This window comes from Bradyrhizobium sp. CFUWI (assembly GCF_056429085.1).
The window spans coordinates 55426-170768 of the sequence record NZ_JBWJZE010000007.1 but is presented as its reverse complement, the minus strand read 5'-3'; the positions used below and the strand labels follow the sequence as shown (position 1 = coordinate 170768).

The 115343-nt window shown below is 63.4% G+C and carries 106 protein-coding genes and 2 pseudogenes (1 of these 108 running past the window's edge); 18 read left to right on the top strand and 90 right to left on the bottom strand.

The window, feature by feature from the left end; genetic code table 11:
- Positions 1–62: 62 nt before the first annotated feature.
- The 18 genes from AC066S_RS17450 to AC066S_RS17365 all read right to left on the bottom strand — a co-directional run bounded on the left by AC066S_RS17450 (position 63) and on the right by AC066S_RS17365 (position 19414).
- Positions 63–2324 carry a N,N-dimethylformamidase beta subunit family domain-containing protein gene (locus AC066S_RS17450; RefSeq protein ID WP_135169730.1) on the bottom strand — a complete coding sequence of 754 codons (2262 nt, stop codon included), beginning with the start codon at positions 2322–2324 and terminating at the stop codon, positions 63–65.
- Positions 2314–2664 carry a N,N-dimethylformamidase alpha subunit family protein gene (locus tag AC066S_RS17445; RefSeq protein ID WP_135169731.1) on the bottom strand — a complete coding sequence of 117 codons (351 nt, stop codon included), beginning with the start codon at positions 2662–2664 and terminating at the stop codon, positions 2314–2316. The genes AC066S_RS17450 and AC066S_RS17445 overlap by 11 nt, the downstream gene beginning before the upstream one ends.
- 49 nt (positions 2665–2713) lie before the next feature.
- Positions 2714–3781 (bottom strand): ABC transporter substrate-binding protein, encoded by a 1068-nt coding sequence (locus AC066S_RS17440; RefSeq protein WP_235885104.1) that lies wholly within the window; start codon positions 3779–3781, stop codon positions 2714–2716.
- Between the two features lie 34 nt (positions 3782–3815).
- On the bottom strand, positions 3816–4610 hold the full coding sequence (locus AC066S_RS17435) for an ABC transporter permease (RefSeq protein ID WP_135169733.1): 795 nt from the start codon (positions 4608–4610) through the stop codon (positions 3816–3818).
- On the bottom strand, positions 4607–5482 hold the full coding sequence (locus AC066S_RS17430) for an ABC transporter permease (RefSeq protein ID WP_135169734.1): 876 nt from the start codon (positions 5480–5482) through the stop codon (positions 4607–4609). The genes AC066S_RS17435 and AC066S_RS17430 overlap by 4 nt, the downstream gene beginning before the upstream one ends.
- The gene (locus tag AC066S_RS17425; RefSeq protein WP_478270230.1) at positions 5479–6594 is read right to left on the bottom strand and encodes an ABC transporter ATP-binding protein; all 1116 of its coding nucleotides are present in this window, start codon (positions 6592–6594) and stop codon (positions 5479–5481) included. The genes AC066S_RS17430 and AC066S_RS17425 overlap by 4 nt, the downstream gene beginning before the upstream one ends.
- A 96-nt stretch (positions 6595–6690) precedes the next feature.
- Positions 6691–7527: a shikimate dehydrogenase family protein gene (locus AC066S_RS17420; RefSeq protein WP_235885105.1), complete on the bottom strand. Its 837-nt coding sequence runs from the start codon at positions 7525–7527 to the stop codon at positions 6691–6693.
- On the bottom strand, positions 7493–8140 hold the full coding sequence (locus AC066S_RS17415; RefSeq protein WP_135169736.1) for a class II aldolase/adducin family protein: 648 nt from the start codon (positions 8138–8140) through the stop codon (positions 7493–7495). The genes AC066S_RS17420 and AC066S_RS17415 overlap by 35 nt, the downstream gene beginning before the upstream one ends.
- Positions 8137–9399 (bottom strand): 3-oxo-tetronate kinase, encoded by a 1263-nt coding sequence (otnK, locus tag AC066S_RS17410; protein ID WP_235885106.1) that lies wholly within the window; start codon positions 9397–9399, stop codon positions 8137–8139. The genes AC066S_RS17415 and otnK overlap by 4 nt, the downstream gene beginning before the upstream one ends.
- A gap of 555 nt (positions 9400–9954) precedes the next feature.
- Entirely contained in the window at positions 9955–11358 is a 1404-nt protein-coding gene (locus AC066S_RS17405; protein WP_126255472.1) for an amidase, read from the bottom strand.
- A gap of 88 nt (positions 11359–11446) precedes the next feature.
- A complete protein-coding gene (locus AC066S_RS17400; protein WP_126255471.1) occupies positions 11447–12208 on the bottom strand; it encodes an SDR family NAD(P)-dependent oxidoreductase in 762 nt (253 codons plus the stop codon).
- A 46-nt stretch (positions 12209–12254) separates the two neighbouring features.
- Positions 12255–12980 (bottom strand): ABC transporter ATP-binding protein, encoded by a 726-nt coding sequence (locus tag AC066S_RS17395; protein WP_135169738.1) that lies wholly within the window; start codon positions 12978–12980, stop codon positions 12255–12257.
- On the bottom strand, positions 12970–13689 hold the full coding sequence (locus tag AC066S_RS17390; protein ID WP_126255469.1) for an ABC transporter ATP-binding protein: 720 nt from the start codon (positions 13687–13689) through the stop codon (positions 12970–12972). Before AC066S_RS17390 ends, AC066S_RS17395 begins: the two co-directional genes overlap by 11 nt.
- Before the next feature lie 2 nt (positions 13690–13691).
- Positions 13692–14756: a branched-chain amino acid ABC transporter permease gene (locus AC066S_RS17385; protein WP_135169739.1), complete on the bottom strand. Its 1065-nt coding sequence runs from the start codon at positions 14754–14756 to the stop codon at positions 13692–13694.
- Positions 14757–14768: 12 nt separating this feature from the next.
- Entirely contained in the window at positions 14769–15635 is an 867-nt protein-coding gene (locus AC066S_RS17380; RefSeq protein ID WP_135169740.1) for an ABC transporter permease subunit, read from the bottom strand.
- Between the two features lie 90 nt (positions 15636–15725).
- Entirely contained in the window at positions 15726–16943 is a 1218-nt protein-coding gene (locus tag AC066S_RS17375) for an urea ABC transporter substrate-binding protein (protein WP_209311860.1), read from the bottom strand.
- A gap of 57 nt (positions 16944–17000) precedes the next feature.
- Positions 17001–17996: an acetamidase/formamidase family protein gene (locus AC066S_RS17370; protein WP_126255465.1), complete on the bottom strand. Its 996-nt coding sequence runs from the start codon at positions 17994–17996 to the stop codon at positions 17001–17003.
- A 17-nt stretch (positions 17997–18013) separates the two neighbouring features.
- Positions 18014–19414, bottom strand: coding sequence for an amidase (locus AC066S_RS17365; protein WP_135169742.1), 1401 nt, complete (start codon positions 19412–19414; stop codon positions 18014–18016).
- A gap of 412 nt (positions 19415–19826) precedes the next feature.
- Between AC066S_RS17365 and AC066S_RS17360 the strand changes: the two genes are divergently transcribed.
- A complete protein-coding gene (locus AC066S_RS17360; protein WP_028137915.1) occupies positions 19827–21002 on the top strand; it encodes a transporter substrate-binding domain-containing protein in 1176 nt (391 codons plus the stop codon).
- Positions 20999–21586: an ANTAR domain-containing response regulator gene (locus tag AC066S_RS17355; protein WP_126255463.1), complete on the top strand. Its 588-nt coding sequence runs from the start codon at positions 20999–21001 to the stop codon at positions 21584–21586. The genes AC066S_RS17360 and AC066S_RS17355 overlap by 4 nt, the downstream gene beginning before the upstream one ends.
- Before the next feature lie 553 nt (positions 21587–22139).
- Here the strand turns inward: AC066S_RS17355 and AC066S_RS17350 are convergent.
- The 8 genes from AC066S_RS17350 to AC066S_RS17315 form a co-directional block, all read right to left on the bottom strand.
- Complete coding sequence (locus tag AC066S_RS17350) at positions 22140–23252, bottom strand: adenylate/guanylate cyclase domain-containing protein (protein WP_478270229.1); 1113 nt, start codon at positions 23250–23252, stop codon at positions 22140–22142.
- Between the two features lie 356 nt (positions 23253–23608).
- The gene (locus AC066S_RS17345) at positions 23609–24289 is read right to left on the bottom strand and encodes a YoaK family protein (protein ID WP_478270256.1); all 681 of its coding nucleotides are present in this window, start codon (positions 24287–24289) and stop codon (positions 23609–23611) included.
- A 1-nt stretch (position 24290) separates the two neighbouring features.
- A complete protein-coding gene (locus AC066S_RS17340) occupies positions 24291–25712 on the bottom strand; it encodes an alginate export family protein (protein WP_478270228.1) in 1422 nt (473 codons plus the stop codon).
- 14 nt (positions 25713–25726) lie between these two features.
- Positions 25727–26659, bottom strand: a complete 933-nt coding sequence (locus AC066S_RS17335) for a glyoxalase (RefSeq protein ID WP_135169744.1) — start codon at positions 26657–26659, stop codon at positions 25727–25729.
- Positions 26656–27123: a DoxX family protein gene (locus AC066S_RS17330; RefSeq protein ID WP_135169745.1), complete on the bottom strand. Its 468-nt coding sequence runs from the start codon at positions 27121–27123 to the stop codon at positions 26656–26658. The genes AC066S_RS17335 and AC066S_RS17330 overlap by 4 nt, the downstream gene beginning before the upstream one ends.
- A 1-nt stretch (position 27124) precedes the next feature.
- A complete protein-coding gene (locus AC066S_RS17325) occupies positions 27125–29011 on the bottom strand; it encodes an amidohydrolase (RefSeq protein ID WP_135169746.1) in 1887 nt (628 codons plus the stop codon).
- Positions 29008–29298: a XapX domain-containing protein gene (locus tag AC066S_RS17320; protein WP_135169747.1), complete on the bottom strand. Its 291-nt coding sequence runs from the start codon at positions 29296–29298 to the stop codon at positions 29008–29010. Before AC066S_RS17320 ends, AC066S_RS17325 begins: the two co-directional genes overlap by 4 nt.
- Positions 29299–29324: 26 nt before the next feature.
- Positions 29325–29975 (bottom strand): hydrolase, encoded by a 651-nt coding sequence (locus AC066S_RS17315; protein WP_126255457.1) that lies wholly within the window; start codon positions 29973–29975, stop codon positions 29325–29327.
- 315 nt (positions 29976–30290) lie between these two features.
- Between AC066S_RS17315 and AC066S_RS17310 the strand changes: the two genes are divergently transcribed.
- Entirely contained in the window at positions 30291–31106 is an 816-nt protein-coding gene (locus AC066S_RS17310) for an alpha/beta fold hydrolase (RefSeq protein ID WP_126255456.1), read from the top strand.
- Positions 31107–31119: 13 nt separating this feature from the next.
- A complete protein-coding gene (locus tag AC066S_RS17305) occupies positions 31120–31752 on the top strand; it encodes a hydrolase (RefSeq protein WP_478270227.1) in 633 nt (210 codons plus the stop codon).
- A 16-nt stretch (positions 31753–31768) separates the two neighbouring features.
- Here the strand turns inward: AC066S_RS17305 and AC066S_RS17300 are convergent, their stop codons facing one another.
- A complete protein-coding gene (locus AC066S_RS17300; RefSeq protein WP_135169749.1) occupies positions 31769–32695 on the bottom strand; it encodes a helix-turn-helix domain-containing protein in 927 nt (308 codons plus the stop codon).
- 262 nt (positions 32696–32957) lie between these two features.
- Between AC066S_RS17300 and AC066S_RS17295 the strand changes: the two genes are divergently transcribed.
- Positions 32958–33947: a LysR family transcriptional regulator gene (locus AC066S_RS17295; protein ID WP_126255453.1), complete on the top strand. Its 990-nt coding sequence runs from the start codon at positions 32958–32960 to the stop codon at positions 33945–33947.
- On the opposite strand, the gene AC066S_RS17290 is transcribed toward AC066S_RS17295, so the two are convergent.
- From AC066S_RS17290 to AC066S_RS17235, 12 genes are all read right to left on the bottom strand, one after another.
- A complete protein-coding gene (locus AC066S_RS17290; RefSeq protein ID WP_164718355.1) occupies positions 33881–34804 on the bottom strand; it encodes a ring-cleaving dioxygenase in 924 nt (307 codons plus the stop codon). The genes AC066S_RS17295 and AC066S_RS17290 overlap by 67 nt on opposite strands.
- A 537-nt stretch (positions 34805–35341) precedes the next feature.
- On the bottom strand, positions 35342–35791 hold the full coding sequence (aroQ, locus tag AC066S_RS17285) for a type II 3-dehydroquinate dehydratase (RefSeq protein WP_126255452.1): 450 nt from the start codon (positions 35789–35791) through the stop codon (positions 35342–35344).
- Between the two features lie 14 nt (positions 35792–35805).
- On the bottom strand, positions 35806–36552 hold the full coding sequence (locus tag AC066S_RS17280; protein ID WP_126255451.1) for an amino acid ABC transporter ATP-binding protein: 747 nt from the start codon (positions 36550–36552) through the stop codon (positions 35806–35808).
- Positions 36553–36608: 56 nt separating this feature from the next.
- Positions 36609–37436, bottom strand: a complete 828-nt coding sequence (locus AC066S_RS17275; RefSeq protein ID WP_126255450.1) for a transporter substrate-binding domain-containing protein — start codon at positions 37434–37436, stop codon at positions 36609–36611.
- Positions 37437–37487: 51 nt separating this feature from the next.
- Positions 37488–38144, bottom strand: a complete 657-nt coding sequence (locus AC066S_RS17270; protein ID WP_126255449.1) for an amino acid ABC transporter permease — start codon at positions 38142–38144, stop codon at positions 37488–37490.
- Between the two features lie 10 nt (positions 38145–38154).
- Positions 38155–38823 carry an amino acid ABC transporter permease gene (locus tag AC066S_RS17265; RefSeq protein WP_126255448.1) on the bottom strand — a complete coding sequence of 223 codons (669 nt, stop codon included), beginning with the start codon at positions 38821–38823 and terminating at the stop codon, positions 38155–38157.
- 51 nt (positions 38824–38874) lie between these two features.
- Positions 38875–39729, bottom strand: a complete 855-nt coding sequence (locus tag AC066S_RS17260; protein ID WP_135169750.1) for a shikimate dehydrogenase — start codon at positions 39727–39729, stop codon at positions 38875–38877.
- A gap of 15 nt (positions 39730–39744) precedes the next feature.
- Positions 39745–40572: a shikimate dehydrogenase gene (gene aroE / locus AC066S_RS17255; RefSeq protein WP_135169751.1), complete on the bottom strand. Its 828-nt coding sequence runs from the start codon at positions 40570–40572 to the stop codon at positions 39745–39747.
- Between the two features lie 3 nt (positions 40573–40575).
- Entirely contained in the window at positions 40576–41817 is a 1242-nt protein-coding gene (locus AC066S_RS17250) for a CaiB/BaiF CoA transferase family protein (protein WP_167767533.1), read from the bottom strand.
- Positions 41814–42284: a MaoC family dehydratase gene (locus AC066S_RS17245; protein ID WP_126255445.1), complete on the bottom strand. Its 471-nt coding sequence runs from the start codon at positions 42282–42284 to the stop codon at positions 41814–41816. Before AC066S_RS17245 ends, AC066S_RS17250 begins: the two co-directional genes overlap by 4 nt.
- A 13-nt stretch (positions 42285–42297) precedes the next feature.
- On the bottom strand, positions 42298–42684 hold the full coding sequence (locus AC066S_RS17240; RefSeq protein ID WP_135169752.1) for a VOC family protein: 387 nt from the start codon (positions 42682–42684) through the stop codon (positions 42298–42300).
- Positions 42685–42688: 4 nt separating this feature from the next.
- Positions 42689–43633, bottom strand: coding sequence for a ketopantoate reductase family protein (locus AC066S_RS17235; protein WP_478270226.1), 945 nt, complete (start codon positions 43631–43633; stop codon positions 42689–42691).
- Between the two features lie 102 nt (positions 43634–43735).
- Here AC066S_RS17235 and AC066S_RS17230 point away from each other — a divergent pair, with 102 nt between their 5' ends.
- The 4 genes from AC066S_RS17230 (at position 43736) to AC066S_RS17215 (ending at position 46681) form a co-directional block, all read left to right on the top strand.
- Positions 43736–44716: a LysR family transcriptional regulator gene (locus tag AC066S_RS17230; RefSeq protein WP_126255442.1), complete on the top strand. Its 981-nt coding sequence runs from the start codon at positions 43736–43738 to the stop codon at positions 44714–44716.
- A gap of 190 nt (positions 44717–44906) precedes the next feature.
- On the top strand, positions 44907–45158 hold the full coding sequence (locus AC066S_RS17225) for a LysR substrate-binding domain-containing protein (RefSeq protein ID WP_126255873.1): 252 nt from the start codon (positions 44907–44909) through the stop codon (positions 45156–45158).
- Positions 45158–45766: a Gfo/Idh/MocA family oxidoreductase gene (locus tag AC066S_RS17220; RefSeq protein WP_209311857.1), complete on the top strand. Its 609-nt coding sequence runs from the start codon at positions 45158–45160 to the stop codon at positions 45764–45766. Before AC066S_RS17225 ends, AC066S_RS17220 begins: the two co-directional genes overlap by 1 nt.
- Positions 45767–45820: 54 nt before the next feature.
- Entirely contained in the window at positions 45821–46681 is an 861-nt protein-coding gene (locus AC066S_RS17215) for an alpha/beta hydrolase (protein ID WP_135169755.1), read from the top strand.
- A 117-nt stretch (positions 46682–46798) separates the two neighbouring features.
- On the opposite strand, the gene AC066S_RS17210 is transcribed toward AC066S_RS17215, so the two are convergent.
- The 10 genes from AC066S_RS17210 to AC066S_RS17165 all read right to left on the bottom strand — a co-directional run bounded on the left by AC066S_RS17210 (position 46799) and on the right by AC066S_RS17165 (position 57547).
- Complete coding sequence (locus AC066S_RS17210) at positions 46799–47155, bottom strand: Rieske (2Fe-2S) protein (RefSeq protein WP_347338954.1); 357 nt, start codon at positions 47153–47155, stop codon at positions 46799–46801.
- The gene (locus tag AC066S_RS17205) at positions 47148–47852 is read right to left on the bottom strand and encodes an ABC transporter ATP-binding protein (protein ID WP_167767534.1); all 705 of its coding nucleotides are present in this window, start codon (positions 47850–47852) and stop codon (positions 47148–47150) included. Before AC066S_RS17205 ends, AC066S_RS17210 begins: the two co-directional genes overlap by 8 nt.
- Positions 47845–48627 (bottom strand): ABC transporter ATP-binding protein, encoded by a 783-nt coding sequence (locus tag AC066S_RS17200; protein WP_164718351.1) that lies wholly within the window; start codon positions 48625–48627, stop codon positions 47845–47847. Before AC066S_RS17200 ends, AC066S_RS17205 begins: the two co-directional genes overlap by 8 nt.
- Positions 48627–49673, bottom strand: coding sequence for a branched-chain amino acid ABC transporter permease (locus AC066S_RS17195; protein ID WP_135169759.1), 1047 nt, complete (start codon positions 49671–49673; stop codon positions 48627–48629). Before AC066S_RS17195 ends, AC066S_RS17200 begins: the two co-directional genes overlap by 1 nt.
- Positions 49670–50542, bottom strand: coding sequence for a branched-chain amino acid ABC transporter permease (locus AC066S_RS17190; RefSeq protein ID WP_164718350.1), 873 nt, complete (start codon positions 50540–50542; stop codon positions 49670–49672). The genes AC066S_RS17195 and AC066S_RS17190 overlap by 4 nt, the downstream gene beginning before the upstream one ends.
- Before the next feature lie 69 nt (positions 50543–50611).
- Entirely contained in the window at positions 50612–51766 is a 1155-nt protein-coding gene (locus tag AC066S_RS17185) for an ABC transporter substrate-binding protein (protein WP_126255436.1), read from the bottom strand.
- 76 nt (positions 51767–51842) lie between these two features.
- Positions 51843–53039: a xanthine dehydrogenase family Fe-S subunit gene (locus tag AC066S_RS17180; protein ID WP_126255435.1), complete on the bottom strand. Its 1197-nt coding sequence runs from the start codon at positions 53037–53039 to the stop codon at positions 51843–51845.
- Positions 53036–53872, bottom strand: a complete 837-nt coding sequence (locus AC066S_RS17175) for an FAD binding domain-containing protein (RefSeq protein WP_126255434.1) — start codon at positions 53870–53872, stop codon at positions 53036–53038. The genes AC066S_RS17180 and AC066S_RS17175 overlap by 4 nt, the downstream gene beginning before the upstream one ends.
- On the bottom strand, positions 53869–56262 hold the full coding sequence (locus AC066S_RS17170; RefSeq protein ID WP_478270225.1) for a xanthine dehydrogenase family protein molybdopterin-binding subunit: 2394 nt from the start codon (positions 56260–56262) through the stop codon (positions 53869–53871). Before AC066S_RS17170 ends, AC066S_RS17175 begins: the two co-directional genes overlap by 4 nt.
- 7 nt (positions 56263–56269) lie before the next feature.
- Positions 56270–57547: an amidohydrolase/deacetylase family metallohydrolase gene (locus tag AC066S_RS17165; protein ID WP_135169761.1), complete on the bottom strand. Its 1278-nt coding sequence runs from the start codon at positions 57545–57547 to the stop codon at positions 56270–56272.
- A gap of 187 nt (positions 57548–57734) precedes the next feature.
- Here AC066S_RS17165 and AC066S_RS17160 point away from each other — a divergent pair, with 187 nt between their 5' ends.
- Both AC066S_RS17160 and AC066S_RS17155 read left to right on the top strand, forming a co-directional pair.
- Positions 57735–58229, top strand: coding sequence for a MarR family winged helix-turn-helix transcriptional regulator (locus AC066S_RS17160; protein WP_235885109.1), 495 nt, complete (start codon positions 57735–57737; stop codon positions 58227–58229).
- Between the two features lie 266 nt (positions 58230–58495).
- Complete coding sequence (locus AC066S_RS17155; RefSeq protein ID WP_164718349.1) at positions 58496–59914, top strand: cytosine permease; 1419 nt, start codon at positions 58496–58498, stop codon at positions 59912–59914.
- 79 nt (positions 59915–59993) lie between these two features.
- Here AC066S_RS17155 and nikE read toward each other — a convergent pair whose 3' ends face one another.
- From nikE to hydA, 8 genes are all read right to left on the bottom strand, one after another.
- A complete protein-coding gene (nikE, locus tag AC066S_RS17150; RefSeq protein ID WP_135169762.1) occupies positions 59994–61664 on the bottom strand; it encodes a nickel ABC transporter ATP-binding protein NikE in 1671 nt (556 codons plus the stop codon).
- On the bottom strand, positions 61661–62509 hold the full coding sequence (locus tag AC066S_RS17145; protein ID WP_135169763.1) for an ABC transporter permease: 849 nt from the start codon (positions 62507–62509) through the stop codon (positions 61661–61663). Before AC066S_RS17145 ends, nikE begins: the two co-directional genes overlap by 4 nt.
- Positions 62506–63540, bottom strand: a complete 1035-nt coding sequence (locus AC066S_RS17140) for an ABC transporter permease (RefSeq protein ID WP_135169849.1) — start codon at positions 63538–63540, stop codon at positions 62506–62508. The genes AC066S_RS17145 and AC066S_RS17140 overlap by 4 nt, the downstream gene beginning before the upstream one ends.
- 27 nt (positions 63541–63567) lie before the next feature.
- Entirely contained in the window at positions 63568–65187 is a 1620-nt protein-coding gene (locus AC066S_RS17135) for an ABC transporter substrate-binding protein (RefSeq protein WP_126255429.1), read from the bottom strand.
- Positions 65188–65306: 119 nt separating this feature from the next.
- Positions 65307–66740, bottom strand: a complete 1434-nt coding sequence (locus AC066S_RS17130; protein ID WP_135169764.1) for an NAD(P)-binding domain-containing protein — start codon at positions 66738–66740, stop codon at positions 65307–65309.
- Complete coding sequence (locus tag AC066S_RS17125) at positions 66737–67486, bottom strand: SDR family oxidoreductase (protein WP_135169765.1); 750 nt, start codon at positions 67484–67486, stop codon at positions 66737–66739. The genes AC066S_RS17130 and AC066S_RS17125 overlap by 4 nt, the downstream gene beginning before the upstream one ends.
- Position 67487: 1 nt before the next feature.
- Positions 67488–68462 (bottom strand): NAD-dependent epimerase/dehydratase family protein, encoded by a 975-nt coding sequence (locus tag AC066S_RS17120; protein WP_478270224.1) that lies wholly within the window; start codon positions 68460–68462, stop codon positions 67488–67490.
- Positions 68463–68478: 16 nt separating this feature from the next.
- The gene (gene hydA / locus AC066S_RS17115; protein WP_135169767.1) at positions 68479–69948 is read right to left on the bottom strand and encodes a dihydropyrimidinase; all 1470 of its coding nucleotides are present in this window, start codon (positions 69946–69948) and stop codon (positions 68479–68481) included.
- 56 nt (positions 69949–70004) lie between these two features.
- On the opposite strand from hydA, the gene AC066S_RS17110 reads away from it, so the two are divergent.
- Complete coding sequence (locus AC066S_RS17110; RefSeq protein WP_135169768.1) at positions 70005–70667, top strand: aspartate/glutamate racemase family protein; 663 nt, start codon at positions 70005–70007, stop codon at positions 70665–70667.
- Here the strand turns inward: AC066S_RS17110 and AC066S_RS17105 are convergent.
- From AC066S_RS17105 to pdxR, 7 genes are all read right to left on the bottom strand, one after another.
- Positions 70664–71323, bottom strand: a complete 660-nt coding sequence (locus AC066S_RS17105; protein WP_478270223.1) for a flavin reductase family protein — start codon at positions 71321–71323, stop codon at positions 70664–70666. The two genes, AC066S_RS17110 and AC066S_RS17105, sit on opposite strands and share 4 nt — an antisense overlap.
- Before the next feature lie 5 nt (positions 71324–71328).
- On the bottom strand, positions 71329–72261 hold the full coding sequence (locus tag AC066S_RS17100) for an N-carbamoyl-D-amino-acid hydrolase (protein ID WP_135161709.1): 933 nt from the start codon (positions 72259–72261) through the stop codon (positions 71329–71331).
- 112 nt (positions 72262–72373) lie between these two features.
- On the bottom strand, positions 72374–74056 hold the full coding sequence (locus AC066S_RS17095; protein ID WP_135169770.1) for a long-chain-fatty-acid--CoA ligase: 1683 nt from the start codon (positions 74054–74056) through the stop codon (positions 72374–72376).
- Complete coding sequence (locus AC066S_RS17090) at positions 74053–75348, bottom strand: aminotransferase class III-fold pyridoxal phosphate-dependent enzyme (RefSeq protein ID WP_135169771.1); 1296 nt, start codon at positions 75346–75348, stop codon at positions 74053–74055. Before AC066S_RS17090 ends, AC066S_RS17095 begins: the two co-directional genes overlap by 4 nt.
- A 10-nt stretch (positions 75349–75358) precedes the next feature.
- Positions 75359–76939 carry a hydantoinase B/oxoprolinase family protein gene (locus AC066S_RS17085; protein WP_135169772.1) on the bottom strand — a complete coding sequence of 527 codons (1581 nt, stop codon included), beginning with the start codon at positions 76937–76939 and terminating at the stop codon, positions 75359–75361.
- The gene (locus tag AC066S_RS17080) at positions 76936–78945 is read right to left on the bottom strand and encodes a hydantoinase/oxoprolinase family protein (RefSeq protein WP_135169773.1); all 2010 of its coding nucleotides are present in this window, start codon (positions 78943–78945) and stop codon (positions 76936–76938) included. Before AC066S_RS17080 ends, AC066S_RS17085 begins: the two co-directional genes overlap by 4 nt.
- Before the next feature lie 427 nt (positions 78946–79372).
- A complete protein-coding gene (gene pdxR, locus AC066S_RS17075) occupies positions 79373–80848 on the bottom strand; it encodes a MocR-like pyridoxine biosynthesis transcription factor PdxR (protein ID WP_478270222.1) in 1476 nt (491 codons plus the stop codon).
- Between the two features lie 344 nt (positions 80849–81192).
- Between pdxR and AC066S_RS17070 the strand changes: the two genes are divergently transcribed.
- The 3 genes and pseudogenes from AC066S_RS17070 to AC066S_RS17060 form a co-directional block, all read left to right on the top strand.
- Positions 81193–81558, top strand: coding sequence for a CocE/NonD family hydrolase C-terminal non-catalytic domain-containing protein (locus AC066S_RS17070; protein ID WP_430644574.1), 366 nt, complete (start codon positions 81193–81195; stop codon positions 81556–81558).
- 1095 nt (positions 81559–82653) lie between these two features.
- Entirely contained in the window at positions 82654–83100 is a 447-nt protein-coding gene (locus AC066S_RS17065; protein ID WP_135169776.1) for a hypothetical protein, read from the top strand.
- Between the two features lie 595 nt (positions 83101–83695).
- Positions 83696–83887 (top strand): annotated as a pseudogene (locus tag AC066S_RS17060) (dihydrolipoyl dehydrogenase); the annotation flags it as partial.
- Positions 83888–83941: 54 nt separating this feature from the next.
- On the opposite strand, the gene AC066S_RS17055 reads toward AC066S_RS17060, so the two are convergent.
- From AC066S_RS17055 to AC066S_RS16950, 22 genes are all read right to left on the bottom strand, one after another.
- Complete coding sequence (locus AC066S_RS17055) at positions 83942–84151, bottom strand: hypothetical protein (RefSeq protein WP_135169777.1); 210 nt, start codon at positions 84149–84151, stop codon at positions 83942–83944.
- Between the two features lie 51 nt (positions 84152–84202).
- Complete coding sequence (locus tag AC066S_RS17050) at positions 84203–84910, bottom strand: ABC transporter ATP-binding protein (protein WP_135169778.1); 708 nt, start codon at positions 84908–84910, stop codon at positions 84203–84205.
- A gap of 1 nt (position 84911) precedes the next feature.
- Positions 84912–85655, bottom strand: a complete 744-nt coding sequence (locus AC066S_RS17045) for an ABC transporter ATP-binding protein (protein ID WP_167767537.1) — start codon at positions 85653–85655, stop codon at positions 84912–84914.
- Positions 85652–86695, bottom strand: a complete 1044-nt coding sequence (locus tag AC066S_RS17040) for a branched-chain amino acid ABC transporter permease (protein WP_135169779.1) — start codon at positions 86693–86695, stop codon at positions 85652–85654. Before AC066S_RS17040 ends, AC066S_RS17045 begins: the two co-directional genes overlap by 4 nt.
- Positions 86688–87578: a branched-chain amino acid ABC transporter permease gene (locus AC066S_RS17035; RefSeq protein WP_135169780.1), complete on the bottom strand. Its 891-nt coding sequence runs from the start codon at positions 87576–87578 to the stop codon at positions 86688–86690. Before AC066S_RS17035 ends, AC066S_RS17040 begins: the two co-directional genes overlap by 8 nt.
- Positions 87579–87663: 85 nt before the next feature.
- On the bottom strand, positions 87664–88845 hold the full coding sequence (locus tag AC066S_RS17030) for an ABC transporter substrate-binding protein (protein ID WP_135169781.1): 1182 nt from the start codon (positions 88843–88845) through the stop codon (positions 87664–87666).
- An 81-nt stretch (positions 88846–88926) separates the two neighbouring features.
- Positions 88927–89733 (bottom strand): enoyl-CoA hydratase/isomerase family protein, encoded by an 807-nt coding sequence (locus tag AC066S_RS17025; protein ID WP_135169782.1) that lies wholly within the window; start codon positions 89731–89733, stop codon positions 88927–88929.
- Positions 89734–89761: 28 nt separating this feature from the next.
- Positions 89762–91306, bottom strand: coding sequence for an AMP-binding protein (locus tag AC066S_RS17020; protein ID WP_478270221.1), 1545 nt, complete (start codon positions 91304–91306; stop codon positions 89762–89764).
- Positions 91299–91817, bottom strand: coding sequence for a (2Fe-2S)-binding protein (locus tag AC066S_RS17015; protein ID WP_135169784.1), 519 nt, complete (start codon positions 91815–91817; stop codon positions 91299–91301). The genes AC066S_RS17020 and AC066S_RS17015 overlap by 8 nt, the downstream gene beginning before the upstream one ends.
- The gene (locus tag AC066S_RS17010) at positions 91814–92629 is read right to left on the bottom strand and encodes an FAD binding domain-containing protein (RefSeq protein ID WP_135169785.1); all 816 of its coding nucleotides are present in this window, start codon (positions 92627–92629) and stop codon (positions 91814–91816) included. The genes AC066S_RS17015 and AC066S_RS17010 overlap by 4 nt, the downstream gene beginning before the upstream one ends.
- The gene (locus tag AC066S_RS17005; RefSeq protein ID WP_478270220.1) at positions 92626–95628 is read right to left on the bottom strand and encodes a xanthine dehydrogenase family protein molybdopterin-binding subunit; all 3003 of its coding nucleotides are present in this window, start codon (positions 95626–95628) and stop codon (positions 92626–92628) included. Before AC066S_RS17005 ends, AC066S_RS17010 begins: the two co-directional genes overlap by 4 nt.
- 132 nt (positions 95629–95760) lie before the next feature.
- On the bottom strand, positions 95761–96600 hold the full coding sequence (locus AC066S_RS17000) for a helix-turn-helix transcriptional regulator (protein WP_135169787.1): 840 nt from the start codon (positions 96598–96600) through the stop codon (positions 95761–95763).
- Positions 96601–96893: 293 nt separating this feature from the next.
- Positions 96894–98213, bottom strand: coding sequence for an amidase family protein (locus AC066S_RS16995; protein ID WP_167767539.1), 1320 nt, complete (start codon positions 98211–98213; stop codon positions 96894–96896).
- A gap of 34 nt (positions 98214–98247) precedes the next feature.
- Positions 98248–98931, bottom strand: a complete 684-nt coding sequence (locus AC066S_RS16990) for a DUF2848 domain-containing protein (protein ID WP_135169788.1) — start codon at positions 98929–98931, stop codon at positions 98248–98250.
- Positions 98915–99607 carry an ABC transporter ATP-binding protein gene (locus tag AC066S_RS16985; RefSeq protein ID WP_135169789.1) on the bottom strand — a complete coding sequence of 231 codons (693 nt, stop codon included), beginning with the start codon at positions 99605–99607 and terminating at the stop codon, positions 98915–98917. The genes AC066S_RS16990 and AC066S_RS16985 overlap by 17 nt, the downstream gene beginning before the upstream one ends.
- Positions 99607–100353, bottom strand: a complete 747-nt coding sequence (locus AC066S_RS16980) for an ABC transporter ATP-binding protein (protein WP_135169790.1) — start codon at positions 100351–100353, stop codon at positions 99607–99609. Before AC066S_RS16980 ends, AC066S_RS16985 begins: the two co-directional genes overlap by 1 nt.
- The gene (locus AC066S_RS16975) at positions 100350–101273 is read right to left on the bottom strand and encodes a branched-chain amino acid ABC transporter permease (protein WP_135169791.1); all 924 of its coding nucleotides are present in this window, start codon (positions 101271–101273) and stop codon (positions 100350–100352) included. Before AC066S_RS16975 ends, AC066S_RS16980 begins: the two co-directional genes overlap by 4 nt.
- Positions 101273–102172 carry a branched-chain amino acid ABC transporter permease gene (locus tag AC066S_RS16970; protein ID WP_135169792.1) on the bottom strand — a complete coding sequence of 300 codons (900 nt, stop codon included), beginning with the start codon at positions 102170–102172 and terminating at the stop codon, positions 101273–101275. The genes AC066S_RS16975 and AC066S_RS16970 overlap by 1 nt, the downstream gene beginning before the upstream one ends.
- 45 nt (positions 102173–102217) lie before the next feature.
- Positions 102218–103606 carry an ABC transporter substrate-binding protein gene (locus AC066S_RS16965; RefSeq protein WP_235885111.1) on the bottom strand — a complete coding sequence of 463 codons (1389 nt, stop codon included), beginning with the start codon at positions 103604–103606 and terminating at the stop codon, positions 102218–102220.
- A gap of 54 nt (positions 103607–103660) precedes the next feature.
- A complete protein-coding gene (locus AC066S_RS16960) occupies positions 103661–104041 on the bottom strand; it encodes a cupin (protein ID WP_135169793.1) in 381 nt (126 codons plus the stop codon).
- 16 nt (positions 104042–104057) lie between these two features.
- The gene (locus AC066S_RS16955) at positions 104058–105527 is read right to left on the bottom strand and encodes a 4-hydroxyphenylacetate 3-hydroxylase family protein (RefSeq protein ID WP_135169794.1); all 1470 of its coding nucleotides are present in this window, start codon (positions 105525–105527) and stop codon (positions 104058–104060) included.
- 20 nt (positions 105528–105547) lie between these two features.
- A complete protein-coding gene (locus tag AC066S_RS16950; protein ID WP_135169795.1) occupies positions 105548–106066 on the bottom strand; it encodes a flavin reductase family protein in 519 nt (172 codons plus the stop codon).
- A 147-nt stretch (positions 106067–106213) separates the two neighbouring features.
- Between AC066S_RS16950 and AC066S_RS16945 the strand changes: the two genes are divergently transcribed.
- Positions 106214–106825 (top strand): MarR family winged helix-turn-helix transcriptional regulator, encoded by a 612-nt coding sequence (locus AC066S_RS16945; protein ID WP_478270219.1) that lies wholly within the window; start codon positions 106214–106216, stop codon positions 106823–106825.
- A gap of 385 nt (positions 106826–107210) precedes the next feature.
- Positions 107211–107426, top strand: a pseudogene (locus AC066S_RS16940) (GNAT family N-acetyltransferase); the annotation flags it as partial.
- 874 nt (positions 107427–108300) lie between these two features.
- Here AC066S_RS16940 and AC066S_RS16935 read toward each other — a convergent pair.
- From AC066S_RS16935 to AC066S_RS16925, 3 genes are read right to left on the bottom strand one after another with little or no spacing between them, the layout of a single operon-like run.
- Positions 108301–109506 carry a pyridoxal phosphate-dependent aminotransferase gene (locus AC066S_RS16935; RefSeq protein ID WP_478270218.1) on the bottom strand — a complete coding sequence of 402 codons (1206 nt, stop codon included), beginning with the start codon at positions 109504–109506 and terminating at the stop codon, positions 108301–108303.
- Positions 109503–110246: an HAD family hydrolase gene (locus AC066S_RS16930; RefSeq protein ID WP_128263171.1), complete on the bottom strand. Its 744-nt coding sequence runs from the start codon at positions 110244–110246 to the stop codon at positions 109503–109505. Before AC066S_RS16930 ends, AC066S_RS16935 begins: the two co-directional genes overlap by 4 nt.
- The gene (locus tag AC066S_RS16925) at positions 110247–110936 is read right to left on the bottom strand and encodes a GntR family transcriptional regulator (RefSeq protein ID WP_167767540.1); all 690 of its coding nucleotides are present in this window, start codon (positions 110934–110936) and stop codon (positions 110247–110249) included. It abuts the gene before it with no gap.
- 108 nt (positions 110937–111044) lie between these two features.
- On the opposite strand from AC066S_RS16925, the gene AC066S_RS16920 reads away from it, so the two are divergent.
- The gene (locus AC066S_RS16920; protein ID WP_478270217.1) at positions 111045–112364 is read left to right on the top strand and encodes an MFS transporter; all 1320 of its coding nucleotides are present in this window, start codon (positions 111045–111047) and stop codon (positions 112362–112364) included.
- Between the two features lie 183 nt (positions 112365–112547).
- Here the strand turns inward: AC066S_RS16920 and AC066S_RS16915 are convergent, their stop codons facing one another.
- On the bottom strand, positions 112548–115343 hold the 3' portion of the coding sequence (locus AC066S_RS16915; protein ID WP_135169800.1) for an efflux RND transporter permease subunit. It continues 309 nt past the right edge of the window; 2796 of the gene's 3105 nt are visible here — the last part of the coding sequence; its start codon lies off the right edge, out of view; it ends in the stop codon at positions 112548–112550.

Here is a 115343-nt window from a genome sequence, read left to right as displayed (position 1 = left end):
AGAAGCCATCTCTGGCGACGAGATGGCGATCTTGCATGTTGGGCCGAAATCGAGGCCGCAGTCTAGGTTTTGGCAGGTATGATGAACGGCCTTGGATCGAGAAACCGATTCACGACGTTCAACGTGATGGTGCTGATGTTGTTGTCGTAGTTGTTGTGACCCAACGACATGCCGTAGGTGATCGATCCGGTCGCAAAGACGGCGCCGCCATGGGCGGTCTCGAAGAACACCATGTCAGCGCGCACCAGCGCATTCTGCGTGCCGTCGAGTCCGTCGACCACGGTGCGGAACTCCTCCGGCGTGGGCAGCGCGCCCGCACCCAATCCTTCGGACGTTGCGATCCGCAACGCATGCGGCGGCGTTCCGAGCTCGAGATCGTACCGGTCGACCTCGCTGCCGACCGCACCATTGTAGCGAAACCCAAAATCACCGAACTTCTCGTGACGGCCCGTGCCCTCGAAGATGAACGCGACGCGCGCATCCTCGCTTTCGGCGGTACGCAGATAATAGCCGCAGGTATCGTTGATCATGGCCGAGAACCCGACGCCGACCAGCTTTTGCGGCGCAAAGCCCGAATGCCGCCACAGCGAGCCCGGCTCGCCGGTGCCGGCAAGATGCACTTCGCCGGGCTCCGATTCCCAGGTGCGCGTTCCTGCCATGCCGCGGCGAACCTCCAGCGCGGCAGGCGCGGCCGGGTGAAAGCCGCAGCGCCAGTAGAATGCATTGCCTCCCATCGAGATGTGCCGCCCTCCGGCGTTCTGATACGCCATGATCGCGTTCATCATGTTGAAGCTGTAATATTCGGGGTGGGTCGGCGTCATCATGACTCGGTAAGGAGCGAGCGCCCGCGCTCCTTCCCGGTCAAGCTCGACATCCGTGATCAGATCGTAGGCGATCCCCTTCTCCTCGAGCCAGTCGAGGATATGTGTGTCGTTGATCAAATTGAACCAATAGCCGCGCGGACGCATGTTGAGGACCGGCCGCAGCCAAGAGCTGTACGCTCGTCCCGAGCCGTCGACATGGCAATCATAGGTCGACTGGCCGATCTCCGGGTTCTCCTGCATGAAGACGTCGTCTTGCGGCAACCACAGAACGTGCTCCATCAGAGTCTCGAAGTGAACCTGATAGAGACGCAACGCGCTATTGGCATAAGCCAGATATGTCGCGATCGAAGCGACCACGACCAGATCCGCCCGCCGGGACGCCTTGCCGGGCGTCACGAAGAAGGTGACGTAGCTTTCGCAGTCCCGGTCTGGATTGTCGCCTGCCGAGGTCAGCCGGAGCGCGTAGACGCCTGATCGCCAGTGGGCTGGCACATCGAGCGTGCAGGTTGTCTGCCATTCGCAATCGTAGATATCGTCGCTGTGGAAATGAATCGCCGCATATTCCTGCGGCGACAGCCGCCAGTCGTGAACGGATCCAGACCATTGAAAGCCGGTCACGCCCCTGCGGGGCAGCTGGCGGAGGCTACCGTGCAGGCCGTTCGGTGAAATATCCTTGATCGACAGTGACGAGATTCCGTTCGAGAAATCCCAGAAGGCGACAAGCCCGGCATCGCTTACCCCCGTCCGCAGCCGGCCGTCGAATACCCGCAGCGCCTCTGCGTCCAACGGACACGAGAAGACACGCGGAGCTTCGATCTTGCCGTCGAAGTGCGAGGTATATTGGCGATCACCATTCGCATGATGGGCCGCGATCAGGAACGGCAGGCCGGAATCGAGCGCAGGCGCTTGCGGCAGGGCGAACGATTTCGAATGGGCAGCGGCCGGCCGAACGCCGTCTGCCGGAACAATCAGCGACAAGGAGGCCGATCCCCGCGCAAGGTCAAGCGCGCACGATACGAATGCCCAGACGCGCGGGCGCAGCTTGACGTCGAGGGCAAAACGCGCCGGCGTACCGTTCACCTGGCCCAGCACCAGGAGCAGATACCCCTCCTCGTCGAGCTCTAGCGCATAGCCGCGCGCCGAGCGCTCGCACCAACTTCCCAACACGGCCTTGGCATTGTCCGCGATCCGCGTCGGATACACGTAGGCTCCGAAACACCAGTGCCCGCCGGTCGGGACCAGTGCACCGTCGTGGTCGACGACGGCGTTGGATCCCGGCCGGATCGATTGGTCGAGGCAGGCATGCTCACCGTCAATGGGGCTCGTCATGACCTCATATTTGAAGCCTGGGCCGTTGGTATCGACATCGCCGCAGCGCAGCCTGAGCACCTCGACCTTCACGCCCGGCCGCTTGCTGCTCAGCTGGAATCTGACGGCCTCGCCGGCCGGGACGCTGATACGATCCGGATAGCCGAGATACTCGTTGGTCTTATAGATCACCGGAAATCTCCGCAGGCAGCGTCGTTCCCGTCATTTCCTGCCAACGCAGCTTGAAGACATGCCACTCCGCTTCAACGAGAGAGGTGAAGACGCGATCATCGACGAAAGGCATCCGATCCCCCCGACGGTTGGGGATGCGCGACAGCCGCCAGGCCTTGCCAGGTTCGAGCACGATCAGGACAAGCCGCCCTTCCGGCTTGCCCCATCGCATCCGCGCCAGCAGCTTGCGAAGTTCTGGGCTATGCACGCCGAGCGGACTTGCGCGGAACTCCTCGACGAGATCGAGCCTTCGGGGATCGATCACGTAGCGCAGCGCGCCGGGGTCACTGGTGTGATCCATGGCCGGTCCTCACTTACAAGCGCGAGATTGCGGGAGAAGCTAGTGCGGCTTAGCGGGTCAGCCATGCCATCCAACGCTCACGCAGCTCGTTACGATGTTCGCCGATCCAGGCGAAATCGGGCTTGACCAGCTTTTCGTAGTTCTCCGGCGAGGTCGCGTAGAGATTGCGCTCCTCCGGCTTCAACAACTCGATGGCCGACTTGCTGGCCGTCGCATAGTTGACAGCGCGCATGAACGGCACATGCGCGTCGGAGCTCGCATAGAAGAAATCGAGATAGGCCATGGCGGCTTTGGGGTCGGGCGCACCCTTGAGAACAGCCATGTAGCCGGTGTCGCGAATGGCCTGGTCCCAGGACATGGCAACCGGTACGCCCTCCTTCACCACGGCGAGCGCGCGGCCTGAATAGCTCATGGCCATGACCACCTCGCGGCTGCGCATGATCTGCTGCACCTGGTCGCCTGTCTTCCACCACACCGCGACATTGGGACGGATCTCGTCCAGCTTCTTGTAGGCACGATTGATGTCCAGCGGGAAAAGCTGCTCCGGCTTGACGCCGTCGGCGAGGAGCGCGGCTACCGGAACCCACCAATCGCTGTCGCCGGTGTCTGGCAGCCCTCGCGGCCCGGGAAACTGCTTGACGTCCCAAAAATCCGCCCATGTCTTCGGCGTCTTGCCCTTGAACGTTTCGGTATTGTAGGTGATCAGCATGCCGCCGGTCGTCCGGGCGACGCCGTAGGGCTGACAGGCGTCGGAGACACCGAACTTCTGGACGCTGGGCAGTTTCGCACAGTCGATCTTCTCGAGCATGTCGGTGCGCCCGACCAGGTCGGGCCCCGTTGCCGTGACGATGTCGAACTCCACCTTGCCGGTTCGTTGCATCGCCTTGGCGCGCGCCCACTGGTCGGGGACCTCGATTGCGACCGGGACGATTTCGACATTCTTGGCCTTGTTGAAGGGGTCGTAGAAATATTTCGCGAGGGTGTTGCCCATCAGGCCACCGGTCGTGGCAATCACCAACTGGTCTTCCAGCTTTTCGGCGGCTGCCGGCAGCGCTCCGCAAAGAACCGAAGCAATCACGACAGCTGCCGAGCTCCACATCCAACCTGTTCTTGGCATCGACGATCTCCTCTCTGGCTTCTCGCCCGGTTCGCTACCGGGTGACGCTGCGGGATCTGAGGACATGGGCCCCCAGCAGAATCAAAATGGACAAGACGATCAACAGTGTCGCGATCGCGGGAATCACCGGTGTCAGGTTCTGCTCGATGTCCTCGAACATTCGGCGCGGCAGCGTCTTCTGGCGCACACCGGACAGAAAGAACGATACCACCGGCTCGTCGAACGAGATGATGAAAGCAAACAGCGCACTGCTAGCCAGACTCGGCAGGACGAGCGGCAGCGTGATCAGGCGGAAAGCTTGAAAGCGTGTCGCGCCGCAGCTCATGGCGGCGGCCTCCAGATTGGCATCGACCTTTCCCAGGGCGGCAGCCATCGTGAAGACGACGAATGGCAAGGTGAGCACCGTATGCGCCAGCACGAAGCCGGGAATGGTCCCGGAGAGACCGATCGTCTGAAAAAACAGATAGAGACCGACCGCGAGCGCGATGTGCGGCACAATGATCGGCCCGATCAGGGCGATCTGGAAAGCGGTTACCAACCGGCTGCGGCCGCGGATCATTGCATAGGTCGCGGCCGTGCCGATGACCGACGCGAAGAGAGCGGTCAGCAAGGCGACCTGTACGCTGAGCCAGGTGGCGGCACGCCATTGCCTGCTGTCGAAATACTCCGCGTACCATTTCAGCGTAAAGCCGGACGGCGGAAATGCCAGATAGTCGTTCTGGCTGAACGACATTGGAATGACGATGACCAACGGCACGATGATGAAAGCCAGCACGGCATAGACATAGGCTCCCAGCGCGAGCGATCCGCGGTCGGTCGGCGGTTTCATGAGGCATTCCCCATCAGCCGGTCGAAACGGAGCATCTTGCTGAAGATGATCGCCAGCAACGTGACGAATACGGTCAGCACTCCGACCAGCGCCGCAGCGAAGGGCCAATCGAGCACCTCACGAATCTGCTTCGAGACGAGCGTCGAGATCATCATCTCCTGCGGAGAGCCGAGCAGCGCGGGCGTAATGAAGAAGCCGAGCGCCGTAAGGAACACGAGCAGCGAACCCGAGACGACACCCGGCAGGCTCAAGGGGAGGATCACCTCCAGAAAGGCCCGCAGGCGCGTTGCGCCGAGCACGGCGGCCGCACGCCCGTAGTCGCTCGGAATACTGCGCAATGCGCCGTAGATCGGCAGGATCATGAACGGCAGGAGCACGTGGGTCATGGCGATGACGACGGCGCTCTGGGTATACAGCAGCTTGAACGGCTGTGACGTCAGACCGAGAGACATCAACGCCGAATTGATCAGCCCGTTGCGCTGGAACAGGAATGACCAGGCGGCGGTGCGCACCAGGACGCTCGACCAGAGCGGCAGGATGACACAGACAGCGACAAGGGCTGCGACCGTCCCCTTGGCCCGGCTCATGTAATAGGCGACCGGGAAGCCGAGGACCACGGACAAGGCGGTCACCAGCGTCGCGGTCCAGAGCGTGCGCATCAGGACGCGCATGTGAACCGGATTGTCGACGACGCGCGCGTAGTTGTCCAAGGTCGGATGCGGCTCGAGAATGCTGATCACCAGGAGCTGCAGGATCGGATAGACGAAGACGAAGGCGATGATGGCGAAGAACGGAAGGAGCAGCAACAGCGTCGACAGGCCGCTCAGCCGGCGGCCGTCGGAATGCCAGAAATGCGATCGCTCCTCCCTCATCGCCGCTTTCCCCGGTAGAGCAGCATCGCCTCGGTAGGGATCGTGAAGGACGCAACGTCACCTGCGGCCAAGGAGCTGAACTGCGAGGCGCCGGGGATTCGCGCGCGCATCTCGGTGCCATCAGGCAGACGTCCGATCAGAAGCAGGGCGGCCCCGGCATAGACGATGTCGCTCAGCGCCACAGTGACGACTTGCCCGACCGGACTGGTGCCGAGTTGCAGCCGCTCGGGTCTCACGGCCAGCACCGCGTCCTCGCCGGCCGCAACCGGCTCAACGGCCGCCGTCGCCGGCAGGCGCCATGCTTCACCCGATGGCAGAGCCACGGAGATGTCGTCGCCGACGCTTTGAACGGCGACGTCGACGAAATTCATCTCGCCGATGAAGCCGGCGGTAAAGAGATTCGCGGGCCTTTCGTAAAGCTGGCGCGCCGGCCCGATCTGCTGGATCTTGCCGTCTCTCAGGACAGCGATCCGGTCGGCCATAGTCAGCGCCTCGCTCTGGTCGTGAGTGACGAAGATGACGGTGATGCCAAGCTCAGCGTGCAATCGCTTGATCTCGAGCTGCATGTCTTCGCGGAGATTCTTGTCGAGCGCACTTAGCGGCTCGTCCATCAAGAGGACGCGCGGCTGATAGACGATCGCACGCGCGAGCGCCACGCGCTGCTGCTGACCGCCGGAAAGCTCGTTCGGACGACGCTGGCCATAGCCTGCCAGACGAACGGTCGCGAGCGCAGCTTCGGCCCGCGCATGACGTTCAGCCGTCCGGAGACCGCGCATCTTCAAGGGAAAGGCGACATTGTCGAGAATCGACATGTGCGGGAACAGCGTGTAATTCTGGAACACCATTCCCAGATTGCGCCTGTTCGAAGGAACATAGGTCAGGTCTTCGGAATCGACGTGAATGGTGCCGCTGGTCGGGAATTCGAATCCTGCGACGCTCATCAGGATCGTCGTCTTTCCGGAGCCGCTCGGTCCGAGCAGGGCGATAAACTCACCGGCAGCAATATCGACATCGACGCCATCGACGGCGGACACGGCCCCGAAGCGCTTCTCCAAGCGGCTGATGCGGATCGATGCGCCCGACGCCGATTGCCTGGCCGATGCAGTATTCACGGGGCCTCGCTTCCCTTCCGTCTTGCCTTCGATCCGGCGGCCCCTTGCACCCAATCCCACGGTCGCCGTCCTCGATATAATATTTGATATATCAGGCTATCGCGCGATGAACCGCGCGACAAGGGCCATCTGTGCATCAAGCATAGGCCTTCCGCCGATGACCCGCGCGCCCTGCGCAGCCGCCCTTGCAAGAAGCCGGGTCACGGCTGGATTAACGATAATGTCGCTGACGGTGGCGCCGGCACCGACACCTTCGATATCCACCGGAAGCGGATCATCCGGTTTCATGCCGAGCGACGTCGTATTGACGATGAGATCGAATGAGCGCGCCTCCGCGCGGCCGGCGCTGACCTTCGTGGCGGGATAATGTGCAGCCACGGCGGCCGCAAGCGCGTGAGCCTTCCCGTCATCCCGGTTCATGATCGTGAGTTCGCCCGCGCCGGCCTCCGCCAGGCCGAATGCAGTGGCACGTCCCGCACCACCTGCACCGACCTGGAGCACCTTCCGACCGCGAACCGCAACCTCGTGCTGAGCGAGGCTGGCGGTGAATCCCCTCGCATCCAGATTGTCGCCCACGAGGCGCCCTTCCGCCGTCCGCTTGACGAAATTGACCGCGCCAATCAGTTGCGCCGTCGGCGTGATCTCATCGAGATGCTCGATCACGCAGGTCTTGTGCGGGATCGTGACACCGAAGCCGAAGACGTTGCGCATCAGCCTGATGCTTGCGACGGCCTGGCCGAGATCGCCGGGCAGGACATGGATCGGGGACACCGCCAGATCGTCGCCGATCGATGCGAAATAGGCATTCATGACCGCACTCGCCCGCACATGATCGATCGGGTCGGCGAGTACGAACATGATCTTGGTCTTGCCGGTGATCTCCATGAAGCTGTCCTTCTCAGGCCGGCAGAGCGGCGCGGCCGTAGCTGCCATAGCGCTCGACCACCCGCGCCATTTCGTCGTCGGCAAGGATCGCGGGTGCGCCGGCCTGACAGGCGAGCAGATACTGCCGGGCAAGGGTTTCGAGCTTCACGGTGAGGTCGAAGGCCGCCTGCAGCCCGTTGCCGACGGCAATCATCCCGTGGTTTGCGAGCAGGCAGGCCTTGCGCTGTTTCAGCGCCGCGACGGCGCCGTCGGCGAGCGCCCTGGTGCCGAACGTGGCGTAGGGTGCACAAGGCACATCGTTGCCACCAAAACCGGCGACCATGTAGTGGAATGCAGGAATTGGCTTTGCGAGGCAGGACAGCGCGACGCAGCAATCGGCATGGGTGTGCACCACCGCGTTCACGTGCGGATAGGCGTTCAAGATCGCCAGATGCATGTGCCATTCACTGGAGGGCAAGCCGCCTCCAACCACCGTTCCGTCGCGCTTCAAATGGACGAGACCATCGATGGTCGTGTTGCCGCTATTGCCGCCGGTCGGCGTGATCAGAACGTCTTCTCCGATGCGACAGCTGACATTTCCGCTGCTGCCGTGATTGAAGCCCTTGGCTTCCAGGCGCGCTACAGTCTCCAGCACGGATTGTCTAAGTTCGCGTTCGTTCAATTGACCGCCTCCGGATTCAACATCGCTTCCAGCGTCGTCGCGAACAGGTCGATGGGGCCCAGCTTGCCGGACTTCAGACAAAGGGCCACCGGATCCTCGTCTTCGGTCACCGCAGTGCCGATGCCGGGTCCACCGTAGGGACCGACCCGCAAACGCCGAATGCCGAGGTGTTCGACGATCGCACCAGACGTCTCGCCACCGGCCACAACGAAGCGCCGCACGCCGATACTGCGAAGAGAGACGGCGAGCCGACCAAGAATGGTTTCGGCGAGTTGCGCCGCGCCTTCACGTCCATATCGCTGCTGAGCCATTTTGACGGCCTCCGGCGCGCCCGAGGTGGCGAAGCCAACAGGACCGCGGTCCAGCCGCGGCCGCGCCCAGTCGAGCGCATCGCCAACCGTCGCCGCCACATCTTCGGCGTTCGGAAGATCGATGCGAAACAAGGGATGGCTCTTCTCGAATTCGGCAAGTTGCTCCAACGTCCGCTCGGCGCAACTTCCGGCGAGAACCACGCCGCCGCCACCAACCGCGCGCAAACCGGGCGGTCTCCTGGCCGTGGCGATGAGCCCCCGCGCCTTCCAGATTGCCGGGTAGTGCTGCACGATCGTCGCATTGCCGGTCATCAGCTTCCAGTCGCAGGTGAGCGTGGCAAGCGTATCGAGATCCCGATCGTAGATCGTGTCCGCAATGAAGTAGCGGATACCCCGAGCCGCCGCTTCCGCGATCGCGCGACCGGCCGAGTCCGCGCCGGCGTTGACCTGCGAATGCGCCAGAAGGCCAACCCGGGTCGGCGTCTGGCGCTGCAGAACCCGGACCAGATCGGGATCGGTCATCGGTGTCAGCGGATCATTGCGTTTCGGCGAGTCCGAGATCAGCTCGGTCCCGAGAAACAGATGACCATTATAGACGGTCCTTCGAAGGGCGGGAGAAGCCGGGCAGAAGGCGGTGTATTCGGCGCCGGTCAGCTGCATCAGCAGGTCGGAGACCGGGCCGATATTTCCCTGGTCGGTGGAATCGAACGTCGCACAATATTTGAAGAAGATTTGCCGCGCGCCCCGCGCAAGCAGCGCCCGCGCCGCCTTTTCCGTCATGGTGACGGCTTCGCTTGCGGGGATCACTCGCGTCTTCTGCGCGACCAGGATAGCCGGCACATCGCCGCAGCTGCCGACGAGATCGGGGTCGGTGACAAATCCGCATTCGATCCCGGCAGCGACCAGCATCGCGGCCGTTTCCATGCCGCCCGTCAGATCGTCCGCCACCACTCCGAAGATGAGCTTTGTCATGCGTCCCGCAGGTCTCGTGCAATATCGGCGAGTGTTGATACATGATATATCAAATATTTGCAATACCGGCTTGCCCGCATGAAACGAAGGAGATGCCGCATCGATACTTCCGATACGAATTAAGGCAGATGGCCGCGAAAGGCGCGGTAGGCACCGGAGTCAACTTTGTGACGCCGCAATCTTGGGGAGCCACGACGGCCGAACGTCTGGAAACGATGGCCAGAAAGATTCACCCGCTTGGATGCTACGTTCGGGCAATGGAGGGAGGAAAGGCTTCGATGTTCCGCTGTCACGCCGAGGAGGACCGGAAATGCAATCGAGATGGACAACGATCTTCGTCAAACGTTCCGCACGATTGCAACTGCGGCCGGCGTATCCGAAGCCGACGCCAAGCTCCTGATACTCCAATCCATCACGGGCATTTCTGGCTGCGCGCCGCCAGCTGCGACCGTCTCAGCACACCGTTGACGTTCACCCATAACATAGTCGGTCGGCGGCCAATTGAAGCATCGGCTACCGTCTCAGCCGTGGTCAATCGATCGGGGCACGACGAGTGTGCCAGTCCGTCACCGACTGGAACGCATGCCCGGCGCGGGCGAGCACATCCTCCGACAGATGCGGGCCGACGAGCTGCATGCTGAGCGGCAGGCTATCCGACGCCATGCCATTCGGCAGCGTGATAGTCGGACTGCCCGAGAAGTCGAACACCGCGGTGAAGCGCAAGATGCTGAGTAGCACGTTCGGATCCGCGCCGTACTCGCCCATCTTGGTCAGCGTCGGAATCGGCACGGGCATGGTGGGGATCAGGAGCAGGTCGATATCGGCAAACAGGGCCGCCAAGCTGCCGCAGAACTTCAGCCTCTCGTGATGGATCTGCGCGATCTCGACGCCGCTCATCGACCTGCCCTGCTCGATCAACTGCGCTAGATCGGGGCCGTATTCCGACTTCCGGGACGGATAGGTTTCGAGATGCGCCTCTGCGGTCTCGATCGAGCACATCGGAATCCACATGCTTACGAGCTTCTCGTAGGCCGGGAACTTAACCTCGCGGATATCGGCCCCAAGCGCAGCGAGCGTCCGCTCGGCTTCCAGCAACGCGGCGGCCACTTGCGGATCGATTCCGTTCTGGGTGTAGCTGCGGTCTACGCCGATCCGCAGGCCTCGGACCCCGCCACCGATACCTGCGAGATAGTCCGGCACCGGCGCCTGCAGGACCGTGGGATCGTTGACATCCGCCCCTGCGATGATGCCGAGCATCGCGGCCGCATCGGACGCGCTCCGGCACATAGGCCCGATATGGTCGAGCGAGTCGGCCAGGGGAAAGACCCCATAGCGGCTGACGCGTCCCCAGGTCGGCTTGATCCCGGTCAGCCCGCATGTTGCCGACGGAAACCGGATTGAGCCGCCGGTGTCGCTACCGATCGAGCCGAAGCAGAGCCCCGCCGACGTCGCCACGCCCGATCCGCTCGAGGACGAGCCGACCCAGTAATCGACACCCCAGGGATTGAGCGGCGCCTGGTCGTTCGGATGGTGGCTGGTGTAGGCGCCCTCGGTCATTTTCAGCTTGCCAAGCGTGACGGCGCCGGCCTGCTCGAGCCGGTCCACGATCGTCGCGTTGAAGGACGGGACGAATTTGGCGTGGATCGTGGTGCCACCGGCCGTCGGCGCAAAGGTGGTGTAGCAGAGGTCCTTCAGTCCGATCGGCACGCCGTGCAGCGGCCCGCGCCAGATGCCCTTGGCCAGCTCGGCGTCACAGCGCTTCGCCTGTGCGATGGCGCGCTCGGCAAGGACGAGCGCATAGCCGTGGAATTTGCCGTCGAGCCTGGCGATCCGGCTCAGCATGGCCTCGGTCACTTTCGAGGGCAGAAGCTCGCCGCGACGGAACAGCTCGGAGAGCTCGGTGATCGACTTGTAGTGGATTGGATCTGCTGACATCTGACAGCCCTGTTGTTGTCGGAAAACGGCCCTGCCCCGCCGGCGCCGCTGGCGGCCCGGTTTCGTCGCTGGGCGGCTCGGAATGCGCCTAAAACTGCACCCCGCGCGTGAGCGCACCGTCGACCACGAGGTTGGTCCCGGTGATAAAGCTCGCAGCCTTGCTGGCAAGAAAGACCGCGCCGTTTGCCATTTCCTGCGGCGTGCCCATGCGGCCGGTCGGATTGAGCGCCAGCGCAGTCTTGTACAGCTCGGGATTGCCGTCCTTGATCTGATTCCAAACACCGCCCTCGAAATAGGTGTTGCCCGGCGACACCGAGTTGGCGCGGATGCCCTTGCCGGCAAGCTGGAAGGCGAGCCCCTGCGTGTAGTGGATGATCGCGGCCTTGAATGTGCCGTAGGGACCGCTGGCGAAATCGACCTCGCGGCCCGACACGCTGGAGATGGTGACGATCGCGGCGGCCTTGCTCTTCTCCAGATATGGCATCGCCGCATTAACCAGCCGCACCGTGCCCATCATGTCGGTGGAGAACTCCTTCTCCCAGCTCTCCTCGTCCTGCCCGATCGATAACGCGCTGACATTGGCGACGACAATGTCGATGCCGCCGAGCTTGGAGGCCATATCCTCTACCCAGGCCTTGAGCGCCGGACCATTGGAGACGTCGACCGAGCTGCCGAACGCAGCGACGCCCTTCGCCTTGATCGCAGTGACCGCGCTGTCGACGTCCGCCTGGTTGCGCGCGCAGATGCCGACATTGGCCCCTTCTGCCGCGAAGGTGTCGGCGATCGCCCTGCCGATCCCCTTGGTGCTGCCTGTGACGAGAACCTTTGCGCCCTTGAGTCCGAGATCCATGTTCATTCCCTTCCTATTGACGACTTGAAAGCACGCCTGAGGCCGTTCAGAGCAGAAGCTGTTCGCGCACGTCGTCCTCGTTGACCTCGGCGCCTGCGAGCGACCGCGTAATCTTGCCCTTCTCCATGATGTAGCAGCGTTCGGCGATCGCCAGGATCGTGTCGAGGTTCTGCTCGACGAAGATGATGGTGGTTCCGAGCTCGTTGCGGAACGACCGGAGCGCCTCACAGATGTGCTGAACGATCGACGGTTGGATACCCTCGGAGGGCTCGTCCAGGATCATCAGGGACGGATTGCCGATCAGCGCGCGGCCTATGGCGAGCTGCTGTTGCTCGCCGCCCGACATGGTGCCCGCGGCCTGTCGCCGACGCTCCTTCAGCCGCGGGAAATACTCATAGACCAGCTCCGGCAGCTTCTTGCCGCCCGGACCACCGATCAGCTCGCCGACCTGCAGGTTCTCCTCGACGGTCATTTGCGGAAACACGTCGCGCCCTTGCGGGATGTAGCCGAAGCCGGCCCGCGCCCGTGCGTCGGCTTCCAGCGCCGTGACGTCCTGCCCCATGAAGCTGATCGTCCCGCGCCAGGTTTGCAGCAGTCCGATCAGGCAGCGCATCAGGGTCGATTTGCCGACACCGTTGCGGCCGATCACGCCGACGATCTCGCCGCGCCAGACCGACATGTTGACGCCCTGCAGGATCGGCGTCGCGCCGTATCCCGCCCACAATTCGGCGACGTCGATAATCCGCTCAGGGGACGAAACATTAGTGAGCATGGGTCTTACCCAGATAGATTTCCGCGACCTTCCCGTCCTGCAGGATGCTTTCGAGCGTCCCGCGCGCAAAAATCCTGCCGAGATGCAGCACCGTGACGCGTTGGGCCACCTGGCGTACGAAGGCCATGTCATGCTCGACCACGAGCACCGTCATTCCCTCGGCATTGAACGACCTGATCAGTTCGCCGGTCTTGAAGGTTTCTTCCGGTGACATGCCGGCCGTCGGCTCGTCCAGCAGCAGGAGCTGCGGCTTCAACGCCAGCGCCATCCCGATCTCGAGCCATTGCTGCTGGCCGTGCGACAGCGCGCCCGCGAGCTTGTCGCAATCCGCCGCGAGATTGAGCAGCGTCAGCAGTCGGTCTTCCTCGGCGATGCGTTCCGGGCCGGACAGTCGCTCCTGCAGCGCGGTCTGGATGTTCTGGCGGACAGGCAATTCCTTGAAGACGCTCGGGGCCTGCATCTTGATGCTCATGCCCCGCTGCACCCGCGCGTAGGGCCGCTCGGCCGTGATATCGACGGTGTCGAACAGGATGTTGCCCTCGGTCGGCGGATAGAGGCCGACGATCAGCTTGAACAGCGTGCTCTTGCCGGCGCCGTTGGGTCCGATCAGGCAGTGGATCTCGCCAGCATTGACCGTGAGGTCGACGCCCGAGACCGCCGTCAGCCCGCCGAAGCGCTTCGAAACGCCTTTGACTTCGACCAGCGCCATGATCAGGACTCTTCCGGTTGCAGGCGGCCGGCTTCGGCTACGTCGCTGCGCCGCCGGCGTGCCTGCCACCAGTCGGCGGCGAGCTTGCCGATGCCGAGCACGAAGCCTTGCGGCGCCAGCATCACGGTCGCGAGCAGCAGCACCCCCATCAGCACCAGCGCCGCCTGCTGGCTGTAGACGGTGATAGTCTGAAAGCCGAAGAGAAGCAGGAACGCCCCAACCAGCGTCGCAGTCAGATCGCTGCGCCCGGAGAAGGCCACCCATACAATCGGCATCGCGGCCGCCGGCAAGCCGATGCTGGATGGCGTGATGAACTGCCCCCAGGATGTGTAGAGCGCGCCGCTGAGGCCGGCGAGGCCGCTGCCGATCACGAAGGTCAGCAGCTGATATTTGCGGACGTCGTAGCCCAGCATCTCCGCGCGCTGGGGATTCTCCCGCGTCGCCACGATGACGTTGCCGATGCCCGAATTCACCAGCATGCGCAGCGCGAGATAGACGATCACGATCAGCGCGACCATGACATAGTAGAGCGCCGATCCCTCGACGTAGAAGTCACCCACCGTTAGAGGGTCCATGCCCTTCATGCCGTTGAAGCCGTTCAGCCGCGCCGAGCCGATGTGCCATTCCGGTCCGGCCGTTTGTCCGAGGAAGAAGGCGAGCACCAGCGTCGCGGACAGCGTCACGATGCCGAAGAAGATGCCGTTGATCCCGCCCCAGATCATGAAATAGCCGAGGATGCCGGCCGCGATCATCGCCAGGACGACAGAGAGCACGAGCGCGGCGATCGTCGCCGTGCCGCCACCCATGTTGATGGCGAGCACGCCGTAGCCGTAACCGGCGATGCCGAAGAAGAGCGTCTGGCCGAACGACAGCATGCCGCCGTAGCCCCACATCAGGCAGAGGCCGAGCGCCATGAAGATCCAGATCAGGAAGTAGGCGAAATTGCCGACATCGTAGGAATCGGCAAACGAGGGATAGGCCAGCGCGCCCGCGAGCACGACCAAGAAGCACGACCAGAACATCTTGCCGCGTCCGAGCGTCTGTGGACCTTCGAGCAGCTTGAACATCACATATTCCCTCTAACGCCCACGGCGAACCAGCACGCTGGAGAGCCCTTCGGGTAACACCCGGATGATCAGGATGACGGCGACCAGCATACCGATCTGCCCTATTATCTGGCCGTAGCTAGCGTTTAGCGCCATTCGGATCATCGCCAGGAACACGGCGGCCGGCGCCGTTCCGAGCAGCACGTTGGCTCCTCCGATCACGACGGTCACAAAACTCTCGACCACGAAGGTCGCCCCCATGGTCGGGATCAACGTCATCGTCGGCGCATACAGCGCGCCGCAAAGCCCGGCAAGGCCGGTTCCGATCCCGAAGCTGATCGCATAGATGCGGCCGGTGCGTGCGCCGAGCGCCTTCGCCATCGCTGCGTTCTGCATGGTGGCACGAGCAATCACGCCGAACCGCGTCTTCATGAAGATGATGTAGAGACCGGCCAGCACCGCCACGGCGCAGCCGAACAGCACCAGACGGTAGGTCGAGAACGTATAGCCGCCAATCGCGAAGCTGCCCTCGGGCGTTCCGATGCCGCGCACGGCGGAGCCAACTATCAGGAGCATCGACTGCGTCACGATCAGGCTCAGTCCCCAGGTCGCGAGCAGCGAATCCAGGGGGCGCTTGTAGAACCGCCGCACCACCAAGAACTCGACGAGGACACCGATGAGGCCCGCCGTCAGCGCCGCCAGGATCTGCGCGACGGCGAGCGGCACCCCCAGATTGACCAGACCAACCGTGACATAGGCACCGCACATGATGAACTCGCCATGCGCCATGTTGATGACGCCCATCATGCCGAACACGATGGCGAGGCCTGCGGCCGAGAGAATGAGGAACGCGAAAACGTCGGCGAACTGATAGAACAGCGAGAACAATTCAGCCGACATCGCGATCCCCTCGATAGCGGCGCCGCATCGTCGCGGCGCCGGCTTGGTTTGAAATCGTGGTGCCCATCACGAGCAAGATCCGTGCCCGCCTCAGGACTTCTTGGGGAGATGGCTTGGCGTGTATTGATCCTTGTCATTCTTCTTCGTGAGATCGCATCCGATCTCGCCAAGCCAGTAAGGCTGGATCGTGCCGTAGTCCTTCTCGACCTTCACCTCATGCTTCGGCCCGACGGAGATCAGGCGCATCCGGTGCGAGGTGTGCTGGCTCTTTGGATCGATGCAGACCTTTCCCTCGGGCGCGTCGATGCAGGCATCGCCGGTCGCGATGACCTTGCGCATGTCGTCGAGCTTGATCGACTTCGCCTTCTCGACCAGCGCCTTGTACATGTAGAGCGCGTTATAGGCGTTGTACCCCATGTCGTTGATGTAGAGTTCGTCGGGGAACTTGGCGTGCCAGCGCTTCTTGAACTCGGTCGCTTCGGGCGTGTCGATCTCCTCGAACCAGTTCGCGGTCGCGTGCATGTTGTTGAGCGCCGGCGGCTTGAACCGCTTGTGCTCGAAGCCGAGCATGACCTTGATCGACGAGCCCATCGGCAGGTTGAGGTTGGCCGCGGCCGCCTGCTCGAAGAACGAATCCTGGGCGGCACCGACGTTGATCGTCAGCAGCCAGTCGGGCTTGGCCTTCTGGATGTTCTGGATGGTCTGCGCGAACTGCGACACGCCGAGCGGGATGAATTCCTCGCCCACGACCTCGCCGCCCAGGTCCTTCATGATCTTGCGGTTCCACTCCGCCGAGATCTGACCGAAATTGTAGTCAGCGGCGATGACATAGACCTTCTTGCCGAACTTCTCGACCATCCACGGAATCAGCGTCGAGAACTGCTGCTCGGGCACCGCGCCCATGCTGATCATGCTGGCGTCGCAGACGCCACCCTCGTACTGGTTGGTGTAGAAATACGGCGTCGTGGTCCGATCGACGATCGGACGCAGCGCCTCGCGCGAGGCCGAAGTGATGCCGCCGATCAGCACGTCGACCTTGTCGCGATTGAGCAGGCGCCGGCCGAACTCCTGGTAGCGCGCATTGTCGCCCTGCGGATCGAGGTGAATGAGCTCGATCTGCCGTCCCAGGATGCCGCCGCTCTTGTTGATCTCCTCGATGGCGAGCTGCGAACCGTGCAGCTTCGGCATGCCCATGAAGGCAAGGTCGCCGGACACGTCCTCGAGCAGGCCGACCTTCAGCGGCGGCTCCGCGGCGCTGGCAATACTCATCGACGCCACTGTGCCGAGCATGGCGCCGAGCAAAACCATCCGTAACTTGCGTCCCGAATTCATCGTGATGTCCCCTCTATTGAAAGCGGCTGGATGTCATGGCTTGAGATAGTTCTTCAGGATGGACGCCCCCATTGTGTATTTGGGGTCGACCATGTTGCCGAGGCGCATGCGGCCGGCCTGGCTGAGCAGCATGTAGGCGTCGATCTCATCGAAGCCGTAATCGGCCGCCATCCACCGCACGAGCTCGCGATAGGCGATGCGCGCGGCGTCCTCGAGCGGACGCGCGCTGCCGATCGTCATGATGAAGTCCCTCGTCTCGAGCCGCGGCCAGGCGAAGCTCCAATTCTTGATCAGATCGACCTGGAGCGTGACGGTCGCGCGCTGCTCGAGCGCGACTCCGGAGAGCTCGCCGTCGCCCTGCGTCGCGTGGCAGTCGCCGACGTAGAGCATCCCGCCGTCGGCATGCACCGGGAAATAGATGATGGCACCCGGAGCGACGTCGGGCAGATCCATGTTGCCGCCGTGATAGTCCGGCTGTAGGGACGAGATCGCCTCGATCTCCGGCGAAACGCCGATGGTGCCGATGAACGGCTCGTAGGGCAGCGTGAGCTTGTCGTTCCAGCGCACGCCGTTCCTGTCGACATGCACCTTCTTCACGCGCTCGGGCAGCGGTGGATTGAGCAGTGCCGTCGAGCCGGTCCCGACCAATCCGCCGAACTCCGGAATGATGCAGGTCGTCCCGGCCGGCTGCTCGCCCCGGGTTTCGACGTCGCGGATGTAGATCGCGAGGCAATCGCCCTTCTTGGCGCCCTTCACCGCGATCGGCCCGCATTGCGGGTTGAGATAGGGGAAATTGAGCTTGGAGGTGGGGCTGTCGGTCTCCTTGGTCAGCACGCCGCCAAACGCATCTTCGGTCTCGACGACGACCACCCCACCGGGGTCGATCGTCAGGGTCGGCTTGGCATAGGGACCGTAGACGAAGTGGAAGTCCCCCTGCTGCTCGATCGTAAGGCTATGGGTCGCGCCGGTCGCGCCCTTGGCGACGGCGCGCTTGGCCATGATGGATGTCTTCAACCAGTCTTCGGACATGAGATCGGCTCCTCGGCTCAGATCGCGGGATGACGCTTGTGCCAGTCGGTGACGCGCTGGAACGCATCGCCTGCGCGAACGAGGCAGGCCTCGTCGAAATGACGGCCGACAAACTGGAAGCCGACCGGGCCGCCATTCGCCGCGAAGCCGCCGGGCAATGTCACTGTCGGACTTCCCGTCATATCGAACGGGCATGTAAAGCGGAGCAGGCCTCCGATCAGCGAGGCGTCCTCTCCGAGCGCTGCCATCTTGGCAAGCGTCGGCGCCGCGAACGCCTGGGCCGGGATCGCGAGGAGATCGACCGTCTCGAACAACGCGCGCACAGCGCCGCGAAAGGCTTCGCGGCGGAGCACGATCTTCTGGTAGTCCATACCGGACTGTTGCCGTCCGAGATCGATCAGGCCGGCCAGCGCCGGGCCGTATTCGTCCTTGCGCGCCGGATAGGTATCCTCGTGCGCGACCGCGACTTCGATGCCGCAGAGCGGGAACCAGTCGTCGATGATCGCCTTGGGATCGGGAAACGCAATTTCCTTGATCTTCGCACCGAGATCGGCCGCCACCCGCAAACCCTCGGCCAGCACCTTGGCGGCATCGCCGTCGGTGCCTTCGCTGGTCCAGCGCCGGTCGACGCCGATGGTCACGCCGCGCAGATCGCCGGTCAGGCCGGCGAGATAATCGGGCACGGCCAGCGGCACCGCTGTCGTATCCTTGGGATCCGGCCCGGCGATCACGCCGAGGATGGCACCGCAATCGACCGCACTCCGCCCCATCGGGCCGATGTGGTCCAGCGTCGCCGCAAGCTCGAATGCGCCATAACGGCTGACCCGTCCCCAGGTCGGCTTGAGTCCGGTGACGCCGTTCGCCGCGGACGGAAAGCGGATCGACCCGCCGGTATCGGTACCGAGCGAGCCGAAGCAGAGGCCCGCCGCGGTCGCAACGCCGGAGCCGCTCGAAGAGGCACCGGGCCAGAGATCCGCGTTCCACGGATTTCTCGGCGGGTCGATCTTCGGATGATGGTCGGCGTAAGCGCCTTCGGTCTGCTGCAGCTTGCCGAGGATGATCGCGCCGGCATCCTTCAGCCGCGCGACGACCGTTGCATCCTCAGTGGGGCGAAAGCCGCGATGGATCGTCATGCCATGCGTTGCAGGTGCGCCCTTCGCCCAGCAGAGATCCTTCACCGCCACCGGCACACCGTGCAGCGGCCCCTTGATTTTGCCGGAGGCGATCTCCTTCTCGGCCGCGGCTGATTCCGCGAGCGCCGAGTCGGCCATGACATACGCAAAACTCTTGAGCTTGCCGTCGAGCTCGTCGATCCGGCCGAGCAACGCCTTGGTGACTTCGACCGACGACAGTTCCTTTGCCTGGAGCTTTTGTCCGATCTCGACGAGTCCAAGATAGTGGAGATCTGTTGCCGCCATTGCTCCTCATCCTCTCGCTCGACGTGACACACGGCCGTCAGGCGCATGCGTCACCGTTCTGGCGATGCGGACGCATCGCCAGCTGTCCTGGCGGCAAAAACAAAAAAAGCCACCCGCCCCTCCCGAATGAGGTGACGAATGGCTCAAATGCCGCGGCTATGATCTGTCGCTTAGGGTCCGTGATCGAACGAAGCAATTGAGTAGCAAAGAGCTGGACGTCATCGGCCAGATCAGCGCACGCGAGGTTCGACAGGTCGCCCTGTAGGAGAAAAGTCTAAGTAACTGCCCATCGTGTTGTCAACGATGCTGCCTGCCTAAATTTCGAGAGTGCTGCGCACCAAAAGGGCAAGCCACTTGCGCTGTCGTCGGCGATGATGATTTCATGTTCGCGTTCCGCGACCGAAAGCCGTCAATGACAAAGCCGTCTGTTCCCGTTGGCATCGTCTGCTCGCAGTCCGGGCCATATCAGGCGATGGGCCGCGAGATCCTCAAGAGCGCGATCATGGCGGTCGACGAGATCAACGGCCAGGCGGAGTTCGACTTCTCGATCGCGCCCCATATCCGCGACCCCCGCGGCATCGTCTCCGAATATCACACGGTCTGCGACGACCTCATCCGCAACGTCGGCGTCGAGCACATCATCGGCTGCTACACCTCGGCCTCGCGCAAGCAGGTGCTCCCAATCGTTGAGCGCACCGATCGCCTGCTCTGGTATCCCGCCCGCTATGAGGGCTTCGAGTGCTCGGACAACGTGATCTATGTCGGCGCCTCGCCCAATCACAACGTGTTGCCGCTGGTCCGCTACGTTCTCGACAATCTGTCGCGGGAATTTTTCTGCGTCGGCTCCAACTACGTCTGGACATGGGAGACCAATCGCGTCACCCGCGAACTGGTCAGCGCGGCAAACGGCCACATCCTCGCGGAACGACTGCTCGAGCTCGGCGAAAGCGCCGTCGGGCACATCGTCGACGAGATCGTTCGCCGAAAGCCGCCAATCGTGTTCAACACACTGGTCGGAAGCTCGAGCTACGACTTCATCCGCGCCTTCAACGCCGGCACCAAGGCCGCCGGCCTGGAGATTCCCATGCTAAGTTGCAGCTTGTGCGAGCCGGAACTAGCGATCGTCGGGCCTGCATCGGCCGGCTGCATCACGTCGTCAGCCTATTTCGAGAGCATTCGCTTGCCGGAGAACCGCGCCTTCGTCACGCGCTGGAGGGCACGCTATGGCGAGGACAGCAGCCCCTCCGTCGACGGTCAATCCGCCTATGTCGCGGTGTATCTGCTGGCGCGCGCTCTGCAGCGCGCGGGCACGTCCGACATTGCCGAAGTGCGGCGCGCCGCGGCGGGATATCGCTACAATTCGCCGCAAGGGCCGGTGTGGATCGACGGCGGCAACAATCATTGCGTCCTTACACCGCGGCTTGCCGTCTCCAACCCGCAAGGACAGTTTGATATCTTCTGGGAAGCCGACGCGCCTGTTAAGCCTGATCCCTACCTGACGCAGCTCGACGTCGCCGTCAGCCCGTCGAAAGAAACCTCGGCGGGCGGCGCATTGCCGAACGCGCCGCATTTGCGGGTTGTGAAATGAGCAGACCGTCTTCATTTTCGCTACGCGGACGCAAGGCTCTCGTCGCCATCAAAGACGAACGCGACGCAACCATCGTGCGACGCCAGTTCGAGCGTCTGGGACTCGAGGGTGTCGCATGGACGCCGGCGGAGCCTGTCGACTTCGCACCGGATTTGTCGTTGATCGACGACGAATTCCTGCCCCTGCTGCAACCGGCGCAACGCGCATTCCTGACGAGATCACCTGTCATCGCCCTGCTCGGCACAGAGACGCCAAGCCGACTCAAGCTAGTGTTCGAACTCGATCCGGCTTCGTTCCTCATCAAGCCGTTGCGATCGGCCGGCATCTACGCAGCTCTCGTCATGGCATTCGAGCGAAACGAACGCACGAGCGAATTGAAACAACAGATTTTCAAGCTCGAGCAGCGCCTGCGGTCGCGTCGCGTCGTCCTCGCCGCCGTTCTACAGGTAATGCATTCGCATGCGCTCGCCGAACCTGCTTCCTTTGCACTGATCCGAAGAACTGCGATGGAGCAGCGCAAGACGATCGAAGAACTCTCGGCGGAGATAACGGCAAGGGGCATGCTTCCGCGCGCAACGGGTTAGATTGCTTCCTGTTGGGAACGAGGACGGGTCGCAATTTCCTATGCCTGTCCCGTTTTGCTGTTTTCAGTCCCAGTGAAGAAGGAAATTTTCGTCGCAAGAATGGCCTATGAGCGCATCGAAACCTCCAATGATCGCGCCATCATCAAATCGGAATCCCCGCCACCTGTCTCGTCATGTGGCGGGGCGGCAGTAAGCGGCTAGACGGTGTTACACGCTGAATGCCGCCACGACTCTGGTTCCGAGAGGACGATGAGACCTGGATCATCCTCAACCGCGGCCGGCAGATCGGCACAGACTGCAGCCGGGACGACATTGATGGCGCTGCGAAGGCACTCGAAACCTACATTGGCGGGCGGCAGCGTATCAATCGGCACGCCATACCGCGGAGATCGACGGCAACCGCCGGGATGAACCGGCAGGCCAACGCAGCCACTGTCGGCAAAAAGGGTGCCCATAAGACGACGGGTGGCTCGAAAGCGACAAAGGGCGCTTCGAGAGGTTACCACCCGGGGGCCATTTCTGCTGACGAGCAGCGGCCCGACCGATCAAGTCCTCATCCGGCCAGTCCGTACACGGACATTCTGGCGGAAACGCCTCGTAACTGGTGCTCACCGAGATACTCGACATCATGAGGGAGATGTCGAGCGACGGCTTCGGTCATGAGGAGATCCCGGCCTATCGTCTTGGTGAGCGCTTCCACGCGGCAGGCCTCGTTGACGGCGGCGCCGATAACCGTGAAGTCCAAGCGATCCGGAGCGCCGATGTTGCCGAGAAAGACCTCACCTTCGTGAAGGACGATGCCAGCCCGCAGCAAGTGGCAACCCTCGGCGTCGGAGGCAACACGGATAGTCCGATTGGAAACCTCGAGCCGCGCGATCGCCTCTCTCGCCGCCGAGACGGCCGCGCGCGACGCTTCGGCGACGCCGACCGTTTCCGGAAAGACCGCGAGCATACCGTCGCCGATGAACTTGAGGATTTCGCCGCCGTGAACGGCGACGGCGCTCACCATCGTCTCGAAGTAGTCATTGAGCAGCAGCAGCGTGTCGGCCGGGGCCAGAGCGTCCGACATCTTCGTGAAGTTTCTGAGATCCGACACCCAAATCACGGCGCGGATCGAGTCTCCCGCGCCGCGCTTGATCGCGCCCTCAAGCACCTTGGAGGCGGCGCCGTAACCAAGGTACGCGCCCAACGCGTTTTCGGAGATCTTCAACTCGCTATGCCGTTGCACATGCAAGGCGAATAATTTGAAAAGGCGGATCAAGCAGTCTATCTCCGCCTCGGCGAAGCCACCGGCCACTTTCGTCGCGATGGTGATCACGTTGCGTGTATCCAGACCGGACAACGGGATCGCTGCATAGTCGGTCATGCCGGCGGCCGCGAGCTCGATCATGATGGGAAATTCCGCCTGCGCCGATGGCTCGCCAGGCTTTCGCCGGATCGTCTTACCCGTCTCGACGATACGCTGCAGCGGATTGAGCCTGTAGGCGTCGGAATCGACCGCCGCATCGGCGACCCGAACCTCGTCGCAGAAGCCATCGTCGGCATTCCAGACCCATGCGAATCCGACAAGCTGGGGATGGAGCGTGCCGATATGCAGGGTAAGTCGATCGACCGAAGAGCCGGCGGCCTTCATCCGACGGATCAGCTTTACGAGAAGATCAATCATCTGCCGCTCGGCGGAGGCCCCTTCCAGCAACCAGTTTTCGATCTGGGCGAAACTGTCCGTGGTGCCGGCGGCGACTGCGATCGGGCCCGACCTTCGAACGAACGAGACCGACCGGGGATAGGATCGAGGAGACGGATCGGAAGTCCCAGAAGCCATTTCAGTTCCCTTGCATATCGTCGGCCGCATCTCGACGGCAAGACGCTCTTGATCCCGCCTGGACGGCAGGATCCAATCGTTCCCGTCGTCAATGCGGATGCGCCGGCTACCAGCCGTCGACGGCGAGGTTCAAGGAGACCATCGCGTGCTCCCGCCAGACCATCAGCTCCGGCCCTTCAATCCCGATCGCTCACGCCCCGTCACTTCGGTTCGGCCGCGGCCAGAAACACCGCCGGTAACGCGATCAGCGGAGGCAAAATGAAGCACCACGTTCCGAACTTCGCATAGAGACATGCGCCGGCTGCGCATCCCAATGCGAAGGCAGCCACGCTTGCCGCCATCTTGCCGAGCCGCGGCCTGGCGACGGTCAGCACCGACGCTGGCGCGCCGCGAAAAACGTCGGCGACGTCGATCATGATCTGGGTGGTGGTGCCCGTCATCAAGGTGCTGGGAGGTTCGGTACCCATATGGATGCGGTGCGCGGCATTCTGGATGGCCATGGCCGCGACCAGAATCATGCCGGTACAGATCGCCTGCCAGTTATCGCCCTGCGTGAATGGTCCGAAATAGACGGCGCACGCACCGCCCACCGCCAGAAGTATCGTCTTGAGGGCCAGCATCGAGCGGAAGATCGGGAGTCCCATTGCCGGGAGATAGAAGCTCAAGATTCTAGTGACGACAACTACGAAGCAGAAGACCGGGAGAGCGAGCAGCTTCGCTAGGCCACCGGACGTTCCCAGCACCATGGCCGCACCAAAGGTGACAAAATTGCCGGTGACGTGCGCAGTGAATAGCCCCTGAAGCGCGAGAAAGCCGGCGGTATCGACGAAGCCCGCATTCAGGCTCATCAGGAGCGAAAGCAGGAGTACGTTGCGGGGCATGTCACCAACCGTATTGAAGCTGGACACCTAGATAGTTGCTGGTGTGTCCACCAGCGCGAATGATCGTGTCGCCGACGTCGAAATGCACCGCCTCGATCGCGCCGGTCAGGTGGTCGTTGAACGCGTAGTCGACGCGAAGCTGACCGTAGGCTCCCGTCCAGTTGCTGCCCTTGCCGGCGGTGCCCGCTATCGGCACGCTGGGCTGGACGTAGATCGCGTCGGCCGTCGTTTCGCGCCACTGCAAGCCAATCGCTCCCATCACCTTCAGCCGGTCCGCCGGACTGACGGTTATGGAGGGTTTGAAGTGAAGGATGTTCGCGTATCCCGTATAGCCGGCCAGCGTGAAATAATAGCCGTTCGGGAAGAGCGGATTGAACGTTCCCAGCGTGCCGTCGCCGGGGTGATGGTCGCCCGACGCGGCGTCGAACTGGAGGCCGATGCGCGGCAGCCAGGGAACATCGGGCAAAGTGTATCCAATTCGCGTACCGACGGCCCAGGCACGAATGTCCTTCGTACCCACCTGCCCCGCCTGCCCCATGGCCTCGAGATCCCAGTCCAACTGTTGGGACTTTCCTGCGAATCTCGCATCCAGAACGTGACGGCTTTCGTCGCCCAAGGCGTCGAGATATCTGGCGGCCTTGCGCTCGTACAGGGAGTAGTAGCCCGACAGCTCGTTGTCACCCAAAACCTCACGCTCGACCCGGAGCGTGCTGAAGCGGAAATTGTCGTTCGACGTGTCGTCGAAAGGGCGAACGTCGAAATATTGGACGGGACGGCTGACGAATCCGATGAAGCGCCAGACGCCGGTTTCCCAGTCAGCCCAGATCGCATCGAATGATTGTCGCACGTTGGGTCCATCCCGCGACGATACGAAGCGCTGCAGGTCAAAGGCGAAGTCCTGTCGTCCGATGCGCGCCTTCAGGGTCCCGCCCGAGAAATTGTTGACATACTCCAGGAAGGCAAGACGAAGGTCGACCCGGTCCTGGTCGACAGGCGAGATGCTCAGCTTGTCGAAGGCCCGATCGTCCTCGAGCTGAACGAAGGCGCGCCAGTTCTCGTTGAAGTGAACGTCGGCGTGGATCTGCAGACGCTGTATGAGATAACTGTCCGAGGGCGTGTTGCCGGTGCCGAACGCCGACGCGCTATTGGTCTCGAAGCGTTCCCGAAGCGTGGCCCCCAGCGAGACGTAGCTTTTCGGATCGGTCGCCCAAAGCGGGATGTATTTGAGTTCGTCAAATGGTTCGGTGCGCAATCTCGGATCGGCAAGGACTGACCAGTCCTCGGTCCAGCGATTCGCCTGGATCGCGGGCCTTTTGGGGAGCGCGGCATCCCCATCTTCCGCCCATGCGCGTTCGACGCCGGCGCTTAGGGTCGCAAGCGTCAGGACGATCCAGAAATTGCGCATATCGACGCGTGCCAACATCGGCGGACATCACCTCATTTGCTATCGGCCCGCGATGCACTCTTCGGGCCAGGCGCGTGGATCTCGGCCACGTACCCGCCGGGGAACATGACAAACGCTGCAGAGCGGCCGCTTGACGTGTAGGATTCGACCAGCACCGTTGCGCCGGCGTCTTTTGCCTTGCCGAGCGTCGAAGCGAGGTCGGCCACTTCATAACCCGTCGTCTCCCGGCCGTAGGGATAGGGCAGATGACCGTCCGTGACCAATACAACCATCTTCCCGAATGGGGACTCGATCCGGATGCGCCTGTAGGTCACATCCGATCTTCCGATCTCCAAGCCCGGCGCCTTCGCGTCGTCCGAGACGACCTTGCCGCGGGAGAATGCAAGAAAACTCCGGGTGAAAGCAGCGGCCCTGTCGGGAGAGACGTACACGCGGTTCTCCGGAATTCGCTCGAAGGGAGCGTAGTCGGGCTTCGTCGTATGCCAGTAGAGCTGCAAGTTGATACCGCCCGGCCACTGGACCACGGCGTCGCGCCCAATCGGATCCGGGAAGGTGGACACGATCACGTCAGCGCCCGCTCCGCGCGCTGCTTTGATCGCCTCGTCCATGTCTGCGACCAGATAGCCGTTGCGCTCGGCGCCAAACGGATACGGGATCGGCGTCTTGAAGCCGAACAGCGAGACGGTGCCGACGGGCGTCTGCAACAGTTGCGACGTGGTGCTGCTCGGCGTCGGCGTGACTGTCGCCACCACCTGCTTGGTGCTCTTGCCGCCGAAAGTCGCCAGAAAGCTTGCCGCGAACTTGTCCACGTCGTCGGGCGCGACGTAGACGTGGGTCGTGTCGTATTGAGGGGCCACGGCAACCGCCGCTTCCCTGGATTTCGTTGCGTCCCTTGCTGCGACCGGCGTGTTCGCGGCGACAATCGCGATGAACGCCACGAGAGCGATGGCATTTGTTGATCTCATTGAGGCATTCCTTGGACAGCTTGAGGTCGCGTAACGCGGTTCGGACGGAGAGAGACCTCATCGGAAACAATCGATACGATGACAAGGCCCGCGATCAACCCGAGATGTTCGAAGAAGGCATTCGTGGCCATGAATTTCTCATGGCCACCCATCGTCCAGAAGGCGTTTGCGGTGAGCATCGCGACGAACGTCAGAACACCGAGCCCGCCGGCGCCCAACCACACCAAACGATTCAAGACGACAAGCAGAGACCCGCAGAGTTCGACCACGATGGCGGCGGCGGCCCACAGCGAGCCCGGATACAGGCCGAAGTGTTCCTGCTCGGCCACCGCGCCCGCGAAGTCGAGCAATTTGGCAAAAGCGCCGAGGATGTAGGCGGACACCAAGGCCAATCTGGCCGCATGCCACAGGAGCGGCCAGCGCAGGATCACGGAGATCCAGTTCGGTGCGGCTGCGGCAGACATGTCAGACCGCCCAACAGGCGCATCCCAGTGCGCCCCAGAAGCTTCGGAGGTCGGATACCGGCAAGCGGCTCGACCAGGCCGTAGCATGGTCGTGTCCATGGACGCCGCACGAGTTGGCGCAACCGCACATCTGCGTGGCCTTCATCGCAAGGCTGGTATCCTTCGTCTTTGCCTTGTCGTCAGCCCAGGCCGCGTACCCGCCGAAGCGGCGGACCGGCGACCAGTCCGGCATGGCGGGCGGTGGTGTGACGCTTTCCAGCCTGGAGAAGTCTCCCGCACTATAGACGATCCTTCCTCCGACCATGGTCAGCAGCGAAGTCGTATCGGCGATCTCGGCCTCGCTACAGGAGAAGTAGTCGCGGTCCGGGACGACGAGGTCGGCGAGCTGGCCGACCTGGATCCGGCCCTTGTTACCCTCCTCGTTCGAGAACCACGTCACGTTCTCGGTCCACATCCGCAACGCAGTCTCGCGATCCAGACAGTTGCGCTGGGGCGTAATCCGCAATCCGCCGACGGTTCGGCCGGTGACGAGCCACGACAGAGAGACCCACGGGTTGTAGGAGGCAACCCGGGTCGCATCGGTACCGGCCGACACCTTGACGCCCTTGTCGATGATCTTCTTGACCGGTGGCGTCGCCTCGGCAGCCCCCGCCCCGTAGCGTTCGACGAAATATTCGCCCTGATAGGCCATCCGGTGCTGCACAGCGATGCCGCCGCCGAGCGCCGCGATGCGATCGATCGACTGATCCGAGATCGTCTCGGCGTGATCGAAGAACCAGTGCAGGCCTTCCAGGGGCATGTCCTGGTCGACCCGCTCGAACACGTCCAGCGCCCGCGAGATCGTCTCGTCGTAGGTCGCGTGGAGCCGCCATGGCCATTTGTTCTGAACGAGGACCCGGACGACCTCCTCGAGCTCGCCTTCCATCTCGGCGGGCATGTCCGGACGCGCCACCCGGAAATCCTCGAAATCGGCCGCCGAGAATACCAGCATCTCGCCGGCACCGTTGTGCCTGAAATAGTCGCCGCCCTGCTTGTACTTCGAGGTCTTCGTCCAGTTCAGGAAGTCCTCCTTCTCGCCCTTGGGCTTCTGGGTGAAGAGGTTGTAAGCCAACCGTATCGTCAGGAGACCTTCGTCGTTCAGCTTCTGGATAACAGCGTAATCTTCCGGATAGTTCTGGAATCCGCCGCCGGCATCGATCGCGCCGGTCACGCCCAGCCGATTCAACTCCCGCATGAAATGACGGGTCGAGTTGACCTGGTAGTCGAAGGGCAGCTTGGGCCCCTTGGCGAGGGTCGCATAGAGAATGTTGGCATTGGGCTTGGCCAGCAGCAAACCCGTCGGGTTACCCTTGACGTCGCGCGTAATCTCGCCACCGGGCGGTTCGGGCGTGTCCTTCGTATAACCAACTGCACGCAAGGCCGCGCCGTTCAGGATGGCCCGATCGTAGAGATGCAGCAGGAAGACCGGCGTATCGGGTGCCACGGCATTGAGCTCGTCGATCGTCGGAAGCCGCTTCTCCGCGAACTGGTGTTCGGTGAATCCGCCAACGACCCGCACCCACTGCGGCGGCGGCGTGACCGCGACCTGCCGCTTCAGCATGTCCATCGCAGTGGCGAGCGAACGTACCCCGTCCCAGCGCAATTCCATGTTGAAGTTCAGACCGCCGCGGATGATGTGAAGGTGGTTGTCGATCAAGCCGGGCAAAACGCGCCGTCCCTTGAGATCGACGATCTTCGTGGACGGCCCCGCCAGCTTCATCACCTCGTGATCGTGCCCGACCGCGACGAAGCGGCCGTCGGCGACCGCGACCGCCGAAGCCGTCGGATTCGAGCGATCGAGCGTCGTGAACAGACCGCGATGCAGGATGATATCGGGTACGGAGGTCATGAATGTTTCTCCAGGCCGTCTGCCGGGGCGGCATTTTTCGATTGGTCGATTTGACGTCCGGGCAGCATGCCGAACATGTGCGGAGCGCACTTGGCTTGCTGCCACGCCGACGCCAGCCCGTGTCCGGACAGCAGCTGTCGGGCCACCGGAACGATCTGTTCACCGGCGAGGATACCGAGAAGCCCGACCAACGCCACCAGCGGCGGCGCCGGTGAACGCACGTTGAGAAGGCTGTAGACGACGCCGACCAAAAGGCCGGCGCCGAGAGACAACAGATAGATTTTCATCACGGTGATCCGCGATTGGAGGACGTTCAGCCGGCTTTCGCGCCTCCTTCGGAGGCGTGTTCTCCGAGCGCCCATTTCGAGAAGCGGATCTGGATCCCGTAAGGCGAATGCGCGCGTTGAATGTCCATCATGCCTTCGTAGGTCTCGCTCCGCGCCCAGTCCTGCTGAAGCTCGTAGGCGTATTGCGACGAGGTGATGGGGACCGCTCCTGCCTGGATGGCGCGCTCCATGGCGCGGTTATGGGCTTCGAGGGAGAGGTCACCGCAGGCATCGGCGGCAATGTAGATCTCGTAACCCTCCTTGAGCATGTCCAGGGTCGGGAAGATCACGCACGCCTCGGTCCAGAGACCGGCCAGCACGAATTTCTTGCGACCGGTGGCAGCGACCGCCTTGCGGAAGTTTGCGTCGAGCCAGGAGTTCATCGACGTGCGGTCGATGATGTCGTGCTTCGGAAACAGCGAGGTGACTTCCGGCATGAAGGGCCCGGAGAAGGAATCCCTGGCCACCGTGGTCAGCACGGTCGGGATTTTGAAAAGCTTGGCGGCCTTTGCCAGGATCTGGACGTTGTTAACCGTGACCAGGCGGTCATGCGATTGAACGCCCTGGAACATGGCCGGCTGATAGTCGATCAGTGCGATGGCGCTGTTGTCGGGGGTAAGCATATCGAGTTTCGACATCGAGAAGTTCTCCTTGCGATCGGCATAGGCGATCGAGCGAAAGGGGATTGGGCAAGCGGCTGCATCGTGACCCTGAACGCCGGCCAACGCTTGGACGATTTCGTCGTCGCTTGGATTTCGGCCCGATGATCGTTCAGGTGCGGCGAATTGCCGAGCGTATGTCCGCTGCGCCGGTCGGAGATCGCCAGCATGTCCAAACGACGCGCAGATCGTGCAAGCCAATCCGCGCACCATCCGCGACCTTGCGCCCAGGAGGGGACGAACGATCGCGCAGAATGTCGTTCGATCCTCATCATTTCGTCAGAGGAGCGAACGATGGCCTTGTTAGAATTGCGGGACGGCACCGAGCTTTATTACAAGGACTGGGGAAGCGGAAAGCCGATCCTGTTCAGCCACGGCTGGCCGCTCAGCGCGGACATGTGGGACGCGCAGATGCTTTTCTTCGCCGAGCGTGGTTATCGGACAGTGGCGTTCGACCGCAGGGGCTTCGGCCGGTCGAGCCAGCCCTGGACGGGCTATGACTACGACACCTTCGCCGATGACATCGCTGACGTCGTCAAGCATCTCGACCTGAAAGAGGTGACGCTGGTCGGATTCTCCATGGGCGGCGGAGACATCGCGCGCTACGTGGCGCGCCACGGAACGTCGCGGGTCGCCAAGTTCGTCCTGATCAGCGCCGTGACTCCTCTCTTCATCAAGACCTCGGACCATGACGGTGTCGACAAGTCGGTGTTCGACGGCATCAAGGCCGGCTTGGTCAAGGACCGCGCGCAATTCCTCGACGACTTCAGCCCCCTCTTCTACGGCACGAACCACGGCATGAAGGTATCGCAAGGTGTATTCAAGCAGACCCTCCAGATCGCGCTTCAGGCGTCGGTCAAGGCGACGATCGATTGCGTGACCGCGTTCTCGGAAACCGACTTCCGGCCCGACATGGCCAAGATCGACGTACCCACTTTGGTGATCCACGGCGAGGACGATCAGGTCGTGCCGTTCCCCTACACGGGCAAGCTGGCCGCCGAGATGATCAAGGGCGCCAAGCTGAAGATTTATCCGGGCGCTCCGCACGCGACGGCGACGACGCATGCCGACCAGGTCAACGCGGACCTGCTCGCATTCCTGAAGGCCTAGCCGGAGAAAGTCGATGGCCCCGAATCCTCTTCATCTGCTCGAGCCCAAGGACTGCGCCCTTCTCCTGATCGACCAACAGGCCGGCCTGGCTTTCGGAGTGGGCTCGATCGACCGGCAGGCTCTCATGAACAACGTTGTCGCGCTCGCGAAGACCGCGACGGTGTTCGGCCTGCCTGTCGTCGCGTCCACCTCGGCGACGAAAGTGTACAGCGGGCCGCTGATGCCGGCGGTCAAGTCGGCGCTTCCCAGCGTCGAACCGATCGACCGGCGCAGCATGAACGTGTGGGAGGACGACAAGACGCGCGAGGCCGTCCCCGCCACCGGTCGAAACCGCTTGATCGTTTCGGGCCTGCTGACCGAGGCATGCGTGACGTTCGCGGTGCTTTCGGCGCTGTCAGCCGGCCTGGAGGTCTATGTCGTCGGCGACGCCTGCGGAGGGCTGACGACTGCGAGCCACGAACTGGCTCTCGGCCGGATGCAGGCCGCCGGCGCCCGCCTCACGTCCTGGATCCAGGTTCTGCTCGAGATGCAGCGCGATTGGACGAGGCATGAAACCTACGATGGCGCACGTGCCATCGTCGAATCTCACGCCGGAGGCTACGGGATCGGCCTGGCCTACGCCCGCGAGATGATCCGACCGGCTTAAGACAGGGTCGCTCGCGTCAGCCCTCGGAGCGGGCCCTTCGCCAGGCTCCGGGGCTGGCCCCGACGTTGCGGGAAAACACCCTGGTGAAGTAGCTCTGGTCGCCAAAGCCGCAGATCAGCGCAATGTCGGCAAGCGGAAGCTTCGTGCTCAGCATCAGGCGCTTCGCCTCGTCGATGCGAAGCTGGGACAGGAATTCGTGCGGTGCAACGCCTGTGCTGCGCCGGAACGACCTCGCGAAGTGGCTCGGCGTCAACTTGCATTCCGCGGCGACGTCGGCAATCGTGAGATTGCTGGCGAGACGCGCTCGCATGATTTCCTTGGCGCGACGCTCCTGCCAGGGAGCAAGGCCTCCACCCGCAGCTTTTTCTTGTGGGCGCATTCCGCCGTAGGTCTGGGCGAAATGGGCCAGGACACTCAACCCGATCTGATCGACGAAGAGCTGATTGCTCGTCGGATCCTGCTCCACCGCACTGAGCAGAACGCTGGACAGCGTCGACAGGAAGGGATCGCGCTGATCCCTGCTCCATTTGAGCGTCGAGACCGGCTTGGCTCCGTGCTCGCGAGCGAACTCGTCGAGGGCCGTCTGCGGCACGTAGTATTGGACGGCATCGAACGGGCCCTTGAACTCACATTGGGGGTTGTCCATCAGGTTGATCACGCTGACGCTCCCCGCACCGAAAGCTCCCGAATATTTCGGCCGTCCGGCGAGCCAGCAGGAATGCCGATCGAGGTCACCGAGCTGTTGCAGGATGCTGTAGGCCGGCTCGGAAGGAATCGCGGCGGTCCGCTCCCGAATGAATTGAGAGCAGGTCAGCCGGGTCATCGCCAGCGCCAATTGCCCTTCGCGCTTGATGCGCAGCAGGCAGTCGCCCTCCATTCCCAGGTGCCGGCTGAGGCGACGACCATAGAAACCGCCCGCCGTACTATCAGACTCTTCCATCATTGGGGTATTCAAAGCTATCCACCGGTGGATATGCCGCCATAGTGAATCCGAAGAACCACGTACAGATCACGTCCGCCGCACCGATTTTTCCTCATAGAGCAATAGTCGCCCCCCGTTCAAGTCACCGATCCGACAGCGATGCGCTAGCCGGAAAACGGATCGCAAAAGGAAACGACGATCCAGCATAGGTGACATTTACCGGACTTGATAATCCGCTCTAATTCCACTTTATCTGTGAAACGATTTCATAGATGGATACGCGATGGATAATCGCATCGGCGAAATGCAGGTCTTCCTCCGTGTGGTGGAAGCCAACAGCTATTCGGAGGCGGCTCGTCGGCTGTTGATGACGCCGTCCACCGTCAGCAAGCTCATCGGAAGAATCGAGACACGACTCGGTGTCAGACTGTTCGAGCGTTCGACGCGGCGGCTGTCGCTGACGTCCGAGGGTCGGATGTACCACGAGAAGAGCCTTGCGCTCCTGGCCGAACTCGACGGCATCGAACGCGGCATTTCTCGGGGCGCAGCGGCAGCGGGCGGAACGATCCGGGTCAATACCACCGTATCCTTCGGCATTCTCGGCCTTGAGCCGCTGCTCCCTGCCTTTTGGCAAGCTCATCCCGAGATCGTGGTCGATATCTCACTCTCGGACGAAATCGTCGATCTTTACCTCGACCGGACCGATATCGCCTTCCGCGTCGGCCCCTTGCAGGCCTCCGCGATGGTCGCCCGACGCATCGGGGTCGTCAAAAGAAGGATCGTTGCGTCTCCAGACTACATCGGTCGCCTGGGTGAGCCGAAGAGGATCGAGGATCTTTCACGTCACAATTGCCTGGGATTCAATTTCCGACGCTCTGCCCCGGTCTGGCCTCTGAAGGAGAGCGGGCGAATTGTCGACCGCGCAATCAGCGGCTCGCTGCTTGCAAACAACGCACAGAGCCTGCGGCGAATGGCAATCGCGGGCATCGGCCTCGCAAGGCTCGCCGATTATCACGTTCGCGACGACATATCGGCTGGCCACCTGGTCGAAGTGCTCGAGGGCACGGCAGGCGACGAAGAGCAAATACACGCGCTTTATCACGGCGGACCGCGGCTGCCCTTACGCGTGCGAGCATTCCTTGACTTCATGTGCCCACGGCTGACCGATTTCATGGAAGGCCGGGCTCGCGTTGAGCGACAGGCAATTCACGTGAGCGGGGGCAGGATCGCCACGACTTCGGCGCGACGCTCTTCGAGAAAGGCGGGAAGCTGAAGTTGCTGGCCCAGCTGCTCCGGCGCCTCGTCGACCGCGAATCCCGGGCCGTCGGTCGCGATCTCGAAAAGCACGCCGCAAGGTGCGCGAAAGCCGACCGCATTCAGGTAGGTTCGCTCGATGGGATCGCTCACCACGATGCCGTACGCAGATTGGAGTTTCTCGACCATCGCCGATCGATCGTCCAGATTGCTCGCGCGGAAGGCGACGTGCCGGATGGTGCCCCCGCCGAGGCGCCCCCGCGAAGACTTTCCGATCATGCACAAGGTGATCGTCCCGCCCGGACCGTCATGAGCCACGAAGCGCATGGCGCCGTTTCTCTGGGAGACCAGCTGGAAATCGAAAACCTTCTGAAGGATGTCGATGGTCTCGTCCTCCTCGCGGACGTTCAGCGTGACGCCATGAAGGCCGCGTAACGCACGATCGGCCGCGGCATTTTGGCCGGTTATCGCTGGCAGCTTTTCCCACGTCTCGACCAGAGACAGCGCCGTGCCATCGGGATCGGCAAAGCAGAGCATGCGCTCGCCGAAAGGCGACACGTCCAATCGATTCGGGACCCCCGAGGCGTTGAGCCGATCCACCCACCCATCGAGCGAATCCGGTGCGACGCGGAAGGCGGTCTGCACGACCTCGCCGACGCCGCTCAGCCCCGGCGTCACGCAATTCCAGGCGAGCGTACTGATCACGGCGCCGGGATTGCCGATATCGTCACCGTAGTACACGTGGTAACTGCCGGGATCGTCATAGCAGACGGTCTTCTTGACCCGCTTGAGGCCCAGCACACCCGCGTAGAAATCAGCGGCACGGCGCACGTCGCCGATGATCGCTGTAACGTGATGAAGTCCCCGTGCGTTCACGCAGTTGCTGCCTAATCCTCGGTCCCGAGGCCGTCCGTTCGGAGCACCATGTCCGCCGCGCTGGTCCTCGTTCTCCCTCCGGTTGCTGCTCGTTCCGGACAGACAACCCCGAACACCATCGCGCGTCTTGGACTTTCTCCCGATCTTGGAACCGCCGCCAGGGTAAAATTCGGTACCTAACCCAGCGTTCCCGCAGCTGTAGGGATGCAATCGTGCAAAACGCCGTGAAAACCTGCAACCGGCTTGACGAAGGATCGCGCCCGGAAACCTCGCACCCCGGGGCATGAGACCGGTGATCACCATTCGTCGAGCAACCTGCCGGGCAAACGGCATCCGCTAACGGCTTCTCGATCAGCGCCGGGATGCCTGCAGCGATACAATCCATGCCGTTGGCCACGTGCATCTGGTTGGGGGTGGCGCCGGATCGACGATCGACGACAGTACCGCCTCCGGCCGCGCGAGAATGTGCTCGATATGTCGCCTGCCGATGAGACCTGCTCCCATCACCGACAGGCGGACGGGTGCACTCATAGGATACTATCCCTTTTTCTCGTCAAGCAGCTTGGCGACACGGCGCAAGCCGAGCAGATAACCCTGAGTGCCGAAGCCGGCGATGACCCCATCTGCCCGTTTGGAGACAAACGAGTGGTGGCGGAATTCCTCGCGCTTGTGCACGTTGGAGATATGCACCTCGATCACTGTCCCCTCGAACGTATTCAAGGCATCCAGGATGGCGACGGACGTATGGGTGAAAGCCGCGGGATTCATCACGATACCGGCAGCCGTCTCGCGCGCCTCGTGGACCCAGTCGATCAGCTCGTATTCCCTGTTGGATTGATGAAAGCGAATCTCCAGGCCAAGCTCCTTGGCGAGCGCCCGGCAATCCCGCTCTACGTCCGCAAGCGTCTCGTGACCGTAGATGTGGGGCTGGCGCTTGCCGAGCAAATTGAGATTTGGCCCGTTCAGGACATAGACAAGACGACTCATGGAAGAAGCTCCGTTCAGTGATGGGCAAGGATCTCGCCGAGGAACTGCCTGGTGCGGGCGTGCTGTGGATTGCGGAAGAAGGCGTCGGGCGCGCCTTCTTCAATGATCTGGCCTTCAGCCATGAAGATGACGCGATCGGCAACCTGACGGGCGAAGCCCATCTCGTGGGTGACGCAAATCATGGTCATACCGTCATTGGCGAGGCCGATCATCGTATCGAGCACCTCCTTGACCATTTCAGGATCGAGAGCCGAGGTCGGTTCGTCAAACAGCATCACCTTGGGCTGCATGCAGAGTGCGCGCGCGATCGCGACGCGCTGTTGCTGACCGCCCGAAAGCTGAGCCGGATACTTCTCGGCCTGGTCACCAATGCGCACGCGCTCGAGATATTTTCTCGCGGTCGCCTCCGCCTCGGTTTTGCCGATGCGGCGCGCGCGGATAGGCGCGAGCATGCAATTCTGCAAGACCGTCATATGCGGAAAAAGGTTGAAGCTCTGAAAGACCATGCCGACGTCCTGACGTACGACATCGATAGCCTTGATGCTGTCGTCCAGCCGATGGCCGTTCACCACGATAGTGCCCTGCTGGATCGGCTCCAGTCGGTTGATACAGCGGATCAGCGTCGACTTGCCTGAACCGGACGGACCGCAGAGCACGATCTTCTCGCCCTTGCGCACGGTGAGATCGACGTTGCGGAGAGCCTGGTACCCGCCGTACCACTTCTGCACGCCCTTCATTTCGATCAGGATCTGGTCCTGCATGCTGGTCTCCCCGTTGGGCGGCGGCCAACGCAGATCGCGTCGGCCGCTCGCAGTGGCTACTGGACGGTGAAGGGAACGCCCGGGACAGAATCGGGGAAGACCGGCACCGGGACCTTCATCCATTTGGCGTAGAAAGTGGCCAACTTGCCGTTCGACTTGATCTGGTCGATGAATGTGTTGACCGTCTCGTTCCACTCCTTGTCGCCCAGGCGCGTGCAGGCCCCGTTGTACAATGCGGTGAAGTGAAGCTTGGGCCCGAAGCCAAGTTCCGGCTTTGCGGCGTTGAGCCGCTGGGGATAAAACAAGTTCGCACCGACTGCCTGGACCTGGCCGGAGAGCAGCGCCTGGATCGTGGCCGCGTCATCGTCGAACCTGCGGATCTCGGTCCCGGGCGGGGCGTTGTTGGTCACTTGAGTATCCTGCGTGGAAGACCTGGGAACGCCGATGACGAATTTGCCCATGTCGGCATTGCTGTTGATCGGGGTCGCCTGGGCGGCGACAAGCGTGATCTCGTTGGCGACATAGGGCTTGGAATACTGCACCGCCTTTGCGCGCTCGGGCAGCATGGCCATGGTTGCGAACAGAATGTCGACGCGGCCTGTGGTCAGCGCCGGAATGCGATTGGCCACCGCCAGCGGGACGAACTCGGCCTTCACCCCGAGATATTCGGCGAAGGCGCGGCCCATGTCGGCATCGATGCCATCCTGCTTTCCCGAGCTATCGACATAGCCCCAAGGCGGATTGTCGCCCTGAATGCCGATGACGACGACGCCCTTCTTCTTCACGTTTTCCAGTGTGCCCGCCTGCGCTTTGCCGGCGAGAGCGATGGCCCCGAGCGTCAGCACGGCAATGCCGAACTGGCGACGATTGATTGAAAACAACATGGACTTCCTCCTCCTGGTGATGGCTTCTTTGATTGGGCAGGTGCGCCGTTCCTACCTCTGATTGGCCAGGGCGAGCCTGGCCTCCATCCGACTGCCCCACCACGACAGTGGCCAGCAGAGGATGAAATACATGGCGCCGACCACGCCGAAGACGAGCAGCGGCTGAAAGGTCTGGTTCGAAACGATCTGACCGGCGCGGGCGAGCTCGATGAAGCCGACGATGGCGGCGAGCGAGGTGCCCTTGATGAGCTGAACGAGATAGCCGATGGTCGCCGGCAGCGAGATGCGGATCGCCTGCGGCAGCACGATGTCGCGCATCCGCGACGAATAGTGCAGTCCGAGCGCCATCGCCGCTTCGCTCTGGCCGCGCGGCACGGCCTGGATCGCGCCGCGCCAGATCTCGCCGAGAAAGGCTGAGGCGTTCACGGTGAAACCGATCGCGACCGCGACGAAAGCGTCGAGCTTCAGCCCGGTCAGTGCCAATCCGTAATACACGACGAAAAGCTGTAGCAGCAGCGGCGTACCCTGGAATATCCCGATGTAAATGCGGGTGATCCATTCCACGCTCCTGTGACCACAGGTGCGCAGCAATGCAACGGCCAGCCCCGCCGTGCAGCCGCCCGCAAACGCGACCAGCGTCAGCAGCACCGTCCATTGCAGCCCACGCAACAGGAAGCCGAACTCGGGAAGGCCAAAATGCGGTGTCATGATCTCCCCCTCAGCGTGTCGGATATGAGAAGAAGCGGTGAGAGACGACCGCGAAGCCCAGCATCAACAGCCAGGAGATCGCGAGGTAGAGGAAGGTGACGGAGAAGTAGACTTCGAAGCTGCGGAACGTGTCGCTTTCGATGCGCTGTGCGACCGACGTCAATTCGAAAGCCGATACGGCCGAACAGATCGATGAGGTCAGAGTCAGCATGATGAACTGACCCGTGAGCGAGGGGTAGATCGCGCGAAGCGCGGGCTTGAGCACGATGAAGCGGAATACCTGCCCTTTGTGCAGGCCGAGCGCGTAGCCGGCCTCCACCTGTCCCGTGTGAATGGACTGCACCCCGCCGCGGATGATCTCGATGGCATAGGCGCCGCCATTGACGCCGAGCGCGATGATCGCCGTGGCGGTCGGATTGAGCTTCAATCCGATCAGCGGCAGGGCGAAGAACAGAAAGAAGATTTGCACCAGGAAGGGCGTATTGCGCACGATCTCGACGAAGCCGATCACGAGGGCGCGCAACCAGGCCGCCTTCGAATCGCGTGCCGCAACGCCGGCAACGCCGATGATCATCGCGAGCGTCATTCCGGCAAGCGCGAGGCTCAACGTACCCACGCAGCCCCACAGCAGCGCGGGCATTGCATGCCAAACCACCGAGAAATCGAGCGTATAGCCCATCTTGCGTTTCCTCTCGGGCGTTGTGCGTGCCGCTCGCCCATCGGCCGGGTGTCACCCTCCCAGGGATGCAAAAGTCGCGAAGAAGACGTCTGGATCAGGTGAGATGCCCGTGAACAGGCGGAATGCTTCCGTGCCCTGGAAGATCGCCATGCCACCGCCATCGACGGTACGGCAGCCGAGGCTACGTGCCGCGCGCAGCAGTGCGGTTTCCAGCGGGAAGTAGACGATTTCGGCGACCCACAGATCGGGCCGCAGCAAGGCCGCCGGCAGCGGCGTCCCCGGATATTTATCCATGCCGATCGGCGTTGCGTTGACGATGCCCTGGGCGGCAGCGACGGCCGCCGCGACGTCATGCCCAGCCCTCAAGCGTCCCTCTGCAAACCGAGGCGACAGGCTATCCACCAAGCTCTGCGCCTTGGCCGCGTCGACGTCGATGACGGTCAGTTCCTGCACGCCGAGCTTCATCAGCGCGAAAGCGACCGCCGCGCCGGCACCACCCGCGCCGAATTGGACGACGCGACCGAGGGGCGCACCTTGCATGTTGCGGCGAAAATTCTCGGCGAAGCCGAACCAGTCGGTGTTGTGGCCGGTCATATGGCCATTCCTGAAGACCACGGTGTTCACGGCACCGAGCGCCTCCACGTCAGGCGAAAGCTCGTCTAAGAGCGGAAGGATCGCCTGCTTGCAGGGATGGGTCACGTTCAACCCGTCAAAGCCCATCCGCCTTGCTGCCGTGAGCAATTCGGGCAACGCCTCCGCACCGAGTTTCAACTCTGCCAGATCGATCTTCTTGTAGAGATAGCGGATGCCGACGGCGTCAGCGGCCGCTTCGTGCATCGGCGGGGTGCGCGACGCAGCGATGCCGCTGCCGATCAGGCCGACGAGAAAGCTGGGTTTTGGATGCATGCTCGGCATCACCCGTCAGCTCAGTGGGATAGTCAGCTCGGCGATGACCCGGGCCGTGCCCGGTCGAACGCCGCGCCACCAGTCAAAAGCTTCGGCCGCCTGCTCGACCAGCATGCCGACGCCGTCGGCCAGCTTGGTGACGCCTTCGGCGCGGGCTGCTTGCAGAAAGGGAGTCAATCCCTTGCCATAGGCGAGTTCATAGGCCAGCTCCGCACCGCGGAAGACATTGCCCGGAAGCGGCGGCATTTCACCTCGCAAACTGGCGGACGTCGCGTTGACCACGACGTCGTAGCCCTCGGCAAGATCGGCGAGTTCAGCGTAGCCGCTGACGATCAGGGGACCACAGCCGGCAAACTCTTCGGCCAGCGCCACCGCTTTCGACAGCGTTCGGTTTACGAGAACCAGCTCAGACGGCTCCTGACGCAGGAACGGCAGCAGCGCACCACGCGCTGCTCCCCCAGCGCCGAGCATCAGGACGCGCCGGCCGGCCATCTTGACGCCGAGATTGACGGTGATGTCACGCACCAGGCCGATGCCGTCGAAATTCTCGGCAATGATCCGATCGCCCTCGAACTTCAGGCAGTTTGCGGCGCCTGCGCGCTTGGCGCTCTCCGAAAGCTCGTTTGCATAGGCGAAGGCATCGAGCTTGAACGGGGCGGTGATGTTCAGCCCCTTGGCGCCCGCCGTCCGGAATTGATCGACCCGTTCGTTGAAGCCATTGAGGGGTGCCTCGATGGCCTCGTACACGAGGTCCTGTCCCGTCATCTTGGCGAACGTGCCATGGATAAGGGGTGATTTGCTGAAGCCGATCGGATTGCCTATCACTGCATAACGATCGCTCATGGCTCACTCCTGCACGGCGGCTTCGTTGTAGAGTACGCCATCGCGCACCATCACCTCGACGAGCTCGGCCGACAGACCCAGCGAGGCGGCGATGCGACGATTGTCCTGGCCGAGCAGTGGCGCCGGCGTCCGCACCGTGGTGTCGCAGTCGGAGAAGCGGAAAGGCAGGTTCGGCAACGTCACCTTGCCCAGCACGGGATGCTGCTGCTCGACCAGCATGCCGCGCGCGTGGATCTGCGGATCCTTCACGACCTCTTCAATTGTCTGCACGGGAGCGGACGGCACACCTGCTTCCTCGAGTGCGGCAAGGCAGGCATCCCGGGACGGCTGCGACAATGTCCAGTTGCGCACGATGTCCATCGCTTCGGCATAATGGGCGTTGCGCGCGGAAGGCGTGGTGAAGCGTTCGTCGGACGCCAGGCTGCTTCCTCCGATCAGCATCGCCAAGCGCCGCCACGCGTCATCGACTTGCGCGGCGATGACAAGATTGCCGTCCTTGGCCGGAAAGACGCCGTAGACGGTCGAATCCGGCTGGCCGCTGCCGGTCTGCTTCGGCAGGTCGGTACCGCCGGAGAGGAAGTAGCGCTGAACCGCATAGTCGTGCATCGAAACCATGCAGTCGTACAGCGCAAGATCGATATGCTTGCCGCGCCCGGACGACACGCGGCCGACCAGCGCCGCATTGATGGCAGCCACACCGTGAATGCCGGTATACATGTCGGCCAGCGGCATCCGCAGCAGCGGCGGCGCTTCGCCGGGGGAGCCAAGTTGCGCCAAGGCGCCCGACATCGCCTCCGCGATCAGGCCGAAGCCCGGACGGTCGGCATAGGGACCGGTGTGGCCATAGGCGGAGACCGAGCAGTAGATCAGTTCGGGATTCCGCGCCGCCAGCGCCTTGTAGCCGAGCCCGAGGCGATCGAGCGCGCCGGGGCGGTAATTTTCGATGAAGACGTCTGCTGTGTCGACCAGCTTCATCATCATGTCGAGACCGCGCTTATCGCGCAGATCGATGCACAAGCCCTGCTTGCCCATGTTCTGCTGCAGGAAGTAACCGGATTGTCCGTCCTTGAAATAGCCATGGGCGCGGCCCGCATCGCCTTGCTTCGGACGCTCCACCTTGATGACCTCAGCGCCCATCGCAGCCAAGCAACGGCCCATGAACGGGCCTGCCAGGAAATGGCTGTAGTCGATGACGCGAATGCCTTTGAGGGGCAGATCCTGGAGCGGCAGATCTTGTGCGGTCATGCCTGCTCTCCTGCAGTGTTGGTCTTCGGGCGCATTGGAATCATCAGCCGATGCTCACCGAGCTGCACCACTTCGCCGCGCTGGTTGATCAGCTCCGAGGGCAGCACCACGATGCCCCACCCATCACGCTTGGTAGTGCGCATCGAGCCGACGCGGAACTTCACGTGCACGGTGTCGCCGAGCTTGATCGGCAGCTTGAAATCCCACGTCCACCCCAGCGACATTCCCGGAAGGAAGCGGTAGTCTGCCCGGGTTTTCAAACCATCGGCGAGGGACAAGCCGAACAGCCCATGCGCGACGCGCGTGCCGAAGGGTGTGGTTTTGGCGTATGCCTCGTCGACATGAACAGGCGTGAAATCACCCGTCAGTTCGGCATAGGCATTCACCATCGCTTCCGTGACCGTCACCGCGGGGGTCACGCATTCGTCACCGACCTTGGCATCGTCCCAGTAGCGTGCATCGGTCATATCGCGTCTTCCTCTAGGCACGGGGATTGATCGCAAGAGCGGCTTCCACGGCGCCCGCGCTGGCTTGCAGGATCTCGATGTTCAGGCCGCCCGGCAGTTCGAGCCAGTTCGGGCCGGCGGGCAGCGCCTTGGCGCCCCAGGCGGCCGCACGGGCGAGCACGCCTTCGTAATCGTCGACCATGATGCCGAGATGGGCGAGACGCCCCTCCGGTCCGGCAAAATGCGGATCCTCGATCAGTTGCACGCTTCCGAGCACCCACACCTGGCGCGGGCGCGCGCCGTCGGCGGGTTGCTCGTCGCGAATGGCAAGACCAAGCACCTCTCGAAAGAAGCCGACGTGATGATCGACATCAGGCACGCGGATCGCAACGTGTTCGACGTAGGCGCGAGGCAACGACATCGTCTCAGGCCTTTCCCGGATAATCGCTGCGGGCGTATTCGATGCCCTTGACCAGCGCGACGAGGGTCGCGTTGACCGGGGTCGGCACGTTGAGCTTGGCGCCCCAGCGCACGACCGAGCCGTGGATGTAATCGACCTCGGTCAGATTGCCGGACTGCAAGCTCTGCAACATCGAGGTCTTGAACTCGGGCGGCAGCCCAGCGGACGCCATCGTCCAGGCGCGCCGCGGATCGGCGATCGAGATCTTCACGCCGGCAGCCCGCGCCACCGCGATGCCCTCCGAAATCGCGGCCAGCGCGCAATCTTCCAGGATCGGCAGCGAATAGAGACCGCCATAGGTCAGCCCGGTAACGGCGGTGATTCCTCCTCCGGCAACGTTGATTAACAACTTGTCCCACATCGTGCCCAGGATGTTGTCGCTGAGCAGCGTCAGAATGCCGGCACGATTGAAAGTCTCGGAAATTCGCTGTGCGCGTTCCGTCAAGCGTCCATCGAGCTCGCCGATGATGGTTTCCTTGCCGACGACGCCGGAGCGAACATGGCCCGGGCCGAGCAGCACGCCGCCAACGTAGGTCTTGCCTGCCATGACCCTGTTACGACCGACTTCCTCCGAAAGGATGTCTTCGTGGCCAAGGCCGTTTTGAAGCGACATCACGACCGTCTGCGGTCCGATGACCGGCGCCGCCGCCCGGATCGCGTCCCGCGTGTGATAGGATTTGACGAGGACGATGACGAGGTCCGCCACGATGCCGACCTGCGCCGCCGAGGTGCGGGCGGAGACCTTCACGACGGTCTCGGCGTCCCCCTCGAGCATCCGCAGACCACCGGCATTGATCGCGTCGACATGAGCCTGGAACGGATCGATCAGCCAGACCTCGGCGCCACCGCGCGCCAGCGTGCCGCCGATGGTCGAGCCCAGGGCTCCCGCTCCGATAAAGCAGATCCTCATCCGAACGCTTCTCCCTCGCCGATTTTGGCGTTGGAAGCGTGCTAGCAGGCTGCGTGATATTTGGATATGCTATGATCCTTATAACCATTATTGCAGATCGCAATGAAGTACCGGGACCTTTCCGAGACGAACCTGCTGGAGCCGCGCCTGCTTCGGCTGTTTGACGCATTGTTCGCCACCGGCAGCGTCACCAAGGCAGCCGAGAGGCTAGGTCAAAGCCAGCCGACCATTTCGATCTGGCTGGCGCGCCTGCGAAAGGAGTTGGACGATCCGCTCTTCATCAGGTCAGCAGAGGGAATGCTGCCGACTCCGCGCGCCGAGGCTCTCATCGGCACGGCCAGACAGGCGTTGGAGATGCTGCGGCGGCTGGCGGAGCTTCGTTCCGAGTTTGATCCGGCGACTGCAAAGCGCCGCTTCGTCATCTGCATGACGGATGCGAGCCACGTCACGCTGCTTCCGGCCATCCTCGCCCACGTTCGCAGCGTTGCGCCGGGCATCCGCATCGAGGCGGCGCAGATCGGCGGCGACACCCCACGAATGCTGCAGTCCGGCGAGGCCGATCTGGCGCTCGGTTACATCACCGATCTCGACGCTGGACACTTCCAACAGGCACTCTTTCCGCAGGATTGGGTCTGCCTGGCAAACGCAAAACATGCCCGGATCCGCGACCGCATCACCGCAAAGGATTTCAGGCGCGAGGCGCACGTCCTCATTCGCTCCGGCACCGGACATCAATTGCTCGCGGATGCGCTGAGGGAGCAGCAGATCGCCCTTGATGTCGCACTCGAGCTGCCCGGCTTCCTGGGGCTACCCGCAATCGTCGGGACGACCGACCTGATCGCCACCCTGCCGAGGCACATCGGCGAAACATTGGCTCACTATTACGGACTGCGCGTGCTCGATTGCCCGCTGGCGATCGCCGGCTTTACGGTCAAGCAATATTGGCACGCCCGCTTCCACCACGACCCGGCGAGCCAATGGTTGCGTGACCTGTGCGGGGAGCTCTTTCAACAGCAGGAGGTGCGGGGTCTACATCGTTCCGGTCGGCCAAAGAAACGAAGGCCACGCGATTTGCCGTCGTAGTCGAGCGTCTTGAGGGCGGAAGCTACGTTCGGTTTGCGCAAAAAGGCTGCCGATGTCATGTGTCCGGGCCACGAAGCTTCGGCTGGTGATTGAGGCAAGGCAGCCGTCCGCGACCCCGACGCTGGTCATTTTCGAAAGGTGAAGTCACTCAAGACATCTATGTGCAACCGCGGATCAGCGTGCCCTTACGATTCATCGGTTGGTGCTCAACGGCGCAGGCGTCGGAGTAATCTCGTGCTACCTCTGCGCTCCCGACTTGGAGGCAGGGCGGCTGGTTCACCTGTTGCCTGCATGGAGCTCCGCCCCAGTAGTTGTAAATCTTGTCTTCCCAGGTCGGCGTGAACTCACGCCTGCGGTACGCGCCTTCGTGGACTATCTTAAGGCATCCAATCCCCCAGGCATGCACTGGCAAAATAATACTATTCCACCATTGAAGCAGTGATGGCAATTAGCGGCAGGGCCGAGAGTGCGGACCTGTCGACCTTCGTGGAGGGCAGACAACTCGAAGACAATGCGCACATACTGCTGCGTTTTGAAGGCAATACACGCGGGATGCTGTGGGCCAGCCAAGTTGCCGTCGGCTGCGAGAATGGTCTGCAGTTGCGTGTGTATGGCGACAAGGCCGGGCTTGCGTGGCGCCAGGAAACTCCAAACCAGATGTGGTTCACGGAGTTTGGCAGACCCAAGCAACTTCTCACGCGAGCCGGCGCCATCGCCGGTGACGCTCCGCCGATCCAGGTGCGATTGCCGAGCGGTCATCCCGAAGGTTATCTCGAAGCGTTCGCGACGCTTTACAGTGAGTTTGCTCGGCTGATCCGCTCCGGAGACGTCGCCTGTCCCGACCTGCCATCGCTCGCCGACGGAGCTGAAGGAATGGAATTCATTGCTGCCGCCGTCCGCTCGAGTAACAACAAGAGCTTGTGGACAAGAGCAAATCAGCAGCAGATTTTCGTATCCCAGAATTCGTTGAACGCTGCCTGCCCGGAGTTTCGGTGCGATCAGGTCCGCCGGCCGTCAACCCGTCCGAGCGCTCACCTCAATTGCCCTTGAAAGGCCGGCGCAAATTGGACAAGAGTGCCATCGAGGGGCCGCGTTGGAGCGATTATGGTTGAGAATGTTCATTCGACAAGTCGGGCGCTCGACCCCCGTTCCGCATGGTCCGGGCTCTCCCAGGCAGAACGCAACGCTGCCTATGACAACAACGCGGCCGTCAAGAACAGCGCGGCCCTGATCGCCGAACGGAACGAAGCCTCCAGCAGGGTGCGAGGCACGCTGAAATCCCATCTCGATCTGGCTTACGGTCAGCGGGCGAACAACAAGATCGACCTCTACCCGGCCGCCAGGCCTGAGGCGCCGTGCCTGGTGTTCCTGCATGGCGGCTACTGGCAGCGCAATTCGCGCGAATTGTTTGCCATGCTCGTCGAGGGCATCGCCGCCCATGGCTGGTCGGTTGCCATTCCCGGCTACTCGCTGGCGCCCGAGGTGTCCCTCACCGACATCGTCGCCGAAGTTCCGCGCGCGCTCGACTGGCTTGCAGCCAATGGCGCGACCTACGGCGTTGCGGGGCCGGTCGTCCTGTCGGGTTGGTCGGCCGGCGCCCACCTCGTCGCTATGGCGCTGAACCATCCGGGTGTCCACGCGGGATTGGCGATCTCAGGCGTCTACGAGCTCGCACCAATCCGCGATACCGGCCTCAACGACGCGCTGAAGCTGACGGACGCGGAAATCGCCGCGCTGTCGCCGTTGCGCCTGCCCGTCACACCGAAGCGTCTCGACATCGCTTATGGCACCAACGAGCTGCCGGCACTTATTTGCGATTCGATCAATCTCCACGACAAGCGCGCGGCGGCGAAGGCGCCCGGCAAGCTCATTCCGGTCGACGGCGCCGACCATTTCACCATTCTCGAGGCCCTGCGACGGCCAGACGGGGTCCTCGTCGGCGCGGTCCACCGGTTGCTGGACTAAACTGCGAAAACAACCCCATGCACAGTAGAATGGCGTTGTTTTTAAAGGCGAATTTTGTAGGCAAGTCGACGGGGTCGATCATTCTGACCCGTCGGGCAAACCAGGGGCATGATGCCATCATCGCGGCGCTTGCCGCTCCCGGGCCTCCACGCAGATTTGCTGGCCCGTGATCCGTATGGCGTAAAGTCGCAACGGCGGGCTCGACCATCCCGGATTGATTGCCCCGTCGCGCAAATCGAACGATGCCGCGTGACGCGGACAGAACAGCCGGCCTGCTCTCACCTCTCCGAGAGCCAGATCAGCTTGTTCATGCGGACAGGCGCGGTCGCATGCGACGACATCGCCATCGTTCCAGATCACGAGCAGGTCGAGGCCTGCGACGTCGACGCGAACGATCGTCTCGGCTCTCAGGCGGTCGAGATTGCAAACCGCCGTCCAGCCCAAGCCAGCTGAACCGGCGGCATCATCATCCACCGAGATAGGCCTTTCGCACATGCTCGTTCGCGATCAACTCGGCACCGGCGCCGGACAGCACGATGCGGCCACTCTCCAGCAGATAGGCGTAGTCACACATCTCCAGCGCGGCGAATGCATTCTGCTCGACCAGCAGCACCGTGGTTCCGGCATCGCGGATTCCGCGGATGATCGCAAAAGTCCGCTCGACGATGTTGGGCGCGAGCCCGAGCGAGGGTTCGTCGAACATGATCAACCGCGGCCGCGACATCAGCGCCCGGCCGATCGCGAGCATCTGCTGCTCGCCACCCGACAGGGTACCCGCGGCTTGCCGGCGCCGCTCTGCGAGCCGCGGAAATTCCGCGTAGATACGGTCGCGGTCGGCCGCGATCTCACCCGAACCACGACGAAGGTAAGCTCCCATGTCGAGATTTTCTTCGACGCTCATGTGCGGAAACACACGCCGGCCTTCCGGACAATGTGCAATTCCGCTGGCGAGCACGCGCGGAGGTCTTGCCCCGGTGATGTCGATTCCCTCGAACCGCATTTGCCCTTCGCGCGGTGGCACGAGCCCGGAAATTGCGCGCAGGGTCGTGCTCTTGCCAGCGCCGTTCGCGCCGATCAGCGCGACGAGCTGCCCGGCCTTCACGTCGATCGAGATGCCGCGCAGCGCGGTGACGCCGCCATAGCCACACACCATGTCCCGTATCTCAAGCACGGGCAGCTCCATGTCCGAGATAGGCCTCGATCACCGCGGGATCGTTGCGGATCACGTCCGGCGTCCCTTCGGCGATGATGCGGCCGTAATTGAGCACCACGATGCGGTCCGAGACGGTCATCACCATCGGCATGTCGTGCTCGACCAGGAGAATCGTGATGCCTCGGTCGCGGATGCTGCGGATCAGTTCGACGAAGCGGTGGGTCTCCGAGGCGTTCATGCCCGAGACGGGCTCGTCGAGCAGCAGCATCGACGGTTCAGCCGCGAGCGCCAGCGCGACGCCGACCAGCCGCTGCTCCCCGTAGGACAACGAGCCGGCCGCGTCATGGGCGCGGCGTTCGAGCCCGACCCATTCGATCAATTCGCTCGCGCGCTGCCGCAGCATCCGCTCCGAGGCACGCGCGCCTGGCAAACCGAGGAGGGAGTCGATCAGCCGAACCCGGCCCTGTCGATGCAGGCCGATCAGGAGATTGTCGTAGACGGTGTCGTTCGGGAATACGCTGGTGCGCTGGAAGGTCCGGACCAGGCCGAGATCGGCAATCTCATGCGGCTTCAGGCCAGCGAGCGCAGTGTTGCGGTAAGTCACGCGGCCCGCGCTCGGCGTCAGGAAGCCGGTCATGACATTGAAGGCCGTCGTCTTCCCGGCCCCGTTCGGCCCGATCAGGCTGACGATCTCGCCCTCGCCCACGGTGAAGCTCATGTCTGAGATCGCGACCAGACCGCCGAAGCGAACCGCGACCTTGTCGATGGTCATGGCAACGCTGCGCGCCGTCATCACGCCGGCTCCTTGGCAGCTGTCTCCGTGAGAGCCACCGGGGCCCGCGCCGACGTTCTGCCCAGCCGACGGCCAAGTCGCTGCGTGAGCGACGGCACGATTCCGCGCGGCAGCAAGAACAGAATCGCAATCAGCACGCCGCCATAGGCGATCCATTGCGCTTCCGGCGCCATGACCGGACGGAGCACAACCGGCAGAAGCCCGAAAATCAAGCCGCCGACGACCGGCCCAGCCAGCGAGCCCTTGCCGCCGCTGATCACCATGATCACCATGGTGACTGTGTTGATGAAGGCGAAAACCTCGGGGTCAATGATCCTGATGTAATGGGCATAGAGGCTGCCGGCCGCACCCGCGATCGCAGCCGAGATCACCGCGGCGATCGTCAGAGTCCTGGTGACGTCGATCCCGACCGAGATCGCGAGCGTCTCGTTTTCCATCAGTCCCCGCATCGCACGGCCGAAATGGGAATGAACGAGGCGCGCGATCAGAAGATAGGCGATGAGTGCCACCACCAGCACGAGGTAGTAGTTGTGCATCTTGGTGCGAAGGGTAAATTCACCAAAGCCGGGCAAAGGCAACGCGATCGACGGGATGCTGGTCAGCGCCAGGGGGCCCTGAGTCAGCTCGACCCAGTTCAGCGCAACCAGCCGGACCACCTCGGCAAACGAGATCGTCACGATGACGAAATAGGCGCCCCGGACGCGGAACGAGAGCAGCCCGACGAAATAGCCGCACAAGCCGGCGACCACGACCGCCAGCACGAAGCCGGCGATCGGCGGCCAGGGCGTATGGACCAGACGGAAGTCTCCGGGCAGGCCGACATCGAAGCCGAGCGAGGTCAGTGCGCTGACATAGGCGCCGATGCCGAAGAAGGCAATGTGGCCCAGACTGAGCTGGCCGGTGAACCCGAGCAGCAAGTTCAGGCTCATCGCACCGATAATGAAGATTCCGGTCGTGATCAGCGCGTTGAGAAGGTAGGGATCGCGCAGCCAGAGCGGGACCGAGGCAAGCGCCGCGACGGCGACAATGGTGCTGATTGCTCTCATCCGACGCGCTCCGCCCGCGCGAACAGTCCGGTCGGCCGAAAAATCAACACCGCGATGATGATCAGAAAACCCATGGCGTCGCGGTAGCCGGAGGAGACATACCCGGCTCCGAGCTCCTCGGCGAGCGCCAGGATGAAGCCGCCGATCACCGCCCCGGTAATGTTGCCGAGCCCGCCCAGGATGACGATGGCGAAGGCCTTGACGGCGGCGAGGTCGCCCATCTGCGGGAAGATCACGTAGACCGGCCCGAGCAGAGCGCCCGCGGCGGCGGCAAGGCTGGAGCCGATCGCGAATGTAGATGTGTAGATCATGTCGACGTTGACGCCCATCAGCGAGGCCGTGTCGTGATCCTGGAATGTCGCGCGCATCGCGCGGCCGAGACTCGTTCTGTTGATGAGGAGGTAGGTCACCAGGATCAACAGCGCTGCGGCGATGAGAACGAACAGGCGCAGCCAGGACACCGACACGGGCCCGAGCACCAGGGGCGCCTCGGGGAATGGCGTGGCTACCGCTTTTGCGACGCCGCCCCAGATCCACAGCGTGCCCGACTGCATCGCGATCCAGGCGCCGATCATGACTAGCATCGTTGTGTCGATGTCGGAGCCGCGTAACGGCCGCAGCAGGGTCAGCTCGATTGCCGCGCCAAGCAGCCATCCCGCCAGCACGGCAACCGGCAATGCGAGGAAGAAGTTGAGCCCGAGCTGTTGCACCACCATGAACATGACGTAAGCGCCGAACGTGTACAGCACGCCGTGCGTGAAGTTCACGACGTTCATGATGCCGAAGATCAGCGTCAGCCCGATGCCGAGCAGCGCATAGGTGCCGCCGAGCACGAGCATGTTGACGAGATGCTGAAGAAATTCGCTCAAGGCTGTTCCCGCGGGTTTTGGACCTCGCGAGGGCCGCGATGTGCCGCCCTCGCCCGGAATTGACGAAGGCTAGAGCGTCTTCATCTCGATCTTTCCGTCGTTGATCTCGATGAGATAGACGTTCGGCTGGCTCTGTCCGCTCTCTTTGCCCTCGGGACCGGACTTGCGGAACACGATGTCCCCGTTGAGCCCCTTGACCTTGATGTCCCAGAACGCTGCCTTGATCGCCGCCGGCTCGGCCTTTCCGGCCTTCTCGATCGCGGCGGCCACGGTGCGGATGCCGTCATACCCGCGAAAACTCTCGGTGCAGCCGGCGAAGTCGAAACCGCGCTTCTTCCATTCGGAGACGAAATAGTTAGTCGCTTCCGGATTCGGGGTCTTTTCGGGGAACCACGGCAGGAACGTGGTCAGATGCATGGTGCCGTTGGCGGCAGCTCCCGCCTGGGCGATGATCTGGTCGGGATTTTGCGAACCGCCTGTGGTGATGATGCGCTTCTTCAAGCCCAGCGCCGCAGCCTGCTTGAAGATCAGCGTCAATTGATCGACCGCGGTGGTGACGATGACCGTCTCGGAATCCGACCCCTTGATCTTGGACAGCTGTGCGCTCATGTCCTGCGCGCCCTGGTCCATGGTTTCGACGAGGCCGACGGCGATCCCCTTCTCTTTCATCATCTTGCTGAAGTCCTCGGCGGTGCCGCGGCCCCAATCATTGTTGATCACGAGGAAATCGACCTTCTTCAGGGCGAGCTTGTCGACGATGCCCTTGAACGCCGCGGCCTCGATTGCCGAGGGCGGCGAGATGCGGAAGATGAAGGGATTCCCTGTCGTCGTGATCTTGCCCGAGGACGAGGTCTCGACCACCATCGGCGTCTCGTACTCCATCAGCTTCGGCATCACAGCCAGCGTCAGACTGGAGCCCCAGGCGCCCATCAGCACCGGCACCTTGTCGCTGGTAATGAGCTTTTCGGCGACGGCGGCGGCTTCCGTCGGGTTGCTCTTGTTGTCTTCGATCACAAGCTCGATCTTCTTGCCGAGGATGCCGCCCTTGGCGTTGATCTCGTCGGCGGCGATCTTGGCACCATTGACGACGTAGGTACCAGACGCTGCAAAAGCGCCGGTGAGCGGCTCGTTGACGCCGATCTTGATGGTCTGCGCCTGTGCGGCGGCGCCAGCCAAGGCCACTGCCAGCGTGATGGTCGAAACCAGTCCGAGTGCTCGTGTCATATCATCTCTCCAAATCCAACGCTGTTGATCGTCATGGCAGTCCAGATTGCGTCACTCCGCGGCGCCGGCGCGCCGATCATTCCGCGCCTTTCGTCTTGCTGATGCGGCTAAACATGCGCGCGAGCCGGGCTCGCAAGACGTCCGATGCAATCGACCAGAAGCTGAGCTCCGCCGGACGTGGCCGCCCCGGCGACCCGCCGGACATGTGGCGGTCGAGATTTGCGGCGAACTCCGCAACCAGGCGTTTGGCGAGATCCCTGACGAGGCCTGGACGGCCGACTTGCGCGAACATCCCGGTGAGGGTGTAGCCGATCGAAAGTTCGACGGCGGTCACTGCTCCGCCCTCGAGCGGCAGCAGGCGATAGCGGATTTCGCCCTGCGTCGCCGAATGGCTGCGCTGATCGTTGCCAATGCCGAGAATGCGGCCGGACAGCGTCGCAGGATCGCGTTCGACGCGTGCCGCTCCCTGGAACGCTGCCGCGATCGGCCCGAGTCTGACACGAAATCCGCCTTCGACACGTTCGGGGCTTGGTGTCCCCCTCAGCGACACGCCCGGGAGGCAGGATGCAACACCCGCGATGTCGTCGAACATCGCGAAGACCTTGGCCGGCGGGTGCGCCAGCGTGAAACTCTGGGCGAGGACCACCGCGGGGGTGAAGTCTTGAATGATGTCGCGCGCGACGCTGTCAGGCGCCGGAGCCAACGCCATCCGCGCAGCTGATGGCTCACTTCGGCCGGGCGCAGCGCGCCCCGAGCCGGCGGGGCCAAGAATGGTCCGGCCGCCGTCGGCCAGCGCCGCGATATTGCGCGCCCGTCTTGCTTCGATCACGGACTGCACCGCCCGCACGATTCCGACATAGCCGGTGCAGCGGCAGAGATTGCCGCTCAAGCCGACACGAATCCGACGCTCGTCGGCGTCCGGCAGGCGCAGCACCAGGTCGCGCGCGGACACCAGCATTCCTGGCGTGCAATAGCCGCACTGCAAGGCGTGCTCCCGGGTGAACGCTGCGCGCAGCTCAGCCGTGATCTCGTCCTCGTCGAGACCCTCGATGGTGGTGACGTCGGCGCCTTCGCATGCCACCGCATAGGTGATGCAGGAACGCGCCGGCACGCCATCGAGCAGCACGGTGCAGGCGCCGCAGACGCCGTGCTCGCAGCCGAGATGGGTGCCGGTCAGGTCGAGCCTGTCGCGCACGAAATCGGCGAGGCTGGTCCGCGGCTCGGCCACCACCTCCACCGCGCGCCGGTTGACGCTGAGCGCGATCGTGGTCATGCCGCGGCCTCCTGAACGGCGCGCCTCAGCACGCCGACATGAATGTGGCGCTGCGCGGTGTCGTCGATGCCGGCTTTGACGAGAAGAGCATCGGCGACGCGGACATCGAAACGCTGCTTGTAGTCCGCGGTAATCCGTCCGCCGAACAGCTCGGCCGCATCACTCACCACGATGGGTGCCGCATCGATGGCGCCGATCACGATGCGTGCCGAACCGGCGGCCGGATCGATCAGAGCCGCGCCGATCGCATGCGCGAACTCGCCGGTCTTGCGGCAGCTCTTGGCATAGCCCCAATGCGCCGAGGCAGCGCGGGCCGGCACATGGATCGCCTCGACGATCTCGCCGGCGTGAAGGGCCGATTCCAGCGCACCTGTGACGAAAGCCTCGATGGCCATCGCGCGGGTCCCGGAAAGGCTGCGTAGTGTGAGCCGTGCGCCCAGGGCAGACAGCGCCGAAATCCAGTCCGCGGCGGGATCGGCATGGCTGAGCGAGCCGCCGATCGTCCCGCGATTGCGCACGGCGCGATAGGCGATGTTGGCGGCGACGGCGCGCATGGCACCGCGCGTCACGTCGGCGATGCGCCCGTCCTCGATATCGGCATGGGTGACCAGAGCGCCGAGCACGAGTTCGTTGCCGGAGACCTCGGCGCGCTTGAGTTCGGCAATTCCGGAAATATCCACGATCAGCTCCGGCTGAACCAGCCGCAAATTGAGCATGGGGCCGAGCGACTGCCCGCCGGCGATGATCTTGGCCGATCCGCTGCCGGCCGCCAGCATCGAGAGTGCCGCATTGAGATCGCGCGTGCGCTCGTAAGCAAAGGGAGCGGGCTTCATGCCGCGCTCCTTTCCGCCGCACGCGCGGCCAGCACGGCGGCGACGACGCGATGCGGCGTGATCGGCGACTGCATCAGCTCGACGCCCAGCGGGCGCAGGGCATCGTTGACGGCGTTGGCGATCGCGGCAGGCGGCGCAATCGCTCCGCCCTCCCCGATGCCCTTGACGCCGAACTGCGTATAAGGCGACGGCGTCTCCATGTGATCGAGACGGGCCGCAGGAACCTCGGTTGCCCCAGGAAGCAGGTAGTCCGCAAGCGTCGTCGCCAGTGGCTGCCCGGACGCGTCGAACGGCATCTCCTCGTAAAGTGCGGTGCCGATGCCTTGGGCGAGACCGCCATAGATCTGGCCGTCCACGACGAGCGGATTGACCAGCACACCGCCGTCCTCGACGATCACATAGTCGAGGATCTCCACCTCACCGAGATCGGGATCGACCGCCACGACAGCCGCATGCGCCGCATAGCTGAAGGTGCCGCTGTCACGCACGGGCTTGTAGCCTTGCGTGACCTCCAGCCCGCCCGGATCGACATCGGCCGGCAGGTCCTGCGGACGGCGATACCAGGTGTAGGCGATCGCCTTCAGTCCGACGCTGCCATTGACGCCGCGCACCTCGCCATTTTGCAGGACAACGGAGGCCGGATCGTGCTGTAGGAGCTTCGCGCCGATCCGCCGGGCGCGTTCGCCGAGCTCGCGGCAGGCGGTGGCCACCGCGCCGCCCGCCATCACCATGGAGCGCGAGCCCCAGGTGCCGGTCGAATAAGGCGTCATCGCGGTATCGCCGAGGACGATCCGAATGTTCGCGACATCGATGCCGAGGATCTCATGCGCGACCTGGGCGAGCGTCGTTTCCATGCCCTGACCGTGGGAATGCACGCCGACGCGCAATTCGAGACCGCCGTCCGGCGTGAGGCGCGCCGATGCCTGCTCGTGGCCCGGCACCATCGGGATGCCCCAGCCGGAATAGACGGACGTGCCGTGCGCGGCCTGCTCGCAATAGATTGAGACCCCGACGCCGACCCGCCGGCCGGCGGCGTCGCCTTGGCGCTGGCGCGCGCGAACGGCATCGATATTGATCGCAGCGAGCGCGCGTCGCATCGCCTCGGGATAATCGCCGCTGTCAAAATGCTTCTTGGTGATGTTGTCGAACGGCATCTGTTCCGGCCGCACCAGATTACGCAGCCGCACCTCGCCCGGTTCGAGACCTGCCTCTTCCGCGACGAGATCCAGCATCAATTCCAGTGCAAAGCACACGCCGGTGCGCGCCACGCCGCGGTAAGGCAGGATTGGGCATTTGTTGGTAGCCACCGAGAAGGTGCGGCAGCGGTAGGCCGGCATCTTGTAGGGACCGGGCAAAATACTCGCGACTTGCGCGGCCTCGAGGCAGGCCGAGAACGGATAGGACGAGTATGCGCCGGAATCCACCGTCGCCTCGCAATCGATGCCACGCAAGGTGCCGTCGCGGTCGGCATAGACCGTGATCTTGTAGTGATGCTCGCGGCAATTCGAGCTGGCCACGAAATGCTCGCGGCGGTCCTCGGTCCAGCGCACGGGATAACCGCATTGCATCGTCAGCCAGGACAGGCAGACTTCTTCCGGCAGCAGAATGCCCTTGTGGCCAAAGCCGCCGCCGACATCCGGCGAGATGACGCGGATCTGGCCTTCCTCCATATTCAGGCATTCGGCGAGGCCGCTGCGCGTGATATGCGGCATCTGCGCCGCGGAATGCAGCGTGAGCTGATCGAGGCGGCGGTCGAAGGTCGCGACCACGCCACGGCCCTCGAGCGGCGACATGCATTGCCGCGCGGTCGAGATCTCGCGCGTCACCTTGATCGGCGCGTCGAGCGCGGCGGAGATGTCGACCTCGTAATTGGTCTCAAGGAAGACATTGTCACCCCAATGCTCATGCACCAGGGTCGAGCCGGGCTGGCGCGCCTTCAGCATGTCGTATACGGCGGGGAGTTCCTCGAGATCGAGCATCACCGAGGCCGCGATGTCCTCGGCTTCGGCGCGCGTCGGTGCAACACACATCGCAACGAGTTCGCCGACCTGGCGTACCTTGCCGGTCGCCAGCACCGGCTGCTCCGAGATCTTGAAGCCCGGCAGCCCCGAGACCGCGCGGATCGGCTTGACGCCGACGAGATCGGCTGCCGTGAAGACGCTGCTACGATAGCGTTCAGGCACGTGGATGCTGCGGATGCGCGCATGCGCCAGCGGGCTGCGCACGAAAGCGACGTCGCGGAGGCCAGCGAGGCGGATGTCGGCGACGTACTGGCCGCGGCCGCGCATCAGGCGGTCATCCTCCTTCCGCGGCAGCCGTGCGCCCACGCCCTGCCCGGATTCTCCGGAAGGAAATTCTCGCTCGTTGCGCACGCCGGCGTCCTCCTTCACCGCAGCCCTACGCCGCAACGGCCTGGGGCAGGATCGGCGCGACCGCGTCGAAGCGCGTGCCGGCGCGCAGGCAAAACACCGGCTGCAGCAGACGCTCGGCGATCACCTCGTTGTTCTCGTTGTCCCTCAGGACAAACCGGCCGCTCTGCTCCGTGAGCACGGAGACGTCGGCGTCCATGCCGACCTTGAGGGCGCCGATGTCCCCGCTCCGGCCGAGCATTTTGGCGGGATTGGAGGTGACCATCGGCACCACCTGCTCGAGCGACAGGCCCAGCGCCATCATCGAGCTCATCGCCTGGACCAGGCTGAACTTGGCCTGACCGGCAAAGGGATGATTCTCATCATCCTCGTGCTGGTCGGGCGTTCCGGCCGGCGCGGGCACATGAGTGTTGTAACCGTGGATGTCGGCGCCCAGCGTGGTCGGGATGATGCCGGCCGCGATCGCCTTCTTCGCCAGCCGGTAGGAGAAATGGCTGCCGTGGCCGACATCGACCTTCAGGCCGCGATCGAGCGCGGCCTGGATCACCGGATGCACCTCGCCCTCGCGGTTGACGAAGCCGCCGGGATGGCGCGTGAAGGGATGGGCGAGGACATCGCCCTCGCGCAGAAGCGGAATCACGCGCGTCAGGATCGTGTCGGCATCCTCGCCATTGGCGCCGCTCTCGGGCAGGCCCCAGAGCTGGCCGAAATGCACGTAGACCGGCAGATCGGCACGCTTGCCGATCTCCGCCGCCATCTCGATGACGCGGATGCCCCAGCGCGCGAAGCCGCCGATCTCGGCGTGAGCCTTGATGCCGCGCACGATGTCGAGATTGGCGGTCGCCGCCTTGACGGTCGCGTCGACGTCGACGCCGTCGGGGCTATAGAGCTGCGGATAGAAGTGCCCCTCCAGTCCGCCGACGAGATAGGCGGACAGGAACGCGTAGACGCGCGAGGCGGCGGGCTCCGCGATGAAATGACGGAAGCCGGGCAGCGTCATGCAGGACGGGCCGCCCTGGTCGACCAGCGTCGTCACACCCGACTGCACGCCGACCATGTCCGGATTCATGCCGAAGCGGCCGGTGACATATTGATAGACGTGGGCGTGGGTGTCGATCAGCCCGGGCAGCACCAGCTTGCCGCCGACGTCGACGACCTCCCTGGCGCTGGTCGGCAGAATGTCGGACGCGACCGCGGCAATCTTGCCGTTGCGGATCGCGACATCCTTGATGCCATCGACGCCGGAGGCCGGACAGATCACGCGACCGCCTCGCAGTAGAAGGTCGAAGCTGGCAGTGACGGACATGGCGCTCTCCTCTTCTTGCGAGGGTGACGGCTTCGTCCCCTCGAATTACGAAGCATGCTTCGTATCTTGACATTACGAAGCATGCTTCGCATTTTGACAAAAGCAAGCATCGTGCCATGATCCCGATGTGGCAGGCGCACTCGAATCGAGCTAAGCGCGGCAGGGTTTCGGCTTGGGAGAGTGTGCATTGCGGCAGGCGAAGACACGTCGCGGCGGGACGAGGCACCGCCCCTGGCCCTTGTCGGAACGGCCCGGCTATCTGATCCGCCGGCTGCATCAGATTCACGTCGCGCTGTTTCAGGAAGCCTGCGGCGAATTCGAGGTCACGCCGCTGCAATACAGCCTGCTCTCGGCGCTGGCGGTGCGTGAAACCGCCGATCAGACCACTTTGGCGGCCGATATCGCCCTCGATCGCACCACGACGACCGGCGCCCTGAAGCGGCTCGCCGCCCGAAACCTGGTCGAGCGCGCGGTGAACAAGGACGATCGCCGGGCCCGGCTGTGCCGGCTGACACCGGCCGGAGCCGCGCTGCTGGTCAAGATCGAGGGCGCGGCGCGACGGGCGCATCGTGCGACGCTCGGCGATTTGAGCCAGCGGGAACAGGCGCTTTTCATCGAAATGATGCAGCGCATCGTGGCCGGCCATCCCAGTCGCGACAGCGCTGCTGCCGTATTCGACTAGGAGCCATTGCTGCGCTTTTGAGTTGGGCTGCTCAATTTATCATCGTACCGCTGCCCGGCCGAGCAACATCGCCCGCCTCTCACCGGCGCGGCAGACATGCCGAAGCGTACTCACGCGCAAGATCGGCCAGCGCTTGAAAACGCAGTCGCATCCGGCGCGACGCGCGTGACCTCCGGCATCGCCGCCCGCCCGCTCAGCCGCTCCGCAATTCCATGGCACGATTTATGCTGCGATGATGCGAAGCGTGCTTCGTATTGGGGGATACCATGACGGATTCCGAACTTCGCGCTGATATTCACAGCATCGAGCCGATTCCCGATGCGGACCGGGACTCGACCGGGCCGCAGCAGATGTGGATCTGGGCCGGCGCCAACATCGCGCCGGTGAACTGGGCCCTCGGCGCGCTCGGCATCATCCTCAAGCTTGGCCTGATGGAGACGATCGCGGTCATCGTGCTCGGCAACATCGTCGGCTGCGCGATCTTCGCGACCTTCACGGTGATGGGGCATAAGACCGGCGTCAACCAGATGGTGTTGAGCCGGTCCGCGTTCGGCGTACGCGGCGCCTATCTGCCGAGCATTCTCATGTTCCTGATGACGCTGGGCTGGATCGGGGTCAACACCTACTTCCCGGTCAAGGTCTCGATGGGCATCCTCGGACAGTTCGGCGTTCCCGACACCTGGCCGGTCGAGCTGGTCGTCATTACGCTGGTGATGGCCGTGCAGGTGCTGATCGGAATCTACGGCTTTTATGCAATACGCACCTTCGAAAAGTACACGGTGCCGCCCACCATCGCCGTCATGGTGCTGATGAGCATTTTGGCGTGGACGCGCCCTGGTGTCGTCAACTGGAACCTGACTACCTCGCTCGCTCCCGGTGCACATCTGGCGATGCTGACACTGCTCACCACCGCGATCGGGGTCGGCTGGGGCATTTCCTGGGTGACCTGGGCCTCCGACTATTCTCGCTTCGTGCCCAGAAGCGTGCCGTCGAAATCCGTGTTCTGGTACAGCTATGTCGGCATGTTCGTGCCGACGGTCTGGCTCGGCATTCTCGGCGCAACCATCGCCTCGACGACCCTGGATACCGACCCTGCCAAGATGGTCAGCGCGGTGTTTGGAGGTCCCGTCAGCATCCTGGTTCTCCTGATGGTGCTGCATGGCCCGATCGCCACCAACATCCTCAACGTCTATTCGGCGACGTTGGCGGCGCTGAGTGCGGGACTGAGATTGTCGCGCTTCTGGCTCACCGTCATCGTCGGCATCGCCGGCTACCTGGTTACGCTGTACTTCATCTTCGCGCCATCTTTCGCGAAAGCGTTCGACAACTGGATGATCAGCCTGTTGCTGTGGATGAGCTCGTGGGCCGGAGTGGTGCTGGCCGACTTCTTCATCAAGAGGAAGAGCAGGATCGACGTCGCCGAGCTCTACCGCTCGCCGCAGACCAGCGCCTATGGCGACATCAACTGGGTCGGCATGGTTGCGTTCTTTGCGGGCCTGGTCGCCGGATGGCTGGTGCAGGACGGCTTGGTCGGCGCGCTTCAGGGGCCGATCTCGATCAACCTGCTCGGGGGCGCCGATCTGAGTTGGCTGTTCGGCATCGGTGTTGCGGGGCTCGTCTATCTCGGGCTCGACAAGCTCGTGACGTCGCCCTCCTCCATCGTTGCGAGCGGCGCAGGGCGATAGCGACAATCCCGCATGCCGCAGCGAACGTAAGGTTCAAGCCTTGCCCGGTCAGACGCTGGCCCACGTCGGCCTGCGGGGCCTAGAGGGCCGCCGCGAGCGCCTCGCCCGTCTCGATATGCGGAATCGCCTCGACCAACTTGCGGGTGTAATCGTTCTTCGGATTATCGAACAGCGACCGGCTTTCCCCCTGCTCCACGATGCCGCCATTGCGCAGCACGATGGTGCGGTCGCACAGCATCCGCACCACGTTGAGGTCATGGCTGACGAACAGCAGCGCGATGTCATCGTCGCGCCTGAGGCGATCGAGCAGTTGCAACACCACCGCCTGCACCGAGACGTCGAGCGCAGCGGTCGGCTCGTCCAGCACGAGGAGCCGCGGCCGGCAGGCGACGGCACGGGCAATGCCGACGCGGGCCTTCTGGCCGCCGGAGAGCTGATGGGGGAAACGCGGCAAGAGATCGAGCGGCAGCCCCACGCGCTCGGCGCATTCCTCGACGCGCTTGCGCAGCGCGTCGCCTGCCCGCATGCCATCGAGCCGCATCAGGGGGTGGGCGATGCAGTCGAACGCGGTGAAGCGCGGATTGAGGCTCTCATTCGGGTCCTGAAAGACCATCTGGATGTCCTTGCGCAATGGCGAGCGGTGAAAGTCACGCGACGCCACATGGCCGATCGACTGCCCATCGAACACGATGTCCCCTTCACTCGGGTCGATCAGGCGGCAGATCATGCGCGAGGTCGTACTCTTGCCCGACCCGGATTCGCCGACAAGCCCGACACTCTCGCCCCCGGCCATCGTCATGGAGAAGTCGGCGACCGCCGCAGAGCCCTGGTCGAAACGTTTCGCGAGCTTGCGCACCTCCAGCAACGGCGGCGTCCCGTGTGCGGGCTCCTGCCTGGGCCTGCTGACCACAGTTGCGTAACGCTCCCGCTCCTCCCTGGTCACGAGATCCTCGATCCGGGACGTCGCGGTCGGCGAGGCCGCGACGAGGCGCTTCGTATAGGAATGCTTCGGCGCGCTGAAGAGCGTCCTCGGGCTCGCCTCCTCGACGATGCGGCCGCGCTCCATCACCGCGATGCGGCGGCAATAGCGCGCCGCGAGTCCCAGATCATGCGTGATCAGGATCGTCGCCATGCCGCGTGCGGCGGCGATGTCCGCCAGGAGATCCATCACCACCTTCTGCGTGGTGACGTCGAGACCGGTGGTCGGCTCGTCCGCAATCAGGAGCGCCGGATTGCAGGAGATCGCGATCGCGATCATGACGCGCTGGCACATGCCGCCCGACAGTTCGTGCGGGTAGGCGTTCATTCGCGCTTCTGGATCGCGAATCTGGACCGCGCGCAACAGTTCCAGCGCCTCGGCACGCGCAGCCTCTTTCGAAATGCGCTTGTGCGTGAGGATCGCATCCGCGATCTGCAATCCGATCGCGCGGATCGGATTCAGCGCCGACCGCGGGTTCTGAAAGATCATCGACATCGCGGCGCCCTGGAGCTGACGGAGATCATCGCCCCGGAGCTTCGTCACGTCCCGGCCGCGAAACAGGATCTTGCCGCCGGTGACGCGCCCGGCAGCATCGAGCAGGCGCGTCGTAGCAAAGCCGGTCACCGACTTGCCCGAGCCGCTCTCCCCGACGAGACCGAGCATTTCGCCGGCCTGCACCGTCAGGGTCACGCCGCGCACGGCCTCGACCATGCCGCGCCGCGTCGAGAACGCGACGTGGAGGTCGTCGATCCTGAGCAGTTCCTCGCTCATGTGCGCATACGGGGATCGAGAATATCCCGCATCCCATCCCCGAGGAGATTGAAGCACAGCACGGCCAGCATCAGTGCGAGGCCCGGAAAGGCCACCAGCCACCACCGACCCGTCGAGATGAAGCGCGCACCCTCCGCCACCATGATGCCCCATTCCGGCGTCGGCGGTTTGACGCCAAGGCCGATGAAGGACAGGCCGGCCGCGTTCAATATGGCCCAGCCGAGATTGAGCGAGATCTGCACCGCCATCGCAGGCAGGATGTTCGGCAGCAGGAAACGGAGCACCACCGAGAAATGACTCTCGCCGCAGGCGCGCGCGGCCTCGACCCAGCCGACATTGCGGCGGACGTTCACTTCGGCGCGCGCGAAGCGGATGTAGAAGGGAAGATTGATGATCGCGGTTGCGATCACGATGTTCTCGACGCGGTTGCCGAGGGCCGCGACCATCGCCATTGCCAGCACGAACAACGGAAAGGCCATCATCACGTCGACAAAGCGGCCGACGGCGCGATCGAGCCGGCCACCGGCGTAGCCGCAGAATGAGCCGACGACGGCGCCGATCACGAAGGAGATGCCGACCGCAGACACCGCAATGGCAAGATCAAGCCGCGCCGCGATGATGAGGCGGCTGAACACGTCGCGCCCGAGCTGGTCGGTGCCGGCGAGATGGGCCGCGCTCGGCGGCTGCAACGCTTCGGACACGTTGGAGGCCACGGGATCATAAGGCACGATCCAGGGACCGAAGATCGCAAGCAGGACGAACAGCGCCACCCCGGCCGCGGCCACCGCCGTGAGCGGATTGCCGCGCAAAATCCAGACCGAATGGCGGAGGGTTGCACTGGTCATCCGATGGAAACCCTGGGATCGGCGATTCCGTAGCAGATATCGACCACGAGGTTGACCAGCACGAACAGGCTCGCCATCAGCAGCACGAAGCCCTGTACCGGCGCATAGTCTGACGAGAGCAGCGCATCGAGTGCATAGGAGGCGACGCCAGGCCAGGAGAACACCTTCTCCACCAGCACATTGGCGCCGAGCATGGTCGAGAACACGATGCCGGCGATGGTGATGACGGGAAGGATCGCATTCCTCAATGCATACGTGACGACCACCTTGCCCCAAGACAATCCGACCGATCGCGCGGTACGTACGAAATCGCTCCCAAGCGACACCAGCATCGAGGCGCGGGTGATCCGCGCGAGCGGCGCGATGACGAACAGGGCCATGCTCACTGCCGGCAGAACCAGCTGCTTGCAGGCCGCCCACCAACCCTCGAAATCTCCAGCCAGCAGGAAATCGATCGAGAGAAAGCCGGTTCGTTGCGGCGGCAGCGAGGTGAACACGTCGATCCGACCGGTCGGATCAGGCGCAAGCCCGAGCAGGTAATAAAAAACGTAGATCAGCAGCAGGCCCGAGACGAAGGTCGGGACGCAGACGCCGAGGGCGCAAAACAGCCGGACGCCATGATCGATGATCGATCCCGGCCGCAGCGCCGCGACCACGCCGAGCGGCACCGCCGCGATCAGCGCGATCAGGAGCGCGGTCAAGGTGAGCTCCAGGGACGCCGGCAGACGCTCGCGCAGGTCCTTCAGTACCGGCTGCCCCGTCATCATGGAGCGGCCAAGATTGCCGCGACCGATGTCGGAGAGATAGAACACGAGCTGCTCCGGCACCGATTTGTTGAGCCCCATCTGTTTGCGAATCTGCTCGATCTCCTCCTTGCCGGCATTGGGGCCCGAGGCGAAGAACACCGCGGGGTCGCCGGGCAACACGCGCATCAGCAGAAAGGTGAAGACCAGCACGCCGAACAGCGCCGGCAGCGACGACAAGAGCCGCCTGCCCGCCCGCACCATCGTTGCACCAAGACCGGTCATCACCATTCAGCGCTCCCGTTGATCACGATGTCACTTCCGGCTGACATCGCGATAGTCCACCTGGCGATGGAACTCGTAGGTGTAGCCTTCGATCGACGGCGCCATGACCGCGTCCTGGTTCGGTTGCCACAGCATGATCTGCGGCATCAGATCGAAGTGCATCGCATTGAGCTTGCGGCCTGCTGCCTCATACTTGGCCTTGTCCGGCTCGAAGCGGGCTTCCTGCGCAATCGCGGCAAGCTCCGGGTTGTTGATCGAGCTGTAATTCCAGCGCTGGGTGCCTGTGTAGAAGTTGCGGTAGAAATAATCAGTCGACGGCAGCCAGGCGACGATGCCCTCCGTGAAGAAAGGCAGCTTCTTCTCGTTGATCTGCGTCGACATCTGCGCGTCCGGCAGCTTCTGAATGTCGACCTTGATGCCGATCTTGGCAAGCGACTCCTTGACAAGGGCAGCCATCGGCTCCGCCGTCGAGGACTGGCCGACATTGAAGCTGAACGTTGTCGAGAAGCCTTCCGGCAGACCGGCCGCCTTCAGATATTCCCTGGCCTTGTCGAGATCCATCTTCACCGGCTGCTGGAACGGATAAATGCCATTCAACGGATTGCCATCCGGCCATGTCGCGCCGAACAGCGGCGCGCCCCGGCCGAACAGGGCAGCCTTGAACATGTCGTCATAGGGCAGCGCGTAAGCGATAGCGCGGCGCACATTCACGTTGTCAAAGGGCGGCAGCTGGTTGTTCATCGAGACGTAGGTGATCGCATTGTATTGCGGCGTCGAGATCACCTTGAGCTTGCCCTTGGCCTCCAGCGACTGCACATCGCTGGCCTGGAGATCGACAACGAGATCGGCATCCCCGCGTTCGACCAGATTGGCGCGGGTTGCCGGTTCCGGAACCGATTGCACGATGACGCGCTTGAAGAAAGCCGGCTTGTTGGCCGAGCCGCGGTTCCAGTTCTCGTCCCGCTTGAGGATCACCTGCTCGCCGGGCTTGAAGTTCTCGACCACGTAGGCGCCGCTGCCTGCGGTGTGCTCCTTCAGCCATGCAGTGGCCCAGGGATCATCCGGCGTCGCGTGTGCCTTGGCGACCTTCGAGTTGATGATCATGGGATAGACCGTGGCCAGGTTCGGCAGCGCGAGCTTGTCGGGCTTGGGCAGCGTCACCTCGATGGTGAGAGGGTCGATCACCTTGAACTGATCGGCCGAGGTCAGCGAGCCCGTCAGCAATTGCGCCTTACCGAGGATCGGCGCGGTGACGCAGCGATCGAGCGACCATTTCACGTCCTCGGCGGTCACGGGCGAGCCGTCCTGGAATTTTGCGTCCTTGCGCAGACGGAACGTGAGCTTCAAACCGTCGGGGCTGACGTCATAGGATTCGGCCAGCTCGCCGGTGATCGTGTCGAGATCGAACACCCATTTGCCATTGAGCTGCTTGCGGCCAAATGTCACCAGCCGGTCATAGGTGCTCATGCTCAGCGCGAAAGATTCGCGCGTCGAGCCCGGGATGTTTGGATCGAGCGTGTTGACGGAGGCGCCGGTGACATAGCGCAATGTCTCCGCCCTGGTTTGCGCCTGCGACGGCGCGGTGGCGATCGACAACAGCGCAGTGGTGGCGAGAACTGAGGCCGCAGACCTGAAAGACACAAAACGCATTGGTTTTCCTTGAATTTCCGAAGAGGAAGGCCGGCTAGACTGGTCAAGAAAGAAGCAAGTTGCGCGCCAGTCTCACGGCGTGCTGGTGGGGACGCCTCGTCGCGGCGGCGCATGGATGATCATCGCGTTTCCCCCATTTTTCGCGCCGGCCGCGTAACCGCCTGCGGCACGTCATAGGCGCAGAGCGAAGTCCAGTGCCGCTCGACATCGGCGCGAAACAGGCCGCGTGTCAGGCCGTTCACGAGCTTTGGAACGGCCGTCGTCATCGCATTGATCGACGATCCAGACGGGCCAAAGCTCATGGTTGAGGCGATGGCGAAGAGATGGATGTCGGAAATCCACGGCGTCTCGCCGGCTACGCGCTCGGTGAAAGCGTAATCGTCGGCGAGGTAGGGAAAGCGGCCGAGCCGATCGTTGCGCTCGCTCTCCGGCGGTTGATAGCGGTCGGCCCAGGTCGCGATGTTGGCAGCGAATGCGGAGAGCTCGCCACGACTGGAAAAGTTCATGTCGATGCCGGTGCCGCAAATGACGAAATCAGTCGCGATGGCGCCACGCGGCGTCTGCAATTCGATGCTCTTGTCGGTTTCGCGGGCCGTCTCGGCCGGTGCGCCCTCGTGCAATGTGAAATTGACGTAGCGCGCGCAGCGATCATAAGTCGGTTGCGGAAAGCCTTCCCGCATTTCGAGGATCGCCCGCATGAAGCGCCAGCGCCATGCATCGTCGAGATCGCTGAGGTGGCGCAGGAAGCCGCGAAAGGTCAGCCAACGATAGGGCTGGATCACCTGGATCTGCGACCGGCGACACAGCAGATGCACCTCTGCCGCGCCCGCCTCCAGCGCGGTCGCCGCATTGTCGAAGGCGGATGCACCGGCACCGATCACGGCCACGCGCTTGCCACGAAGCTTCTCGAAGTCGATGTCGTCGGCGACGGTCGCGACCGAGCTCGCCGGCAGATGCGCTAGCTGCTCCGGGACCATCCAATCGCCCATGCCCTCCTGCCCCGTCGCGAGCACGATCTTGCGGGCGTAAAGCGTCTCGATCTCGCCTGCCCGTTTCACGCGCGCGGCCAGTAGGCCGTCGGATGCAGGCACGATCTCCAGAAGCTCGCAATTGTTGCGCACGGGCAAGCCGATCGTGCGTCGCAGCCACAGCAGATACTCCGCCCAATGGCAACGTTCGATCAGGCCGAGCTGTTGCCAGCTTTCCTTGCCGAACCGGGCTTCGTGCCAGGACTGGTAGGTGAGGCTCGGGATGTCGAGATCGGGGCCGGTATAATCCTTCGGGCTGCGCAGCGTCGGCATGCGGGCATAGGTTAGCCACGGGCCTTCCTTGCCCTCTTCCGACTTGTCGATCAGCAGGATGTTGCTGACGCGCGAGCGCATCAGGCCGAAGCCGATGGCGATGCCGGACTGGCCGGCGCCGACGATGAGGACATCCAGCGCCGGTCTGCCGTCGGGTCCCGTCTTCGGTTCGAGCCATGCGGCATGAGGATGCGCGATCTTCGCGAGATCGGCGCGCACGTTCGTTTCGAGCGTCGTCAGCCCATCACTCATGCCGCGAGCCAGCCTCCGTCAACCACCATCACAGTGCCGGTCGTGAACGAGGATGCATCGCTGGCGAGATGCAGCGCTGTCTGCGCGATCTCCTGCGCCGCGCCAAACCGCTTCATGGCATGGCGGTTGCGCGAGGCCTCACGCACCTCGTCCGAATTGGCGTGACGGGCGAAGCTGCGGCGAAGCATCGGCGTATCGATCGCGCCCGGCGCAATCGCGTTGACGCGAATGCCGTCGGTGGCGAAATCCACCGCCATGGTGCGCGTCAGGCTGACGATGGCGCCCTTGGCGGCGATATAGGCGCTGTTGCCCTTGCCGCCGGCCATCGCGAGCTGCGAAGCCAAGGTGATGATGGAGCCACTGTTCTGCCGCTGCATGTGAGGCACGGCGGCCCGAGCCCACAGCCAGGTGCCGCCGACATTGGTGCGAAACACCGCGTCCCAGTCGTCCAGGCTCGTCGTCAGCACCGTGCCGCCGCAGGAGAAGCCGGCCGCCGTCATCAGGATGTCGAGGCGACCGTGGCGCGCGACGACCTCGCCGACGACAGTCTCGGCGAAACCGGCATAGCCGACGTCGCCGACATGAGTCGTGGCCTCGCCGACTAGGCTCACCGTCTCCTTTAGGCCGGCGGCATCGCGATCGACCAAGGCAAGGCGCGCGCCCTCCTCCACGAACAGCTTTGCGGTGGCGCGGCCGATCCCCGAGCCTGCTCCCGTGATGATCGCCGTGCGCCCCTGCAGCCGCATCTCAGATCGTCTCCTTGTGCTGCATCCACCAAGCGCTCATCGCGGCCGCCGACTCCGCGCAACCGAGCCGGGCGCGCCAGCCGAATTCATCGGCCATCCGCGCAACCGACATCGGCGCACGATCGCCGCCGTGGAGCTTGATCTCGGTTTTCTCTCCCGGCGCTGCGAGCCGGCATTGCAAGCCCCGATGCAGCGCCGCAAACGCCTTACCCCATTGCAGCGCCGACCAGGCTGTTCCGCTGGAGATGTTGTAGATACGATGGCGCGGCCGTTCAGCCTCGATCAGCTTCGCCACGGCTTCGGCGGCGTCCGGCGCGTAGGTCCAGTCTTTCACTCCGGCATCCGGCAAGATCGCCGGCTCTCCGCGCGCGAAGGCGGCCAGAATCTGGAACTGGAGGCTTGGCGTATCGCGCACCGCCCCGGGCCGCTCCCATGGACCGAATACGGCGCTCAGCCGCACGCTCAGGAAATCGCCGCCAAAGAGCTCGGCATGGCGCGCCACCGATCGCTCGGACGTGAACTTGCTGACGGCGTAGAACGAGACGGGATCGCAAGGCGTCTCCTCGTCCAGGACGTCGAACCTCGTCCCCGATGCGCCATAGGCCGATGCCGACGACAGATTGACGACCCGCCGAACACGATGGCGGATCGCCGCAAGCAGAATGGGAATCTGCGCCATCACGTTGATTTCGAGCACGCGCGCAGTCGATGCCCGCTCGAGCTCCTCCCCAGCCGTAATCGCCGCGCCGAGCACGATCGCATCGTATCCACCGGCAATCAGGCCCTCGATGCCTTCCGCGTCGGTAATGTCGCCCTGGACGACCTTGAGCCGCTCCCGATAATTGGGCAGCGACCGCTGTGCCGCCGGCGGGAGAGGCGCGCAATCATACAGCGTCACGTCATGGTCACGCGCGAGCAGCACCTCGGCGAGATTGAGGCCGATAAAGCCGGTGCCGCCGAAGATGATGATCTTCATCGCGTGCAATCCATCATCACAGCAATTTTGCTCCGAAATTCCGTTCCGGATCCATGTCGGCCACGAGCCTGCCGGTCGGCTTTGCCGCCTCGCCGCCGCTGCGCGCGAGGAACTTTCCGCTGCCCGGCTTCCCGAAACATTTGTTGCCGTCGATGATCATCCGGCCGCGCGAGAGCACCGAAACCGGCCAGCCCTTCAGCTTGCGGCCTGCGAACGGCGTATAGCCGGCGAGATCGTGCATCATCTCATCAGTGATCGTGACCTCGCGGTTCGGATCCCAGATCGCGATGTCGGCATCGGCGCCGACGGCGATCGAGCCCTTACGCGGATGCAGATTGTAGATCTTTGCCGGCGCCGTCGCCGTCAGCTCGACGAATTTCTCCAGGCCCAGCCGACCCTTCGACACCATCGCATCGAACAGCAGCGGCAGCCGCAGCTCCAGTCCGGGCAGGCCGTTGGCGACCTGCTTGAAATTCGGATTGGGGCCGGCGCGCAGCTTGCCTGTCTCGTCGTAGCGATAAGGCGCGTGGTCCGACGAGATGGTCTGGAGATCGCCCAGCGAGAGCGCCTGCCAGAGTGCCTCCTGGTCTGCATGCGTCCGCGGCGGCGGGCTGCACATCCATTTGGCACCTTCCGAACCGGGCTTGTCGAGATCGTCCGCAGTGAGGAACAGATATTGCGGGCAGGTCTCGGCGAAGACCTTGAGGCCTTGCCCGCGCGCGTCGCGGATCACCTTGGCGCCCTCGGCGGTCGAGACGTGGAAGATCATGATCGGCTGGTCAATCAGCGCCGCCATGCCGATCAACCGCGTGAACGCCTCGGCCTCCGAGACGCGGGCGTGGCTGACGGCGTGGTATTTCGGCATGGTGTAGCCGCGCGCGAGCAGGCGCTTCACCATCCAGGCGATGATGCCGTGATTCTCGGCATGCGCGCACAGCATCGCGCCGGACTGGCGCGCGGCGAGCAGAATGTCGAGCAGCGGCTCGTCATCGACCTTGAGCCGGTCGTAGGTCATGAAGATCTTGATCGAGGCATGCCCCTGCTTCACCAGCGCCGGGATGTGCTCCTCGACCGTCTCCCTGGTCGCGTCCGCGATGATCATGTGAAAGGCGTAGTCGATCACGGCGCCCATCCTCGCCAGCGCGTGATAGTCCTCCACCACCTGCGGCAGCTTCATCCCGACATGCTGGGCGGCAAACGGGATCACCGTGGTGGTACCGCCAAAGGCGGCAGAGACCGTCGCGCTTTCGAACGTATCGGCATTCATGATGCCGGCAGCGGAGAGCTGCTCGATATGAGCATGGCTGTCGACGCCACCGGGCAGCACGAGCTTGCCGCGCACGTCGATCTCGCGTTTCGCTCCCGGAAGGCCCTTTCCGACGGCTGCAATGGTCTCACCGGAAATCGCGACATCAGCCTCGAAGACGTCGGTGGTGGTGGCGACGCGGCCACCGCGGATGATCAGGTCGTAAACTGGTTCAGTCATGAGGCACTCCATGATATGCCTGAAACGAGTGATCTCCATTTTGCAGGAAGACCATCATGTCCCGGCCGCGCATTCTCGTCATCAATCCGAACTCCAACCACAAGGTCACGCAAGGGCTGGAGGATGCGCTGAAGCCGCTCGACTTCGAGGGCGGGCCGGAAGTGGTCTGCCAGACGCTGGCCGAGGGTCCCTTCGGCATCGAGAGCCAGGCCGACGTCGACAGCGTCGCGATGCCGCTGCGCCGGCTGGTCGAGAGCGACAACAGCTCGGCCGCCTTCGTCATCGCCTGCTACAGCGATCCCGGGCTTCAGGTCTGTCGTGAAGGCACCGACCGTCCCGTGTTCGGCATTGCCGAGTGCGGCGTGCTGACCGCGCTTTCGCGCGCCGAGACCTTCGGCGTCATCGCGATCGCCCAGCGATCGATCCCGCGTCACATGCGCTATCTCAGGCAGATGGGACTGACCGACCGCCTCGCCGGCGAGCGGCCGCTGAACATGAGCGTTGCGGAAACCGCCTCGGGCGAAGGCACGCTGGCGAAAATGATCGAGGTCGGCCGCGCGCTGCGCGACGAGGACGGCGCCCGTGCCATCGTGATGGGCTGCGCCGGCATGGCGCGCCATCGCCGTCCGCTCGAAGACGCGCTGCAGATCCCCGTGATCGACCCGACACAGGCGGCCGTCACCATGGCGCTGGGCACGGTGCAGTTCTCGGCTCACTAGGCGTCCTTCAACTCTTTCTTGTCCTGACGAGCGAGCCATTGCGCATGGCTCTCGCGGACAAGTGCGAACGTATCCCGCTGCGTCGTGTAGAGATTGCCGAACATGCGGCCGATCGGCCGGTAGGCATCGAGATCGACATACATATTGCCGGCATCGACGAGGCCCTCACGGGCGTGGACCCTGAGCACCTCGCCGATCAACAGCTCGCGATCCGCCGAGAAGGTCAGCACCACATGGCGCCGGCATTCCAGCGCAAAAGGCGCCGCGGCGAGGCGCGGCACCTTCACGTCCACCGACGAAAGCGTGGCAAGGCCGGTCGCGGCGACCTCGCTGTCGCCGGAGGGAAAATCGACCGCGCAGTCGTTCATTGCCGTCGACAGCGCCTCGTCGACCATGTGAACCACGAACTCGCCGTCGCGATGGATGTTACGGGTCGTGTCCTTTGGCGAATGATCCGGCTTGTGCTGCAGCCCGAGCACGATCAGCGCAGGGCTTTCCGAGAAGACGTTGAAGAAGCTGAAGGGCGCGGCATTGACAGCTCCGTTCTCGTCCAGCGTCGTCACCAGCGCGATCGGCCGCGGCACCACGACGCCGCAGAGCAGCTTGTAGCGGTCACGCGGGTCCAATTCGCGTAAGGAGATGCCCTTGTCAGCCATCGGCGTCACGTCTCCGGCGGCGGCACCGCGCCGGTCTGGCTGGTGATCAGGCCGTAATGCTCGATGCGGCGATGCCGGGCGAAATCGAAGATCGTGGTCTTGCCGAAGGTCGTTGCATCGAGGTCGCAAGGATGGACCAGGACCTCGTCCTCCTCCGTCTTCGCTTCGGCCACGATCTCGCCGTTGGGATCGACGATCAGGCTGCCGCCGAACAGCGGGTGGCCGTCCTCGATGCCGGCCTTGGCCACCGCGACCACCCAGGTCGCGTTCTGGTAGGCGCCGGCCTGCACCGAGAGGCGATTGTGGAACAGGCGCTTTTCGACGCCCTCTTCGCTCTTCTCGGCATTCACGGATGGCGTGTTGTAGCCGATCAGCACCATCTCCACGCCCTGCAAGCCCATGACGCGATAGGTCTCGGGCCAGCGGCGGTCGTTGCAGATCGCCATGCCGATGATGCCGCCCAGCGTCCGCCAGACCTTGAAGCCGAGATCGCCCGGCTCGAAATAGCGCTTCTCCAGATGCTGGTGCGAGCGTTTGGTGTCGTATTCCACATGGCCCGGCAGGTGAACCTTGCGGTATTTGCCGACGATCTTGCCGGACTTGTCGGTGAGAACCGCGGTGTTGAAATGATGGCCGTCCGGCGTCAGCTCCGCATAGCCGAAGTTCATCGCCATTCCGTGCTGCGCGGCACGCTCGAACAGCGGCCTTGTCGCCGCGTTCGGCATCTCCCGCTCGAACCAGACGTCGAACTCGGCCCGGTCCTCGACATACCAGCGCGGGAAGAACGTCGTCAGCGCCAATTCGGGATAGACGATCAAGTCGGCGCCCTTGCTCTTGGCCTCGTCCATCAGCGCGATCATGCGCTTGACCACGGCCTCGCGGCTGTCGGCTTTCTGGATCGGGCCCATCTGGGCGGCGGCGACATTGACGATTCGCATCAGCGACTTCCTGATCTCTTCACGAATTTCTTGGCGAGGCTGGGGATCGCAGCTTCAAGGGCGTAGCGGCAGCATAACGCCGCCTTGCGTCCGTTTTCCAGCCAAGCAGATTTCATGCCGTTCGCCCCCATTCGGCGTCCTGCAACAGCCGCCAGTTGATCTTGTTGCTTGCGGTGCGCGGCAGCTGGTCGACGAAGACGACCGCGCGAGGCGCCTTGTAGCTGGCCATCGCGCCGCGCGCCCAGCCAACGATGTCGTCGGGCGATGTCGTTGCCCGCGCCGCCTCATCCAGCACGACCAGCGCCTTGACGGTCTCGCCGCGGTAATCGTCCGGCGCCGAAATGACGCAGCACTCCCGGATCGCGCGGTTCTGATACATCGCGGCCTCAACCTCGGCCGGCCACACCTTGAAGCCGCTGACATTGATCATCCGCTTCAGGCGATCGACGGCGAAGAAATAGCCTTCGGCATTGCGATAGCCGAGATCGCCCGTACGCAGGAACCGCTTGCCGTCAAGTTCGATGAAGGCCTCGGCATTCGCCTGCGGCCTGTTCCAGTACCCCTGCAGCACCTGCGGTCCGTGCACGACGATTTCGCCGACGACATTGTCGTCGAGCTCGACCAAGCTCTCGGGATCGATGATCCGCGCATGCGTCTCGTGCACCGCGATGCCGAGGCATTGCCGCTTCGGCGCGGCCATCGGGTTGAGGTGCGTCGGCGACATCGTCTCGGTCATGCCATAGCCCTCGACGAAATCGAGGCCGAACCGCCCCTTCAGCCGCTCAGCGACCGCCGTCGGCATCGCCGCGCCGCCGCCGGTCAGCACCTTGAGTTTGGCAAAGCATTCGTCGCGAAACCGGGCGCTGGCGAGCACGTCGACGATCATGGTCGGCGCGGCGTTCCAGAACGTCACGCCATGGGTCTCGAACAGATCCGGCAACAGATCCTTGTCCCAGCGCGCCATCAGGAGCAGCGTGGCCCCAGTGACCATCGCCGCATTCATCGAGCCCTGCATGCCCGCAACATGGAACAGAGGCATGAAGCCGGTCATCACGTCGCTGCGGTCCAGCTTGTACCAGCGCGCTTGCAGGACAGCCGTAAACAGCGCGCTGCGATGCGTATGCATGCACGCTTTGGGCTTGCCCGTGGTGCCAGACGTGTAGGGCAGGATCATGAGATCGTCCGGACCTGCCTCCATTGCACCCGGCTGTAGGCACCGTTCGATCGCAGAGGACCAGGAATGCCAGCCCGGCAGCGCCGGCATCTCCGACGGGGCTTCGGTCACGCATGACGGCAGCGTATAAGGCGTCGCCAGCGGAACCTCGTCGCGATATTGGGCAACAACCGCATTGCTGATTGCTGTGCCCACGAGGGGAGCGAACATGGAGATCAGCTCGCTTCCAATGATCGCGACCTGAGCGCCGCTATCCGCGGCGAGATAGGCGACCTCGGCCGACTTGTTCATGGGATTGACCGGTACGATCACGGCGTCCGCCCGCATCACCGCGTAATAGGCGATGACATATTGCGGCGAGTTCTGAAGCGCGATCATGACGCGGTCGCCGCGCTTCACCCCGCAGGCGCCCTGCAGGAAGCCGGCCATGGCATCGACACGGTCGTGCAGCTCGGCGTAGCTCAGGCTCGCGCCGTAGAACACCGTCGCCGGATGCGAAGGCCGATCATGCGCGGCCCGCGCCAGCGCGTCGTACAGCGTTCCCTCCGGCATCGCGAGATGCCAGGGCTCATCCGCCGGCCAGGCCGGCGACCGGCGTGGCGTTGCGTGATCCGCGCTCACCCGTGCTCCTCGTCGGCGATATCGAGTCCGTGATCGAGCGCGTCCAGAAGCTGGTCAGCCTCGCGCTCGGAAATGACCAGCGGCGGCGCCAGGAACAGCGAGGTCTGCTCGCCGCTGGTGCCGATCACCGCACCGGCTTCCAGCGCCCGCTCCGCGACGCGCGAGGCGATCGGCACCTCCGTGGTGTCGGCATGCCAATTGCGCCAGTCGGGTCCGTGCAGCTCCACCGTCCAGTGCAGTCCCTGCCCCGCGACGCGCCGCACGCTCGGATGCTTTTGCGCGATCGCGAGCAGGCGGCGGATGAACAGCTTCTCGAGCTGCTGCACACGCTCCAGAATCTTGTCCTCGGTGACAACCTTCAAATAGGCGCTGACGGCCGCCATGCTGATGGGATGGCCGCGCAACGTGCCATAGTTCTGCCAGCTCGCACCCTTGAGCCGCTCAACGATGTTCTTGGAGACCACGACCGCAGCTACAGCGGCGGCGCCACCGCCGAGCGACTTGCCCAGCGTGACGATGTCCGGGCGACTTTGCGCCCCCTGGAACGCGAACCAGCGGCCCGCGCGCCCGGCGCCGGTCACGACCTCGTCGGCGATCCAGTAGGAGCCCGCCTGCCGCGCGCAACGCGCCACTTCGTCCTGATATTCGCCGTCGTAATAGATGCCGCCTTGGGTGTAGTCGATGATGGTTGCCGCCGTGTCCGAGAGCAGCCGCGTGGCATCTGCGAGATACTCGCTCGGCGGCGTATTGTTGGCCGGCGCGCCGTAGATCGCGCCATCCGGCGCCGGCAGGATCCGCACCGGCGCCATCGGCGCCGGCAGCTTCGAACCACCGGCATGCACGGCGAGCCCGCCATGCCATTGCGGCTGCACCGTCATGCTGCGCGACAGGCCGGTGATGCCGTGATAGGCGCGTTCCCGCGTGGCCAACGCGGACCGCTGCATCAGGGCCTGACAGAGCGACAGCGCCATGTCGTTGGCTTCGCTGCCGCTGATGCAGAAGCGCACCGCGCCGACCCAATCCTGTTCACCCTTGAACGCAGTGGCCATCAGGTCATCCGCGGCCTGTTCGCGGCCCACCCAGGTCCAGCCTTCGTTGACGACGGGCGTATCCGCCGCGCGGCGGATCGCCTCCACCATTGCGGGGTGGCGATGGCCGAGACCGCCGCCGGTGTTGCTGCCGTCGATCAGCTTGCGGCCATCGGACAGGTGGAAGTAGACGCCCTCGCCGCCGACCACGGCCATCGGCGCGGCGTCGCCCGCATTCAGCCCGGTTCGCAACAATCTGCTCATCGCAATCCCCTCACTCTACAGCTGCAGCGCCATAACCGCCGCCGCCGCACATCTCGATCGTGACGAGATCATCTTGCTGCAACACCAGGTTCGACTTGCCGTCGATCGTGACGTTCGCGCCATGCCTGACCAGCGAGATACGACAAGCCTTGCCGGCCTCGCCGCCCTGCATGCCCCACGGCCGAAGCACCATCCTTTCGATGCAGGTCGTCAGGTGCATCGAGGGTGCGAGGATGCGATAGGTCCGAACCGAACCGTCGCCGCCGCGATACGCTCCCGCTCCGCCGGAGTTCCGGCGGATAGCCTGCTGCTCGAGGCGGATCGCGTAATTCGCCTCGATCACCTCGACCGGCGTGTTCGACGTATTGGAAAGATGTACACGGGTCGCGGACGTTCCGTCCCGATCGTGGCGCGCGCCTTCGCCGCCGCCGTGAACCTCGTAGAGCATCTTCCACGATCCGTTCGGCCGCGGCTCGGCAAAGAACAGCACACCCGCCGTGGTCGCCCCGCCGGCCGACAGGCGTTCGGGGATGGTGTCCTGCATGGCACGAAAGATCGCATCGACGATGCGCATGGACGTCTCATGGTTGCCGGCCGCGACGGACGCCGACCAGCCGGGCTCCAGGATCGAGCCCGGGCGCGTGATGATGGTCAAAGGCCTGAGCGCGCCTGCGTTCTGCTGCATGTCGCGCCCGCTCATGATTCGCGCGGCATAGGCGGCGGCCGAGCGCGCCATGAACGGTGTCGTGTTGCAGAAGTTCGAGACGCGATCGCAGCTTCCGGAGAGGTCGAAGGTCGCCTCGTCGCCGCGAATGGTGATCTTCACATGGATGCGCGCCGGCGCGTTGTTGTCGCTGCCGTCGTCGAGGTAATCCTCGCCCTCATAGACGCCGTCTGGAAGATCGCGCAGCGCCGCGCGCATCTCGATCTCGGAGAGATCGTGCAGGCGCGACTGCGCGGCCGTGAACACCGCCTTGCCGTGCTCGCGGCAAAGCTCGACGATGCGCCGCTCGCCGGCCTTGGTCGCGGCGATCTGGGCGAGGAGGTCGCCCTCGCAGGATTCGGCATCGCGAACATTGGCCTTCAGCAGTTGCACGATCGCCGTGTTGATGCCGGCCGCAGTCGCGATCAGCACCGGCGGAATCCGCATCGCCTCCTGGAAGGTGTCGATCGCCTTGGCAAAATAGCTGCCGGGCCAGGTGCCGCCGATGTCGGGCCAGTGCGCGAGGCTGACCGCGAAGGCCACGATGTCGCCGTCGACGAAGACGGGCCGCACGACCTTGACGTCGTTGAGATGATTGCCGCCGAGCGCGCCGACATTGTAGATCAGCACATCCCCGTCGTTCAGGCGCTCGCGTGGCATCACCTTCAGCAATTCGGGGATGGTGTAGGCCATCGCGCCGAGATGGATCGGAATGTCGCGGCCCTGCCCGACCAGACCGCCGTGGCCGTCGGTGATCGCGGACGACAGGTCACCGGCCTCGCGCAACAGCGGCGAGCGCGCCGAGCGCGTCATCACCAGGCTCATCTCCTCGGCCGCGGCGGAAAGCCCGTGCCTGATGACCTCGACAACGAATGGATCGAGCTTCATGCCCTCCTCCGCGTCAGGAACAGATTGCCCGTCGCATCAGGCTTCGCCTGCCATCCGGGCGGCACGACCACGGTCGACCACGCGTCTTCGATGATCGCAGGGCCGTTGACGATCTCGGTTAGCGCCGCGCGGTCGACGATCGCTGTCGCCGTCTCGGGCAGACCATCAAACGAGCAGACACGCGTGCCCGTGGATACCGCCCTCACCGCCGTCGCCGGCCGGCTCACGACGGTTGTCGACGGCCGGCGGGCCTGCACCCGCACGGACTCGATGACGCAAGGCTCGCCGGTCGCATAGCCGAACAGCTCGTGATGCCGCGTCAGGAAATCCTGCTTGAGCCTGGCGACGTCCAGCGGCAAGGCGAAAGATACCGGAATGGCATCGTTCTGCGCTACATAGCGCATCAACGCGGCCAGCTCGACCTGGATCTCCGCCTTAGCAACGCCATTGGCGAACAGCGGCGCGGATGCATCGGCGATCAGGGCCTCGATCCGCTCCGATACGCGCGCGAGATCGATGCCGTCGAGGGCGGCGCGAAGAGTCTGCTGCTGGAGGAAGCTGAAATCGGCAGTGAGGCAGCCCAGCGCCGAGAACGCGCTCGATGCGCTGGGCACGACGACCTCTGGGATTCCATAGAGATCGGCGAGGCCCGCAGCATGCATCGGGCCGCCGCCGCCGAAGGCAAGCAGCGTACAGTCGCGCCCGTCGATGCCGCGCTCGACCGTGACGCGGCGGAGCGCACGGGCCATGGTCGCATTCGCGACCTTGATGATTCCTAGCGCCGTTTCGGTGAGGTCGAGTTCGAGCGCGCGCGCGACCGGTTCGATCACGCGCTTCGCGGCCTCGATGTCGAGGCCGATACGGTCGCCGAGTTTCGTCTCGGGATTGAGATAGCCGAGCACGGCATTGGCATCGGTGATCGTCGGCTCACGACCGCCGCGGCCATAGCACGCCGGTCCCGGCTCGGAGCCGGCACTCTGCGGGCCGACCGTGAGGCCGCCGGGGCCGCTGCGGACGATTGATCCGCCGCCCGCGCCGATCGAATGCACCGCGAGCATCGGCTGGCGCAACGGCTTGTCGCCCAGCATGCGACCGTCCGTCATCTCGGCCTGGCCGTCCACGATCAGGCAAACATCCGTCGTGGTGCCGCCCATGTCGAAGGTCAGCATGCGCGAGGCGCCGAGCTGGCGCGCGATGGCGACGGAAGCGGAGACGCCGGCCGCAGGCCCCGACATCGCCATCACCAGCGGCCGGCGTTTCACCGCCGAAATCGGGATCATGGCGCCGGCGGAATGAAACACCTGGAGGCCGGGGCCGATCGGCAGCCGCTGCTCCAGCTCGCTGAGATATTCCACCGCGATCGGCATCGCGGCCGCGTTGAACACGGTTGCCGAGGTCCGCTCATATTCGCGCGCCTCGGGATTGACCTCGTGCGACAGCGAGACATGTGCGACGACTTCCTTGAGTCGCTCGCCGAGCATTTTTTCATGCACCGGATTGGCATAGGCGTGAAGCAAGGCCACGGCGACGCTCTGCACGCCGGTACGCTTGAGCCAGGCCACCAGACGCTCGATCTCCGCTTCCTCCAGCGCCTTCAGCACCCGGCCCTCGTGGTCGAGGCGTTCGGCGAGCCCAAAGCATCGTTCCGGCGGCACCAGGGGCGGCGATTTCGGCGGGATATCGAGGCGATAGAGATCGCGGCGGCGGTAGCGCCCGATCTCCAGCACGTCGGCAAAACCCACGGTCGCGACCAGCGCCACCTTCGGCAACCGGCCCTCGACGATAGCGTTGGTGACACGCGTGGTGCCGTGGACGAAGCGTTTGACCTCGCTCTTGCGCAGGCCAACCGCGTCGATGGCCTCCAGCATCGCCTGAACGGGTGCGTCGGGCCGCGACGGCACCTTGGCGGTCCGCACTTCCGCGGAATCGCGCCGGATCGCGACGATGTCGGTGAAGGTGCCACCGATATCGGTGCCGACCTCCCAGTGATTGCCGGAATCGCTCATCTGCACAGTCAGTTACGCGTCCCGTCCAGACCGGACGCCGGGTGCTTCCGACCCATCGCAAAGTCCAATGCCAAACCGAGAGCGCTCATCATGCATCCCCTGTCATGCCACCGACCGGAAGCGTGCGACAGAGCGATAGGCGGGGGATAGAGCCAGAGTTGTCCCAATCCGCTAGACCAGCACGCGACGTTAGCCGCGCGCCGCGCCGGCTGCTGCACGTTTTGATGCAGCGCTGCCCGCGGCGACGGCAGGCGAGCGCGGACCGGTCCACGCGGGAAAAGTGCAGCGTGCCAAAGATTTCTCCGCACAAATCGCGGGATCCGCTGCCGCGCAATCCGAACGCGTCAAATCCTCTGTCTAATTTGCAGGCGACCGACCCGGCCCGGCGGGATGTTCGCCTGCCCCGGAGCTATGCATGGCGATCGGCTCAGCCTCTCTTTATTGCAGCAGCAAGGAAAGAGATTGGCGGTTTGGATGGTGCATTGCGCGAGCCGCTGCCGATGCAAGCCACCACTCTCGCAAGCAGCGGCGAGGCGTCCTCGACGCGCAGACGTCCGTAGCCGAACACGAGGCCCTGTCGCGTCGGTTGCTCCAGAAAATTCTGCGAGAGCGGCTGGACGTGGATGCCGGCCTGTTTCACGGCAGCCGCCGCTTCGCGATCACTCATCCGCGCTTGCATCGCTTCGGTGAAGAGCGCGACGAGATGCAGCCCGGTGACGGCGGAGGACACGACCAGATCATCCGGCGCCTGGGCCGCGATCGCCTCGATCAGAGCCTTTCGCCTGCTCGCGTAGACCCGGCGCATCGCACGGAGATGTCGCAGCAGGTGCCCTTCCCGCATGAACTCGGCCAAAGCGAGCTGTCCGATGCCGGAAGTGTGCACGTCGATCCGCGCGCGACCCTTGGAAAATCCGGCGATGAAATGCCTGTTGGCGACCATGTAGCCGAGCCGCAGATTAGGCATCATCATCTTGGAGAAGGTGCCGAAATAGATCACCCGTCCCTCGCGATCGAGCGAACGCAAAGAGGCGATCATGCTGTCCTGATGTCTGAATTCCGAATTGTAGTCGTCCTCGATCACCCAGACGTCGTTCCTGCTGGCCCAGTCGAGCAACTCGAGACGCCGCTCCAGGCCCATGCTGACGCCGAGCGGATATTGGTGCGACGGCGTGACCACGATCAGCTTCGCGCGCGGTGCACGCCTGATGCCCTCCGAAACGACGAGGCCTTTGTCATCGACGGGAATTGGAACGAGCTTCGCGCCGGCTGCCGTCAGTGCCCCTCGGGCCTCGATGAAGCCGGGCTCCTCGACCCAGACCTCGTCTCCGGGATCGAGGATCATCCGGCTGCAGAAATCCAGCGCACCCGACGTACCGGGCGTGACAACGACCTCTTCCGGCGAGCAGACCAGCCCTCGCACCGAGCCGAGAAAATTCGCGATCTCGCTCCGCAGCCGCGGGTGACCTTCGGCAGGAAGGTCGAGGCACTCCTGTTCCCTCGGATTTTGCCAAGTCTGGCGCAGCAGGCGTGACCATTCCTTGAAGGGAAATGTCGAGATGTCGGGCGCGCCAGGCGCGAACACGGACGGCCAATTGGTCTCGTAATCCAGACCAAGCAGCGATCGCCAGCGCTTCGACATATTGGCGGGCCCAGCCCAGGGCGGCGCAGTAGGCGGCGGTTCTGCATACGGCATCGCGACGGACGCCACCAGCACGCTGCCGCGTGGCGTCGATTCCAGATACCCCTCGGCGTAAAGCAGATCCCACGCGGTCAGCACCACCGTGCGCGAGCAGCCCAATTCCCGCGCGATCTCTCGCGAGCCCAGGAACTGCGTTCCAGCCGGAAAGGCACCGCGTAAAATGCAGCCGCGGATGTGGGCCGCAATCTGCAAATGCAGTGGCACGCCCGACGTCCGGTCGATATGCATTCCCGCAAGGGATACTCGCTTGCCCGGGTGACGATCTCTGTCCATCGCGTGGAGACTGCTGTTGGAACGGCCGGCGATGGCCGCCAGCGTTCCCTCAGGATGGGCCAGAAGCGGATCCGGGTCCAGCCTTGACGGAAGCAGTCACTCCCATGATGGGCGCGGCCGAACTAATGATCAGCAGCTGCTGCAGAAATACCGACATTATTCGCACGTCATGGACTGGCTCGAAACGCCTCCGGATTCGCCGTACTGGGACTGCATTTCACCCGTGACAAACCTAGGTACCATTCGTACCCGGCGTCTTCCGATGCTGTTCATCGGTGGCTGGTTCGGACCGCCCGAGCTTCGATCTTTGCTGCATTCTTTCGCTCATCACGTCTGACGAAAGGGTTCTTCAGATCTCGAGTGGATATGCGCATCACCGCACCGCTACGACTAGCCGATACAAGCTAAAGCTGGCCACCACCTGCGTGACGCTGAGGAGGGGCGAGCGGCTGCGCCTTTCCATCGCGGGGGCCGATTATCCGGCCTATGCCGTCAACCCGGGAACGGGCGAAGATCCGGTGAGCACTCCCAGGACCCATGCCGTGGTGACCACGATTGCGGTCTGGCACGGCCCGTCCCGGCCGTCACAGCTCCGGCTGCCTGTCGGGCCCGGCTCCCAAATTGCTATCGTCGGCACATAGGCCCGACTCGGCTCACGCCACAGCATCACCCCTATGGGCTTGGGCCTTCGAGACCACGCAGCGCGCTGGATCAGCGCCGCCGCTCGAACGAAAGGCCGCTCCGTCGTTTTGCGAGAGCGCTATGGCATCGGCTCATCGCGCGACTGCATGCGTTCATCCGCCAGGCGGACAGACCGCTCTGCGAGAGCTGGACGACCCGGATGTGGGCGGACGGTGAGCCCATTGCCCCCTCGCCAACCGTCGACCAAGCAATCAAAGGTGGATTTCCCTGGCTTGAACTCCGACCCTGCTGTCGTCATCAGGCTCGCTTCTCGGGTGGGCCCTCCCCGTGGACCAGAGACCGACAATCTGATGCTACGCGGCTTCGGCTCAGCTCGGCTGACGTCGGCATCGCTCCGACGTTCTCATGCACAGCACCTCGGGTCATCACGAGAGAACTCAATCTGGTGCTGGTGTCCTCACCATGCGCACGCTAGGCGCGACTGAAAGCATGATCTTGGGAAGCTCGAGGCCTCCTCGGCTGCCAATACCGAAGCGCTACGATTGGCGAGCCCGGCCGATATCGCGATCTCGAACAGCGACAAGGCGCTCGCGCAATCATCAGCTGCTTGGCTGCTTCTACGAGCTGGAAAAAGCCGCCGGTAGCGCCCGCCGCCGCGCCGCAGAACGGCGGGCAATCTCCATTCTCGATCGAGTCGTGGCACATGATCCGTCGGAACCCGCCCTGCCGGCCGATTTCGGCGTCCGCCTCTCAGGCAAGAACATCCGTATCTCGCGCAACCAAGCGGAAATCAGGGATCGGGCGGCCATCAACTCCTTGGTTGTCGATGCAGATTTCTGCCGCAGACCTTGACCCGAAAGCTCAGCAGCGTCAGGCGCAAGCAACGTGCCGGTGGCTTGCTCCTGTTGCGTTCGTGCCCATTTGACCCTCCCAGAGTCCTTCGATACGTTGCACTCAACCTCCGCCGTCAACTCAAGTGAGTCACGACCAAGGTGAGCGCATTCGTCTCTGCGACCAGCAAAGCTGCCGATCCCCCATCGCCAACCCGCTCCAGTTTTCGACGCTTTACTGTCGGGTTCATTGGATCTGTAGCGATGCCTCCGCTCGCCCTCTCCGCGCTCATCGTATTGGTCGATCCCTACTACGTGTTTGGGACCCCTGACATTCCGGGGATCAATGTCGTGCGGCCGCGATACGAAAATCACGTTCCTGCTGTGAAGCCGTATCAGGTGCGACGGATCAAGCCCGAGGCGATCATATTAGGTAGTTCGCGCGCCGAGGTCGCTCTCGATCCGCAGCATCCCGGATGGAGCGGCAAGAACGTCTTCAACTTCGGCCAGCCTTCGGCCACGAGCTATGAGGTCATGCTGGCGTTTCTCCACGCACAATCAGTCGCACCGCTCAAGCAAGCCGTGATCGGCCTGGATTTCTTCGGCTTCAATATCTTCTTTCCGCGTGACCAGGCATATCTGGAGAGCCGTTTTTCAGGCGACGGAGTTCGGGACTTCGCCGACCTGGGTTCGCCGCAGCCTCTGGTCTGAACCAAGCGATATCACCAAACGAGACCGCCCGGCCGCTCTTCGAAAAGACCGGGCGGCGACCAAGGTCATAAGATATGCGCAATGCGAGAGAATAGATTTGGTTCGAGGGCGCCGTGCGAGCTCTTTTCCAAGTGAACGCAGCACTGATCGGACCGCCCATGCGGCCGGTCTACCGAGGAGCGAGCTGAACAAGTGCTCACTCTCTTACCTCGTGCGCAAAGGATCCCGGTCTGTCAGCGCGACGGGCCGCCTTCTTAGTCCGCGGCTTCCACTGACGCTCAGCGCGATGCACCGGATCATTGTCGCTGTTCACCAGGAGCCGCGCGCACCAGCCGCGCGACCCTGCGTGGACCATCCCAAACCTCGACGGCAGAATGGGCCTCTAGGAACTTCTCTGCTCTAGCCTGGGCGTCTTTGTCGGTCTGGCAATCGATTTCATAAACCGCCCGAGCAACGCCACTTAAATCGACCGCGTAGGCAACGTATCGCATTGCAGTCCCTCTGGTCAGGAAGGCTGCAACTATGATTCTCTTGTAGGCTTACCGTTCCTGCGGTTCCACACAAGAAAACGGCCCCAGCTTTTGGCGGCGGCTGAGACAACCATCTCCTGCTTGGTATCCAGGGTGTCGGAGCCGGCATTGCCGAGCTATCTGCAGCCTTCAGTCTTGCGCTGGAGATGGGCGCGAGGCTCGACGACGTCGCGATGACGATCCACGCGCACCCAACCCAAAGCGAGGGCTTTCACGAGGCGGCGCTGAAATTGCTGGGACATGCGATTCATATCTGAACGTAAAGGCGCGCTGGTATCAACTGCGATCGACAGCATCATGCCGTCGACCGGCTACGGACGGGGCGCCACGTCAAGCAACACCACCATCAGAAGTGCCGTTGATTTTTCGAACCACGTTGGACGTTGCGAGATTTTGCTGGACGGCGCGGATGGGAAGTTCTCATTGGTTTGAAGCCGATTTTGCCAAGCGATACCTACCTGCAAAAAGCGCAGGCGCTGCCAACTTTCACGTTTGAGCTTACGCGCGAGGAGTGTCGTCAAGCGCCGTCATACCATCATGAACGGCGGGACTTGGCGGTGATGGTATCATCCTCATACCGCGATTAGTTGCATCAGCCGGGTGCAATCGGTCTCGACGCCTGCCTCGCCGCTGAATACGATCTTTCCGCGTTCGACCACATGGAAGCGGTCGGCGACCGACAGGGCCTCATGTACGTTTTGCTCGACCAGCAACACGATTGCCCCCCGATCGCGCAGTTCCCGCACGATTGCGAAGACTTCTGCAACGATCATTGGCGCCAGGCCTTCGCTTGGCTCGTCGATCAACACGAGACGTGGCTCACCGACCATGACCCGCGCCATTGCCAGCATCTGTTGTTCGCCGCCGGATAGTGTCGTGCCGAGCTGATGCCGTCGCTCGCCCAGTCGCGGAAAGCGACCGTAAATCGCATCAATCGCACGGTGCTCCTGCTGTCTCGAACGCCCCCTCACCTGCAGCAAACCCAGCGACAGATTTTCCTCAACAGTCAACCCTGGAAAGATGCGGCGATCCTCCGGCACAAAGCCGACGCCAGCATGACAGACGCGATCGGGTGAAAGACCGCAAAGTCCGCGCTCAGCGAGCGTGACCGTGCCGGCACTCGCTGTCACCCAACCGGCGATAGTTTTGAGCAATGTCGTCTTTCCGACGCCGTTGCGCCCAAAGATGCCGATGACTTCACCGGCCCTGGCGTCGAGATCGATGCCCTGGATGATGTGACTGAGACCGTAGTGGGAGTGCAATCCGCGAATGGCTAGCATGTCAGCGATGCCCGAAATAGGCGGCCTGAACGGCCGGATCAGATCGCACTACATTTGGAGGACCTTCGGCCAGCTTGCGACCCTGGTGCATGACGACAACATGGTCCGACAGGCTCATCACAAGACCGATATCGTGCTCGATGAGCAGAACGGTCACGTCCTCGGTCAGGCTGCGCACAAGGACCGCCGTGTCGCGCGTATCGGCGTGGCTCATGCCCTGTGTCGGCTCGTCGAGCAGCAAGATCTTGGGTTCGGATGCGAGACAGACTGCTATTTCCAGCCGGCGCTGATCCCCGTGCGAGAGATTGCCGGCGAGTTCGTCGCGGCGATGCGCCAGCGCGAAGCGCTCGAGCATTTGCTCGGTCTTCTCCATGGCGCGGCGCGAACGGCGGATCGGCAACAAGGCGCGCGATGGCGGTTCGAGCAGCTGCGCCGCGAGCCGCAGGTTTTCCGCGACGGTCAACTCGAAGAAGAGGTTGGTGATCTGGAACGAGCGGGAAAGACCTGCGGCCTTCTTCTGCTCGGCAGAATCCCGTGTCATCTCGACGCCGTCGATCATGACCTTTCCGCTTCTCGGCGTCAGGGCGCCACTGATCAGGTTGAACAAGGTGGATTTGCCGGCCCCGTTGGGACCGATGATCGTGGTAATGCGATGGCGCTCGACGGAAAAGCTCACATCGTCGACCGCCTTGAGACCGCCGAATGAGATGCCGAGACCACGAACGTCGAGGACATGCGGGATCATGACACGCTCCCGGATTTGACGATCGCGGGGGAGACCGCGGACGCGCCGACCTCCTGAGATGGCGCGCGGACGATTCGGCGTTCAATCCAGGGCCTTGTGAAGCCGACGAGCCCCTTCGGCAGGAACATCACGCAGAGCATGAACAGCAGGCCGATGACGATGAGATGATGCTCCGTCCAGCTGCCGATGATCGATTTCAGGATGACGAGCAGCACCGCACCGTAGATCGCGCCGATGAGCGTACCGACGCCCCCGAGGATCACCGAGATCACCGCGTTCCCGGAAGTGGCGAAGAACATCAGCTCTGGCGAGACAAAACCCCGCAGCACCGGATAGAGCGCGCCAGACAGCCCGGCCACGAGTCCTGCGAAAATATAGACCGCCATACGCGCCCGCCACACCGAATAACCGAGGAAGGGCACTCGCCTCTCGTTGGCTTTCAGGGCCGTCAGCACCCGGCCGAAGGGCGTCTCCAGTAAATAGGCACTCAGTCCATACAGTCCCATGATGATGGCCAGCACGATCAGAAAGAACCCGACCGGATTGCCAGCCGAGATCGCGACAGGGCCGAATTGGATCTGGACAACGGGAATGCCGATCATGCCGTCAGAAGCGCCCAGTTCGCGCGTGTTGTAGACGACCTTGGCCACGACTTGCGCCATGCCAAAGGTGATGAGGGCGAAATAGACACCGCGAACCCGGTTCGCGATCAGGCCGCCGATCGTGGCGGTAACGAGCGTCGCAAGACCTGCGGCAGCCATGGCCAGCCAGAACGAGGGAAAGGTCATCAATGTCAGGGCCGAAACATAGGCGCCGATGCCAAAATAAAGCGCCTGCCCCAGCGACAGCGCGCCCGAATAGCCGAGAAGGAGGTCGACTGACAGAGCGAGTCCCGCGAAGATCAGCGCTTCGGTACCGAGGCGGAGGTAAAAACTGTCGTCCAATGCAGCGCCAATGCCCGCGAGGCCCAACGCCGCCGCGAGAAGCAGAAACGCGAGTACATGGCTCGCACGCATGGAGACAGCGAGCCGATCAAGCATGTCCGAGCCTCCCGAACAGGCCTTGAGGGCGGACCATGAGGAAGACGACCATCGTCCCGAACACGATAGGATCCGTCCATATCGGCGATATGGCGAGGCTCGCGAGCGCCTGCACTTGCGTCAGCAGCAGCCCAGCAAACACACACCCCCAGATCGAGCCCATGCCGCCGACGATGACGACGCTGAAGGCAAGCAAGATGAAGTCCCGCCCCATGGTGGGAAAGACCGAATAGATTGGCGCGAGCAGCACGCCCGCGAGCCCCGCGAGCGCTACGCCGAAAGCGAAGGTTCCCGCATATACGACCGAGACCGGCACCCCCAGCGAGGCCGCCATATGGCGATCGAAGGCAGCTGCACGGACCATGGCGCCGAGGCGCGTACGGTACACAACATAGGCGACGCCGCCGATGATCGCTGCTCCCACCGCGAGAAGGAAGAGACGGTAGTTTGGCACGAGAATTCCGAACCATTCCGTTGCGCCCGGAATGGGCGTCGGCGGGCGCTGCGTGTTCGCACCAAAGATCACTTTCAGCACATCCTCGACAACGAGGCCCAGGCCAAAGGTAACGAGCAGCGTGGTGACGTGGCGGTCCTTCGAGTCGAAGACCGGGCGGATCAACAGCCGTTCTGCCGCCATACCGAGGGGAATCATCAGGATCGGCACCAAGACCAGCAGAAACCAGAAACCGACGCCCGCGGCTCCAAGCGCCAGCGCTGCATAGGCTCCCACTGCATAGAATTCGCCGTGGCTCATGTTGATGACGTCGAGCATGCCGAAAATGATGGTGAGCCCCAGCGCAACAAGAACAACGGCAACGCCGAGCGTCAGCCCGTTCAGGATCTGCGGTGCCAACACAAATTGCAGATAGTCTATCGGTGACATGGACGTCTCCAGAGATCGGCTCCGTCCGCGCTCGCTCCCGGACTCACGCGGACTCACGGGAGAGAACGCGGACGTTTCCCTTGGTTCAGAACCGTGTGCATGCGTCGGGTCCGATCGCCTTATCCGCAGGCACACTCGTGACGATGTCGAATTTCCCCTTGTTTACGCGCACCACATACATCGGCTGCATTGCCTGATGGTCGCCGGCCCTGATCGTCTTGTCGCCCTGCGGCGTCTTCCAGGTCAGCCCCCTCAACGCTTCGCGCACCTTGTCCGTATCGGTCGAGCCCGTTTTCTCGACCGACGCTTTATAGGCAAAGAGGACGCCGTAACTGTCGGCGCCGTAGAGATCAGGGTCGGCCTTGTTGGCGGCACGGAACGCCTCGACGAACTTCTTGTTCTCGGGCGTATCAATCTGAGTTGAATAACCCACACCGGTGGCGAAGCCCTCCGCCGCGGCGCCGATCGCGCCGATGTTCTGAGAGGTCACGGTGCCGGAGGCGCCAACGACTGTCAGGTTCGACAGCATGCCGAAGTCCTGCAACTGGGTCAGCAATCGCACCGTGTCGTTCCCAGCAACCGAGGTATAGACGACCTGCGGACGGGCGGCCCGGATCTGGCCAAAATACTGCGTGTAGTCCTTGGAATCGAGCGGCGCGAATACCTCGCCCATCGATTGGGCGCCGTTCTTTTCGGCGTTGGCCTTGAAGGCGGCGACGGTGGAACGCCCCATTTCATAATCGGGCCCGAGATAGAACACCTTCGACTTCGGCTTCTCCTTCTCAAGCCAGGCGGCGAGCGCGACCGATTGCTGCTCGGCGCGAGCGTTCACGCGAAACATGTTCGGCGAACATTTGTCACCGGTAATCGAATCGGCGAAAGAGACGGTCGTAGCGGCAAGCCTATTGTTGCGCTCTGCGAGCTGCGCGACGGCTAGCGTCGACCCGGAATTCACCGTGCCGGTGAGAAAGTCCACCTTCTCGACCTGGAACAGCTTCTCGGCCTTCTGAACGGCAACGGCCGGATTGGCTTCTTCGTCCTCGAAGATGAGGATGGTCTGCCGTCCGGCAATTCCGCCTGCCGCGTTGATATCCTTGGCAGCTAGCTCCAGCCCCCAGCGAACCTGCTGCCCAATCGGCGTATACGTGCCGGACAAGGGCGTGACCACGCCGATCTTGATCGGGCCAGCCTGCGCAAGTGCGGCATTCGAAAGCGCGGTGGTGGCGAGCAGCGCGCTCGCAGCGGCTAAAATGCTAAACGGCTTCATATTCGTTCCCTCTATGGTTTGTTTATGAAAACTTTCCGCCTGAGTGGCGCGCGGTGGCTGCCCACCACGCGCCGGAACGGTTCAACTGCCGATGAATTTCGGGGGACGCTTCGCGTTGAAGGCTTCAACACCTTCCTTGAAGTCGTCCGACTGGCGCAGACGGCTGTAGCAGTGCCCCTCGAGTTCGATCGCAATGGCCAGCGTTGAATCCTCGGTGTCGTTGAGGAGCTTCTTCCCGGTCCGCTGCGCCAGCGGCGAGAACGTGCGAAGCTCGTCCACTAGCCTGTCGGTCGCCTTCTCCAATTCCGCATCCGGCACGCATTCCGTTGCGATGCCCCACTCCAGCGCCTGCTTCGCCGAAATGCGCTTGGATCGCATCACGATGTCCTTGGTGCGGGTGATGCCGACCATCTTCTGCAGCCGCGCCGAACCGCCCGATCCCGGAATTTGCCCGAGCTTCTGCTCCGGCAGCGCATACTGCGTGGTCTCCGACGCAATCCGGAAATCGCAGGCGAGCGAGAGTTCGAAGCCGACACCGAAGCAGTAACCGCGGTTGGCGACGATCACTGGCTTGGCGCAACGCGCCGGAGCAGCGATATTCCAGGCGAGTTTGGAGACATGTTCGGGACTTGCCTCCATGAAACCACCGATATTGCCGCCGCTGGAGAAATGCTCTCCCTCCGACCGCAGCACGATGATGCGCACGCGCGTATCCTCATCGAGCGTCTCGAAGCTCAGCCGGAGCTGATCGCGCTGCGGCATCGCCACGATGTTATACGGTGGGCGGACAAGGATGATGTCGGCGCGCTCATGTGCCTCATCGATTTCGACCTTGAAGCCATTCAGCTTGGCAAGGCGGGAATCGGAAAATGTGTAGGGTGACGGCATCTGTGCTTCCTTCTGTTGATGATTGAGATCAGGCGGCGCCTGCCGGCGGCAGGCGCTCGGTCTCGTATTCCCCGGCGACGAGCAGCCGCCGCAGCAGTTTGCCGACCGGCGATTTCGGAATGCCGTCGACGAAGACATAGCGGCGCGGCCGCTTGAAATTGGCGAGCCCGGAGGTGCGGCAGAACTGCTCCAGCTCAGCCTCGGATACGGGCTTGTTGCGCTTGACGAAGGCGGCGACGATCTTGCCCCATTTCTCGTCGGCAATGCCGACCACTGCGACCTCGGACACGGCCGGATGCAGCGACAGACAGCTTTCGATCTCGACCGGCGAGACGTTCTCGCCACCGGTAATGATCATGTCGTCGACGCGGCCGGTGACGTGGAGATCGCCGTCCAGATCGACGAAGCCGGTGTCGCCGGTGAAATACCAGCCCTCGCGCAGGGCCCTGGAGTCCGCCTCAGGTCGCCGCCAATAACCTTCGAACGCCTCATCGCTAGCGAGCAAAGCGATGATCTCGCCTTCCTCGCCGACTGCGGCAAGCTCCGCGACCGAGCGCGCGTCGATCCGCACCACCTTGATGTGTTGATTGATGCCGGCCTTGCCGGCCGAGCCGGGCTTTGCCGGCGCGTTCTGGTCGATCGTAAAGGTATAGATCTCCGAACTGCCGTAATGATTGACGAACAGTTCCGGCCTGAACGTCTCGTTCAGCTTTTTCAACAGTCCGTCGGTCATCGAGGCGCCGGCGAAGCCGAGCTTGCGTACGCTCGACACGTCGGTCGCGGCAAACGCGTCGTGGTGGACGAGGTCGTGATAAAGGGTCGGCACCAGATAGAGATTGCTGACCATCTCCTTTTCGATCAGCGCAAGCGCCTGGCGGCTGTCATAGCGCGGCAGGCAGATGAAGGTGCCGCCGATCAGCGACATCGCCAGCAGCGAGCGGACCCCCATCGTGTGATAGAGCGGCATCACGCCGAGGGTGCGCTCGCCGCGGCCATAGAGGTTTTGCGCGACATGGGCGATCGCCGCGGCCCGCTCGGCACGATGCCGCCGCGGCACGCCCTTCGGCCGCGACGTCGTGCCCGAGGTATAGAGCATGATCGACCAGGCGTCGGCGCCCACGCGCGGCTCGGCGTCGGGCGCGCTGCCTTCGATCATCTCGGCAAAGCTGATCGCCTCGCTTGTTCCGGGATCGACCGGGAAACGCCGCAATTGGCCGGCGCGCGACGATTGCCTGACGGCCTCCGCGGAGACGTCCTGGTAGAAAAGGGCGGACGCCTCCGAGTTCTCGATGCAGAAATCCAGCTCGTCGGCTTTGGCCCGCCAGTTGATCGGCGTGATGACGATTCCCGCGAACTGGCAGGCCCAATGCAGCGTGGCCGCCTCCCAGCGGTTCTGCAGCAGGGTGATGACGTGATCTCCCGGCTTCAGCCCGACTTGGTCGAACGATGCCACCAGCACCGAGATCTTCTCGTACCATTGCCGATAGGTGAGACGGAGATCGCCATCCACCAGCGCAATGGCGTTGGGATCGCGCGACGCGCTGGCAACGAAGCTGCTGCCGAGATCAAGCATCTGGGGTCTCTTCCGTGACGGTGGCAAGCTCCGCGGCCGCTTCCAAGGCCGCCTGAATGATCGGGGTGTAGCCGGTGCAACGGCACAGATGGCCGCTCAGGAGATCGCGAATACCGTCCTCGGTCGGCGCCTTGTGCCGACTCAGATAGTGGTCCAGCGACATCAGGATTCCGGCAGTGCAGAAGCCGCACTGGAGCGCATGGTTGCGCCGGAAGGCGCTTTGCAGCACGCCGAGCCGGTCGGGCGAGGGCGCGAGCGCTTCGACCGTCCCGATATCGCAGCCATCGACCTGCACCGCGAGGGCGAGGCAGGCGCGCGTGAGCATGTCGTCGACGACGATGGTGCAGGCGCCGCAGACACCGTGCTCGCAGCCGACATGAGTGCCTGTCGCACCGAGCTCATGGCGCAGGAAGTCGGAGAGCAGCATGCGCGGCTCGGCTTCCCCTTCGACGGGCTTGCCGTTTAGCGTGATGGAGACGGGATGGCGGGCATTAGCGACTAGCCGGGTCATTGCAGCACCTCGCCGATCAGCTCGCGGCCGATCATCCGCACCAGGTCACGGCGATAGCGCGCGGTTGCGTGGATGTCGTCGCGGGCATCGAGTTCGTAGGCAAATCCGTTGAGGGCGTCGTCGAGCGCGCTGCCCTCGAGTCGCGGCCAGTCACGCGCGGTCGGGACGTCCGCAACGCCCCCCACGGCGAAGCGGATGCCTGCAGGCGTCGTCATCGCCGCGCAGGCAACGATGGCGAAATCGCCGTGCCGCCGCGCGACCTCTCGAAACGCAAAGCGCGCTTGGCGGATAATCGGCAGAGATATACCTTCGATCAGTTCGTCATCCGCGCGCGCGGTCAGCATCATGCCGGCGAAAAAGTCCTTTGCCGCCACATGCCGCCGCCGCTTGGCGCTGCGCAGATGCACCTCGCCGCCGAGCGCGATCAACGCGAGCGGCATCTCGGCGCTGGGATCGGCGTGCGCGAGCGAACCGCAGATCGTGCCGCGACTGCGGGTCTGCTCGTGCCCGACCCATGGCAGCGCGAGTGCCACGAGTGGCAGGACCTCGGCGAGATCGGGCCAGGCCAGCAGCTCGGCCTGGCGCACGCCGGCGCCGACGACGACGGCGCCCGCCTTCCGCTCGATATGACGGAGTTCGTTGAGGCGCATGATATCGATCACCCGCTTTGGCTTGGCGAGACGCATATTGAGCATCGCCATCAGCGACTGGCCGCCGGCCAGAACACGCGCATTGCCGCCTTCCTGCGCTAGTCCGGAAAGGACTTCGTCAGCGGATTCGGCGCGGACATAGTCGAACGCGGCGGGCTTCATCGGCGCCCTCCGAACAGGCCTGCGAGTTTCGTCAGCCATGCGAACCGGGAGAAGCGGCCGGCCGCCACGCCGCCGGCCTTGCGGGCCAGTGCCGCGAAGAACTGCCCGATAATTGCCCGCGTAGCGCCATTCAGCAGGCGGCCGCCGATGCTCGCGACCTTGCCGCCGATGGCAGCGTCATAGCTGTAGGTCAGGTGCGTGCCGCCCTTGCCGTCGGGCGCGAGCGTGATGCGTCCTTGCGCGCTGCCGAAGCCGAGCGCACCGTCGGCCGCTCCGCGCAATGTCACCCCACGCGGTGGGTCGGGATCGAACAGCTCGACGTCGGCGCGATAGCGCCCGGTGACAGGTCCGATGCCAAGCGTCACGTCGGCGCGGAAATGCGTCTCGGAAATCTTGTCGACGCGCTGACAGCCTGGAATGACCGATTGCAGAGTCGCCGGATCGAGCAGCATGGCCCAGACCTGCTCCGGCGCGCCCTTCACGAAGGCCTGGCCCTCTCCGCAAAGCCGCCGGTCTCCCTGCCGCGCAGGCCTCGCCGTCGACCGCCCCGACGGCGGCGGCGGCTCGGCGCCGCGCACCAGCTCGGCAAGCCTTGCCGGCACCAGCGGCAGCGTGACATCGGCGAGCCCAAGCGCGTCTGCGACCGCGTTGGCGACGCAGACCGGCGTCGACATGCAATTGCCTTCGCCGACGCCCTTTGCACCGAGCGGAGTAAAGGGCGACGGCGTCTCCATGTGGATGATCTGCGGCTCCGGCACCTCGGTGGTGGTCGGCAGCAGATAGTCGGCCAGCGTTCCCGTCAGGAAGCTGCCATCATCGGCGTAGGCATATTCCTCATAGAGCGTCGCGCCCAGGGCCTGCGCGAAGCCGCCGCGGATCTGCCCGTCCACCATGCCGGGATGCAAGATCGTGCCGCAATCATGCATGGTGACGTAGCGGTCGATGCGGGTTTCAAGAGTGGTGCGATCGATTTCGACGCCGCAGAAATCGAAGATGAAGCCGTGGCACAGCGACGAGTTGATGCGATCCTCGTCGTCAGGCGACGTCAGTTCCGGCGGCGTCCAGAACATGGTCTCGCGAATGGTCTGACCGACGTCGTCCGGCAGCGAGCCCGGCGACCAATGGCCGAGTGCAGCGACTCGTGAAAATGCGATCCGGTTTTCCGGATTATGCCGGGACGCGATGAAGCCTTTGGCGAACACGATGTCCGCCGGTTCGACATTGAGCTGACTGGCGGCGATGCGGGCGAGACGGCCCGCCACGCGCTCGGCCGCCAGTTTGGCGGTGCCGGCCACCGCCGCAGCGAAACGGCTGGCATAGTTGCCGGACGCGATCGACCAAGCGTCCTTGGTGGTGTCGATCTCGGCGTTGACCCGGACGTCCTTTGGCTCGAGGCCGAAGACGTCGGCGACGACTTGCGACAGCACGGTGCGATGGCCCTGCCCCTGCGGCACGGAGGCGACGTGAACGGTGACGCTGCCGACGGGATCGAGGCCGACGGTCGCGGTGGCCTGCGCGCCGTTCTTCGGCCCCGCCTTGCGGCGCTCGGCCGCCGTCAGCACGGTCGTGATATAGCCCATGTTGGACACGCTGGGCTCGACAACCGCAGTGAATCCGATGCCATAGAGACGCCCGTGCGCGCGCGCTTCATCGCGCCGCGCCCTGAGCTCCGCGAGTTGTCCCTGCTCGACAGCGCTCGCAATCGCCTCCTGGTAGTTGCCGGAATCCAGCAGCGCACCGGTTGCCGTGCGATAGGGGAAGGCGTTGGCCGGAACCAGATTGCGCCTGATGACCTCGAGCGGATCAAGACCGAGGCCGATCGCGATTCGCTGCACCAGGCGCTCCAGCGCAAAGTAGACCTGCGGCCCCCCAAACCCGCGGTTGAGCCCGGTCGGCGTCTTGTTGGTGACGACCACGCGGTTGTGGATCCTGACGTGGCGGATGTCGTAAGCCCCCGTCATGTTGCCGTGCATGCGATAGAGGGTCGCCGGCTCGGGCGCGCGCAGATGCGCGCCGCAATCCTCGACCTGATCCCAATCGAGCGCGAGAATTCTGCCATCGGCGGCAACGGCCGCCGACAGGGTCGTGGCCCGGTTGGTCGCGGATACCGATGCGGTGAGGTGCTCGAGCCGATCCTCGATCCACTTGACCGGTCGGCCCGCGACGCGAGCCGCTGCTGCGATCAGCACGATGTACGAAAAAACGCCCTGCTTGACGCCGAAACTGCCGCCGGAGTCGGGCGGCGTGCGAAGCCGGAGCCGGTTGCCCGGAACTTTCAGGGCGCGCGCGATCACGGTGTGGATGCTGAACGGCCCCTGGAAATTGGCCAGGATATCAAAGGCATCTTCGGCGGCATCGTGCGAGGCGATGACGCCGTAAGTCTCGATCGGCGTGCAGGAGTTGCGCGGATATTTGACGTCGATCGAGAAACGGTGAGGAGCGTCCGCGAACGCTTGCTCGGGATTTCCGTAGCGGAACGTGCGATCGCTTGCGAGATTTCTCGGAAAGCCGTCGTGCAGGAGGGGAGCCTCCGGCGCAAGTGCGCCGAGCGGATCGACGATGACGCCCCGCGGGCGATACTCCACGGAGATCAGCTCGAGGGCGTCCTCGGCGCGGGCGCGGTCGGTCGCCACCACCACCGCCACCGGCTCGCCGACATAGCGTACGCGGTCGATCGCGATCGGCCAGCACTCGACGGGCGCTTTCACGCCCACGACGAGGCTCGACGTCACGGCCTTGACCTGCCTGCCGGTCAGGATGACCGCAACGCCAGGCAATCGCATTGCTGCTTCGGTATCGATTGCGAGGATATCGGCGTGGGCATGTGGCGAACGCAGGATCGCGGCGTGCAGCGTGGCCGGTTGAACGCCGAGATCGTCGATGAAGCGGCCGCGACCGCTCAGCAGCGCGGCATCCTCGACGCGTTCGATCGAACGCCCGACCCATGGCCGCTCGTCACCCTTGCCCTGATCGATCGATGTTGCGGTTCGGACCGCCATGTCCCGGCATACCTCCCGACGCGTTCTTCGACGCGACGCGGACAGTTGTCAGGAGGAGGGGTGCGGGCGCCATACCGCCCGCTCTCACGACTTACCAAATCGTCTCATTTGAATGGCAGATGCGCCGCAAAATCAGCCCGCAAGACGCGAGACGTTGCGGAATTCGCGCGGGCTGACGCCGGAATGATCGCGGAAGAAGCGCGTGAAGTGCGCCGGCTCCGGAAAACCGAAGCGCTCGCTGAGTTCCGCGAGCGGGGTGTCCTCGCGCATCACCGCATCCAGCGCCCGTTCCATGCGCACGACATTGAGATAGATTTTTGGCGAGACTCCGAGCGAGGTCTCGAACAGGCGGAAGAACTGCGCGCGCGAGAGGCCTGCGCCCCTCACGAACTGATCGACGTTGGTGTAGGAATCCCTGCTTCGCATGGCATCCATCGCGCGCCGGATCCGCCAGTCGCAACTCACGGCGCTCATGCCGCGGATCGAGTTGGGAAAGCTGCGCCAGGGTGTGAAGCGCTCGATCACCGCGATCATGAGATTCGACAGCATCTGCTCATGGGCATGCAGCGCGTCCGGATGCGCCATCATATCGGCAGCAAGGTGCAACGCGAGCTGGCGGATGCGCGGAGAAACCTCGCCCGACGGTTGCTCGAAGAAACCGGGCGCGCCGCTGGCGGCCCAACCCGGCCGGAACTCCTTTAGCCATTCGGGCTCGATGTAGAGCGCCAAGATCAGCGTTCGCGGCCGGTTGACGTCATGCACATAAGCGTGCGGCTTCCAGCCGTCGACGAGCACGGCCGTCGAGTCCATGAGCGGATAGACCCGCTCGCCCACCAGGAAATGCGTGTCGGCACCCTCGACCTTGAGCAGGACATGGCAGTGATGATGGGCGTGACGGACCAGGGACCGGTCCATGTCGAGCAGAGCGACCCTGCCGAATGCACCGTGAGCGATGCGCAGGGCCGTCGACATCAAGTACCTCCCTTCAGGCTTTTCGATACGAATTGATTGGTCGGTGGGGCCCTAACATACACGCGACCGACCGGCAATGTCATCCATCTCGAAATGCTGCCTTGCAGCACGACTGGTTTCCGCAAGAGTCTCGCAGTGATGGTGCTGACACTGTCCCCGTACTGGGCGCCGTAGTGTCCGACCGGCAACCGCAAGGCAGCCAAGCCAAACGCCACGGCTACAGCTCCCAGAGGCGGCCTCGCCATAGCCTCTCCAAGCGATCGTAGATTCGGCGGCCATTTCGCGCGAAAAGGCTAGGCAGTATGCAAGTGTCCTCGCAGCAACGTTTCCACGTTGGACGCGATCTCCAGCAACCGCCGGTCGGCATTCCTGCGACCCATCAGCATCAGACCCACGGGAAGACCTTCGAGCGGCAACGGCAGCGAAATCGACGGACAGTCGAGCAAGTTGGCGACGCGCGGATTGCGCAGCACCAGGCCATTGAGCTCATAGAACGCCGCATCCTTTGCAACGGAGGAAATCAGCGGCGCGCGGATTGGCGTCGTCGGCAGGACGAACACCTCGTTGTTGCCGAAGGACTGTTCGAAGGACCGGATCGCCGCCTGCCGCAGCCGCACCATACGCACATAATCCGTGCCGAGAATGTCGGCCCCGGCTTCGATGCGTGCGCGTGTACGGGAATCGACCTCATCCAGGTCCGAGAACCCCAGACTACGCAGCGTCGCGCCGACCTCGATCGACGGAAAGGTGCCGATCTTGTCGATCTGGGCAAGGTCGTCGAGAGCGGCCTCGATGGTCCCCTCCTTGATCTGCAAGCCACCGGATCTAAGCCACACCATGGCCTTCTCAAACGCAGCGAGCACCTCGGGTTCGCACCGATCGAACAGGCGCCCGCGGGCAATGTTCAGGCGGAACGTGCTGGCAGGAGCCGCGCGCAGTGGTGATGGCACGCCTTCACCTGAAAGTACCTGATCAGCGATAAAGCAATCGGCGACGTTCGTGGCGATCGGGCCGATCGTATCGAGGCTCGAAGATAGCGAGAATGCGCCAGCGGTCGGCACGAAACCGCTAGTCGGCTTGAAACCGACCGCGCCCGACAATGCAGCTGGAATTCGAAGAGAGCCGCCGGTGTCAGTGCCGATGGCGAGATCTGCCATGCCTGCGATCACCGACACCACGGCGCCCGATGACGATCCTCCTGGAACGCGGGCACGATCTCGCGGATTGCCTGGCATCCCGTCATGCGGATTCGTACCCAGCGCAGAAAAGGCGAACTCGGTCATCTGGGTCTTGCCGATGACAATCGCACCTGCAGCTCGCAGCCGCTTGACGACCTCGGCATCCTCGACGGCCGGCGCCAGGCGGCGCAGCAGCGCCGATCCTGAGCTCGTGACGGTGCCTGCAACGTCGAACAACGCCTTCACCGAAACGATACGACCATCGAGGGGGCCGCGAGACGCTCCGGCAGCGGCGCGCCGATCCGCCGCCTCAGCTTTCCACCGGGCGCTGTCTGCGAACACAGTCGTGAAGACGTTCTTTGCTTTCGGCGAGTGGATGCGCGCAAGTGCCGCCTCGAGCCGCGCGACGGCGGAAGGTTGCGATCGATCCTGCATTGCTAATATGGCCTGGCGCTTGAGACGAGAAACGTCAGGAGACGACTGGCAGGACGTCGATGTCGTAGCCATGGGTCAAGGACCGGTTAAGGACCGGATCCTTCAGCTCCATCTCGAAGCGCGTGCCCGGCCGAATGCCGCCGATCGCGCCCGGCGTTCCGCAGAACATCAGTGTGCCTGGCGACAGCATGTCTGCCCCGGTGTAAAGACGAATGAGATCTCGCGGTGTCCTGAGCGAGGAGACTGGGCTGTCCTGGTAGAGCACCCGTTTCCCGTCGATCGTCGCCCACGAACGAAGGACCAGCTCGTCCCAATGCCCCTCGACATCCGCATAAGACCAGAGCTGTGGGCCGACCGGCTTGCCGCACAGCTGCTTCGAAAGGGCGATGCCCGAGGCTTCCGCCTTCCGGTCGGTATGGTCGGAGCCGATGGCGACCCAGAGCCCGTCAGCCATGGCGACAATGACCGGCTCGACCTCGCCGGAACTGTCCGGACCAAGGACGGTCAGCCGGCTGTCCTGGGTCAAGGTTTGCGCAGCGACACGATAGTAGAGCGGTGTGGTCGAGGGGCGTGGAATGCCGAGCGCGGCGAGCTCCTCGACATGATGCTCGATCGCCGCCGCATCCCTGCCCGCCCAGCCGGCGATGACAAGGGACCCGATCTCGACAGCAACGCGGTCCGTCCGGTCATTGGCGAAGCGTTCAAATTGCAGCAGCATGGAATTCCCTATCCTTGGTCGATGTGGTCAGGATTTCGCCGCGCTCGATCTGCAGCGTCCTGTCGGCGATCCGGTCGAGCAGCGTGGGCGAGGATTCGGTGATCAGCATGGCAAGCTCGGGCCGGTGCTTGCGCAATTCGCCGAGCGTGCGCGCATAATCGAGCGCGAGGGCCGGCGCCAGACCCTGGAACGGCTCGTCGAGCAGCAGGACTTTGCGCGCGACCGTCAGCGCACGGCCCAATGCAACCATCTTGCCCTGCCCTCCGGAAACGCCGCCCGCGGGCCTAGCGCGCATGACGTGCAATTCGGGTAGTAACTGGTAAATCTCGTCGAGCCTACGCGCGATCTCCACGCGGTCGAGCCTCAGCGCCAGCGCCGGGAGGCGGATGTTCTCCTCCACGCTCAACTCCGGAATCAGGCGCCGGTCCTCCGACGCATAGCCAATCCCGGCGCGGGCTCGGGTGTAGGCAGGCCTGCTGCCGAGATCGTCGGCATCGAGGCGGACAGAGCCTTCGTCAAGAGCGATGAGGCCCATGATTGCGCGCATCGTCGTGGTCTTGCCGGCGCCGTTGCGTCCGATCAACACCGTGGTCTTGCGCGCGATGATCTCGCAACTAACGCCCCGCAACACACGAACGCCGTCGATCGAGACGCTGACCTTGTCGAGCCTGAGCATCAGGCCACCCCTACGACACGTTGGCGCACTTGCGCATTGCTGAACACCTCGTCGGGCCGGCCCTCGGCCATGATGTTGCCGGCGTTCCACACCAGGACGCGGCTCGCATAACGCGCAACCACGTCCATGTCGTGCTCGACGAACAGCGCCGTGATGCGGCGCTGGCGCAGCGCGCCCATGAGCGCCTCCATGAGCGGGAAGCGTTCGAGGGCGCTCACGCCACTGGTCGGCTCGTCCAAGAGCAGGAGCCGCGGCTTCAGGGCCAAAGCAACTGCAACGTCCAGCAGCTTGCGATGCCCTTCGGGAAGCGTGCTGCTGATCCGGTCGGCATCCCCGGCGAGCCCGACGAGATCGAGCAGCGCCCTCGCCTCGTCGCGCCGCCCTGCCGTTTCGAGCGGCTGCACCGCGCTCCATAGACCATCGGTCGCCGCCAGGGCCAGCATCATGTTGTCGATCACGCGCTGTGCGGAGAAGAGTTGCGGGATCTGGAATGCGCGGGCGACGCCGCGGCGCGCGATAGCACGCGGCGACAGATGGGTGATGTCGTGGCCGTCGAGCAACACGCTGCCCGATTTGGGGCGGATGTACCCCGTGCAAATGTTGAGCAGCGTCGTCTTGCCCGACCCGTTCGGACCGATGATCGCTAGGAATTCGCCGTCATGGATCGCGATGCTGACGTCGTCGGCGGCCTTGACGCCGTTGAAGGCAACGTGAAGGCCTTTTGCTTCCAGGATGGGAGGCGTCATAGGCTCGTCGCCTCCTTGCGCGCGAACAATCCATAGACTCCTTGCGGCATGAACATGATCACGATGATCAGCGTCATGCCCACGATCAAATTCCAGGAATCGGTGACGGTGACCGCGGCGCTGTGCAGCAATTCCAGGAACAAGGCACCGATGAACGCGCCCGGCACGCCACCGATGCCGCCGAGTACGGCGATCAGCACGAGGTGGCCGGATGCGGTCCAGAACGCGAAATCCGGGACCACGCGACCGATCGCAAAGCCGGCGATCGCGCCGCCGAGGCCGGCGAGCGCCGCCGAGACGACATAGGCGATCAGCAGAACCGCCCAGACCGGGATGCCCAGATATTCGAGCCGGATCTCGTTGGTGTGGACGGCCGAGAGCGCGTGACCGAGCGGGCTGTTGAGGTAGCGCTGCACGGCGAGACCAACGAGCACCATCAGCCCCAGGCTGAGATAGAACAGCACGCTCTTGAAGGCCGGCTCGCCAAGCACCATCCCGAAAACCGCCGGGACCGGCACCGGCATGCCGTCGGTCCCGCCAGTGACACCGTAGAGCTTGGCGCACAACGCGTAGAACACCATGGAGACCGCGAGGTTCAGCATCGCGAAGAAGATCGCGCGATAGCGGACGAGAAACGATCCGGCCACCGCGCCAACGAGCGCTCCGCCCAGCACCGACAGGATCAGCAGCAGGCCAAGGTCGTTGATGCCGGCGCGCGCCAGAAATGCGACGCCATAGGCACTCGCGGCAAAGAACATCGCATGACCGATCGAGATCAGTCCGGCGCGGAGCAGCACGGCGACGCCGAGCGCCGCAAACCCCTTAGCTATGGCAAGCGTTAGGACGAATTGAAGCCAGGGCGCGGCCAGAGGCAGCAGCGCGAGGACGAGGACCGCCGCGGCGGCAATGATCGTTGGCATCATATCCTCCGCGCCGTCACCGATCCGAACAGGCCATAGGGACGGATCAGGAGAACGACAAGCATCGCCGCATAAGGCGCGACGGCATCCAGCGACGGCACCAGATAGATCGCCAGCACGCGCGCCAGGCCCACGATCAGCGAGGCCAATGCGGCTCCTTCGATCTGTCCGAGACCGCCTATCGCCGCAACCGCAAAGGCGAGCACCATGGTGTCAGCGCCGAGACCTGGTGCGATGCCCGAGGTCGGCGTCGCGAGCGCACCGCCCAATGCGGCGAGGAACACGCCGAGCGAAAACGCCAGGATGAAGATCCGGTTGGTGTCGATGCCGATCGACTGCGCCATCTCGCGGTCGGTGACCACAGCCGTGATCAGGCGCCCCAGGCGGGTGTGGTTGATCAGAAGCCGCAAGCCGATCACAACCAGGAACGCCATCCCAATCAGGAGGATCTGGTAGTTGAGATAGACGACGCCACCGATGCTCGTGGTGCCGAGCAGTCGCATCGGCGCGTCTTCGTAGAAAGATTGCACGCCAAAGGCTACGCGCTGGAGATCCTCCAGGATGAGGAACAGCCCGAACGTGATCAGGATCTGCACGGCCTCCGACTTGCCATAAGTCCAGCGGATGAGGCCCCGTTCGATCAACGGACCGAATATCGCCGCGACACACACCGCACTGAACAGGAGCGCCAGGAACGACCAATACGGGTTGAGCTGCCGGCTGGCGACGAACAGGCAGATCGAGGCCGCGACATAGCCGCCGATCGAATAGAGGCTGCCATGGGCGACATTGAGAACGCGCAGCACGCTGAAGACGAGCGTCAGGCCGACCGCCGCGAAGAAGATCAACGCGGCGCTCGCCAGGCTGTCCAGCAGCAAGGGGATGACTGCATTCAACATCGGTCTATGCCTTCCGTCATCGAATCAGGTGAACTTCATCCCCGTCTATTTGTAGCTTCCCGGCTTCGGCAGGCTTTTGGCGAACTCGGGCTTGAGCGTCGCGATCCAGGCCAGCGGATCTTGACCCGCCTGCGGCATCAGGCTGTCGCCCCTGTAGCGGACCATGTCGCCAATGACGGGAAACTGCTGCGCTGACGTCTTTACGGTCACGCCGACGATCTGGTCGACGAGCCCGTCATTGTCCGCGCGGATCTGCGCGGTGCCGGTCAAGGTCTCGACCTTGCTGCCCTTCATGGCGTTGGCGAGTTCGGCACGCGTCGGCCATTTGCCGCCGTTCTTCTGCATCGCGGCGTCATAGGCGGCCTTCACGTAAATCAGCGCGTTGGCCATCTTGATCGACGGGAACACCGGATACTCGCCGAACCGAGCCTTATAGGCTGCGGCGAATTTCACCGTCTCCGGCTTCGCCTTGGCGTCTGGCGACATCCACCAGCCGTCGCCGAGAACACCGACGATCACGCCGTCAGGCAGCGGTACGCGCTGCAGCACCGTCTCGCCGAGCGCGAGGATGACCTGGCTGCTCGTGAAGACCCCACGCGGAGCGGCCTGGCGAACGAAATTCTCGAGGTCGGCGCCCCAGAGATTGGAGAAAACGACATCCGGGCGCGCGGTGGTGAGACGCGAGATTTCGGTCTGGTAATTCGACGAACCCAGCTTCGGATAGAGCTCGGCGACGATCTCCACGTCCGGCTTCAGAGCTTTCAGCGCTGCTGTGAATATCTTGGCTGCGTCGTGGCCGAACGCATAGTCCGGATTGATGATCGCAACCGTCTTCACGTCTGGCTTGCGATCCAGCAGGTAGATCGCATAGGCGATGAATTCGGGCACGGTGTTGCCGTTCGGCCGAAACACATATTTGCTCTTGCCGTCCATCAGCAGCTGATGGGTATCGCAGTTCCAGCCCACGGTAGGAACCTCGAGCTGCTCCGCGAGCGGCGCAAGCGCGAGGCAATTGGCGCTCGACAGGGCGGCGACCATCACCTGGTACTTCGCGTCCCCGGTGAGCCGGCGATATTCCGCGATCACGCCCTGCGCGCCCTGCGCCTCGTCGACATAGGTCGCGCTGACCGGCACGCCTCCGATGCCGCCCTTTGCGTTGATCTCGTCGATCATGAGGTCGGCTGCGTTCTTGCCTGGCATGCCGTAGGCTGCGGCTGGTCCCGACGTGAACGTGAAGATGCCCAGCCCCAACGCGCTCGGCTTCTCCTGCGCAGCAGCCGGCGTGGCGGCGACGACACCGAGCGCGAGCGCCCCGGCAAGTCCATCCACCATCCATCGAACATTGCCCTGCGGCAGGCCGCCATCCAACCTGAAGAGTCGCTCAAGTGCCGACAAGCAACCCGAAACCGCGATGGAAATACCTTTGAACGCCATGATGTCTCTTCCCTCTGGGTCAGTCGAATGATGTTGTGCGGCGGCGATCCGGCATCACACCGGATCGAAATAGTGCATCTCCAGCAGCAGGCAGCCGTTCACCGACTTGAACGGGCCATGCGGCGCGTGCGGCGGGCGGCAGGCATAGGTGTTCGGCGGAAAGCTCTTGCCGCCCTCACCCTTCGCATCGTTGCCGACGATCAAATCGCCCGAGACGAGATAGACCTCTTCCCAATATTCGTGGGAGAACGGCGCGGTTGTGTAGACGCCGGGCGCGAAACGGAGCAGCCGGGTCCGCGTCCCGCGCCGGTTTTGTTCGTCTAACCCGCCCGCGATGATCTTCTGCTGGATACCAGCCGGATAGCCCGCCGGCGTTTCCCAGCCGCTCGCCATGTCGAGCGTGTAGAATTCGTCGTGCTTCTTGTTGACAGGCATGTGTTGGCTCCCTGGTTCAGGCGGCTTTGCTGGCGCTTGAGACGCCGTTGAGGTCGTAGGAATCGAGCATGGTCTGGACCAGCCGGTCGGCGCCGGCCCAGTCGTAGGTGCGATAGGAGTGGCCCTTGGTGACGAAGGTCGCGCCGGCGTAGAACATCTCGTACTGCTGGTGGCGCGAGCCGAACTCGGAGCCGACGGCATCCCAGGCGAGTTTGTAGAACTTGACGCGGTCATGCGAGTTGGCCTTCGGCGACTGCTGGGTCTTGCCAATGAGCGCCGCGATCTCGGGGTTGTCGAAGTCCGCGACCGATGAGGGCAGCATGATCATGCCGCCGCCGGCGAGCTCGCGGAGCGTGTTGATGACGTGTCCGTAGAGCTGCTGCGTCAGCACCTGCGCGGAGTAGAGGGTGTGCCGGTCCGGGATGAAATAGGGACCAACCTGCATGCCCTTGGCCTCCATCGCCGCCACCAGCGCATCGACCATGCCGGTCTCGGCCGCGAGCTGGCCGAGCATTTCGCGCACTTGCGGAAACTGGGTGACGCCGTTCATGTCGGCGGTCCGATGCGCAAGGCCGGTCAGGAACTTGAGCTTGACGCTCAAGCGGACCATCGCCTGGTAGTTCTGATAGACGTGGCAGGGCGTGGCGTGAAACTGCTTCTGGCACATTTCGACGTTGCCTTCGATGAAGACGCGATCCCAGGGCACCTTCACGTCGTCGAAATAGAGAACCGAGTCGTTCTCGTCGAAACGGCTGGACAAGGGATTGTCGAACACTGCGCCAGCGGCGTCCTCGTAGGACTTGCGCGACAGCATCTTGAGGCCCTTCGTGTTCATCGGAATCGCGAAGGACATCGCATAACGCTCTTCCCCGGGACGCATCGGCTGGATGGTTGTGACGAAGACCTCGTCCGCGACCACGCCGCCGGTGGCGAGCATCTTGGCGCCGCGGATGGTGATGCCTTCCGCGTCGCGGTCGACGACGCCCGCGGTGAGGAACGGATCGGCCTGTTCGGCTGCGCCCTTCGAGCGGTCCGCCTGCGGATTGATGATGACGTAGGTGAGATAGAGGTCCTTGTCGCGGGCGTAGCGGTAGTAGCTCTCGAGCGCACCGGCGCGGGCGGGATCATAGGCCTTGAAGACATCGAGCCCCATGTAGAGCCCGGAAATGCAGGACGCCACGTGGTCCGGGGCGCGTCCCATGAAGCCGGCATGCAGCGAGGCCCACGCTTCGAGAGCCTTTCGTCGCATCACGAGTTCGGCATAGGAGGTCGGAAGCTGCCAGATGCGGTTGGCGTGACCTGCACCCATGTCAAAGGTCATCAGCTCCGCGTTTGCCGGCGCGCTCGCGAAGTCGAACAGGCTCGCCATGGAGCCGGCAAGGTTCCGGAAGGCATGGTGCGTCGTGACATCGCCGACCGAGGCGCCGTTGATGTAGATGGTGCGGCCATCTTTCAGGCCTGACAGATATTCCTTTGCGCTGCGCATCGCAGGTCTCCGGTCCAATGCTAGTAGTGAATGGGAAGCGGCCAGGTCGGCTCGCGCTCGGTTTCGTCGACGAGATCGCGGTATCGGCCGCGGAAGAAGATCAGGGGAGCGGCGGCCTCGGCGCGGCTCGCGTGCCTGATGACGCGGACGACAAAGATGACGTGATCGCCGCCCTCGTAGATCGCATACGGCGCGCATTCGAAATGCGCCATCGCGCCCGAGATCAGCGGTGCCTCGGCATGGCCGACCGACGTCTTCACCTGGTCCCATTTGTCCGAAAGCGCGCGCGCGAACTGGTTGGAGATGTTCTCCTGGTCGCGCGCCAGGATGTTCACGGCAAAACCCTTGGCCTCGAGCATCGCAGGCAGGCTGCGCGCCTTGCGGTCGACGCTGAAGAGAACGAGCGGTGGATCGAGTGACACGGAGTTGAACGAGCTCATGGTCATGCCGATAAGCTCTTCGCCCCTGCCGCGCGCGGTCACCACCGCAACGCCGGTGGCGAATTCGCCGAGAGCACGCCTGAATGCACGATCCTCCATGGATACCGCCTCGTCGCCCGGTCATGACTTATAATTCTGAAATAGCTTTCTGGCAAAGCTAGTTTGGCCTGTCAAGCCCTCTTGCTGTGCGAACGCATGCATGCTCTTTAGGCACAAACCCCAACAGACATGCTGTTCTCGGAGAGAATGACCGTGATCGATGCGCTTCTGACGGCGTCAAGGCCGGAGCTACTCGACAAGGATGGAGACAGGACGCTCCGCGGACTCCTCTACGACTATTTCGCTTTCGGTCGCAGCCTCGAGGCGGCCCGCGAAACCTTTGCGGGCTTTGCCGGCCTGTCTCCCACCCAATATCTGATCCTGATCGCGATCAAGAATTCGACCGCGCAGGAGCCTATGGGAGTCAACCAAGTCGCCGAACGCCTGTATCTCAGCGGCGCATTCGTGACCAATGAGATCAACAAGCTGGTTTCCGACGGGCTGATCGAGAAGAGCCCCCATCCGGAGGACGGCCGACGGGTGCAGCTCGGCCTCACCCAACAGGGTGCAAACTGCCTGGTCCGCCTCGCCGCCTTGCAACGCCCCGTCAACGATGCGTTGTTTGGGATGCTGACGCGCGAGGAATTCAAGATGCTGTCACAGCTGCTGTCCCGACTTGCGTCGAACGCCGATAGCGCGCTGAAGCTTGCCGAGCATGTGCGCGCGAGGCTCAAGTCGGAGGAGGACCAGCGGGCCTCCGCGTCCGGCACCCCAGAGTTCCGCAAGAAGCGGCGCTTGACGCAACGCAACAGACGATAACGCTGATGAGGGGACCGTTTGCCTCGTCTCCCTCCTCCAGTTCGAAGGCAGAAGACGCGGAAACAGAGGCCGAAAGCTCAGGCTGAATCTAGCCGCACCAGTTTCACACCAGAAGCGATTCAGCAAAAGGCAACGAACATCGTCGAGGCCAAACGAACACGCAGCGATGCGAGCGTTGGCTGCGACCCGAAAGCGGCATGCACATCTCTTGGCGCAAAAGGAGTTCGATCAGCAGAGTGCTGATGGAGCGGCATCACCTCGGGACGAAATGCAGACCTCTCGAATTTCGGACACTAGCGTCCGATCTCGAAGATAGACTTCGCGTCTCGTTGGGCACAGTGCTTAGGCGCCCGGGGTTCTGCCTGTCAATGCCACACGCGCAGTCGCGATCCATCTGACGGCCGTGCATCTCAAGGATCTCGCGGGACAATTCGTCCGCGTCGATACGCGGGAGTAGACGGGCCTGTTTGCCGACTTCCTTCAACAGAGCCGCCTTGGAATGACCGATACCGTCCCGACGATGTCCAAGGGCCGGCGATTCCTGAACGGAAAGGAAGATGAGCCGTGGGTGTACGGGCTAGCCGGACACGCGTTGAGCTGAGGCTATGAAGCGAAGCTCCGCAGGGATTAGTGTCAACGGTGCCGATCGCGACCCTAAAGAGACGAGCCGTGGCTAGGCGACCGGCAGAGGGACGAGTGGCTCGAGCGTGGCGGTGTCATGCACCGTGCTGTCGCCGTCCGTCACCAAATACGCCTTGATCCCCGTACAGGCAAAAGGATACCACGCCGACCTTTCCAGCGCCCTCAGCTGGCCATGAACGCAACGGGCCGCTCCGGATAGTGCCGCTCACAGGCGCCGGCCAAGTAGAAAGCCGCTCATGATCTAGAAGACTTCTTCCGCGGTCAAGCCGCCGGTCAATGACGCCAAACTGGGAGTGAAATCCGACGACGATCGCCACCAGCAGATGACGAGTAGCCCCCATCGGCCCCGCACCAATTAGCTGTGCGAGCCTAAATCGGCACCGAACAAGCGCCCAATCCCGGAGGGCTCACGCCGCAGCCGGCGTACCGGACTGCATCTGCGTCATCGTGCACACTGTGTCCTCATCCTAAGAGCCCGCCAACGGCGGGCGTATCAAAGGATGGCCGTAGGGAATCTCGCCATATGCGATTGCCCTGCGGATGGCGAGCCGTTTGGCTGATGCGCGGCCTGCCCTACTCCAGCTTGATGTTCGCGGTTGCGTAGGTGCGGCACTATAAGCAGCAGCACCCACTTCTTATGCCAAGCGCGCAAGCGGATGCAGGCCGTTCACCCCCGTACCTCTGCAAGCCCTCCGCTGGGCTGGGCTCGGATCGAACTTTGCGCTCAAGCTCAGCGGCCGAAGCCTGCCTGGAATGTCGCGATTGCAAGCTGGTCATCGGGAGATATCCGGGAAGAATCCGGCTGCGCTCGCAGATCCGGCGCGCCGGCGCCCTCACTTCCGATACCGATGTGCCATCTCGACGATGCGTCGCCCTCCGGCCACCGCCGCCGCATGATCTTGAGAGAAATTCAGTCTTATGTTGTTCGGACAAGGACCGAACTCCGTTCCAGCCGTCACGATAACGTCGGCCTGATGGCGCAGCAACTGCACGAAGTCCTGGAGTCCGACCGCGAGCGGCGGCAACATCGGAAACAGATAGCTGCCCGCCTGCGGCTCGCGCGTATGCATGCCGGCATCGCGAAAGAGATCGAGAAGATCGTCGCGGATAGCTTGATGTCGAGCAATGCGCTCCTCAAGCCAGCCTTTGGGCTCGCGAAACCAGGTACGAAGGACCGCCTGATTGTAGCCCGCGGCGCGCAGCGAGACGATCGCCTGCAGCTTTTCCATCCGCTCGATCACCGCAGGTGCGCCGAACGCGATTCCCAGTCTGTAGCCACTCAATGACTCCGTCTTCGACGGGCCCATGATGGTGATGACACGATCCTCACGCGGGCCGGCGGCGCGGATATGCGCGTAATTCTGGTTCGCATAAAGAAGCCGCGAGTACAGCTGATCGGCAATGATCATCACGTCGAACGCGGCGGCAAGCCGGGCGATCTCGGCGATTTCCCGCCGGGAATAGACGGCGCCGGTCGGATTGTTCGGATTGGAGAACAGAAAGACCCGCGCGCCGGCCTTGAAAGCGTCCTCGAGCTGCGCGAGGTCAAGACCGGAATCCTGCGAGCTGCCCAGATAGTCCATCGTCACCGGTATAGGATGCCCGCCGACGAATTCGACGAGCTTGCGATTGGCGAAATAGTCCGGCTGGACGATCGCGACCTTGTCGCCGGCGTTCACCAGCGAGGCGACCGCCAGGAACAGGGCGCCTTGGGTGCCCGGCGTGATGATCGTACCGTTATCGGGGGAGACCGGTGCGCCGGTGAACGCGGCGAGCACTTCGGACAATTCGGAGCGGATGTCCGCCGAGCCGCGATACTCCGTGTAGGCCTGCCGTCCTCCCGCAACCAGCGCCTCCGAGAACCGTTCAGATGCACCTGGCGTGGGCGCAAAGGCGTCGACGTCTCCGTGCGAGAAATCGATCAGGTGCCCGGCGATTCTCCCGCCGCGCATGAGATTGCCGACATTGCCGGCAGATTGGCGCACTTCCTGGCCGGGAGCGTTGGCGGTTCCGAGCGCGGCGAACTTATCGACCGTCATTGGGACAGCGATACCGGTCGGGAGGCGGCCTGCGCCGATCTGTGCAGGTCGACGAGTTCAGCAAGCGAGTTGACGGTCAACGACGGATCGGCCGTGGCGGCCAAGGTCGCGCCAGTACCCTTCCTTCCGTGGCGGCGGTTCACCCAGATTGTTGTCAGACCGAGCCGATTTCCGGGAGCGATATCATGGTGCTTGCTTTGAGCCGTATGGAGGATCTCGCTCTTCTCGATCCCGCGCCTTGCAGCTTCCCCAAAAGCTGCATTGAAGTGCGGCTCGCCAGGCTTGTAGGAAGCCACGTCTTCCGCGGTGACCGTAAATAGGAACGGCACCTCCAGCGCTCTAAGCGTGCCCGAAAGCGACGCATTATCGACATTCGAAAGGATTCCGAGCGCGAAGTATCGGCTGAGGTATCGCAGGCTCTCGACCGTATCCGCAAAAGGACGCCAGGATGGTACCGACCGGGCGAACTCGTCCGCGCGGGCGAGGTTTTCGTCCCAACCAAACTGCTCCTCGATATCGCGCCATGAGCGTCGCAACACTTCGGGATAGAGCAATGTCGGGCGCGTCTGCTGATGCTTGGCCTGCATGAGCGCGAACGTGCTGACGACCAGGTCCGGAGGAACTTGAGACTTCATCTCGTCGAGCCAGGGCTGCACGACGTTCGAGATGGACGTATCCCAGTCAATCAGCGTGCCGTAGCAATCGAACGTCAGCAGCTTGTATTTCGAGAACTCAAGCATTTACTTCTCTTCCTTGGAAAGTTCTTTCCGATGCAGATGCGCCTGCACGCGCCTCGTCGAGGCGTCAGTCTGATCGACGATCAAGCGGCATGCCTCGTCGATGTGGCCATCGCGAATTTTCGCGACGATGAGGAGATGACTATCGACCCAGCCGGGGCTGAGGCCGGAATTGGCCCACGCCGGAAGCAGGTAGCGGTTGATGCCCTGGTACAGGGCGCCGATCTGCGTCAGCAGACGCGGCCGCTCCGCTCGCTTGTACAAGCTACGGTGAAACTCCCAGTGCAGATTGGCGCGTTCGAGCGGATCCGAAGCCTGCGCAGCCTTGGACAGAACGTCTTCGGAATACTTCAGGTCGGCACTGGTGAGACGTGGAGCAGAGTGACCAAGGGCATGCGGCTCCAACAACGCTCGCAACTCGGCGATCTCGAGGAAGTCCTGCTCCGAGGTCGGGGAAACGGTCACACCTCGGTTCGGATGCAATATTGCGAGCCCGTCCGCAATCAGCCGCTGCAGCGCCTCGCGCACGGGAGCCACGCTGACGCCAAACCTTGCAGCGACGTCGTTCTGCTTGAGCTGGGCTCCGCCGGAGATCGTCCCAAGCAGGATGGCCCGGCGCAATTGCTCGGCGATGACGTCCGAGGTTGAGAGCTTCACGGTCGAGATGCCGCTAAGGGCCTCCGAGAGCGTCATTCTTGACATTCCTATCATATCGCGTGATCTTCGATTATCGATAATCTATTATCGATGATTAATCAAGAGGAATGTCAGAGCGCGAGTCGGCGCGTAAGGAGTTGAAATATGACGCAAATCTCGGAAGCAACGATTGCCCAGCCCGAACAGCCGGCCGGAACGCTCTCCCGAACGGCTTTGGCAGCGACCGTCGGCACCACGATCGAATGGTACGATTTCCAGATCTACGGCCTGGCGGCGGCTCTCGTCTTCAATTCGCAATTCTTTCCGAACTTCGACCCGCTGGCCGGGACGCTGCTCTCCACTTTCGCCGTCGGCTTTCTCGCCCGTCCGATCGGAGCCATCATCTTCGGGCACATGGGCGACCGCATCGGTCGCAAGTCGACGCTCATCGCGACGTTCCTGCTGACTGGCGTGGCTACACTCCTCGTCGGGTGCCTTCCGAATTACGACGCGATCGGAATATTCGCGCCCATCCTTCTCGTGCTGCTTCGTCTCATGCAGGGTATCGGCCTCGGTGGCGAATGGGGTGGCGCCGTGCTGGTGATGACCGAAAGCGAGGCGCAGACACGGCGCGGGCTCCTCGGCAGCCTTCCCCAATTGGGATCTCCCGCCGGACTGGTGATCGCGACGTTGGTCTTTGCTGCGACGACGGCGATCCTGGGCACCGAGCAATTCGCCGCTTGGGGCTGGCGACTGCCCTTCCTGTTGAGCCTCGTTCTTGTGTTGGTCGGCGCGTTCGCCAGATTCTCGATGCCTGAAAGCCAGGCCTTTTCGCAGGCGAAACGTACGAACGCAATCGCCGCATTTCCGCTCGCGGAAACTTTGCGCACCCAGTGGCGCGAGGTTCTGATCGCGGGCGGGCTGTTTCTCGTGACCAGCGGCGGCTTCTACGTCTACGTGACGTTCATGGTCGCCTATGGCTCGACCAATCTCGGCCTGTCGAGGGAGCTCATGCTCAACGGCGTCCTGGTATTCGCGATCACGGAGCTATTGATCATTGTTCCGGTTTGCGCATTCTCCGATCGCATCGGACGCCGCCCGGTCTTCATGGGGTCCGCGATCTTTACGATTCTGTTCGCCTTTCCGCTGTTCTGGCTCGTGAACACGAAGATCACGTCACTGGTCTTCCTGGGTATGGCAATCGGAGGAATATCGAACGGCATCCTGTTCGGAATCATGGGATCGTTCGGACCCGAGCTTTTCAAGACCAGCGTTCGTTACACCGGTGCATCCCTCGGGTATCAATTGTCAGCCGCACTCGGCGGCGGATTAACTCCGTTGATCGCGACGGCGCTCGTAAAATGGGCCGACGGTAATTACTGGCCGGCTCCGGCCTGGCTCGCAGGCCTCGCATTGGTCAGCCTGATCGCGGCAATCGTCGCACCCGAGACGCGTTCTCGCTCCCTATCGGAAGAGATCGGCTGAAGAGGAGCGTCGACAGGATCGGACACCATCAGAAAGATGCCGGGGACCTTCTGGGTCCCGGCAGGTCGAGGGAGGCGTCATGCCTGCGGTTCGGATCCCGCAGCGTAGTTTTTGATCGCCCCACGGCTTTCTACAGGTGTCCGCGACCGATCGCTCGATGCACGAAGCCAGTACGTCGCGACGTCACGGCGCGCTTCGAACGATCTCACCGGTTCGCGAGACGTCTCTCCGAAAGACCTTTCCTGCCCAGCGCTGCAGATCGTCCATCACCGTGTAGAAGGCAGGTACGTACATCAGACTGAGAAGGGTCGAGCTGAACAATCCCCCGATCACGGCGATCGCCATAGGCGCCCTCCTCTCGGCATCCGCGCCCATGCCCAAAGCTATGGGCAGCATGCCGGCGCTCATCGCTATCGTGGTCATGACGATCGGCCGAGCTCGTTTCCGGGCCGCGTCCAGCAAAGCCTGCGTGCGGTCAAGGCCGCCATCGCGCCTGGCGACGATCGCGTACTCGACGAGAAGAATCGAGTTCTTCGCCGCAATTCCCATGAGCATCAGCAGGCCGATCATGACCGGCAGGGAGATCGACATCTGCGTCATCAGCAACGAGCCGAGAGCCCCTCCGATCGACAGCGGCAGCGCTGTGAGAATGGTTACCGGCTGAACGAAGCCGTTGAAGAGCAGCGCGAGGACGACGAAGAGCAGAACGATCGCCGACCCGATCGCGAGCTTGAAGCCGTCGAACAGCTCCTGCATGCGTTCGGAATCGCCCGCGGGCTTGTAGGATACGCCCGACGGCAGCTGCTTGATCGAAGGCATCTGGGCGACCAGGTCTTCCGCCTCGCCTACCGTCAAACCACTTAATTCTGCTTCGACCGTCTCGCTTCTGGTGCGATCGGTCCGGTCGATCTGGAGCGGACCTGAGCCGAAGCTGATATCGGCGACAGACGACAAGGGCACCGGTTTCTCGAAAGTCGGCACCTGCAGCATCGACAGGCCGGCCATGTCGGAGCGAGCAGCGTCGTTCAGCAGAATGCGAACGGGAATTTGCCGCGGGCCCAGACTGAACTTCGACAGGTTCTGGTCGATATCGCCTACGGTGGCGATATTGACAGTCCTGGCGATCGCTGTCGTTGAAACTCCGAGGAGAGCGGCCTTGTCCGCCTTAGGGGTTATCTGCAGCTCAGGCTTGGCGAAACTGCTCATCACTCTCGCGCGTTGGAATCCCGGAGTTGCGCGCATGTCCTGGGCCAATCGGCCTGCCGCATGGGCAAGTGCTGCGGCATCATCGCTCAGCAACGATACCTGGATTTTCGCACCGGAGGAGCCGTCCTCGCCAAGGCGGATCCGGACGCCCGGAATGATCGAAAGTTGACGGCCGATCGAGGCTTCGAACGCCCGTTGGGAGAGGGTTCGCTCGGCTCTCGGAACGAGATTGATCGTAACGGTCGATCTTCTGACCTCTCCCACAGAGGTGGACAGGTCTCCCGGGCCGGAAAGTATCGAAGTCTCGGATCCGACGGCGGCATAGACGGAAGCGACTTCAGGTCTCGCCCTAAGCAGGAACGTGACCTTTTGCGTGGCAGCGTCCGTTTCCTGCAACGTCGCACCCGGCGCCAACTCTACGCTGAGGATCGTGCGGCCTCGATCGGCCGCTGGCATGAAGTCGGTCGGAAGGGACGGAATGATAGATAAGGACGCGACGAAGAATATGACACCGGCGACGATGGTGATCCATCGATAGTGCAGCGTCCAGGTCAGCATCAAGGCATAGTACCGCACCCACGCCGGCTCGGGATGCTCCCTTCCGGTCGTCTTCAGGAGAAAGGCCGCCATCAACGGCGTAAGCAAGCGAGCGACCACGAGAGAGAAGAAGACAGAACTGCAAACGGCGATCGAGAAAGCCTTGAAGAACTGTCCCGGAATGCCCGGCATCAGACCGACCGGCGCGAAAACCACGATGATGGCGAACGTCGTCGCAACCACGGCCAGTCCAATCTCGTCGGCCGCACCGATGGCGGCCTCGTATACGGTCTTTCCGGACTGCCTGATGTGCCGGACGATGTTCTCGATTTCCACGATGGCATCGTCGACAAGAATGCCGACGACCAAAGCAATCGCCAGAAGAGTGATGTTGTTCAGCGATTGGTCCAGCGCATACATCACCGCGAAGGTTGGCATCAACGAGAGCGGTAGCGCGGCGCTCGAGATCAAGGTCGCCCGCATATCTCGCAGGAAGATCCATACGACCAGAACTGCGAGCAACGCTCCCAACAGGAGCGCCTCGATGGCGGCGTCGTACCCCTCGACGACCGCATCGGTCGAGGAGGTCACTTCCAGGATCCGTACGCCACCGTGCGCAGCGGCGAATTCGGCCATCCGCGTCCTGACGGCTCGGGTCACTGCAAACTCTCCGGTCCCGACGGCGCGGTAGACGCTGAACCCCACGACTTCCCGATCATTGAACCGGGACCTCTGTCGCGGTTCGGCCCATGAGCGCTCGACGGTCGCGATTTCGGACAGCTTGACGCTGCGGCCGTCGCTGAAGGCCAGGCGCATCTCCTTCATGGCCGCGACGTCCGGAATGCTTCCCACGGTACGAATGACTTGCTCCGATCCCCCCAGCGTCGCACGACCGCCGGGCTGAGTGATGTTGCGGTTTCTCACAAGGTCGGAAACTTCCGCGGCGGTCAGTCCCAGAGCCAGCAATCGGTCGAGATCGAGCTTGATGGTGATTTCCGCATCGACGCCGCCGGATCTGAGGATCTTGGAGACGCCGGAGACCGCAAGCGCTCCTTTGGCGATGTCGTTGTCTATGAACCAGCTCAACGCGTCCGGAGCCATCATCGGAGCGTCGACGATGAACGTCAGGATCGCCTGTCCCGTCGCATCGACACGCCGGACCATGGGATCGAGCGTTCCTTGCGGGAGCTTCGAGCGGATCGATACGACGGCATCCCGGACGTAGTTCGTCGCCCG

Bases quoted from the DNA above. Each gene is read 5' to 3' on its own strand.
- AC066S_RS17445 (WP_135169731.1), bottom strand. From the start codon at position 2,664: ATGGATCACACCAGTGACCCCGGCGCGCTGCGCTACGTGATCGATCCC.
- AC066S_RS17440 (WP_235885104.1), bottom strand. From the start codon at position 3,781: ATGCCAAGAACAGGTTGGATGTGGAGCTCGGCAGCTGTCGTGATTGCT.
- AC066S_RS17435 (WP_135169733.1), bottom strand. From the start codon at position 4,610: ATGAAACCGCCGACCGACCGCGGATCGCTCGCGCTGGGAGCCTATGTC.
- AC066S_RS17430 (WP_135169734.1), bottom strand. From the start codon at position 5,482: ATGAGGGAGGAGCGATCGCATTTCTGGCATTCCGACGGCCGCCGGCTG.
- AC066S_RS17420 (WP_235885105.1), bottom strand. From the start codon at position 7,527: ATGGCAGCTACGGCCGCGCCGCTCTGCCGGCCTGAGAAGGACAGCTTC.
- AC066S_RS17405 (WP_126255472.1), bottom strand. From the start codon at position 11,358: ATGTCAGCAGATCCAATCCACTACAAGTCGATCACCGAGCTCTCCGAG.
- AC066S_RS17400 (WP_126255471.1), bottom strand. From the start codon at position 12,208: ATGGATCTCGGACTCAAGGGCGCAAAGGTTCTCGTCACAGGCAGCACC.
- AC066S_RS17395 (WP_135169738.1), bottom strand. From the start codon at position 12,980: ATGCTCACTAATGTTTCGTCCCCTGAGCGGATTATCGACGTCGCCGAA.
- AC066S_RS17390 (WP_126255469.1), bottom strand. From the start codon at position 13,689: ATGGCGCTGGTCGAAGTCAAAGGCGTTTCGAAGCGCTTCGGCGGGCTG.
- AC066S_RS17385 (WP_135169739.1), bottom strand. From the start codon at position 14,756: ATGTTCAAGCTGCTCGAAGGTCCACAGACGCTCGGACGCGGCAAGATG.
- AC066S_RS17380 (WP_135169740.1), bottom strand. From the start codon at position 15,635: ATGTCGGCTGAATTGTTCTCGCTGTTCTATCAGTTCGCCGACGTTTTC.
- AC066S_RS17375 (WP_209311860.1), bottom strand. From the start codon at position 16,943: ATGGTTTTGCTCGGCGCCATGCTCGGCACAGTGGCGTCGATGAGTATT.
- AC066S_RS17370 (WP_126255465.1), bottom strand. From the start codon at position 17,996: ATGTCCGAAGACTGGTTGAAGACATCCATCATGGCCAAGCGCGCCGTC.
- AC066S_RS17365 (WP_135169742.1), bottom strand. From the start codon at position 19,414: ATGGCGGCAACAGATCTCCACTATCTTGGACTCGTCGAGATCGGACAA.
- AC066S_RS17360 (WP_028137915.1), top strand. From the start codon at position 19,827: ATGACAAAGCCGTCTGTTCCCGTTGGCATCGTCTGCTCGCAGTCCGGG.
- AC066S_RS17355 (WP_126255463.1), top strand. From the start codon at position 20,999: ATGAGCAGACCGTCTTCATTTTCGCTACGCGGACGCAAGGCTCTCGTC.
- AC066S_RS17350 (WP_478270229.1), bottom strand. From the start codon at position 23,252: ATGATTGATCTTCTCGTAAAGCTGATCCGTCGGATGAAGGCCGCCGGC.
- AC066S_RS17345 (WP_478270256.1), bottom strand. From the start codon at position 24,289: ATGCCCCGCAACGTACTCCTGCTTTCGCTCCTGATGAGCCTGAATGCG.
- AC066S_RS17340 (WP_478270228.1), bottom strand. From the start codon at position 25,712: ATGTTGGCACGCGTCGATATGCGCAATTTCTGGATCGTCCTGACGCTT.
- AC066S_RS17335 (WP_135169744.1), bottom strand. From the start codon at position 26,659: ATGAGATCAACAAATGCCATCGCTCTCGTGGCGTTCATCGCGATTGTC.
- AC066S_RS17330 (WP_135169745.1), bottom strand. From the start codon at position 27,123: ATGTCTGCCGCAGCCGCACCGAACTGGATCTCCGTGATCCTGCGCTGG.
- AC066S_RS17325 (WP_135169746.1), bottom strand. From the start codon at position 29,011: ATGACCTCCGTACCCGATATCATCCTGCATCGCGGTCTGTTCACGACG.
- AC066S_RS17320 (WP_135169747.1), bottom strand. From the start codon at position 29,298: ATGAAAATCTATCTGTTGTCTCTCGGCGCCGGCCTTTTGGTCGGCGTC.
- AC066S_RS17315 (WP_126255457.1), bottom strand. From the start codon at position 29,975: ATGTCGAAACTCGATATGCTTACCCCCGACAACAGCGCCATCGCACTG.
- AC066S_RS17310 (WP_126255456.1), top strand. From the start codon at position 30,291: ATGGCCTTGTTAGAATTGCGGGACGGCACCGAGCTTTATTACAAGGAC.
- AC066S_RS17305 (WP_478270227.1), top strand. From the start codon at position 31,120: ATGGCCCCGAATCCTCTTCATCTGCTCGAGCCCAAGGACTGCGCCCTT.
- AC066S_RS17300 (WP_135169749.1), bottom strand. From the start codon at position 32,695: ATGATGGAAGAGTCTGATAGTACGGCGGGCGGTTTCTATGGTCGTCGC.
- AC066S_RS17295 (WP_126255453.1), top strand. From the start codon at position 32,958: ATGGATAATCGCATCGGCGAAATGCAGGTCTTCCTCCGTGTGGTGGAA.
- aroQ (WP_126255452.1), bottom strand. From the start codon at position 35,791: ATGAGTCGTCTTGTCTATGTCCTGAACGGGCCAAATCTCAATTTGCTC.
- AC066S_RS17280 (WP_126255451.1), bottom strand. From the start codon at position 36,552: ATGCAGGACCAGATCCTGATCGAAATGAAGGGCGTGCAGAAGTGGTAC.
- AC066S_RS17275 (WP_126255450.1), bottom strand. From the start codon at position 37,436: ATGTTGTTTTCAATCAATCGTCGCCAGTTCGGCATTGCCGTGCTGACG.
- AC066S_RS17270 (WP_126255449.1), bottom strand. From the start codon at position 38,144: ATGACACCGCATTTTGGCCTTCCCGAGTTCGGCTTCCTGTTGCGTGGG.
- AC066S_RS17265 (WP_126255448.1), bottom strand. From the start codon at position 38,823: ATGGGCTATACGCTCGATTTCTCGGTGGTTTGGCATGCAATGCCCGCG.
- AC066S_RS17260 (WP_135169750.1), bottom strand. From the start codon at position 39,729: ATGCATCCAAAACCCAGCTTTCTCGTCGGCCTGATCGGCAGCGGCATC.
- aroE (WP_135169751.1), bottom strand. From the start codon at position 40,572: ATGAGCGATCGTTATGCAGTGATAGGCAATCCGATCGGCTTCAGCAAA.
- AC066S_RS17250 (WP_167767533.1), bottom strand. From the start codon at position 41,817: ATGACCGCACAAGATCTGCCGCTCCAGGATCTGCCCCTCAAAGGCATT.
- AC066S_RS17245 (WP_126255445.1), bottom strand. From the start codon at position 42,284: ATGACCGATGCACGCTACTGGGACGATGCCAAGGTCGGTGACGAATGC.
- AC066S_RS17240 (WP_135169752.1), bottom strand. From the start codon at position 42,684: ATGTCGTTGCCTCGCGCCTACGTCGAACACGTTGCGATCCGCGTGCCT.
- AC066S_RS17235 (WP_478270226.1), bottom strand. From the start codon at position 43,633: ATGAGGATCTGCTTTATCGGAGCGGGAGCCCTGGGCTCGACCATCGGC.
- AC066S_RS17230 (WP_126255442.1), top strand. From the start codon at position 43,736: ATGAAGTACCGGGACCTTTCCGAGACGAACCTGCTGGAGCCGCGCCTG.
- AC066S_RS17220 (WP_209311857.1), top strand. From the start codon at position 45,158: ATGGCAATTAGCGGCAGGGCCGAGAGTGCGGACCTGTCGACCTTCGTG.
- AC066S_RS17215 (WP_135169755.1), top strand. From the start codon at position 45,821: ATGGTTGAGAATGTTCATTCGACAAGTCGGGCGCTCGACCCCCGTTCC.
- AC066S_RS17200 (WP_164718351.1), bottom strand. From the start codon at position 48,627: ATGACGGCGCGCAGCGTTGCCATGACCATCGACAAGGTCGCGGTTCGC.
- AC066S_RS17195 (WP_135169759.1), bottom strand. From the start codon at position 49,673: ATGAGAGCAATCAGCACCATTGTCGCCGTCGCGGCGCTTGCCTCGGTC.
- AC066S_RS17185 (WP_126255436.1), bottom strand. From the start codon at position 51,766: ATGACACGAGCACTCGGACTGGTTTCGACCATCACGCTGGCAGTGGCC.
- AC066S_RS17180 (WP_126255435.1), bottom strand. From the start codon at position 53,039: ATGACCACGATCGCGCTCAGCGTCAACCGGCGCGCGGTGGAGGTGGTG.
- AC066S_RS17175 (WP_126255434.1), bottom strand. From the start codon at position 53,872: ATGAAGCCCGCTCCCTTTGCTTACGAGCGCACGCGCGATCTCAATGCG.
- AC066S_RS17165 (WP_135169761.1), bottom strand. From the start codon at position 57,547: ATGTCCGTCACTGCCAGCTTCGACCTTCTACTGCGAGGCGGTCGCGTG.
- AC066S_RS17155 (WP_164718349.1), top strand. From the start codon at position 58,496: ATGACGGATTCCGAACTTCGCGCTGATATTCACAGCATCGAGCCGATT.
- nikE (WP_135169762.1), bottom strand. From the start codon at position 61,664: ATGAGCGAGGAACTGCTCAGGATCGACGACCTCCACGTCGCGTTCTCG.
- AC066S_RS17145 (WP_135169763.1), bottom strand. From the start codon at position 62,509: ATGACCAGTGCAACCCTCCGCCATTCGGTCTGGATTTTGCGCGGCAAT.
- AC066S_RS17135 (WP_126255429.1), bottom strand. From the start codon at position 65,187: ATGCGTTTTGTGTCTTTCAGGTCTGCGGCCTCAGTTCTCGCCACCACT.
- AC066S_RS17130 (WP_135169764.1), bottom strand. From the start codon at position 66,740: ATGAGTGATGGGCTGACGACGCTCGAAACGAACGTGCGCGCCGATCTC.
- AC066S_RS17125 (WP_135169765.1), bottom strand. From the start codon at position 67,486: ATGCGGCTGCAGGGGCGCACGGCGATCATCACGGGAGCAGGCTCGGGG.
- AC066S_RS17120 (WP_478270224.1), bottom strand. From the start codon at position 68,462: ATGAAGATCATCATCTTCGGCGGCACCGGCTTTATCGGCCTCAATCTC.
- hydA (WP_135169767.1), bottom strand. From the start codon at position 69,948: ATGACTGAACCAGTTTACGACCTGATCATCCGCGGTGGCCGCGTCGCC.
- AC066S_RS17110 (WP_135169768.1), top strand. From the start codon at position 70,005: ATGTCCCGGCCGCGCATTCTCGTCATCAATCCGAACTCCAACCACAAG.
- AC066S_RS17105 (WP_478270223.1), bottom strand. From the start codon at position 71,323: ATGGCTGACAAGGGCATCTCCTTACGCGAATTGGACCCGCGTGACCGC.
- AC066S_RS17100 (WP_135161709.1), bottom strand. From the start codon at position 72,261: ATGCGAATCGTCAATGTCGCCGCCGCCCAGATGGGCCCGATCCAGAAA.
- AC066S_RS17090 (WP_135169771.1), bottom strand. From the start codon at position 75,348: ATGAGCAGATTGTTGCGAACCGGGCTGAATGCGGGCGACGCCGCGCCG.
- AC066S_RS17085 (WP_135169772.1), bottom strand. From the start codon at position 76,939: ATGAAGCTCGATCCATTCGTTGTCGAGGTCATCAGGCACGGGCTTTCC.
- AC066S_RS17080 (WP_135169773.1), bottom strand. From the start codon at position 78,945: ATGAGCGATTCCGGCAATCACTGGGAGGTCGGCACCGATATCGGTGGC.
- AC066S_RS17065 (WP_135169776.1), top strand. From the start codon at position 82,654: ATGCCTCCGCTCGCCCTCTCCGCGCTCATCGTATTGGTCGATCCCTAC.
- AC066S_RS17050 (WP_135169778.1), bottom strand. From the start codon at position 84,910: ATGCTAGCCATTCGCGGATTGCACTCCCACTACGGTCTCAGTCACATC.
- AC066S_RS17045 (WP_167767537.1), bottom strand. From the start codon at position 85,655: ATGATCCCGCATGTCCTCGACGTTCGTGGTCTCGGCATCTCATTCGGC.
- AC066S_RS17040 (WP_135169779.1), bottom strand. From the start codon at position 86,695: ATGCTTGATCGGCTCGCTGTCTCCATGCGTGCGAGCCATGTACTCGCG.
- AC066S_RS17035 (WP_135169780.1), bottom strand. From the start codon at position 87,578: ATGTCACCGATAGACTATCTGCAATTTGTGTTGGCACCGCAGATCCTG.
- AC066S_RS17030 (WP_135169781.1), bottom strand. From the start codon at position 88,845: ATGAAGCCGTTTAGCATTTTAGCCGCTGCGAGCGCGCTGCTCGCCACC.
- AC066S_RS17025 (WP_135169782.1), bottom strand. From the start codon at position 89,733: ATGCCGTCACCCTACACATTTTCCGATTCCCGCCTTGCCAAGCTGAAT.
- AC066S_RS17020 (WP_478270221.1), bottom strand. From the start codon at position 91,306: ATGCTTGATCTCGGCAGCAGCTTCGTTGCCAGCGCGTCGCGCGATCCC.
- AC066S_RS17015 (WP_135169784.1), bottom strand. From the start codon at position 91,817: ATGACCCGGCTAGTCGCTAATGCCCGCCATCCCGTCTCCATCACGCTA.
- AC066S_RS17010 (WP_135169785.1), bottom strand. From the start codon at position 92,629: ATGAAGCCCGCCGCGTTCGACTATGTCCGCGCCGAATCCGCTGACGAA.
- AC066S_RS17005 (WP_478270220.1), bottom strand. From the start codon at position 95,628: ATGGCGGTCCGAACCGCAACATCGATCGATCAGGGCAAGGGTGACGAG.
- AC066S_RS17000 (WP_135169787.1), bottom strand. From the start codon at position 96,600: ATGTCGACGGCCCTGCGCATCGCTCACGGTGCATTCGGCAGGGTCGCT.
- AC066S_RS16995 (WP_167767539.1), bottom strand. From the start codon at position 98,213: ATGCAGGATCGATCGCAACCTTCCGCCGTCGCGCGGCTCGAGGCGGCA.
- AC066S_RS16990 (WP_135169788.1), bottom strand. From the start codon at position 98,931: ATGCTGCTGCAATTTGAACGCTTCGCCAATGACCGGACGGACCGCGTT.
- AC066S_RS16985 (WP_135169789.1), bottom strand. From the start codon at position 99,607: ATGCTCAGGCTCGACAAGGTCAGCGTCTCGATCGACGGCGTTCGTGTG.
- AC066S_RS16980 (WP_135169790.1), bottom strand. From the start codon at position 100,353: ATGACGCCTCCCATCCTGGAAGCAAAAGGCCTTCACGTTGCCTTCAAC.
- AC066S_RS16975 (WP_135169791.1), bottom strand. From the start codon at position 101,273: ATGCCAACGATCATTGCCGCCGCGGCGGTCCTCGTCCTCGCGCTGCTG.
- AC066S_RS16970 (WP_135169792.1), bottom strand. From the start codon at position 102,172: ATGTTGAATGCAGTCATCCCCTTGCTGCTGGACAGCCTGGCGAGCGCC.
- AC066S_RS16965 (WP_235885111.1), bottom strand. From the start codon at position 103,606: ATGGCGTTCAAAGGTATTTCCATCGCGGTTTCGGGTTGCTTGTCGGCA.
- AC066S_RS16960 (WP_135169793.1), bottom strand. From the start codon at position 104,041: ATGCCTGTCAACAAGAAGCACGACGAATTCTACACGCTCGACATGGCG.
- AC066S_RS16955 (WP_135169794.1), bottom strand. From the start codon at position 105,527: ATGCGCAGCGCAAAGGAATATCTGTCAGGCCTGAAAGATGGCCGCACC.
- AC066S_RS16950 (WP_135169795.1), bottom strand. From the start codon at position 106,066: ATGGAGGATCGTGCATTCAGGCGTGCTCTCGGCGAATTCGCCACCGGC.
- AC066S_RS16945 (WP_478270219.1), top strand. From the start codon at position 106,214: ATGACCGTGATCGATGCGCTTCTGACGGCGTCAAGGCCGGAGCTACTC.
- AC066S_RS16935 (WP_478270218.1), bottom strand. From the start codon at position 109,506: ATGACGGTCGATAAGTTCGCCGCGCTCGGAACCGCCAACGCTCCCGGC.
- AC066S_RS16930 (WP_128263171.1), bottom strand. From the start codon at position 110,246: ATGCTTGAGTTCTCGAAATACAAGCTGCTGACGTTCGATTGCTACGGC.
- AC066S_RS16925 (WP_167767540.1), bottom strand. From the start codon at position 110,936: ATGACGCTCTCGGAGGCCCTTAGCGGCATCTCGACCGTGAAGCTCTCA.
- AC066S_RS16920 (WP_478270217.1), top strand. From the start codon at position 111,045: ATGACGCAAATCTCGGAAGCAACGATTGCCCAGCCCGAACAGCCGGCC.